Source organism: Paucibacter sp. KBW04, from assembly GCF_003852425.1.
GTDB lineage: Bacteria > Pseudomonadota > Gammaproteobacteria > Burkholderiales > Burkholderiaceae_C > Paucibacter_A.
Map to the genome: position 1 here is coordinate 447987 of NZ_QAJN01000001.1, position 114089 is coordinate 562075.

General features: G+C 62.9%; 100 protein-coding genes and 1 tRNA gene (1 of these 101 only partly in view). 70 read left to right on the plus strand and 31 right to left on the minus strand.

Annotated elements, in window-relative coordinates:
- Nucleotides 1–177 precede the first annotated feature (177 nt).
- The 4 genes from DBR47_RS02020 (at nt 178) to DBR47_RS02035 (ending at nt 5848) form a co-directional block, all read left to right on the plus strand.
- Nucleotides 178–2223: a M13 family metallopeptidase gene (locus DBR47_RS02020; protein ID WP_124446333.1), complete on the plus strand. Its 2046-nt coding sequence runs from the start codon at nt 178–180 to the stop codon at nt 2221–2223.
- 207 nt (nt 2224–2430) lie between these two features.
- Nucleotides 2431–3054: a polyhydroxyalkanoate synthesis repressor PhaR gene (gene phaR / locus DBR47_RS02025; RefSeq protein WP_124446335.1), complete on the plus strand. Its 624-nt coding sequence runs from the start codon at nt 2431–2433 to the stop codon at nt 3052–3054.
- 96 nt (nt 3055–3150) lie between these two features.
- Entirely contained in the window at nt 3151–4563 is a 1413-nt protein-coding gene (gene rimO / locus DBR47_RS02030) for a 30S ribosomal protein S12 methylthiotransferase RimO (protein WP_124446337.1), read from the plus strand.
- Nucleotides 4564–4651: 88 nt separating this feature from the next.
- Nucleotides 4652–5848, plus strand: a complete 1197-nt coding sequence (locus DBR47_RS02035; RefSeq protein ID WP_231512079.1) for a PLP-dependent transferase — start codon at nt 4652–4654, stop codon at nt 5846–5848.
- Nucleotides 5849–5939: 91 nt separating this feature from the next.
- On the opposite strand, the gene smpB is transcribed toward DBR47_RS02035, so the two are convergent.
- Complete coding sequence (smpB, locus tag DBR47_RS02040) at nt 5940–6461, minus strand: SsrA-binding protein SmpB (protein ID WP_124446341.1); 522 nt, start codon at nt 6459–6461, stop codon at nt 5940–5942.
- A 53-nt stretch (nt 6462–6514) separates the two neighbouring features.
- Here smpB and DBR47_RS02045 point away from each other — a divergent pair, with 53 nt between their 5' ends.
- The gene (locus DBR47_RS02045; protein ID WP_124446343.1) at nt 6515–7039 is read left to right on the plus strand and encodes a type II toxin-antitoxin system RatA family toxin; all 525 of its coding nucleotides are present in this window, start codon (nt 6515–6517) and stop codon (nt 7037–7039) included.
- Entirely contained in the window at nt 7026–7379 is a 354-nt protein-coding gene (locus DBR47_RS02050) for an RnfH family protein (protein ID WP_124446345.1), read from the plus strand. Before DBR47_RS02045 ends, DBR47_RS02050 begins: the two co-directional genes overlap by 14 nt.
- A gap of 11 nt (nt 7380–7390) precedes the next feature.
- On the opposite strand, the gene DBR47_RS02055 is transcribed toward DBR47_RS02050, so the two are convergent.
- Nucleotides 7391–7948 (minus strand): DUF4124 domain-containing protein, encoded by a 558-nt coding sequence (locus DBR47_RS02055; RefSeq protein ID WP_197046816.1) that lies wholly within the window; start codon nt 7946–7948, stop codon nt 7391–7393.
- A gap of 196 nt (nt 7949–8144) precedes the next feature.
- On the opposite strand from DBR47_RS02055, the gene guaB reads away from it, so the two are divergent.
- From guaB to DBR47_RS02135, 16 genes are all read left to right on the plus strand, one after another.
- Nucleotides 8145–9614 (plus strand): IMP dehydrogenase, encoded by a 1470-nt coding sequence (gene guaB / locus DBR47_RS02060; protein ID WP_124446349.1) that lies wholly within the window; start codon nt 8145–8147, stop codon nt 9612–9614.
- A gap of 110 nt (nt 9615–9724) precedes the next feature.
- Nucleotides 9725–10990 (plus strand): TCR/Tet family MFS transporter, encoded by a 1266-nt coding sequence (locus DBR47_RS02065; protein ID WP_231512080.1) that lies wholly within the window; start codon nt 9725–9727, stop codon nt 10988–10990.
- 39 nt (nt 10991–11029) lie between these two features.
- Entirely contained in the window at nt 11030–12634 is a 1605-nt protein-coding gene (guaA, locus tag DBR47_RS02070) for a glutamine-hydrolyzing GMP synthase (RefSeq protein WP_124446351.1), read from the plus strand.
- 190 nt (nt 12635–12824) lie between these two features.
- A complete protein-coding gene (tadA, locus tag DBR47_RS02075; protein WP_124446353.1) occupies nt 12825–13436 on the plus strand; it encodes a tRNA adenosine(34) deaminase TadA in 612 nt (203 codons plus the stop codon).
- A 62-nt stretch (nt 13437–13498) separates the two neighbouring features.
- Entirely contained in the window at nt 13499–14482 is a 984-nt protein-coding gene (locus DBR47_RS02080) for an LD-carboxypeptidase (RefSeq protein WP_124446355.1), read from the plus strand.
- Between the two features lie 281 nt (nt 14483–14763).
- Nucleotides 14764–16971: an ABC transporter substrate-binding protein gene (locus DBR47_RS02085; RefSeq protein WP_124446357.1), complete on the plus strand. Its 2208-nt coding sequence runs from the start codon at nt 14764–14766 to the stop codon at nt 16969–16971.
- Nucleotides 16965–17948 (plus strand): ABC transporter permease, encoded by a 984-nt coding sequence (locus DBR47_RS02090; protein ID WP_124446359.1) that lies wholly within the window; start codon nt 16965–16967, stop codon nt 17946–17948. The genes DBR47_RS02085 and DBR47_RS02090 overlap by 7 nt, the downstream gene beginning before the upstream one ends.
- Before the next feature lie 13 nt (nt 17949–17961).
- Nucleotides 17962–19470 carry an ABC transporter permease gene (locus tag DBR47_RS02095; RefSeq protein ID WP_124446361.1) on the plus strand — a complete coding sequence of 503 codons (1509 nt, stop codon included), beginning with the start codon at nt 17962–17964 and terminating at the stop codon, nt 19468–19470.
- 1 nt (nt 19471) lies between these two features.
- A complete protein-coding gene (locus DBR47_RS02100) occupies nt 19472–21358 on the plus strand; it encodes an ABC transporter ATP-binding protein (protein ID WP_197046817.1) in 1887 nt (628 codons plus the stop codon).
- A 461-nt stretch (nt 21359–21819) separates the two neighbouring features.
- Nucleotides 21820–24768, plus strand: coding sequence for a TonB-dependent receptor domain-containing protein (locus tag DBR47_RS02105; RefSeq protein ID WP_124446363.1), 2949 nt, complete (start codon nt 21820–21822; stop codon nt 24766–24768).
- A 625-nt stretch (nt 24769–25393) separates the two neighbouring features.
- Complete coding sequence (locus tag DBR47_RS24810; protein ID WP_231512081.1) at nt 25394–26233, plus strand: aspartyl/asparaginyl beta-hydroxylase domain-containing protein; 840 nt, start codon at nt 25394–25396, stop codon at nt 26231–26233.
- Nucleotides 26234–26826: 593 nt separating this feature from the next.
- Nucleotides 26827–27477, plus strand: coding sequence for a hypothetical protein (locus DBR47_RS02115; RefSeq protein WP_124446367.1), 651 nt, complete (start codon nt 26827–26829; stop codon nt 27475–27477).
- A gap of 115 nt (nt 27478–27592) precedes the next feature.
- Nucleotides 27593–28435: a MotA/TolQ/ExbB proton channel family protein gene (locus DBR47_RS02120; protein ID WP_124446979.1), complete on the plus strand. Its 843-nt coding sequence runs from the start codon at nt 27593–27595 to the stop codon at nt 28433–28435.
- Between the two features lie 55 nt (nt 28436–28490).
- Nucleotides 28491–28919 (plus strand): biopolymer transporter ExbD, encoded by a 429-nt coding sequence (locus DBR47_RS02125; RefSeq protein WP_124446369.1) that lies wholly within the window; start codon nt 28491–28493, stop codon nt 28917–28919.
- 21 nt (nt 28920–28940) lie between these two features.
- A complete protein-coding gene (locus tag DBR47_RS02130; RefSeq protein ID WP_197046818.1) occupies nt 28941–29372 on the plus strand; it encodes a biopolymer transporter ExbD in 432 nt (143 codons plus the stop codon).
- A gap of 188 nt (nt 29373–29560) precedes the next feature.
- Nucleotides 29561–30832 carry a hypothetical protein gene (locus DBR47_RS02135; protein WP_124446371.1) on the plus strand — a complete coding sequence of 424 codons (1272 nt, stop codon included), beginning with the start codon at nt 29561–29563 and terminating at the stop codon, nt 30830–30832.
- A 120-nt stretch (nt 30833–30952) separates the two neighbouring features.
- On the opposite strand, the gene DBR47_RS02140 is transcribed toward DBR47_RS02135, so the two are convergent.
- From DBR47_RS02140 to DBR47_RS02170, 7 genes are all read right to left on the minus strand, one after another.
- Nucleotides 30953–31711, minus strand: a complete 759-nt coding sequence (locus DBR47_RS02140; protein WP_124446373.1) for a 3-hydroxyacyl-CoA dehydrogenase — start codon at nt 31709–31711, stop codon at nt 30953–30955.
- A gap of 176 nt (nt 31712–31887) precedes the next feature.
- Nucleotides 31888–32541 carry an adenylate kinase gene (gene adk / locus DBR47_RS02145; protein ID WP_124446375.1) on the minus strand — a complete coding sequence of 218 codons (654 nt, stop codon included), beginning with the start codon at nt 32539–32541 and terminating at the stop codon, nt 31888–31890.
- 152 nt (nt 32542–32693) lie between these two features.
- Nucleotides 32694–33458, minus strand: coding sequence for a 3-deoxy-manno-octulosonate cytidylyltransferase (gene kdsB / locus DBR47_RS02150; protein WP_124446377.1), 765 nt, complete (start codon nt 33456–33458; stop codon nt 32694–32696).
- A 5-nt stretch (nt 33459–33463) separates the two neighbouring features.
- The gene (locus DBR47_RS02155) at nt 33464–33661 is read right to left on the minus strand and encodes a Trm112 family protein (protein WP_124446379.1); all 198 of its coding nucleotides are present in this window, start codon (nt 33659–33661) and stop codon (nt 33464–33466) included.
- An 81-nt stretch (nt 33662–33742) separates the two neighbouring features.
- Nucleotides 33743–34825, minus strand: a complete 1083-nt coding sequence (gene lpxK / locus DBR47_RS02160; protein ID WP_124446381.1) for a tetraacyldisaccharide 4'-kinase — start codon at nt 34823–34825, stop codon at nt 33743–33745.
- A 7-nt stretch (nt 34826–34832) separates the two neighbouring features.
- Nucleotides 34833–35249 carry a biopolymer transporter ExbD gene (locus DBR47_RS02165; protein ID WP_124446383.1) on the minus strand — a complete coding sequence of 139 codons (417 nt, stop codon included), beginning with the start codon at nt 35247–35249 and terminating at the stop codon, nt 34833–34835.
- A 41-nt stretch (nt 35250–35290) separates the two neighbouring features.
- Nucleotides 35291–35914, minus strand: coding sequence for a MotA/TolQ/ExbB proton channel family protein (locus DBR47_RS02170; RefSeq protein ID WP_124446385.1), 624 nt, complete (start codon nt 35912–35914; stop codon nt 35291–35293).
- 476 nt (nt 35915–36390) lie between these two features.
- On the opposite strand from DBR47_RS02170, the gene xseA reads away from it, so the two are divergent.
- Nucleotides 36391–37701: an exodeoxyribonuclease VII large subunit gene (xseA, locus tag DBR47_RS02175; protein ID WP_231512082.1), complete on the plus strand. Its 1311-nt coding sequence runs from the start codon at nt 36391–36393 to the stop codon at nt 37699–37701.
- A gap of 99 nt (nt 37702–37800) precedes the next feature.
- The gene (locus tag DBR47_RS02180; RefSeq protein WP_124446387.1) at nt 37801–38382 is read left to right on the plus strand and encodes a superoxide dismutase; all 582 of its coding nucleotides are present in this window, start codon (nt 37801–37803) and stop codon (nt 38380–38382) included.
- 66 nt (nt 38383–38448) lie between these two features.
- On the opposite strand, the gene DBR47_RS02185 is transcribed toward DBR47_RS02180, so the two are convergent.
- Nucleotides 38449–38910: a DUF192 domain-containing protein gene (locus DBR47_RS02185; RefSeq protein WP_124446389.1), complete on the minus strand. Its 462-nt coding sequence runs from the start codon at nt 38908–38910 to the stop codon at nt 38449–38451.
- Between the two features lie 95 nt (nt 38911–39005).
- On the opposite strand from DBR47_RS02185, the gene DBR47_RS02190 reads away from it, so the two are divergent.
- The 9 genes from DBR47_RS02190 (at nt 39006) to DBR47_RS02230 (ending at nt 47009) form a co-directional block, all read left to right on the plus strand.
- The gene (locus DBR47_RS02190) at nt 39006–41309 is read left to right on the plus strand and encodes a cation-translocating P-type ATPase (RefSeq protein WP_124446985.1); all 2304 of its coding nucleotides are present in this window, start codon (nt 39006–39008) and stop codon (nt 41307–41309) included.
- A gap of 2 nt (nt 41310–41311) precedes the next feature.
- Entirely contained in the window at nt 41312–41518 is a 207-nt protein-coding gene (gene ccoS / locus DBR47_RS02195; RefSeq protein WP_124446391.1) for a cbb3-type cytochrome oxidase assembly protein CcoS, read from the plus strand.
- A 45-nt stretch (nt 41519–41563) separates the two neighbouring features.
- Complete coding sequence (gene ccoN, locus DBR47_RS02200; protein WP_124446393.1) at nt 41564–43009, plus strand: cytochrome-c oxidase, cbb3-type subunit I; 1446 nt, start codon at nt 41564–41566, stop codon at nt 43007–43009.
- Nucleotides 43010–43027: 18 nt separating this feature from the next.
- On the plus strand, nt 43028–43651 hold the full coding sequence (gene ccoO, locus DBR47_RS02205; protein ID WP_124446395.1) for a cytochrome-c oxidase, cbb3-type subunit II: 624 nt from the start codon (nt 43028–43030) through the stop codon (nt 43649–43651).
- Between the two features lie 17 nt (nt 43652–43668).
- The gene (locus DBR47_RS02210; RefSeq protein WP_124446397.1) at nt 43669–43824 is read left to right on the plus strand and encodes a cbb3-type cytochrome c oxidase subunit 3; all 156 of its coding nucleotides are present in this window, start codon (nt 43669–43671) and stop codon (nt 43822–43824) included.
- Nucleotides 43821–44738 (plus strand): cytochrome-c oxidase, cbb3-type subunit III, encoded by a 918-nt coding sequence (gene ccoP, locus DBR47_RS02215; RefSeq protein ID WP_124446399.1) that lies wholly within the window; start codon nt 43821–43823, stop codon nt 44736–44738. Before DBR47_RS02210 ends, ccoP begins: the two co-directional genes overlap by 4 nt.
- A 91-nt stretch (nt 44739–44829) precedes the next feature.
- Nucleotides 44830–46317, plus strand: coding sequence for a cytochrome c oxidase accessory protein CcoG (gene ccoG / locus DBR47_RS02220; protein WP_124446401.1), 1488 nt, complete (start codon nt 44830–44832; stop codon nt 46315–46317).
- A gap of 104 nt (nt 46318–46421) precedes the next feature.
- A complete protein-coding gene (locus tag DBR47_RS02225) occupies nt 46422–46673 on the plus strand; it encodes a hypothetical protein (protein ID WP_124446403.1) in 252 nt (83 codons plus the stop codon).
- Between the two features lie 3 nt (nt 46674–46676).
- On the plus strand, nt 46677–47009 hold the full coding sequence (locus tag DBR47_RS02230) for a hypothetical protein (protein ID WP_231512083.1): 333 nt from the start codon (nt 46677–46679) through the stop codon (nt 47007–47009).
- 89 nt (nt 47010–47098) lie between these two features.
- Here the strand turns inward: DBR47_RS02230 and fnr are convergent, their stop codons facing one another.
- Nucleotides 47099–47833, minus strand: coding sequence for a fumarate/nitrate reduction transcriptional regulator Fnr (gene fnr, locus DBR47_RS02235; protein WP_124446405.1), 735 nt, complete (start codon nt 47831–47833; stop codon nt 47099–47101).
- 260 nt (nt 47834–48093) lie between these two features.
- Between fnr and hemN the strand changes: the two genes are divergently transcribed.
- The 3 genes from hemN (at nt 48094) to DBR47_RS02250 (ending at nt 52551) form a co-directional block, all read left to right on the plus strand.
- Nucleotides 48094–49479 (plus strand): oxygen-independent coproporphyrinogen III oxidase, encoded by a 1386-nt coding sequence (gene hemN / locus DBR47_RS02240; RefSeq protein ID WP_124446407.1) that lies wholly within the window; start codon nt 48094–48096, stop codon nt 49477–49479.
- Nucleotides 49479–50189 (plus strand): sulfite exporter TauE/SafE family protein, encoded by a 711-nt coding sequence (locus tag DBR47_RS02245; protein WP_124446409.1) that lies wholly within the window; start codon nt 49479–49481, stop codon nt 50187–50189. Before hemN ends, DBR47_RS02245 begins: the two co-directional genes overlap by 1 nt.
- 124 nt (nt 50190–50313) lie before the next feature.
- Nucleotides 50314–52551: an NADP-dependent isocitrate dehydrogenase gene (locus DBR47_RS02250; protein ID WP_124446410.1), complete on the plus strand. Its 2238-nt coding sequence runs from the start codon at nt 50314–50316 to the stop codon at nt 52549–52551.
- Here the strand turns inward: DBR47_RS02250 and DBR47_RS02255 are convergent.
- On the minus strand, nt 52542–52721 hold the full coding sequence (locus tag DBR47_RS02255; RefSeq protein ID WP_124446412.1) for a hypothetical protein: 180 nt from the start codon (nt 52719–52721) through the stop codon (nt 52542–52544). The two genes, DBR47_RS02250 and DBR47_RS02255, sit on opposite strands and share 10 nt — an antisense overlap.
- Here DBR47_RS02255 and icd point away from each other — a divergent pair.
- Nucleotides 52720–53973 carry an NADP-dependent isocitrate dehydrogenase gene (gene icd / locus DBR47_RS02260; RefSeq protein ID WP_124446414.1) on the plus strand — a complete coding sequence of 418 codons (1254 nt, stop codon included), beginning with the start codon at nt 52720–52722 and terminating at the stop codon, nt 53971–53973. The two genes, DBR47_RS02255 and icd, sit on opposite strands and share 2 nt — an antisense overlap.
- Nucleotides 53974–54171: 198 nt before the next feature.
- On the opposite strand, the gene DBR47_RS02265 is transcribed toward icd, so the two are convergent.
- Entirely contained in the window at nt 54172–54420 is a 249-nt protein-coding gene (locus DBR47_RS02265) for a cold-shock protein (RefSeq protein WP_124446416.1), read from the minus strand.
- 225 nt (nt 54421–54645) lie between these two features.
- Between DBR47_RS02265 and clpS the strand changes: the two genes are divergently transcribed.
- Together clpS and clpA are read left to right on the plus strand one after the other, a co-directional pair.
- Complete coding sequence (gene clpS / locus DBR47_RS02270; RefSeq protein ID WP_124446418.1) at nt 54646–55002, plus strand: ATP-dependent Clp protease adapter ClpS; 357 nt, start codon at nt 54646–54648, stop codon at nt 55000–55002.
- Nucleotides 54999–57326, plus strand: coding sequence for an ATP-dependent Clp protease ATP-binding subunit ClpA (clpA, locus tag DBR47_RS02275; protein ID WP_124446420.1), 2328 nt, complete (start codon nt 54999–55001; stop codon nt 57324–57326). The genes clpS and clpA overlap by 4 nt, the downstream gene beginning before the upstream one ends.
- A gap of 82 nt (nt 57327–57408) precedes the next feature.
- On the opposite strand, the gene DBR47_RS02280 is transcribed toward clpA, so the two are convergent.
- From DBR47_RS02280 to DBR47_RS02300, 5 genes are all read right to left on the minus strand, one after another.
- Complete coding sequence (locus DBR47_RS02280; protein ID WP_124446422.1) at nt 57409–58197, minus strand: zinc-dependent peptidase; 789 nt, start codon at nt 58195–58197, stop codon at nt 57409–57411.
- A gap of 6 nt (nt 58198–58203) precedes the next feature.
- Nucleotides 58204–58971: a UDP-2,3-diacylglucosamine diphosphatase gene (locus DBR47_RS02285; protein WP_231512084.1), complete on the minus strand. Its 768-nt coding sequence runs from the start codon at nt 58969–58971 to the stop codon at nt 58204–58206.
- A 43-nt stretch (nt 58972–59014) separates the two neighbouring features.
- A complete protein-coding gene (locus tag DBR47_RS02290; protein ID WP_124446989.1) occupies nt 59015–59521 on the minus strand; it encodes a peptidylprolyl isomerase in 507 nt (168 codons plus the stop codon).
- 2 nt (nt 59522–59523) lie between these two features.
- Entirely contained in the window at nt 59524–60108 is a 585-nt protein-coding gene (locus DBR47_RS02295; protein WP_124446426.1) for a peptidylprolyl isomerase, read from the minus strand.
- A gap of 90 nt (nt 60109–60198) precedes the next feature.
- Nucleotides 60199–60774: a tetratricopeptide repeat protein gene (locus tag DBR47_RS02300; protein WP_124446428.1), complete on the minus strand. Its 576-nt coding sequence runs from the start codon at nt 60772–60774 to the stop codon at nt 60199–60201.
- 330 nt (nt 60775–61104) lie between these two features.
- Between DBR47_RS02300 and cysS the strand changes: the two genes are divergently transcribed.
- The 7 genes from cysS to DBR47_RS25320 all read left to right on the plus strand — a co-directional run bounded on the left by cysS (nt 61105) and on the right by DBR47_RS25320 (nt 69036).
- Nucleotides 61105–62487: a cysteine--tRNA ligase gene (gene cysS / locus DBR47_RS02305; protein ID WP_124446430.1), complete on the plus strand. Its 1383-nt coding sequence runs from the start codon at nt 61105–61107 to the stop codon at nt 62485–62487.
- 82 nt (nt 62488–62569) lie between these two features.
- On the plus strand, nt 62570–63139 hold the full coding sequence (locus DBR47_RS02310; RefSeq protein ID WP_124446432.1) for a DNA-3-methyladenine glycosylase: 570 nt from the start codon (nt 62570–62572) through the stop codon (nt 63137–63139).
- A 94-nt stretch (nt 63140–63233) separates the two neighbouring features.
- Nucleotides 63234–64205: an acetyl-CoA carboxylase carboxyltransferase subunit alpha gene (locus DBR47_RS02315; RefSeq protein ID WP_124446434.1), complete on the plus strand. Its 972-nt coding sequence runs from the start codon at nt 63234–63236 to the stop codon at nt 64203–64205.
- A 19-nt stretch (nt 64206–64224) separates the two neighbouring features.
- Nucleotides 64225–65544, plus strand: coding sequence for a tRNA lysidine(34) synthetase TilS (tilS, locus tag DBR47_RS02320; RefSeq protein ID WP_231512086.1), 1320 nt, complete (start codon nt 64225–64227; stop codon nt 65542–65544).
- Nucleotides 65545–65675: 131 nt separating this feature from the next.
- Entirely contained in the window at nt 65676–66944 is a 1269-nt protein-coding gene (locus DBR47_RS02325; protein ID WP_124446439.1) for an aspartate kinase, read from the plus strand.
- Nucleotides 66945–67009: 65 nt separating this feature from the next.
- Nucleotides 67010–67102, plus strand: a tRNA-Ser gene (locus DBR47_RS02330).
- Nucleotides 67103–67482: 380 nt separating this feature from the next.
- Nucleotides 67483–69036 (plus strand): methyl-accepting chemotaxis protein, encoded by a 1554-nt coding sequence (locus DBR47_RS25320; RefSeq protein ID WP_197046819.1) that lies wholly within the window; start codon nt 67483–67485, stop codon nt 69034–69036.
- Here DBR47_RS25320 and DBR47_RS02340 read toward each other — a convergent pair.
- Nucleotides 69010–70590, minus strand: coding sequence for a PLP-dependent aminotransferase family protein (locus tag DBR47_RS02340; protein ID WP_124446441.1), 1581 nt, complete (start codon nt 70588–70590; stop codon nt 69010–69012). The genes DBR47_RS25320 and DBR47_RS02340 overlap by 27 nt on opposite strands.
- A 14-nt stretch (nt 70591–70604) precedes the next feature.
- On the opposite strand from DBR47_RS02340, the gene DBR47_RS02345 reads away from it, so the two are divergent.
- The gene (locus tag DBR47_RS02345; protein ID WP_231512087.1) at nt 70605–71324 is read left to right on the plus strand and encodes an FMN-binding negative transcriptional regulator; all 720 of its coding nucleotides are present in this window, start codon (nt 70605–70607) and stop codon (nt 71322–71324) included.
- Between the two features lie 28 nt (nt 71325–71352).
- Nucleotides 71353–71964 (plus strand): GNAT family N-acetyltransferase, encoded by a 612-nt coding sequence (locus DBR47_RS02350; protein ID WP_124446445.1) that lies wholly within the window; start codon nt 71353–71355, stop codon nt 71962–71964.
- A 373-nt stretch (nt 71965–72337) separates the two neighbouring features.
- On the opposite strand, the gene DBR47_RS02355 is transcribed toward DBR47_RS02350, so the two are convergent.
- The 4 genes from DBR47_RS02355 to DBR47_RS02370 form a co-directional block, all read right to left on the minus strand.
- Nucleotides 72338–72898 (minus strand): DUF4375 domain-containing protein, encoded by a 561-nt coding sequence (locus DBR47_RS02355; RefSeq protein WP_124446447.1) that lies wholly within the window; start codon nt 72896–72898, stop codon nt 72338–72340.
- A gap of 82 nt (nt 72899–72980) precedes the next feature.
- Nucleotides 72981–74552, minus strand: coding sequence for a transposase (locus DBR47_RS02360; protein WP_124446449.1), 1572 nt, complete (start codon nt 74550–74552; stop codon nt 72981–72983).
- A gap of 1359 nt (nt 74553–75911) precedes the next feature.
- On the minus strand, nt 75912–77600 hold the full coding sequence (locus DBR47_RS02365; protein WP_124446451.1) for an electron transfer flavoprotein-ubiquinone oxidoreductase: 1689 nt from the start codon (nt 77598–77600) through the stop codon (nt 75912–75914).
- Nucleotides 77601–77713: 113 nt separating this feature from the next.
- Nucleotides 77714–78787 (minus strand): AraC family transcriptional regulator, encoded by a 1074-nt coding sequence (locus tag DBR47_RS02370; RefSeq protein ID WP_124446453.1) that lies wholly within the window; start codon nt 78785–78787, stop codon nt 77714–77716.
- A gap of 205 nt (nt 78788–78992) precedes the next feature.
- Here DBR47_RS02370 and DBR47_RS02375 point away from each other — a divergent pair, with 205 nt between their 5' ends.
- The 7 genes from DBR47_RS02375 (at nt 78993) to DBR47_RS02405 (ending at nt 84823) form a co-directional block, all read left to right on the plus strand.
- Complete coding sequence (locus tag DBR47_RS02375; RefSeq protein ID WP_124446455.1) at nt 78993–79781, plus strand: SDR family oxidoreductase; 789 nt, start codon at nt 78993–78995, stop codon at nt 79779–79781.
- Nucleotides 79782–79803: 22 nt separating this feature from the next.
- Nucleotides 79804–81072 carry a styrene monooxygenase/indole monooxygenase family protein gene (locus DBR47_RS02380; protein ID WP_124446457.1) on the plus strand — a complete coding sequence of 423 codons (1269 nt, stop codon included), beginning with the start codon at nt 79804–79806 and terminating at the stop codon, nt 81070–81072.
- Complete coding sequence (locus DBR47_RS02385) at nt 81069–81605, plus strand: flavin reductase family protein (RefSeq protein WP_124446459.1); 537 nt, start codon at nt 81069–81071, stop codon at nt 81603–81605. The genes DBR47_RS02380 and DBR47_RS02385 overlap by 4 nt, the downstream gene beginning before the upstream one ends.
- A 13-nt stretch (nt 81606–81618) precedes the next feature.
- Entirely contained in the window at nt 81619–82860 is a 1242-nt protein-coding gene (locus tag DBR47_RS02390) for a dienelactone hydrolase family protein (RefSeq protein WP_124446461.1), read from the plus strand.
- Between the two features lie 116 nt (nt 82861–82976).
- Nucleotides 82977–83759: an SDR family oxidoreductase gene (locus DBR47_RS02395; RefSeq protein ID WP_124446463.1), complete on the plus strand. Its 783-nt coding sequence runs from the start codon at nt 82977–82979 to the stop codon at nt 83757–83759.
- A gap of 6 nt (nt 83760–83765) precedes the next feature.
- On the plus strand, nt 83766–84404 hold the full coding sequence (locus tag DBR47_RS02400) for a YceH family protein (RefSeq protein ID WP_197046820.1): 639 nt from the start codon (nt 83766–83768) through the stop codon (nt 84402–84404).
- The gene (locus tag DBR47_RS02405; protein ID WP_124446465.1) at nt 84404–84823 is read left to right on the plus strand and encodes a thioesterase family protein; all 420 of its coding nucleotides are present in this window, start codon (nt 84404–84406) and stop codon (nt 84821–84823) included. The genes DBR47_RS02400 and DBR47_RS02405 overlap by 1 nt, the downstream gene beginning before the upstream one ends.
- 9 nt (nt 84824–84832) lie before the next feature.
- On the opposite strand, the gene DBR47_RS02410 is transcribed toward DBR47_RS02405, so the two are convergent.
- Both DBR47_RS02410 and DBR47_RS02415 read right to left on the minus strand, forming a co-directional pair.
- Complete coding sequence (locus tag DBR47_RS02410; protein ID WP_124446467.1) at nt 84833–85987, minus strand: serine hydrolase; 1155 nt, start codon at nt 85985–85987, stop codon at nt 84833–84835.
- Entirely contained in the window at nt 85984–88803 is a 2820-nt protein-coding gene (locus DBR47_RS02415) for a TonB-dependent receptor (RefSeq protein ID WP_124446469.1), read from the minus strand. Before DBR47_RS02415 ends, DBR47_RS02410 begins: the two co-directional genes overlap by 4 nt.
- Before the next feature lie 398 nt (nt 88804–89201).
- Between DBR47_RS02415 and DBR47_RS02420 the strand changes: the two genes are divergently transcribed.
- Nucleotides 89202–90713 carry a cyanophycinase gene (locus tag DBR47_RS02420; RefSeq protein ID WP_124446471.1) on the plus strand — a complete coding sequence of 504 codons (1512 nt, stop codon included), beginning with the start codon at nt 89202–89204 and terminating at the stop codon, nt 90711–90713.
- Between the two features lie 55 nt (nt 90714–90768).
- Here the strand turns inward: DBR47_RS02420 and DBR47_RS02425 are convergent, their stop codons facing one another.
- Nucleotides 90769–91650 carry a plasmid replication/partition related protein gene (locus DBR47_RS02425; RefSeq protein WP_124446473.1) on the minus strand — a complete coding sequence of 294 codons (882 nt, stop codon included), beginning with the start codon at nt 91648–91650 and terminating at the stop codon, nt 90769–90771.
- Nucleotides 91651–91692: 42 nt separating this feature from the next.
- Nucleotides 91693–93060, minus strand: coding sequence for a chromate efflux transporter (chrA, locus tag DBR47_RS02430; protein WP_124446475.1), 1368 nt, complete (start codon nt 93058–93060; stop codon nt 91693–91695).
- A 54-nt stretch (nt 93061–93114) separates the two neighbouring features.
- On the opposite strand from chrA, the gene DBR47_RS02435 reads away from it, so the two are divergent.
- From DBR47_RS02435 to DBR47_RS02475, 9 genes are all read left to right on the plus strand, one after another.
- A complete protein-coding gene (locus DBR47_RS02435; RefSeq protein ID WP_124446477.1) occupies nt 93115–93648 on the plus strand; it encodes a YbaK/EbsC family protein in 534 nt (177 codons plus the stop codon).
- A gap of 7 nt (nt 93649–93655) precedes the next feature.
- Nucleotides 93656–93910, plus strand: coding sequence for a DUF1289 domain-containing protein (locus DBR47_RS02440; protein WP_124446479.1), 255 nt, complete (start codon nt 93656–93658; stop codon nt 93908–93910).
- A gap of 49 nt (nt 93911–93959) precedes the next feature.
- Nucleotides 93960–94613, plus strand: coding sequence for a 2-hydroxychromene-2-carboxylate isomerase (locus DBR47_RS02445; protein ID WP_124446481.1), 654 nt, complete (start codon nt 93960–93962; stop codon nt 94611–94613).
- A 239-nt stretch (nt 94614–94852) separates the two neighbouring features.
- Nucleotides 94853–96535: an MFS transporter gene (locus DBR47_RS02450; protein ID WP_197046821.1), complete on the plus strand. Its 1683-nt coding sequence runs from the start codon at nt 94853–94855 to the stop codon at nt 96533–96535.
- A 367-nt stretch (nt 96536–96902) separates the two neighbouring features.
- Nucleotides 96903–99206: a TonB-dependent siderophore receptor gene (locus DBR47_RS02455; RefSeq protein WP_124446483.1), complete on the plus strand. Its 2304-nt coding sequence runs from the start codon at nt 96903–96905 to the stop codon at nt 99204–99206.
- Between the two features lie 6 nt (nt 99207–99212).
- Nucleotides 99213–100205, plus strand: a complete 993-nt coding sequence (locus DBR47_RS02460) for a PfkB family carbohydrate kinase (RefSeq protein ID WP_124446485.1) — start codon at nt 99213–99215, stop codon at nt 100203–100205.
- Nucleotides 100202–101518, plus strand: a complete 1317-nt coding sequence (locus tag DBR47_RS02465; RefSeq protein ID WP_124446487.1) for an MFS transporter — start codon at nt 100202–100204, stop codon at nt 101516–101518. The genes DBR47_RS02460 and DBR47_RS02465 overlap by 4 nt, the downstream gene beginning before the upstream one ends.
- Before the next feature lie 43 nt (nt 101519–101561).
- Nucleotides 101562–103037: a sucrose phosphorylase gene (gene gtfA, locus DBR47_RS02470; protein WP_124446489.1), complete on the plus strand. Its 1476-nt coding sequence runs from the start codon at nt 101562–101564 to the stop codon at nt 103035–103037.
- An 88-nt stretch (nt 103038–103125) separates the two neighbouring features.
- Nucleotides 103126–103338, plus strand: coding sequence for a hypothetical protein (locus DBR47_RS02475; RefSeq protein ID WP_124446491.1), 213 nt, complete (start codon nt 103126–103128; stop codon nt 103336–103338).
- A 107-nt stretch (nt 103339–103445) separates the two neighbouring features.
- On the opposite strand, the gene DBR47_RS02480 is transcribed toward DBR47_RS02475, so the two are convergent.
- From DBR47_RS02480 to DBR47_RS02490, 3 genes are all read right to left on the minus strand, one after another.
- The gene (locus tag DBR47_RS02480; protein ID WP_197046822.1) at nt 103446–104021 is read right to left on the minus strand and encodes an outer membrane beta-barrel protein; all 576 of its coding nucleotides are present in this window, start codon (nt 104019–104021) and stop codon (nt 103446–103448) included.
- Nucleotides 104022–104210: 189 nt separating this feature from the next.
- On the minus strand, nt 104211–105776 hold the full coding sequence (locus tag DBR47_RS02485) for a sensor histidine kinase (protein WP_124446495.1): 1566 nt from the start codon (nt 105774–105776) through the stop codon (nt 104211–104213).
- 250 nt (nt 105777–106026) lie between these two features.
- Nucleotides 106027–107079, minus strand: coding sequence for a GGDEF domain-containing protein (locus DBR47_RS02490; protein WP_197046823.1), 1053 nt, complete (start codon nt 107077–107079; stop codon nt 106027–106029).
- 392 nt (nt 107080–107471) lie between these two features.
- On the opposite strand from DBR47_RS02490, the gene DBR47_RS02495 reads away from it, so the two are divergent.
- The 5 genes from DBR47_RS02495 to DBR47_RS02515 all read left to right on the plus strand — a co-directional run bounded on the left by DBR47_RS02495 (nt 107472) and on the right by DBR47_RS02515 (nt 112939).
- On the plus strand, nt 107472–108617 hold the full coding sequence (locus DBR47_RS02495) for a nitronate monooxygenase family protein (protein WP_231512106.1): 1146 nt from the start codon (nt 107472–107474) through the stop codon (nt 108615–108617).
- Nucleotides 108618–108679: 62 nt separating this feature from the next.
- Nucleotides 108680–109576: a DMT family transporter gene (locus DBR47_RS02500; protein ID WP_124446501.1), complete on the plus strand. Its 897-nt coding sequence runs from the start codon at nt 108680–108682 to the stop codon at nt 109574–109576.
- Between the two features lie 4 nt (nt 109577–109580).
- Complete coding sequence (locus DBR47_RS02505; protein ID WP_124446503.1) at nt 109581–110369, plus strand: SDR family oxidoreductase; 789 nt, start codon at nt 109581–109583, stop codon at nt 110367–110369.
- 134 nt (nt 110370–110503) lie between these two features.
- Nucleotides 110504–111808, plus strand: coding sequence for a CsgG/HfaB family protein (locus DBR47_RS02510; RefSeq protein ID WP_124446505.1), 1305 nt, complete (start codon nt 110504–110506; stop codon nt 111806–111808).
- A 123-nt stretch (nt 111809–111931) separates the two neighbouring features.
- Nucleotides 111932–112939 (plus strand): quinone oxidoreductase, encoded by a 1008-nt coding sequence (locus DBR47_RS02515; protein WP_124446507.1) that lies wholly within the window; start codon nt 111932–111934, stop codon nt 112937–112939.
- Between the two features lie 160 nt (nt 112940–113099).
- Here DBR47_RS02515 and DBR47_RS02520 read toward each other — a convergent pair whose 3' ends face one another.
- Nucleotides 113100–114089, minus strand: partial view of an ATP-binding protein gene (locus DBR47_RS02520; RefSeq protein ID WP_124446509.1) — the 3' portion only. 528 nt of this gene lie beyond the right edge of the window; 990 of the gene's 1518 nt are visible here — the last part of the coding sequence; the start codon falls outside the window, past its right edge; the stop codon is at nt 113100–113102.

Sequence of the window (114089 nt, forward strand, 5' to 3'; positions counted from 1 at the left end):
CGCCTACCAAATTGGTAGGTACCTCAGGTACAAAAAAGCCCGAGCATTCTCAGAGTGCGCGGGCTTTTTGCTTTTCGGCTGCTGTGTCGCCGCTGGCTCCCGGCCCTGCTGAAAGTCATCTTGCCGAGCTTGGGCACTTGTTCTACCCTCGCACGCTTTTCCCTACAAGGCCTTGGTATGAAGATTTGGCGACTGGCTCCGTTGGTGGGTCTGATGTTTTGCTCGGCTTGGGCGACGGCGCAAGCGCCCGCGGCAAGGGTGTTGGCGGCTGCGGGGCCGGTGTCAGGTCTTGACCTGAAGGGTTTTGACGCCAAGCAGCGGGCGCAAGATGATTTGTTTCGTGCGGTCAATGGCGCTTGGCTGAAGTCCAGCGAGATCCCGGCCGACAAATCGGCTTACGGTACTTTTGAGCAATTGGCGGACAAGTCCGACGCCCAGGTGCGTGCATTGATCGAAGGTTTGCAGGCCAAGCCCCAGAAAGAAGGCAGTACCGAGGCCAAGATCGCGGCTTTCTACGCCAGCTACCTCGACACCACGACGATAGACAAGGCCGGTTTGGCGCCCATGCAGGAGAGGCTGGAGGGCATCGCCGCCATTCAGACCCGCGCCGACTTGGCCAAGTGGCTGGGGGCGGCCCAGGGCATCAGCAATACGCCGATCTTGCTGACGGTGATGGCCGACGTCAAAGAACCCAATATCAATCGCGCCGTGGCCATGCAGGGCGGACTCGGCATGCCCGATCGCGATTACTACCTGAAGGCCGATGCCAAGCTGGCCGAGGTGCGCAAGGCCTATCTGGCTTATTTGACGACGCTGGCAAAGCTGTCCGGCGAGGCGAGGCCCGAGCAGGTTGCCGGCCAGGTCATGGCCCTGGAGCAGCGCATCGCCAAGCTGCATTGGGACAATGTGCGCAACCGCGATCCGGTCAAGACCTACAACCCGATGACGCCGGCTCAACTCGCTAAGCGTGCCCCCGGCTTTGACTGGCCGGTGTTTTTGCAGGCCGCGCAGCTTGGCGGCATCGATCGCTTGTCGGTGACTCAGCCCAGCGCGGTGCTGGGCCTGGCGCAATTGTTCAAGTCGGTGCCGCTGGCCAGCTGGAAGCAGTACCTGAAGCTGCGCGCCTTGGACGAGAGTGCCCAGGTTTTGCCTCAGGCCTTTCGCGACGCGCGTTTTGCCTTCCATGGTGCGGCCTTGACCGGGGCCAAGCAGCCGCTGCCGCGCTGGCAGCAAGGCATCAACGAGGTCAATGTCGCGCTGGGCGAGGCGATTGGTCAGGTCTATGTGGCCGAGCATTTCCCGCCTGCCTACAAGGCTCGCATGCAGGAGCTGGTGGGCAATTTGATGGCGGCCTATCGCGAGTCCATCGATGGGCTGAGCTGGATGACGCCGGCCACCAAGGCCGCCGCGCGCGAGAAGCTGAGCAAATACATGGTCAAGATCGGCTACCCCGATGCCTGGCGTGATTTCTCCAAGCTGGATGTGCGCCGAGGCGATGCCCTGGGCAATGGCCTGCGCTCCGCGGCCTTTGAGTACCAGCGCATTGCCTTGCGCGCCGGCCAGCCGGTGGACCGGGCCGAGTGGGGCATGACTCCGCAAACCGTCAATGCCTATTACAACCCGGCCTTGAACGAGATTGTCTTCCCGGCCGCGATTCTGCAGCCGCCTTTCTTCGATATGGCGGCCGATGATGCGGTCAATTACGGGGCCATCGGCGCCGTCATCGGCCATGAGATCAGCCATGGCTTTGATGATGAGGGCAGCCAATTCGATGGCGATGGCAAGCTGCGCAATTGGTGGAGTGCGGCCGACCGCAAGGCCTTCGATGCCATCGGTGCGCAGCTGGTGGCTCAGTTCAACAAGTACGAGCCGCTGCCGGGTAAAAAGGTCAATGGCAAGCTGACTCTGGGTGAGAACATTGCCGATCTGTCGGGCTTGCAAGTGGCTTTCAAGGCCTACCAGCGTTCGCTGGGTGGCAAGCCCTCGACGGTGCTGGATGGCTTTAGCGGCGAACAGCGCTTCTTCATCGGCTGGGCGCAGGCCTGGCGCTACAAGGCGCGCGATGAGCGCACCCTGCAGCTGCTAACCACCGATCCGCACTCGCCGCCTGACTTCCGCACCAATGGTGCGGCCATTAACCACGATGGATTCCATCAGGCTTTCGGCAGCAAGCCCGGTGACGCGATGTTCAAGCCGTCCGAGCAGCGCATTCGCATTTGGTAAGTCAAGGGTCGGGTGCATTCGCTCGACCGATAATCAAGGCGCCCGGCCACTTGGATGTGGCCGGTTTTTTTGTTTTCAGGCTTGCTCGATGTATTGCAATTGCACTGGGAGGCCTCGCACGGGCGCAGGGGTTATCCCCGCCGGGCAGGGTCTGCCGGGCTCCTAAAATGCGGGCAAGCCCAATTGAGCGTCAGACAAGGAGTAGATATGGTGACTGCCCGCAGAGGCAAGGCGGCCGATTCGACCGGTGATGCGGCGAACAAGCCCGAGGCAGCGGCAGGCGCCGAGGCGCCCAGCAATGTGCGGATTCTGAAGAAGTATCCGAACCGGCGTCTGTACGACACCCACACCAGCAGCTACATCACGTTGGCCGATGTCAAGAAGATGGTGCTTGACGGCCAGGCCTTCGAGGTGCGCGATGCCAAGACTTCTGAAGATCTGACGCGCAGCATCCTGTTGCAAATCATTCTGGAAGAAGAAACCGGCGGCGTGCCCATGTTCAGCACCAGTTCGCTGGAGCAGATCATCCGCTTCTACGGGCACGCCATGCAGGGCGTGATGGGTGACTATCTGGAGCGCAACGTCAAGACCTTTGGCGAACTGCAGTCGCGTTTTACCGAGCAAAGCAAGGGCCTGGCCTTCAGCCCCGAGCTGTGGACCCAGTTCATGGGCGCTCAGTCGCCCATGATGCAAAACCTGATGGGCGGCTATGTGGAGCAGAGCAAGAGCTTGCTGACGCAGATGCAGGAGCAGATGAAGGAACAGATGGAGAAGGCGGGCGCCCTGTTCCCAGGTATGCCGGGCATGCCCGGCTTCCCGCCCAAAAAGTAAGCGCAGCCCTGGTCGGCGCAAAAAAAGAGCGCCCGATTCCCTGGGCCTTGGCCGCCGCGGCGCGGCCAAGCCGGCGGAATGAGTGAAAATCGGGGGATGAGTCAAACCAATACCCCCAGCCCGCTTGCCACTCCCGCAGGCGCGGCCGCCCCCAAGATCGGATTTGTGTCCCTGGGTTGCCCCAAGGCCTTGACCGATTCCGAGCTGATCCTGACCCAGCTGCGGGCCGAAGGCTACGAAACCTCCAAGACCTTTGCGGGTGCCGATCTGGTGATCGTCAACACCTGCGGTTTCATCGACGACGCCGTCAAGGAAAGCCTGGACACCATCGGCGAAGCCCTGGCCGAGAACGGCAAGGTCATCGTCACCGGCTGCTTGGGTGCCAAGGCCGGCGCCAGCAGTTCCGACGCCGGCAGCTTGGTACGCGAGATGCACCCCAGCGTGCTGGCCGTGACCGGCCCCCACGCCACGCAAGAGGTGATGGACGCCGTCCACACTCATGTGCCCAAGCCACATGACCCCTTTGTCGATTTGGTGCCGGCCTACGGCATCAAGCTAACCCCCAAACACTACGCCTATCTGAAGATCAGCGAGGGCTGCAACCACCGCTGCTCCTTCTGCATCATCCCCAGCATGCGTGGCGATCTGGTCTCGCGCCCCATCGGCGATGTGCTGAACGAGGCCCGCGCCTTGTTTGAGTCCGGCGTGAAAGAGTTGCTGGTGATCAGCCAGGACACCAGCGCCTACGGTGTGGATGTGAAATACCGCACCGGTTTCTGGGACGGCAAGCCGGTCAAGACCCGTATGTATGACCTGGTCGCCCAACTGGGTGAGATGGCCCGTGCCCATGGCGCCTGGGTGCGCCTGCACTACGTCTACCCCTATCCGCATGTGGACGAGGTGCTGCCCTTGATGGCGCAAGGCCTGGTACTGCCTTATTTGGATGTGCCCCTGCAGCACGCCCACCCGGACGTGCTCAAGCGCATGAAGCGGCCCGCCAATGGCGAGAAGAATATGGAGCGCATCCTGCGCTGGCGCGAGACCTGCCCCGACATCGTGATCCGCTCCACCTTCATCGCCGGATTCCCCGGCGAGACGGAAGAAGAGTTCCAGTACCTCTTGGACTTTATGCAAGAAGCCCGCATCGACCGCGCCGGCTGCTTTGCTTACTCGCCGGTGGAGGGCGCTTCGGCCAACGACTTGCCCGGCGCCTTGCCGCAAGAAGTACGCGAGGAGCGCCAGGCCCGCTTCATGGCTGTTGCCGAGGCGGTGTCCACCGCCAAGCTGCGTTCGCGCATCGGCGCCACCATGCAGGTGCTGGTCGATTCAGCCCCGGCCTTGGGCCGCAAGGGCGGTGTGGGCCGCACCTATGCCGACGCGCCCGAGATCGACGGCACCGTGCGCATCCTGCCGCCTGAGAAGGCCAGCCGTACCCTCAAGGTGGGCGAGTTCACCAAGGTGCGAATTGTTGCGGCCGAGGGCCATGATTTGGTCGGCATGCCGGTCTGATCGCCGAGAATCAAAAGCGGGCCCAGGCCCGCTTTTTTTGTTTGAGCTCCATCCTTTTCAAATAAATCTCAGAAACGCGAGACCCGCCGTGAGCAAACGCGCCGTATCGACCCAGCAAATCCATCACCCCTATCGTGCGCCTGAGGGCTGGGACGCGCATCCGGTGGGGGTGTTCAAGGCATCCACCGTCTTGTTCAAAGACACGGCCGATCTGCACACCTACCGTCCGCGCGATGGCAAGAGCTATCGCTACGGCCTGCATGGCACGCCCACCAGCTACACCCTGGCGGCCCGCATCGCGACGCTGGAGACCGCCGAACATTGCCTGCTGGTGCCCAGCGGCTTGGCGGCGGTGACCCTGGTCAGCCTGGGCCTCTTGCGCCCGGGCGATGAGGTGCTGGTGCCCGACAATGTCTACGGCCAGAACCGCTATCTGAGCGAATCCTTGCTGCCGCAGTTCGGCATCACGCACCGCTTCTACGACCCGCTGGATGCTGCCGGCCTGGCCGCCATGCTCAGCCCCAAGACCAAGCTCGTGTGGTTGGAGGCCGCCGGCTCCATCACCCTGGAGTTCCCTGATGTGCTCGGCATTGTGGCGGCTTGTAAGCAGCAGGGCGTGCTGACGGCCATGGACAACACCTGGGGCTCGGGCCTGGCCTTCAATGCTTTTGAGTTGGCGCCCGGCCTGGGCGTGGACGTGTCCATGCAAGCCCTGACCAAGTACGCCTCCGGCGGCGCGGACGTGCTGATGGGCTCGGTCTGTACCCGTGACCTGGCCCTGCATGAGCGGCTCAACCATATGCATGAGCATCTGGGTTACGGCCTGGGGCAGAACGATGTGGAGTTGGTGCTGCGCGCTTTGCCCACGCTGGAATTGCGCTACCGGGCTCAGGATGCGACGACCCGAGCGCTGGCGAAATGGATGCAAGCGCGGCCCGAAGTCGCCCAGGTCTTGCACCCCGCGCTGGCCGGCTCGCCCGGCCATGAGTATTGGCTGCAGACCAGCAGCGCCGGCGCGGCCTGTTTGTTCTCGGTGATCTTCAAGCCCGAGTACAGCGCGGCTCAGGTGGATGCGTTTGTCGACGCCCTGGAGTTGTTCGGCATCGGCTACTCCTGGGCCGGCCCCATGAGCTTGGCCGTTCCCTACGATATGTCGCGCAGTCGCGCGCTGCCTTCCAAGCTGGAGCCGGGCCGCATCGTGCGTTTCGCCCTGGGGCTGGAGGATGTGGCCGATTTGCAGGCCGACCTGGCTCAGGCCTTGAGCCAGTTGTCGGCTGGCGCCTGAGCGAGAAGGGTCTTAGCCTTTGCGCCCGGTTGCCGAGTGGCGCATGAGCTGCCCTTTCTAGCGAAAGTGGCAGTGAAGTCGCTGCGCACCTTCAGGCTCTGCCTTTTGCTGCGTGCCGCATCAACTGCCCCTTTTCTCGCTCCCAATCACGCTTCTTTTCGGTATCGCGCTTGTCGTGCAGGTCCTTGCCCTTGGCCAGGGCGATATCGGCCTTGATATTGCTGCCCTTGAAGTGCAGGTTCAGCGGCACGATGGTGAAGCCTTTTTGCTCGGTCTTGCCGATCAGGCGGCGGATCTCGTCTTTTTTGAGCATCAGCTTCTTGGTCCGGTCGGCCAAGGGGCTGATGTGGGTGGAGGCGGTGCGCAAGGGGTTGATGCGGCAGCCGATCAGGAACAGCTCGCCGCCCTTGATCATCACATAGCCATCGGTCAGCTGAACCTGGCCGGCACGGATGGCCTTGACCTCCCAGCCCTCAAGCACGATGCCGGCTTCAAAGAACTCGGTCAGGTGATAGTCGAAGCGGGCGCGGCGATTCTCGGCGATGGGTTTGCTGCTGACGGCGGCTTTGGCCTTGGGGGGCGGCCGGTTGGCGTTTGCGGATGTGGTGGACATGGGTTCGGTTCTTTTTTTGGGCGGGCAGGGCGCCAATACAATGCAGCCATTGTATGAAGCACGTGAAGAAGTCTGTCCTCCTTTGGTACTCGCCCCGCGAGATGTACGAACTCGTGGTCGGCGTGGGGCGCTATCCGGAGTTTTTGCCCTGGTGCGAGCAGGCCGAAATCCTGTCCAGCCAAGCCCTGGGGCCGAGCGTCGAGCCCGGCCTGGCTGCCGAGCCACCGAGCGAGTCGGTGACGGCACGTTTGCAGATGGCCTATGCCGGCGTGCGACATGCCTTCACCACCCGCAATACCAACACACTCAATCGCCGCGTCGATATGGCCTTGGTGGATGGGCCTTTCTCCGAACTGGAAGGGGTGTGGAACTTCCTGCCCCTGGGCAAGCCTGGCGCGGCCAGCGATCCCGCCCAGGCGGGTGCTGAGCCCAAGGCCTGCAAGATCGAGTTTGAACTTCGCTACGCCTTCTCCAGCATGGCTTTGGAGGCGGTGGTCAGCCCGGTGTTTGACCGCGTAGCCAACACCTTGGTCGAGCGTTTTGTCCAGCGGGCCGAGGCTGTGTATGGCGCCCGCTGAAGGCGCTGCGGCGAGCTCCCTTCAGATCGAGTTGGTCTGGAGCCCGGCCAAGGGCGATGTGCGGCAGGTGGAGTTCATGGTGCCAGCCGGCGCGACGATTGAGCAGGCCTTGCGTGCATGCCCGGAGTTTGCCGAGCAATTGCCGCAGCTGGCGCAGCTGCGTATCGGCATCTGGGGTCGGGTGCAGGGCTTGGATGTGGTCCTGCGGGCGCGCGATCGTATCGAGGTGTACAGGCCGCTGACGGTGGACCCAAAAGAGGCAAGGCGTCAGCGCTACAAGGCGCGCGGCGAGCGCATCGTTTCAAGACATCGTCCGCTGGCGGGTAAGACCAGCCGCTGACTCTCAGCGCCTTAGCGGCATTCCGAACTGACCACGGCGCGGGCGCGCTGCAACTCGGCTTCGCGCTGCTTGTCGTCCAGCACCTCGGGCTCGCCCTGAGCATTGGCCCGGCGAATTCGCACGCCGCTTTCCAACAAGCGCTGATTGTCTTGTGCGCTCTGGCAGTTGGCTCGGCGCTGCTCGGCAATGCGCCGCTCTTCTTCCTTCTGCTGAGCCTGCGCGTCTTTCTCGCGTTGTTTGTCGCGGGCCTGGCGGGCCAACTCTTCTTTTGAGGGGGCACTGCGCCCGGCCGAGGCGGCGCTGGCCGGGGCTTCGCTGGCTGCGGCCTGGCCATAGGGCTGGATCACGATGGGGGCGCGGCGCGCGTTGGCGGGGCGCTGAAGAATGTCTTTTTCCGGCGTGCCATTGGGCGGCGGCAAATCGCTGAACTGCAGCTTGCCGGCAGGGTCGCGCCATTTCCATTGGGCGCTGGCGGGCAGGGCGGCGCCAAGCAGCAAGACGCTGATGAGGCTCAGGAGGCTGAGGCGGGCAATGCCAGCAAGGCTGGCGCGAGCAGAGCGGTTCGACATGGGCCCAGTGTAGCGGCGGGCCCAGCTCCTAGGGCTTGGCATCAGCCCTGAGTCGGTGTAGCTGAGTGTGCAGAGCTGCACATTCGGCGGCCCAGTCTTTGGGGTTTGGGGCGCGGTGCAAGGCTTCTTTTTGCGCGGCCAGGAAGACAGGCCCGGCCTTTCCGTATAATGCCGCTTTGCGACTGGAGCTTCCCTCATGCGCCTTTTAGGAAAAGCGCTCACCTTCGACGACGTTTTGTTGGTGCCAGCGTTCTCCCATGTGTTGCCTCGCGACACCTCTCTTGCCACCCGGCTTTCCCGCAATATTCGCCTCAATCTGCCCCTGGTCTCAGCCGCCATGGACACGGTGACCGAGGCGCGTCTGGCGATTGCCATTGCGCAAGAAGGCGGTATCGGCATCGTCCACAAAAACCTCACGGCCAAGCAGCAAGCCATCGAAGTCGCACGCGTCAAGCGCTACGAGTCGGGCATTGTGCTGGAGCCCTTCACCATCACGCCCACGACCACCGTGCGCGAAGTGGTGGAGTTGCAGCGCCAGCATGGCGTGTCGGGCTTCCCGGTGCTGGAAGGCAAGAAGGTTGTCGGCATCGTCACCGGCCGTGATGTGCGCTTCGAGACCCGCATGGACCTCGCCGTGCGCGAGATGATGACGCCGGCCGAGCGTCTGGTCACCGTCAAGGAAGGCGCCTCGCTGGAAGAAGCCAAGGCCTTGATGCACAAGCACAAGCTGGAGCGCGTGGTCGTCGTCAACGACGCCTTCGAGTTGCGCGGCCTGATGACGGTGAAAGACATCACCAAGCAGACCTCCTTCCCCAACGCCGCCCGCGATGCCCAGGGCAAGCTGCGCGTCGGTGCCGCCGTTGGTTTCGGTGACGACACCGAAGAGCGCGTCACCATGCTGGTCAAGGCCGGCGTGGACGCCCTGATCGTGGACACCGCCCACGGCCACAGCGCCGGCGTCCTGGAGCGCGTGCGCTGGGTCAAACAGACCTTCCCCGGCGTGGACGTGATCGGCGGCAATATCGCCACCGGCGCAGCGGCGCTGGCCCTGGTCGAAGCGGGTGCTGACGGCGTCAAGGTCGGTATCGGCCCCGGCTCCATCTGCACCACCCGTATCGTGGCCGGTGTGGGCGTGCCCCAGATCACCGCCATCGACAACGTCGCCACCGCCTTGCGCGGCACCGGCGTGCCGGTGATTGCCGACGGCGGCGTGCGTTTCTCGGGCGACCTGGCCAAGGCCATCGCCGCGGGCGCTGACTGCGTGATGATGGGCGGCGCTTTTGCCGGCACCGAAGAGGCACCCGGCGACCTGATCCTGTACCAAGGCCGCTCCTACAAGAGCTACCGCGGCATGGGTTCCATGGGCGCGATGGCCAAGGGTTCGGCCGACCGCTACTTCCAGGACACCTCGGCCAACAACCCCAACACCTCCAAGCTGGTGCCCGAAGGCATCGAAGGCCAAGTGCCTTACAAGGGCTCGGTGGTGCAGGTGATCTTCCAGATGGCCGGCGGCCTGAAGGCTTCGATGCACTACTGTGGCTGCGCCACCATCGAAGACATGCAGAACAAGGCCGAGTTCGTCGAGATCACATCGGCCGGCATGCGCGAAAGCCATGTCCACGATGTGCAAATCACCAAGGAAGCGCCGAACTACCGATCGGAATGATCGCGCAGGCGTAGCGAAAGGGGCCTCGGCCCCTTTTTTGACAACTACGCGGCCTTTTTCCCAGCACAAGAATGACAGCCTCGGCAGGAGACCCTGTGAACGAAAGCGGTATGACCCAAAGCCCGACCCCGCAGGAGGGGGCCAAGACCGGACGTTCCGCCGGCATGGGCTTCATCATGGTGGCCGTGCTGATCGACATGATTGCCATCGGTCTGATCATTCCTGTGCTGCCGCCCTTGGTGGGCACCTTCACCGCCAATCAGTCCGACCACGCCTTTTGGTACGGCGCGGTGGCCCTGGCTTTTGGTATCGCCAACTTTGTGGGCTCGCCCATCTTGGGTGCGCTGTCGGACCGCTTCGGCCGCCGGCCGGTGATGCTGATCGGCTTCTCCGGCCTGGCCCTGAGCTTTTTCGTGACCGCCATGGCCACGGCCTTGTGGATGCTGATCGCCGTGCGCCTGGTCAGCGGCGCCATGCAGGCCAATGCCTCGGTGGCCAATGCCTATGTGGCCGATATCTCCACGCCCGAGGAGCGCGCCAAGCGCTTCGGCATGCTGGGCGCGGCCTTCGGCATGGGCTTCATCCTGGGGCCGGTGATGGGTGGAATCCTGGGCGATATCAATCTGCATCTGCCCTTTTATGTGGCCGGCACCATGGCCCTGATCAACTGGTGCTACGGCTATTTCGTCCTGCCCGAATCGCTCAAGCCCGAGCATCGCCGGGCCTTTGACTGGCGCAAGGCCAACCCCCTGTCGGCGCTGAAAAAGCTCAGCAATCTGAAAGGCGTGGGCCCCCTGGTCTTCGTGATCGCATTGAGCGGCCTGGCGCAGCTGGTGCTGCAAACCAGCTGGGTGCTGTACACCAATTTCAAGTTTGGCTGGGGCCCCAAGGAGAACGGCTGGTCGCTGTTTGCGGTGGGCGTGATGTCGGTGCTGGTGCAAGGCTTTTTGCTGCCCAAGCTCTTGAAGATCTTCTCCGCCCAGCGTTTGGTGGTGCTGGGTCTGCTGTCCAGCGTCTGCACCAATTTCGTATGGGGCGCGGCCACGGAGGGCTGGATGATGTACGCCATCATCGGCTTCAATGTGCTGGGCTTCGCGGTCAGCGCAGCCATCCAGAGCTTGATCTCCAATGCGGCGGACGCCAACAACCAGGGCGAGACCATGGGCGCCGTGTCCTCGCTCAACAGCATGATGGCGGTGACCGCGCCCGTCATCGGAGCGGGCCTTTTGGGCCTGGTTTCCCACCTGCCCAAGGGCGACTGGCGCATCGGCGCACCGTTCTACTTTTGCGCGGCTCTGCAAGCAGTTTCATTGCTGTTTGCATGGCTGCACTTCAGCCGCAGCAAGGCCGCAGCCGCAGCCTCTGCCGCAGCCTGAATCTGAGTCCGAATCTGAATCTAGACAAGAAGCAATACCATGCATGACAAAGTCCTCATCCTCGACTTCGGCTCCCAAGTCACCCAGCTGATCGCCCGCCGCGTGCGCGAGGCCGCGGTGTTCTGCGAGATCCATCCTAACGATGTGTCGGACGACTTCATCCGCGAATTCGCCCCCAAGGCCATCATCCTGTCGGGCAGCCACGCCTCCACCTACGAAGACCATGAACTGCGCGCGCCGCAGGCGGTCTGGGATCTGGGCGTGCCGGTGCTGGGCATTTGCTACGGCATGCAGACCATGGCGGTGCAGCTGGGCGGCAAGGTCGAATGGAGTGACCACCGTGAGTTCGGTTACGCCGAGGTGCGTGCCCACGGTCACACCAAGCTGCTGGACGGCATCCAGGACCACGCCACGCTGGAAGGCCACGGCATGCTCAAGGTCTGGATGAGCCATGGCGACAAGGTCACCGTCCTGCCCCCGGGCTTCAAGCTGATGGCCGAAACCCCCAGCTGCCCCATCGCCGGCATGGCCAATGAGGAGAAGGGCTATTACGCCGTTCAATTCCACCCCGAGGTGACGCATACCCTCAAGGGCCAGGCCATGTTGACCCGCTTTGTGCGCGACATCGCCGGTTGCAAGGGCGACTGGATCATGGGTGACTACATCGAAGAAGCCGTGGCCAAGATCCGCGAGCAAGTCGGCGATGAAGAGGTCATCCTGGGCTTGTCTGGCGGCGTCGATTCTTCCGTCGCTGCGGCCCTGATCCATCGCGCCATTGGCGACCAGCTGACCTGCGTCTTCGTTGACCATGGCCTGCTGCGCCTGAACGAAGGCGATATGGTGATGGATATGTTTGCCGGCAAGCTGCACGCCAAGGTGATCCGCGTGGACGCGAGTGATCTCTTCCTGGGCGAGCTGGCCGGTGTCACCGACCCCGAGAAAAAGCGCAAGATCATCGGCGGCCTCTTCGTCGATGTCTTCAAGGCCGAGGCCGCCAAGCTCAAGGCGGCGAATGCCGATGCCAAGGGCGCCAAGTGGCTGGCTCAAGGCACGATCTACCCCGATGTGGTGGAGAGCGGTGGCACCAAGACCAAGAAGGCCACCACCATCAAGAGCCACCACAACGTCGGTGGCCTGCCCGAGCAGCTGGGTCTGAAGCTGCTGGAGCCGCTGCGCGAGCTGTTCAAGGACGAGGTGCGCGCCCTGGGCGTGGCCCTGGGCCTGCCGGCCGATATGGTCTACCGTCACCCCTTCCCCGGCCCGGGTCTGGGCGTGCGTATCTTGGGCGAGGTGAAGAAGGAGTACGCCGACTTGCTGCGCCGTGCCGACGCCATCTTCATCGAAGAGCTGCGCGGCTGGAAGGACGAAGCCACGGGCAAGAACTGGTACGAGCTGACCAGCCAGGCATTCACCGTCTTCCTGCCGGTCAAGAGCGTGGGCGTGATGGGCGACGGCCGCACCTACGATTACGTCGTGGCTTTGCGCGCCGTGCAGACCAGCGACTTCATGACGGCCGACTGGGCCGAACTGCCCTACGGCCTGCTGCGCAAGGTCTCGGGCCGCATCATCAACGAGGTGCGTGGCATCAACCGTGTGACCTACGACGTCTCGACCAAGCCGCCGGCGACCATCGAGTGGGAATGATGAGTCCTCAGCGCGGCGGGCTTGATTAAGCCTGGGCCTGCGGTGCTAAGGTCAAAGGCAGCTTCAGAGCTGCCTTTTTTTGTTTTTCGCCCCAGCTTTGTCGGCGGAGCGGAGAAGCAGTGCCGAGGACCTGACTCCGTATTTGCCCTGATTCCCCGCACGGTGCTTGCTACACTGTGGCGGCCCCACCATGTCAGACATCTGTTTACCCACCCCAGTACCCGCCAGCGCGGCCGATGAATACGCCATGCGCATCGCGCTGGACCAGGCGCACAACGCCTGGCTGGCCGGCGAGGTGCCGGTGGGCGCCGTCATCATGCGGGCCGGCCAGGTGATCGCCACCGGCTACAACCGCCCCATCACCACCCATGACCCCACGGCGCATGCCGAGGTGGTGGCCCTGCGCCATGCCGCCAGCCTGCTGGGTAACTACCGCCTGCCGGAGTGCGAACTCTTCGTCACGCTGGAGCCCTGTGCCATGTGTGCCATGGCCATGATGCATGCACGGCTCAAGCGGGTGGTGTTTGCGGCCACCGATCCCAAGACCGGTGTGGCCGGCTCGGTGCTCAATCTTTTTGACCAGCCCCAGCTCAATCACCACACCTGTGTTTCCGGCGGCGTGCTGGCCGAGGCTTCGGCCAAACTCCTGCGCGAATTTTTTGCCCAGCGGCGCGAAGCAGCGCGGCAGCGGCGGGCCGCAGCGCGTGCTTTGGAAGCGGGCGAAGCGCCCGTCATTCCGACCGGCGACGCCACCCATCTCGACACCGACCTCAAGGAGTTTCAGCCTTCCCCCGAACGCTGAGGCCAGGGCCGGCCCTTCCCCACTTCTACAGGCAAGACCTGACCCCAGGCTTGAGAACCCCCATGAGCAGCACCTCTTTGACGATCTTCTCCCCCGCCGGTGCGGTGCCCAAGCCGGCTTCGCTCAAGCGCGCCGTCAAACGCCTGGGCAAGCTAGGCTTTGACGTCAGTCTGGACGAGGCCGTGCTGGAAAAGCATCAGCGCTTCGCCGGTGATGACGAAACCCGCCTGGCCGCCTTGCACCGGGTGGCCGCAGCCGCGCCCAGCGTGGCCCTGGCCAGCCGTGGCGGCTACGGTATGACGCGCTTGCTGGACCGCATCGACTGGGCCCAGCTGGCCAAGAGCGTGGAGCAGGGCACCCGCTGGGTGGGCCTGAGCGATCTCACCTCCCTGCATCTGGGTCTGCTGGCGCACGGCAAGGCGCAGAGCTGGGCTGGCCCCATGGCCTGCGGCGACTTCGGCCGCAGCGAGAAAGAAGGCGGCGTCGATGATGTGACCCAGGACTGCTTTGTCGAGGCCATGAATGGCATGCTGGAAGCCGTGGGCTTTCGCTGTGAAAAGGGCTTTGATGGCCTGGAGGCACGCGGCACCTTGTGGGGCGGCAATCTGACCGTGCTCAACTCGCTGCTGGGCACCAAGCATCTGCCTAAGATCAAGGGCGGCGTGCTGTTTTTGGAAGACATCAACGAGCACCCCTATCGCGTCGAGCGTCAGCTCTTGCAACTGGCGCAAGCCGGCATTTTGGATGCTCAAAAGGCCATCGTGCTGGGCGACTTCAGCGGCTGGCGCAAGCAGCCCAATGACCGCGGCTACGACCTGAAGGCGGCTATCGCCGCGCTGCGGGCTCACACCAAGACGCCGGTCTTGACCGGCCTGCCTTTCGGCCATGTGGATACCAAGGTCAGCCTGCCGGTGGGCGCCACCGTGGAGTTGTTTGTGCAGGGCCGCGATGTGCTGATGGGCTGGCAGAACGACCCCAAGCTGCAACACCATCATGCCCATGTGCATGCCGAAGGAGAGGCTTGCATGGGCGATCACACGCATTGATGCGCGCGCCACTGCCGCAAAGATTGAGCTGAACCCACGTCCATCCTGACTTTCCTCATAGTGTGGCCGCGAGCGCGGCCGCTATGATGAAGTACCAGCCTTCGGATTCCCGGCCTCGCGCCGCGCGAATCAGGAGGCTTTCCATTTTTGGGCCGGGTGTGCGTGCTTAGACGCCAGGCCTTGCTGCGGTGCGTGAAGGGGCTTGTGTGCGGTGTCTCGCTGAGAGTGCGGGTTGGGGGCGTGTCTCCAGAGTTGGGCTCCGGGGCCGTATCGGCGCAGGCATGGGTCTGGTGCTGGCCTGGCTGCTGGCGGGCTGCAATAACAGCCCCTATCCCCTGGGTGCCGAGAAGGAAAACACCCTTTATATGGCCTTCCAGGAGCGCTCGCCGCGCTATCTGGATCCGACCGCCTCCTACACCGCGCCCGAGGCGGTCTACGCCTACCAGATCTATGAGCCGCCCTATGGCTACCACTATCTAAAGCGGCCTTATGAGTTGATCCCGCGTGCCGCCCAAGGCCTGGCTCAACCCTATTACCTGGACGCAAGCGGTCAGCGCCTGCCGCAAGATGCGCCGGCCGAGAAGATCGCGCAAAGCGTTTACGAACTGCAGATCAAGCCGGGCCTGAAGTATTCCCCCCATCCGGCCTTTGCCACCGATGCGCAGGGCCGCTTGCTCTACCACTCGCTCAGCCGCGCCGAGCTGGGCGACAAGCGCTCGCCCTGGGACTTTGCCCAGAAGGGCACGCGTGAGTTGCTGGCCGAGGACTTTGTTTACGCCCTCAAGCGCCAGGCCACGCCGCGGGTGGAAGCGCCTTTGTTCGCGCTGTTCTCCGAGCATGTGTTGGGCTTGAAAGAGTATGGGCGCTTGATTCAGGCCGAGAACGCCAAGCTGGTCAAGGGCATGGCCGAGTCGGCCGGTGATAAACCTTTTCTGGACTTTCGCCGTTGGCCTCTGGCCGGTGCCGAGTCCGTGGGCAAATACGGTTTGCGCATACGCATCAAGGGCAAGTACCCGCAGTGGCGCTATTGGATGGCCAGCACTTTCTTGGCCCCCGTGCCCTGGGAGGTGGATGCCTTTTACGCGCAGAAGGGCATGAACGAGAACGGTCTATCCTGGAACCAGTGGCCGGTGGGCACTGGGCCTTACATGATGACGGAGTACAGCCAGGACCGCCGCCATGTGATGACGCGCAATCCGAACTACCGTGTCGATACCTATCCCTGCGAGGGTTCGCCCGGCGATGCCGAGGCGGGCTTGCTGAAGGACTGTGGCAAGCGCCTGCCCTTCATCGACAAGATCGTGGCCACCTCGGTGAAAGAGGTCGTGCCCATCAAGGAGATGTTCAAGCAAGGCTATCTTGATCTGCCCGAGATGGACCGCGCCGACTGGGGCGTGGACTTTATGGTGGACAAGAACGACTCGGCCGAGGTGAGTCGCAATTTCGAAGAGCGCGGCTACAAGTTCCCGATGACGGTGGACATCACCAACTGGTATTTGGGCTTCAACTGGCTGGACCCGGTGCTGGGCCGGGGCGATACGCCCGAGCAGCAGCGGCGCAATCGTGCCTTGCGCCAGGCCCTGTCCATCGCCATCGATTGGGAGGAGGGCTATGGCCGCATCTTCCGACACAAGGGTGGGGACGCCGCCCACGGCCCGGTGCCGCCCGGCGTGTTCGGCTCGCGTGAAAACCAATTGGGCCAGCCCGGGGCGCATAACCCGGTGACGCACAAGCTGGTGAACGGCAAGGTGGTGAGGCGCTCCATCGAGGAGGCGCGCGCCTTGATGGTCGCGGCCGGCTACCCTGAGGGACGCGACGCCAAGACCGGCAAGCCGCTGGTCTTGAACTTCGACTACATGCGCACCATCACGCCCGAGACCAAGGCCGAGAACGACTGGATGATCAAGCAGTTCGCCAAGCTGGGAGTGCAGCTGGAGGTGCGGGCCACCGACTACAACCAGTTCCAAGAAAAGGTGCTCAAGGGCAAGCACCAGGTCTTTTGGTGGGGCTGGTTTGCCGACTACCCGGATGCGGAGAATTTCTTGTTCTTGCTCTACGGACCGAACAGCAAGTCCAAGCATGAGGGCGAGAACACCGCCAATTACGAGAACCCGGAGTTCGACCGCCGCTACCGCCAGCTGCAGACCCTGGAAGACGGGCCCGAGAAACAAAAGCTGATGGACGAGATGCTGGCCTTGGTGCGCGAGGATGCGCCCTGGGCTTTTGGCTATTGGTCTTACTCAGGCTTGGCATTTCAAAGCTGGCTCTACAACGGCAAGCCCGGCGTGGTGGTGCGCGACCCGGCCCGCTATCTGCGCCTGGACCCAGCCCAGCGTGCCGCCAAGATCGCGCAATGGAATCACCCGCTGTGGTGGCCGCTGGGCGTGCTGCTCTTGGGTGTGGCAGCGGTGCTGTGGGTGACGCGGCGCAGTTTTCAGAAGCGCGAGTTGGCAGCTGCACCCGGTTACCAAAGGGCTGATGAATGTTGAGTTATGTTTTGCGCCGCTTTGGCTACGGTGTGTTGGTGCTGATTGGCGTCAATCTCTTCACCTTCTTTCTCTTCTTCTCGGTCAATACGCCGGACGATATGGCGCGCCTGAATATCGGCGGCAAGCGGGTCAGTCAGGAGCAGATCGAGAAGTGGAAGGTCGAGCGCGGCTATGACAAGCCGCTGTATTGGGACGCCACGCAAGCAGGCAGCGCCAAGCTGACTCACACGATTTTGTGGGAGCGCTCGGCCAGCCTGATGCTGTGGGACTTTGGCCGCTCGGACGCGCGCCAGGCCGTCAATATCGGCCACGAGATCAAGACCCGCATGGGCGTGAGCCTGCAGCTGGCCCTGCCGCTCTTCATCCTGCAAATCATCGTCAGCGTGGCCTTTGCCTTGCTGCTGGTGTTTTTCAGAAACACCGCCATCGACTTTTGGGGCGTAGTGCTGTGTGTGCTGATGCTGTCCATCTCCAGCCTCTTCTACATCATCGTCGGTCAGTATTTCTTCTCGCGTGTGCTGCGTCTGGTGCCCATCAACGGCTATGCGCCGGGCCTGGACGCGATCAAGTTTCTGGCCTTGCCGATATTGCTGTCGCTGCTGTCGCGCCTCGGCGGTGAGGCACGCCTCTACCGCGCCATGTTCCTGGAAGAGATTGCCAAGGACTATGTGCGCACCGCCCGCGCCAAGGGTCTGAGCGAGCTGATCGTGCTGTTCCGCCATGTGCTGCGCAATGCCTTGATTCCCATCATCACCAGCGCCGGCAGCTATCTGCCCTATGTCTTTCTGGGCAGCCTGGTGTTTGAGAGCTTCTTCGGCATCCCGGGCTTGGGCGCCTTCATCATCGATGCCATTGCGGGCCAGGACTTCGCCATCGTGCGCAGCATGGTGTTCCTGGGCGCCGTGCTTTACATCGCCAGCAATGCGCTGATCGACATCGCGTACACCTGGGCCGACCCCCGCGTGCGCCTGAGCTAGGACTTTGCAGACCATGGACTTCAAATTCGTTCTGCTCTGGACCGATGCCGCCTTGTGGCTGATGGTCTTCGCCCTGTTTGCCTACGGCCTGCGCATACGCGGCCATGCGGCCTTGCGCGCCACCTGGCAACGCGTCTTGCGCGACCCGGTGGCGGCCAGCTCGGGCGTGGTGCTGTGCTTCTTTCTGCTGCTGACGATGTTGGACAGCGTGCACTTCCGCGCGCGCCTGGATGACGTGCCCCATGCTCAGCTGAGTGGCGAGGCAGGGCAGGGCGGGGCGTCTTACGACACCCGCACCCGTTCCTTATTGGATCTCTTGTTGGCCCGGCAGATCGCCATGCGCGAGACCAGTTACTCCCAGCCCTTGGCCTATCTGGGCTTCAACAAGGCGGTGTTGGGGGCGGCGGGTGATGTGGACCCGGCCCTGGCCGAGTCCGCTGGCATGCGGCGCGACTACCCGCGCCTGCAATTCGGCGGCGCGCATCTGCAAGACCCGCAGCGGCAGTGGTTGGGTGATGTCTTGGGGCGAACGGCACTTGGCCTGGGCGCGGGCCTGGGCTTTTTCCTGTGCTTATTCCTGGCCGGCGCGGCATGCCTGGCCCGCTCGCACGGCGGCTTTACCCAGGCCTTGAAGGACCTGAGCTCGGACCGCACACACTACCCCTGGAGGGCCGTCTTGCTGACCCTGGGCGTGATGGCCTTGTTGATGGGCCCGGTGCTGATGCTGATGCCCCATTACCACGTCTTCGGCACCGATCGCACCGGCAACGATGTGCTGGTGCAGGCGCTCAAAAGCATACGCACGGCCTTTGTCATCGGCGCTTTGTCCACCCTGGCAACCTTGCCCTTCGCCGTCTGCTTGGGCGTGCTGGCCGGCTACTTCCGTGGCTGGGTGGACGAGCTGATCCAGTACCTCTACACCACGCTGACCTCGGTGCCCAATGTGCTCTTGATCGCCGCCTGTGTGTTGATGGTGCAGGTGTTTCTGGACACCCACCCCGAGGCCTATGAGACCGGTGCGGAGCGGGCCGATTTAAAGATGTTTCTGCTTTGCCTGATTTTGGGTCTGACCGGCTGGGCCGGCCTATGCCGCCTGGTGCGGGGCGAGACGCTCAAGCTGCGCGAGCTGGACTATGTGCAGGCCGCCACTGCTTTTGGCGTCAGCCACACGCGCATCATGGCCCGCCACATCGTGCCCAATGTGATGCACCTTGTCTTGATCAGCGTGGTGCTGAGCTTCTCGGAGTTGATTCTTTATGAAGCCGTGCTGACATACGTGGGCGTGGGGGTGGATCCGACCATGAACAGCTTTGGCGGCATGATCAATCTGGCCCGCAACGAGATGTCGCGCGACCCGCTGGTGTGGTGGAGTTTTGCGGCCGCCTTCGGTTTCATGGTGACCCTGGTGCTGGCCGCCAACCTCTTTGCCGACGGCGTGCGCGACGCCTTCGACCCGCGCGCCCGGCAGTTGCGCCCGCGCGTGCTCGGCCTGGCCAAGAAAACAGCAGCGACTGGCGCTTGATATGTTGAAGATCGAAGACCTCAAGGTCGCCCTGGACGCCGAGGCCGGCTTGGTGCGCGCCATCGACGGCATGCGTCTGACTTTGCAGCGCGGCCAAACCTTCGCCCTGGTGGGTGAAAGTGGCTGTGGCAAGAGCATGACGGCCCTGGCCCTGATGCGCTTGCTGCCCGACAACGGCCGCATCAGCGGCGGCCGCCTGATGCTGGATGAGCAGGACCTGTTTGCCCTGCCGGAGGCACAGATGCGGGCCGTGCGCGGCGGCCGTATCGGCATGATTTTTCAGGAGCCTTCCACCAGCCTGAACCCGGTGATGCGCATCGGCGATCAGATCGTCGAGGCCATTGAAACCCATACCGCGCTGCGCGGCGCCGCGGCGCGGGCCAAGGCCATCGAATGGCTGGACCGAGTGGGCATCCCCGAGCCGGCAAAGCGCATCGACGATTACCCTTTTCGCATGAGCGGTGGGCAAAAGCAGCGGGTCATGATCGCCATGACCTTGGCGGCCGAGCCCGACTATCTGATCGCCGACGAACCCACCACCGCCCTGGACGTGACCATACAGGCGCAGATTCTGGACCTGCTGCGCGATCTGCAGCGCGAGCGCGGCCTGGGTGTGCTCTTGATCACCCATGATCTGGGCGTGGTGGCCGGTATGGCCCATCAGGTGGCCTTGATGTATGCCGGGCAAATCATCGAGTTGGCCTCCGCCGAGGCCTTTTTCGCCCAGCCAAAACATCCCTACGCCCGCCTGCTCTTGCAAGCCTTGCCGGACGCGGGCAAACGCGGCGAGAGCCTGGCGGCCATTGCCGGCACCGTGCCGCCTCTGTGGATGAGTTTTGAAGGCTGCCGGTTTGCGCCCCGCTGTGACCGGGCCTGGGCCTCGTGCCATGGCCGGCGGCCGGAGCTGCATGAGCTGGCCAAGCAAGGCCAAGCGGGTGTTGGGCATCAGGTGCGCTGCCTGCTGTATACCGAGCCGCAGGCTGCTGCTGCTGCTGCTGCTGCCGCTGCCGCTGCCGCGTCAGCGCAGCCGCTCAGGCCCGCGGAAGTTTCAAACAGACCGCCCCCCGAAGTTGGGGCAGCTCAGGCCTTGCTGGAGGTCAGGAATCTGCGGGTCGAGTTTGGTACGCAGACCTCCTGGCTGGGCGGCAAGGCCAAGCGTTTTGTTGCCGTCGATGGCGTCAGCTATCGCATCGCGCCGGGGCGCACCTTGGCCTTGGTGGGGGAGTCGGGCTGCGGTAAGACCAGCTCGGGCAAGGCCATTGTTCAGCTCTTACGCCGCACGGCCACGATCTCGGGTGAGGCCTTGTTGGATGGGCAGGATCTCTTCAAGCTGGACGGGGCGGCCTTGCTGGCCGCGCGCCGCGCGGTACAGATCATTTTCCAGGATCCCTTCGCTTCCTTGAATCCGCGCATGCGTGTGCAGGAAGTCTTGGAGGAGGGCATGCTGGCCTTGCGGCCGGATCTGGATGCGAGTGCACGCCGCCGAAATATGGAGTTACTGCTCGATCAGGTGGGTCTGAGGCGAGATGCCTTGACGCGCTGGCCGCATGAGTTCTCGGGTGGCCAGCGGCAACGCCTGGCGATTGCGCGCGCCTTAGCCGTCGAGCCGCGGCTGATCGTCTGTGATGAGCCGACCTCGGCCCTGGACGTGTCGGTGCAGGCGCAGATTCTGAACCTGCTGCGGGATCTGCAGCGCGAGCGCGGCCTGTCCTTTTTATTCATCACCCACAACATCGGCGTGGTGGAGTATGTAGCCGACGAAGTCGCCGTGATGCAAGCCGGCCGCATCGTCGAGAGCGGGCTTTGTGAGGCGGTTTTGGGCTCGCCCACACAGGCTTACACGCGGACCTTGCTGGCTGCCGTACCTCGGGTAATACGCAGCCTCTAAGACCTGGCCGAATTGAGGGTGTGCCGAGCCGCTCACACGGCCTTGGTCGCCCATGTCACACTCAAAAATTGCGCGAATCGCACGAGGTTGCGCCGGTATGGCAGGATTCCCATCAAAATCTAAAGCTTCCTGAAGCAGCTTGTGCCGAACGTCACTTGCAAACTGTGTGGAACTACTCTAGGTCGGTGTTGTTCGCGGCCATGGAATTCGTTAGTTCTGAGCAACGAACCCCCGTTCAGGTGCCCGTAATTTTTAGGGGTTAACCCGTCTTTTTTGCCCCAAAACTGTCGGGAGACAAGGGTCCTAGGGAGACCACGGGGGTTGTGCGAACTTCGCCAAATGGACACTGATCGCACCGAATGCAGGGCCGAACATGCTTTGCACAGTTTCGGACCCGATGGTGTTCAAGGTGCGTGTGGATCAACAAGCCGCCCGCCTCATTGTCTTTTTAGGAGTTCACTATGTTTCAAAGGAAACGAGTCAATCTGGCCGTTTTGATGGCTGTGGGTGCTTTGGCGCCTGGTTTGGCACTGGCTCAAGCTGCGGCGCCCGCCCCGGCTTCGGAGACTCTCCAGCGCGTGGAAGTGACCGGGTCGCGCATCAAGACCCTGGACGTCGAGGGTCAAAGCCCCATCGTCGTGCTCGGCGCCGAGGCCATCAAGGCCGACGGTATCCGCACGGCAGAGGGCTTGCTGAACGCCTTGCCGCAGGTGATGGCTGACTACGGTGGCTCGGTTTCGAATGGCGCCACCGGCACGGCGACCGTCAATCTGCGCAATATGGGGTCTAACCGCACTTTGGTGTTGGTGAATGGCCGCCGTATGCCGTCAGGGAGCCCGCGCAGTGCTGCCGCCGACTTGAATCAAATCCCAGTGTCCATGATCAGCCGGGTGGAGATTCTGACCGGCGGCGCTTCGGCCGTGTATGGCGCTGATGCGGTGGCCGGTGTGGTCAACTTCATCCTGAAGGATAACTTCCAGGGCGTGGAAGTTGATGCGACCTACCAGTTCAATAACCACCAACAGCACAACTCGGTCGCCGATGTGGTGACGGCTCGCGGCTACCCTGTGCCCGGCAACAAAGGAGCCGATGGCAAGGTTCGCGAATTCAGCATCACCCTGGGTGGCAACTTTGCCGACAACAAGGGCAATGCCACCATCAACTTCACGGCACACAAGGAAGATGCGCTGCTGCAATCCGAGCGCGACTTTTCGGCTTGCTCCTTGGGCTATGCAAACGCCGGCAAGGCCTTTTCTTGCGGGGGATCGGGTACCAGCTTCCCTGGCCGCTTCCTGTTGGCTGATGGCAGTAGCTCGACCGTGGCCGATGCCGCTGGTGGTGTTCGGGCTTACTCCGGCACCAAGGATGCCTACAACTTCGGTCCGCTGAACTACTTCCAGCGCCCCGCTGATCGTTACAACATCTCGGCCATCGCCCACTACGACGTCAATGATATGGCGCGTGTGTACATGCAATTGGGTTTCCACGATGACTACACCGTGGCTCAGATCGCACCTAGCGGCCTGTTTGGTTTCGATGCATCCGGCGCCAACGCGATCAAGTACGACAACCCCTTGCTCAGCGATGCTTGGAAGGCCAAGCTTCATGCAGTCAATCAGTCTCTGGATACACCGACGACCTTCAACAAGTCGGGCGATACCGCTGAAATGCTGATCTTCCGCCGCAATGTGGAGGGTGGTGGCCGTCAAGATCAGCTTCGCCACACTTCCTATCGCGCCGTGGTCGGCGTCAAGGGTGATGTCGGTGCTTGGACTTATGACGCATTCGGCCAGATCGCCCGGGTGGTGTATTCCGAGGTCTATGCGAATGACTTCTCCAATGCCCGTATCGCCAAGGCCTTGGATGTGGTCAAGGATGCGAGCGGCAAGATTGTTTGCCGTGATGCTTCTGATGGTTGCGTGCCTTACGATATTTGGTCGCTGGGCAAGATCGATCCGGCTTCGCTGGCATACCTGCAGACCCCTGGCTTCCAAAAAGGCTTCACCAATCAAGGCGTTTTTGGCGCCTCGATTTCGGGTGACTTGACTCAGTATGGTCTGAAGTTGCCGACGGCTCAGACGGGTCTGGGTGTCGCATTCGGTGTTGAGCACCGTACCGAGCAGATGGAGTTGTCGGTGGACTCCGCATTTGAGACGGGCGACCTGGCTGGTCAAGGTGGCCCGACGCATGGTGTGGGCGGTCGTTACAGCGTGGATGACATCTTTGGTGAGTTGCGTCTGCCCTTGTTGGAGCGTATGCCTCTGGCCTATTCGATGAACTTGAACACGACTTATCGTCACTCCAAGTACAGCACGGGCAACTCCACCAATACCTACGGTATTGGTCTGGATTGGTCGCCTGTGAAGGAGGTCAAGGTCCGCGGTAGCTTCCAACAAGCCGCACGCTCACCCAATGTGACCGAGCTGTTCACGCCCTCGGGTCAAGGTCTGTACAACATGGACCGCGATCCTTGCTCGGGTGATCCCAATGATCCGGATCCTTTGAAGCGTCCGTCCGCCACGCTGGCACAGTGCAAGAATACCGGCGTGACTGATGCACTCTGGGGCAAGATTCAAGACAGCCCGGCCGGTCAGTACAACGGCCTGTTCGGCGGAAACTCGGCACTGAAGCCGGAAACCTCGAAGTCCATCACCTTGGGCGTCGTGGCTGCGCCGATGAAGGATTTGACGCTGTCGGTGGACTACTATTCCATCGAGCTCAAAGACGCCATCAGCTCTTTGCCTACCCAGACCACGCTGACCCAGTGCTTGCAAACTGGCAACCCCACTTTCTGCAGCCTGATCACTCGGGACCGCTTGGGCTCGTTGTGGGCCAATTCGGCCGCGCAGATCGTGTCGACCAATATCAACGTCGCCAAGGGCAAGACCGTGGGTGTTGACTTTGGTGTTGACTACGGAATTCGTTTGGGCGAGAAGGGCAAGCTGGATCTGAGCTTCTTGGGCACCTATGTCAAGGAAAGCAGCTCTGAGCCTGTGCCAGGTCTGGGTTCATATGACTGCGCCGGCTACTTCGGCAATACCTGCGGCAACCCCATGCCGAACTGGCGCCACAAGCTGCGCGGCACCTGGACGACGCCTTGGGGCGTGAATGCCTCGCTGACCTGGCGTTACTTTGGTGGCGTGAAGGTGGATACCAGCAGCAGCAACGACCAGTTGGCAGGTACTGTGAACGAGATCGGTGCCAAGATCCCTTCGGTGAGCTATCTGGACCTGAGTGGTTCTTACAAGCTGACCAAGATGATCACCTTGTACGCAGGCATCAACAACCTGCTGGACAAGGATCCTCCGGTCTTGGTCACTGGCGCGCCTTTTGGCAATGGCAACACCTATCCTGTGCTGTATGACGCACTGGGTCGTCGTGTCACCTTGAACGCCAACTTCAAGTTCTAATCCCCCATAGAACTGCTGTAGCGTTGCCCGAAGTAGCGCCTGTGCTTGCACAGGCGCTACTTTTTTGTGGCAGCAAGAATGATGTCAGGCGCCGGCAACATTGTGTGTGCGAGCTTGGGCCTGACCTTAAATCTTGAGTTCTGGAATAGCAATGAGCATCACTCAATCCTCGGCCTCGGCGACAAGCAGTGCGGACGCAGTGGGTGCCGATTTCTCCATGGCCATGCATGCCTTGCAGCAGGGCCAGGTGGCAAGAGCCATGGCAATTTGGCAAAGCATCTTGAAGCGAGACCCAACTCATCTCCCCAGTCTGCAGGGTTTGGCCCAGCAGGCTTTGATGACTCGCCAGTTTGATCTGGCTCAGCAGAGCCTTGAGGAATTGGCTCGCCTCGATGCGGGTAACGTGCAGCCGTGGATTCAACTGGCCATGCTCTTCAGGGCCACGGCTCGGCCCGAAGAGGAGGAGCGGGCATTGTTCCGGGCGCTGTGTATCGCGCCGCGCGACCTGATGGCTTTGTTGATGCGGGCAAGCTTGCTGGAGCGCAAGGGCTTGCTGCATGAGGCGGCCCGGTGTTTTCAGGCCGCGCTGGCAGTGGCCTCGCCGGCCGATTTGCAAAGTGAGGCCTTGCGGCCATTGCTGGCAAAGGCCAGAAGCAGCAGTGCCGCCTACAGCCGGGCGATGGCCGAGGCTATCGATGCTCAGATGGCTTTGGCAGCTGCCGAATTTCGCGCGAACGATCTGGATCGCTTTAACTTGTCGCTGGATTTGATGTTGGGTCGCAAGCAGCGCTATGAGTCGCAGCCGATTGGCTATTTCTTTCCTCATCTTGTTCCTTGCGAGTTCTTTGAGCGCCAGCGCTTCCCATGGTTGGACGGTATTGAAGCGATGGCGGAATCGATTCGAGACGAGTTCTTGGCTGTCCTCGGCGCGGAACAAGGCTTCACGCCCTATCTGAATTACTCGGACGATCAGCCCTTGGATCAATGGCTTGAGCTCAACAAGTCGCTTCGCTGGACTGCATTCCACCTCTTGAAGGACGGGCTGCCGGTGGAAGAAAACGCTCAGCGTTGTCCACAAACAATGGCTAGTCTGCAATTGGCCCCGCAGCCTCAGCAGTTGGGGCGTACACCCGTGGCCATGTTTTCGCTGCTCAAACCGCGCACAAAGATTCCGCCGCATGTGGGGGTAACGAATGCGCGCCTGGTGACTCATCTGCCTTTGATCATTCCGCCTGACTGTGGCTTTCGTGTGGGCAATACCACTCGCCAGTGGGAGTTCGGCAAGGCCTGGGTGTTCGACGATTCGATCGAGCACGAGGCCTGGAACAACAGCGACCAGCTGCGCGTCGTTTTGATCTTTGATGTTTGGCACCCTGATCTGAGCGAGGTCGAGCGGCGCATGATCTCTGCCCTGGCCCAGGCGCAAAACGACTTCGCAGGTGTCGCCGGTGGCTTCGATCTATGACAATTGCCTTCGACTTGGGCGAATTGGAGCAATGTTAACGATCATCTACGGGTTAACGCTAGGTTCGAAAATGAAGACGGCGAAGTTCAACACCACTAAAATACCAGTGTCGTGATCTGAGCTGATTTGCTGTGCAAGATTGGGCTCTTAGGCTGATCGGGCGCTGCTTGTAAGCTGCGGGAAAGCCCCATGAATGAGGCACTTTCTTTCTCGTTTATGATGCGGCCAGCTTAAGAATCGATTGCAGCAGGCACTGGCGGGTTGCGAGTGAATCCGATGCGAGTCCGCGGTGAAAGTTCGCGGGCAGATGGTTGAATTGGGCTCTCATTGAGATCCTGGGTTTTGAGTTTTGTGTCCACGCTGCAATCAGCGCTGCCGCACCCACGCCTTGGCGTTCGGAGTCGGTGGTCACCCGAATCGGGCTGTCGCCTGTACGGGCCTCACGCTGCTAGCGCCTCCGGCAAACTGGCTCTGAATCTGGGCTTGACGGGCGCTGACATTGAGCGGGTAGCCGCTTGTTTTGTTAAAGCGTAGAGTCGAACTTCCCCTGGTGTGTTGATGAAAGTATTTCGCAGTCAAATGAAGGAGCGCGCATGAACTTTGCGCAGGAGAAGAACGGCCCATCCCGGTTTACGGGTATCGGCGTGGTGGTTTTGATCCACGTCTTGATTGGCTGGGCACTGGCCAGTGGTTTAGCGCGCAAGGCCGTGGAGATGGTCAAGGGTCCGATCGAGACCAAGGTCATCGAAGAGGTCAAGAAGCCGCCGCCGCCGCCCGAAAAGGTCGTGCCGCCGCCCCCGGATCTGAAGGCCCCGCCGCCGCCGTTTGTGCCACCGCCTGAATTTCAGGTGACTGCACCGCCGCCGGTGAATGCGCCAGCGATCCAGTCTTCGCAAGTGGCACCGCCCCAGCAAGTGGCCAAGGCCGCCCCGGCTCCGGCACCTGTTGCTGCACCGGTAGCGGCTCCCAAGCCAGCCGGCCCGCTGCGTGCTGGCGCAGTTTGCACCAAGATGGGCAAGATGGAACAACCTTCCGTCAATTGGAGTGGCGAAGCCTTGTACGAAGTGACGGCGACGGTCAAGGCCGGTCGCGTGGCTTCGATGGAAGTCAAGTCGCTGCGTGCTGGTGTCGATCGTAAGGCTCAGCGTGCAATGATCGCCTTGATTGAGTCGACATTGAAGGACACCTACGAATGCCCGGGTGACCACGTCTTTGTTCAGGAATTCCTGTTCAAGATTGATTGAGGTAATTGCTTGGCGGTTGCCAAAAGCACCCGACATAGTTTTTCATAAGGGACGGCAAGCAGTCGTTCCGTTTCTTCCCAACCAGATTCAGATTTCTTCCGTAGGAGTTGACTTCATGTTCTCTCGTCTTTCCGGCTTGATCGCCGCCATCGCCATCGCTGCGACCCTGGGCTTCTCGCCCGCCCAAGCTCAGGAACAAAAAGCTGCTGAAGCCGCTTCTGCTGTCGCTGAGGTTGCTGCTCCTGCTGCTGTTGAAGCCGCTCCTTCTGCTCCTACCGGCAAGGCCGCGATGGACAACCCCTACGGCCTGCAAGCCATGCTGGCTCACGGCGATATGGTTTCCAAGGGCGTGCTGGCTCTGCTGCTGATCATGTCCATGGGCAGTTGGTACATCCTGATCACCAAGCTGTGGGACACCCAGAAGCTGGCCAAGGAAGCCAAGGAAGTCCGCGCTACCTTCTTCAAGAAGGCCAGCCTGGCTGAAGGCGTCAAGGGTCTGTCTGAAGGCAGCGCTTTCCGCTACATCGCCGCTTCCGCGATCGAAGCTTCCGAGCACCATGAAGGCGCCCTGACCGAGAACATCGATCACAGCACCTGGGTGACCATGAACATCGAGCGTTCGGTGGCTGACGTGCAAGCTCGCGTCCAAACCGGTCTGGGCTTCCTGGCTACCGTCGGTTCGACCTCGCCTTTCATCGGCTTGTTCGGCACGGTGTGGGGTATTCTGCAAGCACTGACCGCCATCGGCGTCGCTGGCCAAGCTTCGATCGACAAGGTTGCCGGCCCCGTGGGTGAAGCGCTGATCATGACCGCTATCGGTCTGGCAGTGGCTGTTCCCGCCGTGCTGGGTTACAACTGGCTGGTGAACCGCAACAAGTCCGTCGTGAGCCAAGTGCGTGCATTCGCTGCCGACCTGCACGGCGTGCTGATGGGCAACCGCCAAGTTGCCAAGCGCTAAATCTAAGCTTGCTTAGCAAACGCAAAGTAAGTCAAAAAAGCGCGGAGAAGCGACCATGGGAATGAATGTCGGATCCTCTTCCGGCGAAGACGAAGTGGTTTCGACCATCAACACCACGCCCCTCGTGGACGTGATGTTGGTGCTCTTGATCATCTTTCTCCTCACCATTCCGGCCGTGATCAGCTCGGTGAAGTTGAATCTCCCCAAGGAGACCAACGTTGTTCGGGTGACCAAGCCGGAAAATATTGAAATCTCGGTTTCAAGAGAAGGTGACATTTACTGGGGTACGACCCTGGTCAATGACACCGACGATCTTGTCAAGCGCCTGGGCAAGGTGGCGGTGTTGAACCCGCAACCCGAAGTCCATGTGCGCGGTGACGACAAGTCGCGTTACGAGTCGGTTGGTCGCGTTGTTTACGCATGCCAGCGTGCCGGCATCATGAAGGTTAGCTTCGTCACCGAGCCTCCCGCTAAGGGCGGCTGAGAAGAAGCCAGGAGCTAAAGCATGGGAATGAATGTAGGCAGCTCGTCCGGCAGCGATGAGCCGGAAGTGATGATGGACGTCAACACCACGCCCTTGATCGACGTCATGTTGGTCTTGATCGTGATGCTGATCATCACCATTCCAATTCAGCTGCACAGCGTGAACCTGGACATGCCGCCCCCGAGCACGAGTAAGCCGCTGACTGAGCCGGTGGTGCATGAGGTCTATATCGACTTCGACGGCACCGTGAGCTGGGATGGTGTGGCTTTGGCCAATATGGCTGAGGTGACGGCTAAGTTGGCTGCGGTGGTGGCTGAACCTGATCAGCCCGAAGTTCACATCAAGCCGAACAAGCTGGTGGACTACGGCTATGTTGCTGCCGTGATGGCCTCTGCTCAACGCCTCGGCGTCAAGAAGATGGGCATGGTTGGCAACGAGCAGTACGTCAAGTAAGACGGCCCTCGCGGACCGCATTGGGCATTGATCATTTGATGCGCAATCAAAGGCGCGCTTCCCGCAAGGGCGGCGCGTTTTTTTTGGTCTTTGTGCAATGATCGCGTGCCAGAAAATTTTGAACGGATGCCTCGGGCTGACCGAAGTCGGGGCCGAGAGCGTTGAATGTATGAGTGAGGAATGAAGCGATGACGAAAGCGACTAAGAAGCCCCTGAAACTCAAGACCTTGGCAGCGATTGCCCTGGGTGTGGTGGCCTTTGGTTTCAATGCGACGCCGAACGGCCAGTTCGGCTTTGCGCAAGCTCAGGCTCAATCCGAAGGCGTGCGTCCCGAAGTGGGCAAGCACCTGAAGGAAGCCAGTGCCCTGATCAAGGCGGGCAAGCACAAGGAAGCCTTGGCCAAGGTGCGTGAGGCTGAGGCCGTGGGTGGCCGCAATGCGACCGAGAACTATGCGCTGGAAGGCATGCGCGTTGCCGCCGCATCGGGCGCCGGCGATGCTGATTCCATGGTCAAGGGCTTCGAGGCCATGAAGGCCAGCGGCAAGCTCAGCGGTGCTGACCAGCTGCGCATGATGGAAGCCATCGCAGGCACGTATCTGCGCAACAAGGACAATGCCAAGGCCCTGAGCTGGGCGCAGCGTTACTTCAAGGAAGGCGGCAACAGCCCCACCATGAAGCAGGTCCTGACCAATGCTCAGTTCCTGTCGGGCGATATGGGTTCCATCATCAAGGAAACCCAGGAAGACATCTCGGCCGACGAGAAGGCAGGCCGTACGCCTAGCCAAGACAAGCTCAATCTGCTGCTGAGCGCCGCTCAAAAGAAGGGCGACTCTGCTGCCGAAGGCTTTGCCGTCGAGCGTCTGCTGAACTACTACCCCCGCAAGGAATTGTGGGCACAGGTCTTGGGTGGCCTGCAGCAGAAGAAGAGCTTCTCGGATCGCTTCAATCTGGACATCTTCCGTCTGAAGCTGGCCACCGGCAATCTGAAGGATGCCAACGACTACTTCGAAATGGCTCAGCTGTCTGCACAAGCCGGCTACCCCGAAGAAGGCAAGGCCGTGGTCGAGAAGGGCATGGCTGCCGGCATCCTGGGTCAGGGCGCGGAAGGTGCGCGTCACAAGCGACTGCTGGACTTGCTGGTCAAGCGCATCGCTGATGCCAAGGCGACTCAAGCCGAGACCGAACGTGCTGCCAACGATGCCAAGGACGGCAATGCCCAGGTCAATGTGGGCCTGGCCTACGCTTTCCGTGGCGATGCAGCCAAGGGCGCCAAGATCATCGAAGCCGGCATTGCCAAGGGCAATCTGAAGCGTCCGGAAGATGCCAAGCTCTATCTGGGCCTCGCGCAATCGCTGGCCGGCGATCAGAGCAAGGCCACGGCCACTTGGCGCAGCGTCAAGGGGACGGATGGCTCGGCTGAACTGGCTCGCCTCTGGATCATCCAGTCGCGCAAGCGCTAAGACCTCATCTGGACGGAGCCTTGATTCAAGGCTTTGTCTAGGTTTGACTGCATGAAAAAAGGCCTCGGCATATGCCGAGGCCTTTTTGCTTTTGCGAGCGCCGTGGGGCAGCGCTAGGGTTTACTTCGGAGCCAGGCGGATGGCGCCGTCCAAGCGGATCACTTCGCCATTCAGCATCTCGTTGGTGACGATCTGGTGGACCAGCTTGGCGTAATCATTGGGCGTGCCCAGGCGCGAAGGGAAGGGCACATTGGCTGCCAGTGCGTCCTGCACTTCCTGTGGCATGCCAAACAGCATGGGTGTGCCGAAGATGCCGGGGGCAATGGTCATATTGCGGATGCCGTTGCGGGCCAGATCGCGCGCGATGGGCAGGGTCATGCCCACCACGCCGCCCTTGGAGGCCGCATAGGCCGCTTGGCCGATCTGACCGTCATAGGCGGCCACGGAAGCGGTGGAGATCAGCACGCCACGCTCACCCGTGGACTCGGGCTCGTTCTTGCTCATGGCCTCGGCAGCCAAGCGGATCATATTGAAGGAGCCGATCAGATTGACCGTGATGACCTTGTTGAAGGCGGCCAGCGGATGCGCGCCGTCCTTGCCCACGGTCTTGACGGCTGGCGCGATGCCGGCGCAGTTCACCAAGCCCATCAGCTTGCCCAGGCTCAGGGCCTTGGCGACCACGGCTTGGCCATCGGCTTCCTGGCTGACGTCGGCCTTGACGAAGGCGCCGCCCAGTTCCTTGGCGATGGCTTCGCCGCGTTCGACCTGCAGGTCGGCGATGACGACCTTGGCGCCGTTGGCTGTCAACATGCGAGCCGTGCCTTCGCCCAGGCCCGAAGCGCCGCCGGTGACGATGAATACCTTGCCTGCGATTTCCATGAGATCTCCTTGGTTTTGCAGCGCGCTGAGCGGCGCGCAGTCTGATTGGATAGGGTGGGCTGAGTTTACGTTGACGTAAACGTAAATTGAACCCCAAAAACAAAGGCCGCCTTCGAGTGAACCGAGACGGCCTTGAGAGATTGGGCTTGAACAAATCGGCCGCTGGCCGATCCGTCTTAGCTCAGTGCGGCCAGTGCGCGTTGGGTGATGTCGTCCACCGAGCCCAGGCCTTCGATGCGGCGGTACTTGGGGGCGTTGGCGTCGCCAGCAGCGGCCCAGCTGGAGTAGTAGTCCACCAGGGGGCGGGTCTGGGCCGAATAGACCTCCAGGCGCTTGGCGACAGTTTCTTCCTTGTCGTCATCGCGCTGCACCAGAGCTTCACCGGTGAGGTCGTCCACACCTGCCACCTTGGGTGGGTTGAACTTGACGTGATAGGTGCGACCCGAAGCCGGATGCGAGCGACGACCGCTCATGCGCTCGATGATGGCCTCGAAGGGCACGTCGATTTCCAGCACGAAGTCCAGCTTGACGCCGGCGGCCTTCATGGCATCGGCTTGGGGGATGGTGCGTGGGAAGCCGTCAAACAAGAAACCCTTGGCGCAATCGGGCTGAGCGATGCGCTCCTTCACCAGATTGATGATCAGCTCGTCGCTGACCAGGCCGCCAGACTTCATGACCGCATCGGCCTGCTGGCCCAGCGGTGTGCCGGCCTTGACGGCGGCGCGCAGCATGTCGCCGGTGGAGATTTGCGGGATGCCAAATTTCTGGCAGATGAAGGCTGCTTGTGTGCCTTTGCCGGCGCCGGGGGCGCCCAGAAGAATCAGTCGCATGGGTCTCCTTGATACTTTAAAAAGGACGTGTCCGGCCCAAAATACGACCAGCAACGCCCTCGTCAACTGCGGGCGAGGATAGCATGGGCTGCCCTACGTCAGCCTGACGCTGGCCTGCATATTTGCCCTAGGCCGTGGACTGAATGAGAAGCTCAGCCCTGGCTTGCCTTGAACACTGCGCGTACTCGGGCCAGGTCCTCCGGGGTGTCAACACCTGGCCCCGGCTTTTCCGGGCTCAGATGCACGGCGATGCGCTCGCCATGCCACAGCACACGCAATTGCTCCAGCGATTCGATCTGCTCCAGAGGGCTGACGCTCAGGCAGGGGAAGCGGCGCAGAAAGCCGGCGTGATAGGCGTACAGGCCGACATGACGCAGGGCCGAGCCGGGGCTGGGCTGGCCTTGGCCATCGCGCCAAAAGGGCATGGGCGCGCGGGAGAAGTAAAGCGCCAAACCATTTTTGTCCGTCACCACCTTGACCACATTGGGGTTGGCAAACTCGGCCGCACCTTCGGGTGTGTCGTCCAGCGCGTGGGCCACCGTGCTCATCACGCATTGCGGCTGCGCGGCCAGCAAGTCGGCGCAGGCGTCGATCATGGCGGGCGCAATCAAGGGTTCATCGCCCTGCACATTGACCACCAAGTCGCCACCGTCCAGGCCCAGCAGCTCGCAAGCTTCGGCCAGGCGGTCGCTGCCGGAGACGTGATCGGCGCGGGTCAATATGGCTTGCACGCCGTGGGCCTCGCAGGCGCTGCGCACGGCGGCCGAGTCGGTCGCCACCACCACCTGCCGGGCTTTGGAGAGTGCCGCACGCTGCGCCACCCGCACAATCATGGGCAGGCCTTCGATATCGGCCAGCGGCTTGTTAGGCAGGCGGGTCGAGGCGAGGCGAGCCGGGACGATGACGCTGAATGACATGGGGCTTAGTCCTTGGTGGCGCCTTCGGTTTCGGGGTCGTAGCTGCGCGCTTCGTTTTCCAGCATCAGCGGGATACCGTCCTTCACCGGGAAGGCCAGGCGGTCGGCCCGGCACAGCAGTTCGCGCCCGTGGCTAGAGCGCAGGTCTTCCAGCGGGCCTTTGCACAAGGGGCAAACCAGTATTTCGATCAGTCGGGTATCCATGGCGGAGGTCCAGGGGTTCAAAGAGAAGTAAAACGGAAATGCGCTTGGAGCGGAGGAGGCGCGGATAGGCTGAAGAACGGATCACCGATCCCTGGCGCCGAGGCCCAAGCCTTGCAGTTGTTCGCACAGCGCCTGCTCGAAGGCGGCGTCAAGGCGGAAGTCTAGCGCCACCACCCAGACCTCGGTCGTGGGGCAGCGCTCGGGGCGCAGCTTGATCGCATCTTTTTCGGTCAGCAGCACGGTAGGGCTTGCGGCGGGCCAGGGGATCACCGCAAAGTTGTAGTGATCCGGTAGGGGCAGGGTTTGAAAGCGCAGGCCTTGTTCCGCCAGCATCTTGAAAAATCGCTGAGGATGGGCCATGCCGGCGGTGGCGAGCAGCGCCGACTCCGGCCGCTGGCGCAACTCGTGCAAGGCTTGCAAGCTGGCCGGCCGACCCTGCCACCAGTCCTGCAGCCTCACTGCCCCAGCCAAGCGGCGCTGGGCCAGGTGGCCGGGCAGTGGCGTGCTGGGCTGGGCTGCGTTGTAGAGCACCAGTTGCTTGGCTTCGGCCTGCAAACGAGCCCGTTGCCGCAAGGGCCCTGCGGGCAGCAGCCGGCCATTGCCCAGGCCGCGCTCATCAAACACCAGCACAGCCAGATCGCGAGGTAGGCGCAGATGCTGCAAGCCGTCGTCGCTGATCAGGATCTGCAGCTCGGGATGGGCTTGCAGCAAGGCCTGCGCTGCCGCGACACGGTCCCGCCCCACGGCGACCGGCACCCGGCTGCGCAAATGGATCAGGAGCGGCTCGTCGCCCACTTCGCTGGCGAGGCTGTCCGATTGAATTAAACGTAAGTCCTCGTTGTTGCGCCCATAGCCGCGCGAGATCACGCCCACTCTAAGCCCCTGCTTTTGCAGGACTTGAATCAAGGCCAGGGTGGTGGGCGTTTTGCCCGCGCCGCCAACGATCCAGTTACCCACCACGATCACCGGCACCGGCAATTGGGCGGTCTTCTTCCAGCCCCAGCGATAGAGCAAAGCCCGCGAAGTGCTGAGGCCTGCGTAGAGCCAGCTCAAGGGGCGCAGCAGGCCCGACAACCAAGGTGTCAGGCCGCCAGCTTGGGCGTACCACTCGCGCTCCAGGCGCGAGGCCAGGCGCTGTCCCAGCGTCTCGCCTTGCTGCGTCATCAAGCGCTCAACGCGGGTTGGACTGAGCGGCAAAGGTCAGCCGGGACAGTCCCGCGCGTCGCGCCGCGTCCATCACATTGATTACCGATTGATGAGCGGCGGCGGCATCGGCCGAGACCACCACGGTGATATCGCTGTTGCCCGCCGCAGCCTGGGCCAATGCGACGCTGAGAAGTTCCACGGCCCGGCCTTCAACGGCCTGGGAGTTGACCACATAGCGCCCATCCGCCGAGACGGCCACGACGATTTCGCGCGGCCTGTCCTTCAGATTGTCGGCATCGGCCGTGGGCAGGCTGACCTGCAACTCGGTGAATTTGGAGTAGGTGGTGGAGAGCATCAAAAAGATCAGGATCACCAACAGCACGTCGATGAAGGGGATCAGATTGATTTCGGGCTCTTCGCCTTGGCGGTGCCTGAATTTCATGCGCGGGGTTCCTCGCTAGACCTTGAGACGCTTCGGGCGCCTCAGGCCAGATAGCGTTTGAGGTGGGTCAGCAAGCGGTCGCTGGCCTGCTCCAGCTCCAGCACATACTCTTCCACCCGGCCCTTGAAGTAGCGATAGAACATCAGGCTGGGGATGGCCACCATCAGGCCGAAGGCGGTGTTGTAGAGGGCAATCGAGATGCCATGCGCCAACTGCGCAGGGTTGCCGCCGGAGGCGCCTTGGCCCTGGCTACCAAAGATCTCAATCATGCCCACCACCGTGCCCAGCAGGCCCAGCAGCGGGGCGGCCGTGGCGATGGTGCCCAGGGTATTCAGATAGCGCTCCATCTGGTGGATGGCGCGGCGGCCGGCCAGTTCAAAAGTCTGCTGCAGCTTCTCTTCGCTCAGATCGGGCTCGCCCAGCACGGCGCGGAAGCCTGCGGCCAGTTGGCCACCCAGCAGGGAGTTCTCGGCCAGGCGGTCGATCATGTCCGGCGTGGGCAGGCTTTGCTGGCTGATGCCCAGCACTTCTTCCAGCAGGCGGGGCGGCGCCACGCGGCTGCGGCGCAGGCTGGCGAATTTTTCAATCACCAGGGCCAAGGCCAGGACGGAGCAGATCAGCAAGGGCCAAATCGGCCAACCAGCGGCTTGTATGATGGAGAACAAAGACTTACCCCTGTCGTTGATGCATGAGCCGTAGCGGGGCGGCACGAGGTTTTTTGCGGGCCGCTCGCATTCGGTAGTTGCGCGCGATTATGGCCCCAAGCCGAGGCCTCCGAACCAAGCCTAGCCGCAGATTTGGGCGCTGCATCGGCGGCAATTCGGGGGCTCGGCCAGGTCGGCTTGATCTGCTTCAAGTGAAGGCTCGACTGAGGTCGGAAAACAATCCACCGCCGCTGTGGATAACTTTGTGGGAAAGCCTCGGCCTGCTGCGCGCAAGCCTAGGAAAATCAAGGCCTGGAACAGTTTGCTTAAATCTTGGGCAGGAAAAATAACTTGAAAAACAAACGCTTGTGTGCATGTGACGGAGCCGTGACAGCGTCTGCTTCGGCCTTGTCAGCCGCCGCGCCCGTGTGGACAGCCGAGCTCATGCGGCCTGCGGCTGGCGCACTTGCCAGTCTGTCTGTTGCATTGCCTGCGTGATGGAAGGGCGTCATAACGAAGGCCGCATGGCGATAGGCGCGGCGCGCATGGTGTGGGGCGTGGCGGCTTTGCTGAATGCGGTCAGCGACAGCCTGGCGGCGCGCTTCTCGGTCTGTGTGGTGGCGGGCGAAATCTCGGGTTTCACCCGCGCCTCCAGCGGGCATTGCTATTTCAGCCTCAAAGACTCCGATGGCCAGGCCGGCCTCTTGCGCTGTGCCATGTTCAAGCGTGCGGCCAGCATGCTGGACTTCTCGCCGGGTGATGGCGCCCTGGTGGAGTTGCGCGGCCGACTGACGCTTTACGAGCCGCGCGGCGAGTTGCAGTTCGTGGTGGAAGGCATGCGGCGTGCCGGGGCAGGGGCCTTGTATGAGCAGTTCTTGCGGCTCAAGGCCAAGCTGGAAGCGCTGGGCTATTTCGACTCGGCCGGCAAGCGGGGCCTGCCGGCTTTTCCACGGCGACTTGGCGTTATCACCTCCACTGCGGGCGCGGCACTGCACGATGTGCTGACGGCCCTGGCGCGCCGCGCCCGCCATATCGAAGTCATCATTTATCCCAGCCTGGTGCAAGGCGATCAGGCGCCGGCCCAACTGGTGCAAGCCTTGCGTGTGGCCAATGAGCGGGCCGAGGTGGATGCCTTGCTGCTGGTGCGCGGCGGAGGTTCGCTAGAGGATTTGTGGGCTTTCAATGATGAGCGACTGGTGCGCGCCTTGGTGGAGTCGGCCTTGCCGGTGATCTGCGGCGTGGGCCACGAGACCGATATCACCCTGGCCGATCTGGCGGCCGATCTGCGTGCGCCCACACCCACGGCCGCGGCCGAGTTGGCTGCGCCATCGCGACAAGAGTTTCTGGACGCGTTAGATGTTCTGCAGAGCGCACTGACACGCAGGCTGGAGCAGCGCTTGGACGCCCACGCTCAGCGCCTCGACCGCGTCAGCCTGCGCCTGGCGAGGCCTAGCGAGCTGTTGGCTCGCCAGCGTCGTCAAGTCGAACTTCTGGCGCAGCGCTGGGGTCAGGTCTTGCCCCGCACCCAGGCCTTGCAGAGCCAACGTCTGGACAATCTCGCGCAGCGCCTGCAACGTGCGGCTCCCATGAGCTTGCATGAGCAGGCCCATCGATTGAGCGGATTGCAGGCCCGGCTGGCGGCCCTGGACCCCAAGCAGGTGCTGGCGCGCGGCTATGCCTGGCTGGATGATGGCGAGGGCAGGGCCTTGAGCTCGGTCGCGCAACTGCCGCCCGGGCGCCAGGTCCATGCCGTGCTGGCGGACGGTGAGGCGCAGATGCAAGTTGTCAGTAGCCGCGCAGGGGCATAGCCTGGCCGCTGTCTGCAAAACCATGCAAGCTGCCTACAATCCAAGCCAATGCCGCTGAGGCTGAGCCCACAGTTTTTTTACGCAACGAGGAGTTGAAACATGGAACATCTTTTGCCCGCCTTGCCCTATGCCAAGGACGCCCTGGCTCCCCACTACAGCGCCGAGACGCTGGAGTTCCACCACGGCAAGCACCACAACGCCTATGTGGTCAACCTGAACAATCTGCAAAAGGGCACCGAGTTTGAAGCCCTGAGCCTGGAAGAGATCGTCAAGAAGTCCAGCGGCCCCATCTATAACAATGCGGCCCAGATCTGGAACCACACCTTCTTCTGGAACTGCATGAAGCCCAATGGCGGCGGCGCACCGACCGGCGCCCTGGCTGATGCCATCAACGCCAAGTGGGGCAGCCTGGATGCCTTCAAGGAAGCCTTCACCAAGAGCGCCGTGGGCAACTTCGGTTCGGGCTGGACCTGGTTGGTGAAGAAGGCCGACGGCTCGCTGGACATCGTCAATACCGGTGCCGCTGGCACGCCGCTGACCACCGCCGACAAGGCCTTGCTGACCATCGATGTGTGGGAGCATGCCTACTACATCGATTACCGCAATCTGCGCCCCAAGTTCGTCGAGACCTTCCTGAACCACCTGGTCAACTGGGAATTCGCTCAGGCTAATTTCGCCTGAGTTCGCTGAGCCTCACGGCTCAACAAAAAACCGGCCTCGGCCGGTTTTTTCATTTGTGGCCCTCACTTATTGCGGCCACGGGCCGCCGCGCAACTGGCTGCCCGCCTTGATGCCGCGTTTGGCAAACCAGCCCTGATTCATCTCCAGGGCATAACGCACCGGCTTGGCGGAGCATTTGGATTGCTCCGACATCGGTTTCATGTCGGCCATATTGACCACCGTGCCGTCGTCCGCCACAAAGGCGATCGACAGCGGGATCAAGGTGTTCTTCATCCAGAAACACTGTAGATGGGCTTCCTCAAACACGAACAGCATGCCCTCGTTCTGAGGCAGCTGGGCCCTGTGCATCAGGCCGATCTGGCGTTGCTCAAAGGTCTTTGCCACCTCGGCCTTGATCAGATGCATGCCGGCCCTGAGTTGGGTGCTGGGCAGTTGCTGGGCCTGAGCCGGACTGGCCGCCTGCGCGAAGCTCGTTCCGGCTGCCGCACAGCAGCTAAGCAACAGGGCGGCAAAAATCATTTTTAGCATGGCGGTCTTGATCTATATCATGGGCCCAGTCCGCGGGCTCGCCTAGATTATGGTGCCTGGGGCGTCTTCCATGCCTTGGGGCCACCACACGCATGATGACCACCGCTCCTTCGCTTTCTACTCCTCTGGCCGCCGGTCTGGCGCTGGATGATCCCTTGTTGCTGAGCCCCTTCACCCGTTGGATAGGCCCCCGGGGGGAGGTGCTGGCCGAGCCCGGCCCGGCCGCTCTTGCCGAGTCTCAGTTCCAGCTCTCCGGCCTGCATTGCGCGGCCTGTGCGGGCATCATCGAGCGGGCTCTGAGTGCGGTGCCCGGCGTGGCTGGCGCCACCGTCAACGCCGCCAGTGCTCGGCTCAAGCTGCGTTGGGACCCCAGCCGCAGCAGTCTGGCAGATGTGATCGCTGCCATCGAACGTGCGGGTTATGGAGCCGCGCCCGACACGGCCGCACCGGCGCGGGTCTTGCGGGAGAAGGAGCACAGGCAGGCCATGTGGCGGCTCTTTGTCGCGGCCTTTCTGATGATGCAGGTGATGATGATGGCCGCGCCTGCCTATTTTGCTGCGCCCGGAGATCTGAGCCCTGATCTGGACCGCCTGCTGCAATGGGCCAGCTGGGTGATGAGCTTGCCAGTGCTTTTGTTCTCGGCCGGCCCCTTCTTCAAGAGTGCGTTTCAGCAGCTCAAGGCGCGCCGTCTGGGCATGGATGTGCCGGTGGCGCTGGGGATGGCGGTTACGTTCATCGCCAGCAGTGGCGCCTTGTTTGAGCCCGGCGGTATTTTTGGTCACGAGGTCTATTTCGACTCCCTGACCATGTTCGTCACCTTTTTGTTGGCCGGGCGCTTTCTGGAGTTGCGCGCCCGCCACCGGGCCGCGGTGACGCTGGAGCGCGCCAGCGCAGAGCTGCCCGAGACGGTAGAGCGCTTGGAGGCGGATGGGCGCAGCAGCCAGGTGGCGCCGGCCCGTTTGGCCGTGGGTGACCGGGTGCGGGTGTGTGCGGGTCAGGCTTTCCCGGCCGATGGTGTGGTGGAGAGCGGCAGCAGTGCGGCCAATGAGGCCTTGCTGAGCGGTGAGTCCGAGCCCGTGCCCAAGAATCAGGGTGACGAGGTGGTGGCCGCCAGCATGAATCTGCAGGCGCCGGTGGTGATGCGGGTTTTGCGCGTGGGGGCCGACACCCGCCATGAGGGCATCAAGCGCCTGATGAGCGAGGCCATGACGCAGCGGCCGGCCGCCATGCTGTTTGCTGATCGTTTTGCCGCCTTCTTTCTTTGGGCCGTGCTCTTGTTGGCGGCCTTTGGGGCGGCCTTGTGGAGTTGGCTGGACCCGTCCCGAGCCGTCTGGGTGGCCGTGTCGGTGCTGATCGTGACCTGCCCCTGCGCCCTGTCCCTGGCCACGCCGGCCTCCTGGCTGGCGGCCACCAGCGCCTTGGCCAAGCGTGGGCTCTTGCTGGTGCGCCTGGATCTGCTGGAGTCGCTGTGCCGCATCGACACCGTGGTGCTGGACAAGACCGGCACCCTGACCGAGGACCGCATGGAGTTGCTGCAGTCTTGGGTTGAGGGGGCGCCTGCCGAGCGCCAAGCGGCCTTGCTGGCCCAAGCGCGCAGTTTGGCGCGGCATTCCCAACACCCTTTTTCCCGGGCCTTGGCGGGCGATGCTTCGCAAGCCCATGCGACCGAGTGGCTGGAGGTGCAGGAGTTTGCGGGCCTAGGCTTGCAGGCCCGCGACGCCCAGGGTCAGGTCTTGCGCCTGGGGCGGCCGGATTGGGTTCAGCAACAAGCAACAGCGTCGGCTTCAGCTGCAGCCATGGGCCTGAACTCACAGCTGTGTTTTGGCGGCGCACAGGGCTTTTTGCATCTGCGCTTTGGGGAGGTTTTGCGGGCCGATGCCCGCGAGGCCGTGGCGCGCCTGCATGCCCTGGGTCTGCATACCGTGCTGCTTTCCGGCGATGCGCAGGAGCGGGTGGCGCGGCTGGCGGCCGAGGCGGGCATTCAAAGCGCTCAGGGCGGCGCCAATCCGGATACCAAGCTGGCGGCGGTGGCAGCCTTGCAAGCGCAAGGGCACTGTGTGCTGATGGTGGGCGATGGCATCAATGATGCGCCGGTGCTGGCGCGTGCCGATGCCAGCGTGGTGATGGGGCAGGGCGCCATGTTGGCCCGGGCCTCGGCCGATGCCTTGCTGCTGTCGGGCCGGCTGTCGGATCTGGCCGCGGCGCGTGAGCTGGCCTTGCGCACCAAACGCGTCATACGCCAAAACCTGGCCTGGTCGGCGGTCTATAACTTTGCCTGCATCCCGTTGGCTCTGGCGGGCTTCTTGCCGCCCTGGGCGGCAGGTTTGGGCATGGCCGCCAGTTCTGTTTTCGTGGTTCTGAATGCGCAACGCCTGGCTCTTCCGGCCAAGGCGTCCTGACGATGGATATCTTGTATTTGCTAATCCCTCTTTCGGTCCTGCTGGTGCTGATGATTGTGGGTGTTTTTGGTTGGGCAATAAACAACGGTCAGCTGGACGATTTGGAGCGTGAAGGGGGGCGAATCCTGGAAGAAGCATCGGGGGTTGATGAAGGTCAATCCCCTCCCAGTGACGCTCGCGAAGAATCGCGCACGTTAAGTCAGCGTTAAGTTCGTTTCACATAGAAGTTCAATAAGCTGCAAGGAGCCAAAAAAATGGCAAAGTCTGCTGCGCCGGTGCCAACCGGGGGCGTTTACGAGGATGGGGTGGTGCGAGCATTCGCACTCGCCGCCGTTCTTTGGGGAGTTGTGGGGATGTTGGTGGGGGTGATCATCGCCGCCCAACTGACATGGCCCGAATTGAATCTGGGCATTCCATGGCTCAGTTATGGCCGTTTGCGACCACTGCACACCAATGCGGTGATCTTCGCTTTCGGTGGCTGCTCGCTGTTCGCGACCGCCTATCACGTGGTGCAGCGCACCGGCCAGACGCGTTTGTTCGCGCCCGGCCTGGCTTGGTTCACCTTCTGGGGCTGGCAGCTGGTCATCTTGTCCGCAGCCATCACCTTGCCCCTGGGTCTGACCAGCGGCAAGGAATATGCCGAGCTGGAATGGCCCATCGACATCTTGATCACCCTGGTGTGGGTTTCCTACGCCGTGGTGTTCTTCGGTACCGTCGGCACCCGCAAGGTCAAGCACATCTATGTGGCCAACTGGTTCTTCGGCGCCTTCATCATCGCCGTGGCCTTGCTGCACCTGGTCAATAGCGCGGCCATCCCCGTCTCGCTGTTCAAGAGCTACTCGGCCTATGCCGGCGTGCAAGACGCGATGGTGCAATGGTGGTACGGCCACAATGCCGTGGGCTTCTTCCTGACCGCTGGCTTCCTGGGCATGATGTACTACTACATCCCCAAGCAAGCAGGCCGCCCGGTTTACAGCTACCGCCTGTCCATCGTCCACTTCTGGGCGCTGATCTTCACCTATATGTGGGCAGGCCCGCACCATCTGCACTACACCGCGCTGCCCGACTGGGCGCAATCGGTGGGCATGGTGTTCTCCCTGGTTCTGCTGGCTCCCAGCTGGGGCGGCATGATCAACGGCATCATGACCCTGTCGGGTGCCTGGCATAAGCTGCGTGACGACCCGATCCTGAAGTTCCTGATCGTGTCCCTGTCCTTCTACGGCATGTCGACCTTCGAAGGTCCGATGATGTCCATCAAGACGGTCAATGCGCTGAGCCACTACACCGACTGGACCGTGGGCCATGTGCACTCCGGTGCCCTGGGTTGGGTGGGTCTAATCTCCATGGGCTCGCTGTATCACCTGATCCCGCGCATGTTCGGCCGCACCGAGATGTACTCCAAGAAGGCCATCGAGCTGCACTTCTGGGTGGCGACCCTGGGCATCGTGCTCTACATCGCCGCGATGTGGATTGCCGGTGTGATGCAAGGTCTGATGTGGCGCGCAGTCAATCCTGACGGCAGCCTGGTCTACACCTTTGTCGAGAGCGTCAAGGCGACCTTCCCGTTCTATGTGGTCCGTCTGCTGGGTGGCTTGCTCTACCTGGGCGGCATGTTGATCATGGCTTGGAACGTGGTGAAGACGGTGCAAGTGGGTCGTGCCGAACCGGTGCGTATTCCTGCTGTCCTGGCTCACGCCTGATCAAGGAGAAAAAACAAAATGGCAACGACAGAACACAAGACCAGCGGTCACGAGAAGATCGAGACCAGCAACTTCTTGATGATTGTGCTGGTGCTGCTCACGGTCATCGTCGGCGGTGCCGTCGAGATCGTGCCGCTGTTCTTCCAGCGCTCCACCACCGAAGCTGTGGCTGGGCTCAAGCCTTACACCCCGCTGCAGCTGGCCGGCCGTGACGTCTACATCCGCGAGGGCTGCTACAACTGCCACTCGCAGATGGTGCGTCCCTTCCGCTCGGAAACTCTGCGCTACGGCCACTACTCCACCGCCGGTGAGTTTGTGTACGACCACCCCTTCCAATGGGGTAGCAAGCGCACGGGTCCCGACCTGCACCGGGTGGGTGGCAAGTACAGCGACGAATGGCATCGCATCCACCTGACCCAGCCGCGCGATCTGGTGCCCGAGTCCAATATGCCTGCCTACCCCTGGTTGGCCAAGGCTCAGCTGGATCCGGCCGAGTTGGCACCCAAGATGCGCGCTCTGCGTACGGTTGGCGTGCCTTACCAGGATGCCGAGATCGCAGCCGCGGCCGAAGAGGTCAAGGGCCATTCGGAGCTGGATGCCGTGGTGGCTTATCTGCAGGTGCTTGGCACCGCGGTGAAGTAATCGAAAGGGCAAGCCCTATGGACATCAATATCTTGCGCAGCGTCGTGACGCTCGTATCGATGCTGGTTTTTCTCTTGATCGTCGGCTGGGCCTATTCCAGCCGTAACAAAGCGAGCTTTGACGAGCAGGCCCAGTTGCCGCTCGAAGACGAAGTGAGCGGGAGGCCTCAATGAGTGACTTTTTCTCGAATGGGTGGTCCCTGTTCGTGGCCATCGCCACGGTGGGTGGCCTGGTGTTCTGCCTGGTTTTGCTGGGCGTAGCCGCGCGCCATCGGGTGATGGCCAATGACAACAGCACCGGCCACACCTGGGACGAAGACCTGCGTGAAATGAACAATCCGCTACCGCGCTGGTGGGCGATTTTGTTCGTGCTGACGGTGATTTTCGCCGGCATCTATCTGGCCATGTATCCGGGTCTGGGCAAGAACCCCGGCAGCCTGGGCTGGAGCAGTGCGGGCGAGTACCAGAAGGAGCAGGCCGAGGCGCACAAGGCCATGAGCGCGATCTACGCCAAGTTCAACGGCAAGACCGCTGAGCAATTGGCGCAGGAGCCCGAGGCCATGGCCATCGGCGAGCGTCTGTTCGCCAATAACTGCGCGGTCTGCCACGGCTCTGACGGCAAGGGCAGCAAGGGCTTCCCCAATCTGACCGATAACGACTGGCTCTACGGTGGCTCGCACGAGACCATTGTTCAGACCATCACCAACGGTCGCAACGGTGTGATGCCTCCCATGGCTGCGGCCGTGGGAACGCCTGACGATGTGCGCAATGTGGCCAACTATGTGCTGAGCCTGTCGGGCAGCGCGCATAACGCCATCGCTGCGCAGCTGGGCAAGCCCAAGTTCGCGGTGTGCGCCGCTTGTCACGGTGCGGACGGCAAGGGCAATCAAGCCCTGGGCGCGCCCAATCTGACCGACAAGATCTGGCTGCATGGCTGGGGTGAAGATGCAGTGATTGCCATGATCAATAACGGCAAGAACAATCTGATGCCCGCACAGAACACCCGTCTGAGCCCCGAGCAGATCCAGGTGGTCGGTGCTTATGTCTGGAATCTGTCTCACGGCGCCGCCGCCGTCGCTGCCAAGTAAGCGAAACAGGTGGGATCGGCCCGGCTAGGGCCTAAAGTGACGGCGCGGCCTACGGGCTGCGCTCGTCATGCAGTGAAATGCGAAGGCAAAAATGAGTGTTGATACAGGTGAATCTCCGGCCAGCCCGGCGGATCAAGGCAAGTCGAACAGCGGTCGGGAGACCGTGATCGAAATCGTTTCCCTCTATCAAGCTCAGAAGAAGATCTACCCCCGTGCCGTCAGCGGCTTGTTCGCGCGTTGGCGCTGGGGATTGGTCTATTTCACGCAGATTCTTTTCTACGGTCTGCCCTGGCTGCAATGGAATGACAGGCAGGCCGTTCTCTTTGACCTGGCCAGCCGCCGCTTCTATATCTTCGGCCTGGTTCTCTATCCACAAGACTTCATCTACCTGACCGGGCTCTTGCTGATTTCAGCCTATGCCCTGTTCCTGTTCACCGCGGTGGCGGGGCGTTTGTGGTGTGGCTTTGCCTGCCCACAGACGGTCTATACCGAAATCTTTATGTGGATAGAGAAGCAGTTCGAGGGGGATCGCCAAGCGCGTATCAAACTCGACGCTTCTCCTTGGAGCTTCAACAAGCTGTGGCGCAAGTCTGGCAAGCAGATCAGCTGGATTGCCCTCGGCCTATGGACCGGCTTCAGCTTCGTGGGCTATTTCACCCCGATCAAGGAGCTGTGGGCCTCGGCCTTCACCCTGGGCTTTGGCCCCTGGGAATGGTTCTGGGTCTTGTTCTACGGCTTTGCCACCTATGGCAATGCGGGCTATATGCGGGAGCAGGTCTGCAAATACATGTGCCCTTATGCGCGCTTCCAAAGCGCTATGTTCGATAAAGACACCTTGATCATCAGCTACGACCAGGAGCGCGGCGAGCCGCGCGGATCGCGCGGCAAAAAGGTGGACGCCAAGGCGGCGGGCCTGGGCTCTTGCATCGACTGCACCTTGTGCGTGCAGGTCTGCCCGACCGGCATCGACATCCGCAAAGGCCTGCAGTACGAGTGCATCGGTTGCGCCGCCTGTGTCGATGTCTGCGACACGGTGATGGACAAGATGAGCTATCCGCGTGGCCTGATCCGTTACGACACCCAGAACGGCCTGGCCCAGCACCTGAGCCCGGCACAAAAGCTGCGCCGCATCTTCCGCCCCCGGGTCTTGGTTTACAGCACGGTCTTGGTCTTGCTGAGTACAGCCTTGCTGTCCAGCCTGTTGTTCCTGCGCAGCCCCGTCAAGCTCGATGTGGTGCGCGACCGTGGTGTCTTGTCGCGCTTGGTGGAAGACGGCTATATCGAGAACCTCTACCGCCTGCAGGTCATGAACGCAACCGAGGGTGCGCAGCGCTTTGAGTTGAATGTGGCCGGTATGGAGGGCATTCAATTGGCCAAGCCCGTCGAGTTGGATGTGGCCGCTGCCGAGGCGCGCTGGGTGACGGTGGCGGTGCGGGTGCCGCCGGAGGTGGTGGCGCGGGCCGGGGCGGGCGCTCACCCCATCGCCTTCCAGCTCACCGGCCATGCCTTGGATAAGCAAGGTGCGCAAACCAAGGCCATCGAAGTGCGCGAGAAGTCGACCTTTGTGGTTCCGCGTTGAAGCAAGCTCGCAGCCCGGGTCAAGGGTCTGGCCCGATGAAAGCCGGCTTGCAAATGTGCAGAATGATTTTTAGATGAGCGCGAAGAGCGCCAGGAGAGTTGAAGATGAGTCAGCAAGAAAAGCCAAAGTCCAGCGGCCCCTGGTGGCGTGAGAAGTTCATGTGGCTGGTGGTCGGCGGCCCCAGCCTGGTGGTGGTGGCCAGCTTTGCCACCCTGGCCCTGGCCCTGAATTTTCCCGACCCTGTGTTGGAAGAGCGCGTTGCTGAGGCCAGCGGCGCGGATGCCAAGGCCAAGCTGCCCACGGCCTTGGCTCCGGCACAGAAAGCCCGCAATCACGCCGCAACCGGCGGCCACTGAACCATGAACGCCCAGCCCTCCAGCAATCCAGAAGACCCCGATTTTGTTGTGCCCGAGGCACGAGCGACTTCGCGTCTGGCGCGTTGGGCCATGGCAGTGATCTGGCCCTCTTTTGTGATGGCGGGCGTGATGGAGGCGCTGGTCTTCGCGGTCGTGGACCCCAGCGATTTGACCTGGTTTGGGGCGGAGCGCATGGCCTTGTCGCGGCAGGCCATCTACACCTTGAGCTTCTTGATTTTCTGGGTGGTCTTGTCCTTGTCGTCCAGCATTAGCCTGGCCTTGGCCACGACGCCGGAGCCGGTAGAGAATGTGCGTCGCGGGCGCTGGCCGCAGTAGGGCGGAGCGACCGAGGGCGTAAAAAAACCAAGCACGCTGGCTTGGTTTTTTTTTCGAGTGGGCCGCTTGTGGCCTGTTGACTTGGCGGCTTAGCAGTTGGTGTTGTTGACCAGTTTCTGCAGACCGGCTTGGTCGAGGATGCGCAGATGGCGCTGCTTGACTTCCAGCAAGCCTTCTTCCTGGAACTTGGAGAAGGTGCGGCTGACCGTCTCCAGTTTCAGTCCCAGATAACTGCCGATTTCCTCGCGCGTCATGCGCAGCACCAAGGCCGCGGCCGAGAAGCCCCGGGCCTGCAGACGTTGGGTCAAGTTCAGCAGGAAGGCGGCCAGGCGCTCTTCGGCGCGCATGCTGCCCAGCAAGAGCATCACGCCATGGTCGCGCACGATTTCGCGGCTCATGATTTTGTGAAACTGGCGCTGCAAATCGGTGAACTCACGCGAGAGTTCTTCCAACTGCTCGAAGGGGATCACGCAGACTTGCGAGTCTTCCAGGGCGACGGCATCGCAGCTGTGTCTATCGGTGCTGATACCGTCCAGGCCCAGCAACTCACCCGCCATTTGGAATCCGGTGACCTGGTCGCGGCCATCTTCCGAGGACACGCAGGTCTTGAAAAAGCCGGTGCGCACCGCATAAATGGACTGGAACACATCGCCGCTGCGGAACAAGGTGTCGCCTCGCACCACATGGCGGCGGGTGGCCACCAGCTCGTCGAGTTGATCCAGATCATTGGAATTCAGGCCCACCGGCAGGCACAACTCGCGCAAATTGCAGCTGGAGCAGGCAACCTTGAGCGGCTCGATCTTGATGGGTACTGTGACGTTCATGATGTGAATTATGGATGACGCTGGGTCAGTAGACGGGAGCGAAGAGGCGCCGACCTGAGCAAGGTGTTTCAACCCTGTCCCAGATGCCGGTGACGCTCGGCATGACATTCCTCAAGCCTAACGCTGTTTCGTGCAGATTGTTAGGGGAATGAAACACGAGAAGCTTGATCCTGGTCAAGTCCGGTGGCCGCAAGGTTGGCACCATGCACCCCATGGTTCAAATCACTCAGGCTCGCTCGCCTTCCGCCACAGACTCCGCCATGACTACCATCAGCGAAGAATTGCTGCGACGCTTCGACGTGTCGGGGCCGCGCTATACCTCCTATCCCACGGCCGATCGCTTCGTCGAAGCCTTCACCGCCGAGCACTATGCCCAGGCCTTGGCTCAACGCGCCAGCGGCTCGCAAGTGGGGGGTGGCACGCCCTTGTCCATCTATGTGCATGTGCCGTTTTGCGAGTCGGTCTGCTACTACTGCGCCTGCAACAAGGTCATCACCAAGCACCACGACAAGGCCGCCGAGTATCTGCAGGCCTTGGTGCAGGAGATGGACCTGACGCTGGCGCATCTGGGCCGCGGCGCGGGTGTTTCGCAGCTTCATCTGGGCGGCGGTTCTCCCACGTTTCTGAGCGATGCCGAGTTGACGCAGTTGATGCAGGCCTTGCGCGAGCGCTTCCGCATCGTCGCGGGCGCCGAGATCGCGATCGAGGTCGATCCTCGCACCGTCAGCATTGATCGCCTCAAGCATTTGCGCAGCCTGGGCTTCAATCGCCTGAGCTTTGGCGTGCAGGACTTTGACCCGCATGTGCAAAAAGCCGTGCACCGGCAACAAAGTTTTGAAAGCGTAGAAGCCTTGATGACGGCGGCGCGGGAGCTGGGCTTCGAATCCACCAATGTGGATTTGATCTACGGCCTGCCGCTGCAGACGCCTGAATCCTTTGCTCGCACGATTGAGCAGGTCGGCGCGCTCAAGCCCGATCGGATTGCGCTTTATGGCTACGCCCATCTGCCGCAGCGTTTCAAGCCGCAACGCCGTATCGACGAGGCGCAGCTGCCGCCCGGCGGCGCCAAGATCGCGATGCTGCACAGCGCCATTGAAGGCTTCTTGACCCATGGTTATAGCTATATCGGCATGGACCACTTCGCCCTGTCCAGCGACTCCCTGGCCGTGGCCAAGCGCCAAGGCCGGCTGCATCGCAACTTCCAGGGCTATAGCACCCAGCCGGACTGCGATCTGATCGCGCTGGGGGTGTCTGCCATCGGCCGCGTCGGTGCCAGCTACAGCCAGAACGCCAAGGATTTGGATGCTTACTACGATGCCCTGCGCCAGGGCCAGCTGCCCATCGAGCGCGGTCTGGCCTTGTCGCGTGATGACATCGTGCGCCGCGCCGTCATCATGGCCATCATGTGCCAAGGCAGGCTGGAGTTTGAGTCCATCGCCCTGGCCCATTTGGTCGATGTGCGTGAGTACTTCAAGCCCGAGTTCGAGCGCCTGCAGGAGTTGGCCGATCAAGGTCTGGTGACCTTGGAGGCCGATGCCATCCAGGTCACGGCCATGGGCTGGTTCTTTGTGCGCGCTGTGGCCATGGTGTTTGACCGTTATCTGCAAGCCGACCGCAGCCGCGCCCGATTCTCTAAAATCATCTGATGCTTGATGTCGCACTTGCCGGCTCGGCCCTGATGATGGGCTTGGCCGGCACGCCCCATTGCTTGGCCATGTGCGGCGCGTCCTGCGCCGCCGCAGGTGGGCGTTCGCCTGCCGCTTTTCAGCTGGGTCGCCTGCTGAGTTACAGCCTGGCGGGTGCGATCGCGGCAGGGAGCATGCAGTTCTTGAGCCAGCTGGGGCAGTCCACCGCCATGCTGCGGCCGCTGTGGGTTTTGGTTCAGGTGGCGGCATTCCTGCTGGGCATGGCCTTGCTGCTGCGCGGGCGCCAACCTGCTTGGCTGCAGCGTTTCGGGCAAGATGTTGCGCGCCAGGTCGAAGTGCCTGTGAGTGGTTTGAGGCAGGGTGGAGTGAGCCTGGCTGGCTCCAGGCGTGTGGCCGCGGCAGGCTTGGCCGGCTTGGCTTGGGTGGCCTGGCCTTGTGGTCTATTGCAATCGGCGCTCTTGCTCGCTGCCTTGGCCTCCGGTCCTGTCCAGGGTGGCTTGGTGATGTCTGCTTTTGCCCTGAGCTCTGGGGCGGGGCTGGCCTTGGGGCCCTGGTTGTTGAGTCGTCTGCGTCGCAGTGGCGCTGATGATGCCAGCGTTGTGCGCTTGTCGGTGCGTCTGGGTGGGCTTGGCTTGGCACTCGGCTCGGGCTGGGCTTTGGGCCATGGCGTGTGGGCTCAGGTGGCTGCGGTGTGCAGTCAATGGACCTGATTCGCGCCAGCAAGATTTCCAAGACTTATATAAGACTTAAGCTTGCAGTCAGCGCCGCTGACTTAGAATTGGCGACCTAATCGTTCCACCCCTTGGGCCTGAAGATGGCCGATCTGGAAACCACATGACAGCAACGAAGCCGACCATCATCTACACCTTGACCGACGAGGCCCCGCTGCTGGCGACGGCATCGTTCCTGCCCATCGTGCAGGCTTTCACGGCGCCGGCTGGCGTTCGCGTTGAGACCAGCGATATTTCCGTGGCCGGCCGCGTGCTGGGTCAGTTCCCCGAATTCCTGAGCGAAGCGCAGCGCGTGCCCGATCGCCTGTCCGAGCTGGGCAAGCTGACCCTGAAGCCGGAAGCCAACATCATCAAGCTGCCCAATATCAGCGCCTCGGTGGGTCAGCTGAAGGCCGCGATCAAGGAATTGCAAGGCAAGGGCTATGCGCTGCCCGACTATCCGGAAAGCCCCAAGACCGACGAAGAAAAAGACATCCGCGCCCGCTACAACAAGTGCGTCGGCAGCGCGGTGAACCCGGTTCTGCGTGAAGGCAATTCGGACCGCCGCGCGCCCAAGGCCGTGAAGGAATACGCCCGCAAGAACCCGCACAGCATGGCCGATTGGAGCCAAGCCTCGCGCTCGCATGTCTCGCATATGCACGGCGGTGACTTCTATCACGGCGAAAAGTCCATGACCCTGGACCGCGCTCGTAACGTCAAGATGGAGCTGATCACCAAGAGCGGCAAGACCATTGTCTTGAAGCCCAAGGTGGCCCTGCTGGACCGCGAGGTGGTCGACAGCATGTTCATGAGCAAGAAGGCGCTGCTGGATTTCTATGAAAAGGAAATCGAAGACGCGCACAAGACGGGCGTGATGTTCTCCCTGCACGTCAAGGCCACCATGATGAAGGTCTCGCACCCCATCGTGTTCGGCCACTGCGTGAAGATCTTCTACCGCGAAGCTTTCGAGAAGCATGGCAAGCTGTTTGAAGAGCTGGGCATCAATGTCAACAACGGCATGGTCGATCTGTACAACAAGATCGCCACCCTGCCGCAGAGCAAGCAAGACGAGATCAAACGCGATCTGCATGCCTGCCACGAGCATCGCCCCGAGCTGGCCATGGTCGATTCGGCCAAGGGCATCACCAATTTCCATTCGCCCAATGACGTCATCGTTGACGCCTCCATGCCGGCCATGATCCGCAACGGCGGCAAGATGTGGGGCGCCGATGGCCGCCTGAAGGACGTCAAGGCCGTGATGCCGGAGTCGACCTTTGCCCGCATCTATCAGGAGATGATCAACTTCTGCAAATGGCATGGCGCTTTCGACCCCAAGACCATGGGCACCGTGCCCAATGTCGGCCTGATGGCCCAGCAGGCCGAAGAGTACGGCTCGCACGACAAGACCTTTGAGATCCCCGAAGACGGCGTGGCCAATATCACCGATTTGGACAGCGGTGAAGTGCTGATGAGCCAGGACGTGGAGCAGGGCGATATCTGGCGCATGTGCCAGTGCAAGGACGCCGCCATCCGCGACTGGGTCAAGCTGGCCGTCAACCGCGCCCGCAACTCCGGCATGCCCGTGGTGTTCTGGCTGGATCAGTACCGCCCGCACGAGGCGCAGCTGATCACCAAGGTCAAGATGTACCTGCACGAGCACAACACGGCCGGTCTGGACATCCAGATCATGAGCCAGGTTCGCGCCATGCGTTACACCCTGGAGCGTGTGATCCGCGGCCTGGACACCATCAGCGCCACCGGCAATATCCTGCGCGACTACCTGACCGACCTGTTCCCCATCATGGAACTGGGCACCTCGGCCAAGATGCTGTCCATCGTGCCTTTGATGGCTGGCGGCGGCATGTACGAAACCGGCGCAGGCGGCTCGGCACCTAAACATGTGCAGCAGCTGGTGGAAGAAAACCATCTGCGCTGGGACTCGCTGGGTGAGTTCCTGGCCCTGGCCGTCAGCCTGGAAGATCTGGGCCTGAAGAACAACAATCCCAAGGCCAAGCTGCTGGCCAAGACCCTGGACGCGGCCACCGGCCAGCTGCTGGACAACAACAAGAATCCCAGCCCCAAGACCGGTCAGCTGGACAACCGCGGCAGCCAGTTCTACCTGTCCTTGTACTGGGCCCAGGCCCTGGCCGCTCAGACCGAGGATGCCGAGCTGGCCGCCAAATTCGCGCCCCTGGCAAAGGCCTTGACCGAGCAGGAAAACGTCATCGTCGCCGAGTTGGCCGCCGTGCAAGGCAAGCCCGCTGATATCGGTGGTTACTACCTGCCCGACGCCAACAAGCTGGCCGAAGTGATGCGCCCCAGCGCCAGCTTCAACGCCGCTTTGGCAAGCATTCAGGCCTGATGTTTTGCGTAGCCAAGAAGAGTTTCGTTTGAAGTTCTTCTCTTGCTAAAACTGAGAAAGCCGACGCCCAGCGTCGGCTTTTTTCTTGGGTCCTTGCTCTGTTGAAAGTCGCTAGAATTTTCCGCAGTACGAGCGACACCGCCTTGTCTTTTTCGGAGAACTTCTTTCATGTTCCAGCATATCCAGATCCCTGCGAAGGGCTCCAAAATCACCATCAACGCTGACCACACCTTGAATGTGCCGGATCAGCCCATCATTCCCTATATCGAAGGGGATGGCACCGGCTTCGATATCACGCCGGTCATGCTCAAGGTGGTGGATGCGGCGGTGGCCAAGGCCTACGGCGGCAGCCGACAGATCCACTGGATGGAAATTTTTGCCGGCGAGAAGGCGACCAAGGTCTACGGCCCCGATGTCTGGCTGCCCGCCGAAACCCTGGAAGCGCTGAAGGACTATGTCGTCTCCATCAAGGGCCCGTTGACCACGCCCGTGGGCGGTGGCATTCGCTCGCTGAACGTGGCCCTGCGCCAGGAGCTTGACCTCTATGTGTGCCTGCGCCCTGTGCGCTACTTCCCCGGCGTGCCTTCGCCCGTGAAAGAGCCCCACAAGACCGATATGGTCATCTTCCGTGAGAACTCGGAAGACATCTATGCCGGCATCGAGTTCGAGGCCGAGAGCGACAAGGCCAAGAAGCTGATCAAGTTCTTGCAAGAGGAAATGGGCGTCAAGAAGATCCGTTTCCCCGAGACCTCTGGGCTGGGCATCAAGCCGGTATCGATTGAGGGCACCGAGCGCTTGGTGCGCAAGGCCATCCAGTACGCCATCGACAATGACAAGCCCAGCGTGACCATCGTGCACAAGGGCAATATCATGAAGTACACGGAAGGCGGCTTCCGTGACTGGGCCTATGCCCTGGCGCAGAAGGAATTCGGCGCTGAGCTGATCGATGGCGGCCCCTGGTGCAAGCTGAAGAATCCGAAGACCGGCCGCGACATCGTGATCAAGGACAGCATTGCTGACGCCTTCCTTCAGCAGATCCTGCTGCGCCCCGTCGAGTACTCGGTGATCGCCACCCTGAACCTGAACGGCGACTATGTGTCCGACGCGCTGGCGGCCCAGGTCGGCGGCATTGGCATCGCCCCCGGCGCCAATCTGAGCGACTCCATCGCCATGTTCGAGGCCACCCATGGCACTGCGCCCAAGTACGCAGGCAAGGACTATGTGAATCCGGGTTCCGAAATCCTCTCGGCCGAAATGATGCTGCGCCATATGGGCTGGATCGAGGCCGCTGACCTGATCATCGAGTCCATGGGCAAGTCCATTCTGAGCAAAAAGGTCACCTATGACTTCGCGCGCCTGATGGACGGCGCGACCCAGGTGTCTTGCTCGGGCTTTGGGCAGGTCATGATCGACAATATGTGAGCCAAGCACGCCAGGACTTTCCTGGCTGCCCGGAATGCCTCGCCCCGCAGTTGCAAAGCTGCGGGGCTTTTTTCTGGCTGAATGCGTACGGTGCTGGCGCCTGGCCAAAAAAGAAAGGCCCGCGGATGCGGGCCTTTGCGGGGTGGCGAACTCACCTTTGAGGTGGCCTCGCCCGATCATTCATCCAATGGCTTGCCCTCAGGCGGCTGCACTCATTGCTGTGGCGGCTTGGTCCTGAGCGGCAGCCACGGGTGTGATCTGCTGCGCCAGTTGACCCTTGGGGCCTTGGATCAGCTCAAAACTGACCTTGCTGCCCTGCTGGAGCGTCCGAAAACCCTCCATCTGGATCGCTGAAAAATGGGCGAAAACATCTTCTCCGCCCGCTTCTGGTTCAATAAAGCCAAAACCCTTGGCGTCGTTGAACCACTTCACCGTACCTAGTGCCATAAATACTCCTCCGTCCCGATGTACTTTGCATCGCGGGGAGATTTTTAGAGGCAGAGCGGCGCAGTGTCAATTTAGGGGGAGCCCGAATGGGGCCTACCCTCAAACGCGCGTGCGATTGGCGAAAAACTATCGCTCAGCCTTCAATTCGACGCTTGCATTTTCTTTGTAAGTCGCAAGATGGGACTTGTAGCCGCGGGGCCTTCCCGCTGTCGATAGAATCAGGACATGCCAGATTTCCCCAGTCAACCGCCAGTGCCGCCGGCGCATCAGCCGGGCCGTGAAGACGGCGACGGAACGACGACCGTCGAACGTGTCCCGCAGAAAACCGAGCCCCCACGGCTCTACAAAGTTCTGCTGTTGAATGACGATTTCACCCCTATGGAATTCGTCGTCATGGTTTTGCAGGAATATTTCCGTCATGACCTGGATACTGCGACCCAGATCATGCTCAAAATCCATCATGATGGGCGCGGGGTATGCGGTGTCTTCACCAAAGACGTCGCGGCCACCAAGGTGGAATTGGTGCTGGCCGCCGCAAGGCGAGCCGGCCATCCTTTGCAGTGCATTATGGAGGCCGCATGATTGCGCAAGAGCTTGAAGTTAGCCTGCACATGGCATTCGTGGAAGCGCGCCAGCAGCGCCACGAGTTCATCACCGTCGAGCACTTGCTGATGGCCCTGTTGGACAACCCTTCAGCCGCCGAGGTGCTACGTGCCTGCTCGGCCAACCTGGACGATTTGCGCAAGAGTCTGGCGCAATTCATCAAGGAAAACACGCCCACCGTGGGCGGCACGGACGAGGTGGATACCCAACCCACGCTGGGTTTCCAGCGCGTGATTCAGCGCGCCATCATGCATGTGCAGTCCACCGGCAGCGGCAAGAAGGAAGTCACCGGCGCGAATGTGCTGGTCGCCATTTTTGGCGAGAAGGACTCCCATGCCGTCTACTACTTGCACCAGCAAGGCGTGACGCGTCTGGACGTGGTGAACTACATCGCCCACGGCATCAAGAAGATCGAGCCTCCCGAAGCACCCGGTGCGGGCAAGGGCCAGGATGGCGCGGCTTCCTCGCAGGAAGGTGAGCGCGAAGATGGCGAAGGGCAGGGCAAGGGCTCGCCCCTGGAGCAGTTCACCCAGAACCTGAATCAGCTGGCCAAGGACGGCAAGATTGATCCCCTGATCGGCCGCGAGCACGAGGTCGAGCGCGTGGTGCAGATTCTTTGCCGCCGCCGTAAGAACAACCCGCTGCTGGTCGGCGAGGCCGGTGTGGGCAAGACGGCGATTGCTGAGGGCCTGGCTTGGCGCATCACCGAAGGCGATGTGCCTGACGTGCTGACCGAGGCCGTCGTCTACTCGCTGGACATGGGCTCCTTGCTGGCCGGTACCAAGTACCGCGGCGACTTTGAGCAACGCCTCAAGGCCGTGCTCAAGCAGCTGAAGGATCAGCCCAATGCGGTGCTGTTCATCGACGAGATTCACACCTTGATCGGTGCCGGTGCGGCCTCGGGTGGCACGCTGGATGCGAGCAATCTGCTCAAGCCGGCGCTGTCCTCGGGCGCGATGAAGTGCATTGGCGCCACCACCTTCAACGAGTACCGCGGCATTTTCGAGAAAGATGCGGCCCTGTCACGTCGTTTCCAAAAGGTCGATGTGGCCGAGCCCTCGGTGGAGCAGACGGTGGAGATCCTGAAGGGCTTGAAGTCGCGCTTCGAGGAGCATCACAGCGTCAAGTACGCCCTGGGCGCCTTGCAGGCAGCGGCCGAGTTGTCGGCCAAGTACATCAGTGACCGTCATCTGCCCGACAAGGCCATCGACGTCATCGATGAGGCCGGCGCCGCCCAACGCATCCTGCCCAAGAACAAGCAGAAGAAGACCATCACCCGCAACGAGGTCGAGGAAATCGTGGCCAAGATTGCGCGTATCCCGCCGGCCTCGGTGTCCAGCGATGATCGCGGCAAGCTCAAGTCCCTGGACCGCGACCTCAACAGCGTGGTGTTCGGCCAAGAGCCGGCCATCGACGCCCTGGCGGCCGCCATCAAGATGGCACGTTCGGGCCTGGGCAAGCCGGACAAGCCGATCGGCAGCTTCTTGTTCTCCGGCCCTACCGGCGTGGGCAAGACCGAGGTGGCCAAGCAGCTGGCCTACATCCTGGGCATCGAGCTGATCCGCTTCGATATGTCGGAGTATATGGAGCGTCATGCCGTCAGCCGCTTGATCGGCGCGCCTCCGGGCTATGTGGGATTTGACCAAGGCGGTTTGCTGACCGAGGCCATCACCAAGAAGCCGCATGCGGTGCTGCTGCTCGATGAAATCGAGAAGGCGCATCCGGATGTCTTCAATGTGCTGCTGCAGGTCATGGACCATGGCTCGCTGACCGACAACAATGGGCGCAAGGCCGACTTCCGAAACATCATCATCATCATGACGACCAATGCGGGCGCCGAGACGATGAATAAGTCGACCATTGGCTTCACCACCGCGCGCCAGCAAGGCGACGAGATGGGGGATATCAAGCGCCTGTTCACGCCCGAGTTCCGCAACCGCCTGGACGCCATCGTGTCCTTCCGTGCGCTGGATGAGGAAATCATCATGCGCGTGGTCGACAAGTTCCTGCTGCAACTGGAAAGCCAGTTGCAGGAGAAAAAGGTGGAGGTCACCTTCAGCGATGGCTTGCGCAAGCACCTGGCGCGCAAGGGCTTTGATCCGCTGATGGGCGCGCGACCGATGCAGCGCCTGATTCAGGACACCATCCGCCGTGCCCTGGCCGACGAGCTGCTCTTCGGTCGTCTGGTTGATGGCGGCCGCTTGAGTGTGGACGTCGACGCCGAGGGTCAGGTCTTGCTGGACATCCAGCCCCTCAAGGTGCGGGACAACAAGCCCAAGGCCGAACCCGCAACTGCGGGTTGAGTGCAGCAACGCGCTGAATGACAAAAGACCCCGCGGGGTCTTTTGTTGTTTCTGGCTTCAGCGGATGCGTCAGGCGGCTGCTTCAGGCGGCAGGGTCTTGCTTGAAGAAGTCGGCCAGCAGCTGATACATCACCGGCTCCTCCGCCCGCATGGCCTTGGGTGCGACGAAGAAGGCCTCCACCGCCACCGCGAAAAATTCTTCTGGGCTCTCGGCGCCATAGGGGTCGATCAGGCTGGGCTCACCCGCATCGACACGCTCGCAAAAGCGCTGCCACTGCCCCTCCAGCACGGCTAGCCATTGCTCACGGGCCTGGCTGTTGGCCAAGGGAGGCACGCCATCGGCCCAGCCGTCGCGCATATCGATGACGTGGGCGAACTCGTGGATGACGACGTTGAAGATGGCTTGATCCTGCGCTGCGGCGGGGTCGGGCAAGCCCTCCATGGCTGACCATGTCAGCATCAAGGGCCCGCCTTCCATGGCTTCGCCGGCCAGTTCTTCTTCAAAGGCATGGACCACGCCGTCCTCGTCCATGAATTCCCGCTGAGCCACCACCTCGTCTGCATGCATGACGATGCCGACAAAGCCTTCATACCAACTCAGCCCCAGGCGCAGCACCGGCAGGCAGGCTTGCGCGGCGACGGCCAGCGCCACCTCGTCGCTGACCTCAAAACCGCCGACACCGTGGAACTCTTTGCTGGCGAGAAATAGCGAGCAAAGCCGGCGCAGCTCGGCCAGATCCGCCTCGCTGCGTTCAGCCAGAAAGGGGTAGCGCAGCAGGGTGAGCTGCCATAGCGGCTCGGGGATGGCGTGGCGGCGCAAGGCTTGGGCTTCGCGCCGCTGCGTCCAGGCGCGACTCAGTGCGGTCCACATCGACGCTCAGGCCAGCTGAATTCGACGCAGACCGGCCTGACGCAGGCGCAGCAGGTCGGCGCGTGGGCGTGCAGCTTCCAGATCCCAGTCGGACAAGACCTGTCGGCGCAAGCCCGGCACGCCGAGTTCATGGACGGCGGGCCTGTGGGTATGGCCGTGGATCAAGGTCTTGCAGCCGCTGGCCCGAAGCCAGGCCACACAGGCGGCAGCGTCCAGATCGGCGTACGCCGAGACCTCGGCTTGTTGCGCCTTGCTGCCGTCGCGCATCTGGCGGGCGATGCTGCGGCGTGCATCCAGGGGCTGGGCCAGGAATTGCGCCTGCCAGGCAGGGTTGCGCACCTGCTTGCGGAAGGCTTGATAGGCCTGGTCTGACAGGCACAGTGCATCACCATGGCTGAGCAGCCAGCGCTCGCCAAAGGCGATCAAAACGGTTGGGTCGGCCAGGCCTTGCATACCGGCATCGGCCAGCATTTCGGCGCCGAGCAGAAAGTCGCGGTTGCCGGCCATGAAGAAGAGTTGCAGCCGCTGGCTGGCCGTTTGCAGCAGGCGCAGCACCTGGGCTTCGAAACCGTCAAAGCGACCATCGTCGCCGACCCAGACTTCGAAGATATCGCCCAGCAGGATCACGGCATCGGCCGCGGTCTCCTGCAGATGGGATTCGAGTGCGGCCAAGGTGGCGGGCGTCTCGGGTGAGAGGTGCAGATCGGACAGAAAGTCGATCCGCCGCCAAGCCGCGGGCGCCAGCAGTTCGGGGAACTGTGGCAACTCGGTCAACAGGGGCAGGTCAGTTTCCTGCCCCTCAGGGCGCACCGAAGATTCAGGCGAGTTCAACCGCACGCTCGATGACCACGTCTTCCTTGGGCACATCGTCGTGGAAGCCGGAGCGGCCGGTCTTGACCTTCTCGATCGCGTCCACCACTTCTTTGCCTTCGATCACTTTGCCGAACACGGCATAGCCCCAGCCCGAAGGGGTCTCGGACTTGAAGTTCAGGAAGCCGTTGTTGGTGGTGTTGATGAAGAACTGGCTGGAGGCCGAGTGCGGCGCGTTGGTGCGGGCCATGGCCAGGGTGTAGTGCTCGTTGGTCAGGCCGTTATTGGCTTCGTTCTGGATCTCGCCGGTGGTGGGCTTTTGCTGCATGCCCACGGCAAAACCGCCGCCTTGCACCATGAAACCCTTGATGACGCGATGGAACACCGTGCCGTCATAGTGGCCGCTGCGCACATAGGACAGGAAGTTGGCCACCGACAGGGGGGCTTTCTCGGCGTTCAGCTCGATCACGATCTTGCCGTGGTTGGTGTGCAGTTCGACTTTAGGATTTGCAATGCTCATTTTTTGGACTCCACAATGGCTTTGGTGATGATGATGGGATTGTTCGGGACGTTCTGTTGGCCGGCGACGGTGCCGGTGGGCACGGCGCGGATTTTGTCGACCACGTCCATGCCTTCGATGACCTGGCCGAACACGGCATAGCCGTTACCGTCGCGCGAGTTGGCGGCGTCGAGAAAGGCGTTGTCGACCGTGTTGATGAAGAACTGCGAGGTGGCGGAGTCGGGGATGCCGGTGCGGGCCATGGCCACGCTACCGCGCACATTCAGCAGACCGTTGCGCGACTCCAGCGGAATGGGCGGCTTGGTCGGCTTTTGCGTCATCTTGGGGGTGAAGCCACCGCCCTGGATCATGAAGTTCTCGATCACGCGATGAAAGATCGTGCCGTTGTAATGGCCCGCCTTCACGTACTGGACGAAATTGGCCACCGATTTTGGCGCCTTCTCGGCATTCAATTCGATGCGGATATCGCCCTCGGTGGTGCTGAGCTTGACGACCTGCGCTTGTGCGCTGGCCAGCAGACCCAGGCTTAGGCCGGCGGCCAGGGCCAGTGCACGAAGGGGGGTAAGGCTGAAGTTAGGCATGGATGAATCTTGTCGCTGAACTCGGGGTTTGAATTGAGAGGCGAGGGCGCATTGTCCCTCAGCCCGTACCGGTGCAAGCCCTGGCATGTGTCAGGGCTTGCGTGCGTCCATTTCACGCAGTAGGGACTGGGTGAGCCGCAGCTTGGTGCTGGTCGCAACCGAGGGCGTGGCCTGGGCCTTCAGGGCGCGCTGGTAGGCGCGCTCGGCCTGGCGCAGCAGCAGATCGGCCAGGTTTTCCAGGGCCTGCGCATGGTCGGGCTGCAGGCTGAGGGCCTGATTGAGGGCGAGCTGTGCCAAATCCAATTCGCCTTGGGAGGCATGGATGACGGCCAGATTGTTATAGGGGTCGGCCAGGTCGGGGAAGTCCTGGCTCAGCTGGGTGAAGATCTCGCGCGCCGAATTGAGCTCACCTTGCTCCATGCGCATCACGCCCAACGCGAAGCGCAGCTTCAAATCATTCGGGGTCTTGGCCAGCGACTGCTCCAGCAGGCTCAGGGCCTGGGGGCGTTGGCCGGCCATCCACAGCTTTTGCGCCACTTCCAAATCGCCTGCAAACGCTGGGCTCAGGCCCAGCAAGACGGGGAGGAGCCCGAGGGCCAGCAGCCAAGTCGCAGCTTTGCTCGCCGGCTTGGGCACAAAAAATCCTTGGGGCGCTTGATTGGGCATGGCGTGAGGCGTTTGAGCTAGCTTGCGATCTTGAGGGCGCAGCGCAGGCTTTGAAATTGCAGGGGCGGCAGGCGAAGCGTGGGCTCGCCCCGCCGTAAAGCCCTGTCTGACCGGGGAGGGCCGGGTGGGGCAGGGTCAGTGCGGGCCTGGACTGCTTGGGCCAGCCGGTATACTGAGGGTCATTCTACGGTGCCTCGCAAGGCCTTACATCGTGCGGCGATGGGGCTTGGTGGGGCGGGTAGCCGCTTCGTACAGTGAATCGCATTCGGTGCCCCAAGCCCGACAGACTCATGGCGCTCATTCAGCGCCGACCCTGGCCCAACAAGCTCCATGTCTCTTCGCATCTACAACACGCTGACCCGAGCGGTCCAGCCTCTCATTCCTATCGAACCTGGCCATGTCCGCATGTATGTCTGCGGCATCACGATCTACGATCTTTGCCATGTCGGTCACGCGCGGATGATGGTGGCGTTCGACCTGATCTACCGTTGGCTGCAGGCCTCGGGCTACAAGGTCACCTATGTGCGCAATATCACCGACATCGATGACAAGATCATCCGTCGGGCGCTGGAGCGCAATATCCCCATTCGCCAGCTGACCGATGAAATGGTCGGCGCCATGCATGCCGATCTAGGCGCTTTGGGCGTGCTTCTGCCCACGCATGAGCCGCGTGCCACCGAGTTTGTGCCGCAGATGTTGTCCATGATCGGCAAGCTGGAGGCCAAGGGCCTGGCTTACCGCGCCAGCAATGGCGATGTGAACTATGCCGTGCGCTCGTTCGAGGGCTATGGCAAGTTGTCCGGCAAGTCTTTGGACGATTTGCGCGCCGGTGAACGCGTGGCCGTGGACGACGGCAAGCAAGATCCGCTGGACTTCGTGCTCTGGAAGGCCGCCAAGCCCGAGGAGCCCGAGGACGCCAAATTCCCTTCAGGCTACGGCGCTGGCCGCCCCGGCTGGCATATCGAATGCTCGGCCATGGCCTGCGCCTTGCTGGGCGAGCAGTTTGATCTGCATGGCGGCGGTGCCGATCTGCAGTTCCCTCACCACGAGAACGAAATCGCGCAGAGCGAGGGGGCCAATGGCAAGCCGCCGGCCACCATCTGGGCGCATAACGGTCTGCTGAACGTGGACCATGTGAAGATGTCCAAGTCCTTGGGCAATTTCTTCACCATCCAAGATGTGCTCAAGCGCTATGACGCCGAAACGCTGCGTTATTTCATGCTGCGCACGCACTACCGCAGCCCTTTCAATTTCAGCGACGTCAATCTGGACGATGCGCGCACGGCCCTGCGCCGCCTCTACACCGCGCTCGACGGGCTGAATGTGCCCGAGTTGGCGGTCGGCGCCATCGACTGGGCGCAGCCTCAGGCCGCGGCCTTCCGTGCCGCCATGGACGACGACTTCAACACGCCTGGCGCGATCGCCGTGCTGTTCGACTTGGCCAGCGAGGTCAATCGCAGCAAGACTTTGGCCGACGCAGCCCTGCTCAAGACTTTGGCCGGTGTGCTGGGCTTTTTGCAGCAGACGCCGCGTGACTACCTCCAGGCCGGCAGCGGCGTGGATGAGGCCCATATCGACGCGCAGATCGCCGCCCGTGCGGCCGCCAAGGCGGCCCGGGACTTCGCCGGCGCGGATCGCATCCGGGCCGAATTGCTGGCCGCTGGCATCGTCTTGCAGGACTCGCCTCAGGGCACGACTTGGACGCGGGCTTGACGTGGGCCGCGTGAGTTCCGCCGGGGTTACCCCGGACTATTGGGATGAGGCTTGCCGCCACCTGGCCAAGCGTGATCGGGTGATGAAGAAGCTGATCCCGCAGTTTGGCGAGGCGCGCTTGCAAAGCCGGGCCGATGCCTTCACGACCCTGGCTCGCTCCATCATTGGACAGCAGATCTCGGTCAATTCGGCCCAGGCCTCTTGGGAGAAGTTTGCCACCCTGATGGGTGGTGCGCCGACCAAGGTGCAGCCTTCAGCCCTGCTGGCGCTGCCGGTCGAGGCTTTGCGCGGTGTGGGTCTGTCGGCCCGCAAGGTCGACTACCTGAAAGACTTGGCCCAGCACTTTGAGGATGGTCAGGTGCATGTGCGTCAATGGACGCAGATGGACGATGAAGCCATCATCGACGAGCTGGTTGCGATTCGCGGCATCGGCCGCTGGACGGCCGAGATGTTCCTGATCTTCCATCTGATGCGGCCCAATGTGCTGCCCTTGGATGACCCGCGGCTGCTGAAGGGCATCAGCGAAAACTACTTCTCCGGCGAGCCGGTTTCCCGCGCGGAAGCTAGGGAAGTTGGGGACGCTTGGGCGCCTTTTCGCTCGGTGGCCACATGGTACATTTGGCGTAGCCTCGATCCGGTTCCGGCGGCCTGAGCCGAACTCAGCACGCCCGGCACCCAGGTACGCGGGCCCTTGCCAAGAGCAGGGCCGGCGACCCGTTCATAGACCTCAACACTGAACACCCAGGATGAGCAAAAAACATTTCCTCGACTTCGAACAGCCCATTGCTGAGCTCGAAACCAAGATTGAAGAGCTGCGCTATGTGCAGAGCGAGTCCGCCGTCGACATCTCCGAAGAGATCGACCGCCTCTCCAAGAAAAGCCAGCAGCTGACCAAGGACGTCTACGCAAACGTGGCCCCTTGGCAGGTCTACCAGATTGCCCGCCATCCTCAGCGCCCCCAAACCCTGGACTATTGCGCCGAGGTCTTCACCGAATTCCAAGAGCTGCACGGTGACCGTCATTTCGCCGACGATGCGGCCATCGTCGGCGGTCTGGCCCGCTTCAATGGTCAGGCTTGCATGGTCATCGGCCATCAGCGTGGTGCCGACTCCAAAGAGCGCCAGCTGCGCAACTTTGGCATGCCGCGCCCCGAGGGTTATCGCAAGGCCTTGCGCCTGATGAAGCTGGCCGAAAAGTTCGGCCTGCCCGTCTTCACCATGATTGACACCATGGGCGCCTACCCCGGCATCGGTGCCGAAGAGCGCGGTCAGTCCGAAGCCATCGGCCGCAATATCTTCGAGATGGCCCAGCTGGAAGTGCCCATCATCGCCACCGTGATCGGTGAAGGCGGCTCGGGCGGCGCTCTGGCCATCGGCGTGGCCGATCAGGTCTTGATGCTGCAGTTCTCGGCCTATTCGGTGATCTCGCCCGAAGGCTGTGCCTCGATTCTGTGGAAGTCCTCCGAGCGTGCGCCCGAGGCCGCGACGGCTCTGGGCATCACCGCTCACCGCCTGAAGGCCATGGGCTTGATCGACAAGATCGTCAACGAACCAGTCGGCGGCGCGCATCGCGACAACAAGCAGATGGCCTCCAATCTGAAGCGTGCGCTGGGCGAGGCCTTGCGCCAGGTCAGCGACCTCAAGCCCAAGGAATTGCTGGATCGCCGCTATGAGCGTCTGCAAGCCTATGGCCGCTTCGGCGACACCAAGGCTCGCTGATCCGAAGACGGCCCCGCGTGTGATCGCCGTCGCCTACAGCGGCGGCCGCGATTCCACCGCTTTGCTGCATGCCACCGCGCGTGCGGCCCAAACGCTCAATGCCAGCGGTGCCCAGTTGCAGGTGCTGGCTCTGCATATCCACCACGGGCTCAGCCCCTTGGCCGATGCTTGGCTGGCGCATTGTCAGGCGCAATGCGCGGCCTGGGCTGCCCAGGGCCTGCCAGTGCAGCTGCGCTGCCATCGACTGAGCGAGCGCCCCGTCGCCGCCCAGAGCATCGAGGCCTGGGCGCGCGAGCAACGCTATGCGGCTCTGCGCCGCATGGCGCTCGAAGCCGGTGCCGATCTGGTGCTCCTGGCCCATCACCGACGCGATCAAGCCGAAACCTTTGTGCTGCAAGCCTTGCGTGGCGCGGGCACGGCAGGCCTTGCCGCCATGCCAGCGCGGCAATGGCGAGACGATATCTGCTGGGCCCGGCCTTGGTTGGCGCAATCGCGCGAGCAGGTGGAGGCCTATGTGCAAGCCCATGGCCTGAGCTTTGTTGAGGATGACAGCAATAGCGACCCCCGCTATGCCCGCAATCGCCTGCGTCTGCAGGTCTGGCCGGCACTGAGCGAGGCTTTTCCGCAGGCCGAAGCCAGCCTGGCCCAGGCGGCGGACTGGGCCCAAGAAGCTTTGGATTTGCAGGCCGAAGTGGCTCGGCAGGATTTGGCCGGCCTGGTCGGTGAGGCCGGCTTGGAGATGGCTGGCTTGCAGGCTTTGTCCCCCGCGCGCGCCAGCAATGCCTTGCGGGCTTGGTTGAGTCAAACCCTGGGGCAAGCGGCTCCCGCCAGCTTGGTGCGGCGCTTGCTGCGCGAATGTGCGCCGGAGGTAGCCGGCCTTTGGCCTTGCCCGGGCGGGCAGCTGCGCCTCTACCGGGGCTGTCTGCAACACGGCCCCGCGCCCGAGCTCATGCCTTTCACGCCGCTGCCCCGATGTTTGGATCTGAGCAAGCCAGGCATCGTGGTCTGCGAAGACTGGCGCGGGCAATGGCTTGTTGAAGCGGTCGAATCCGGTGGCGTGGCGCTCGAGCGCCTGCGCCAGGTGCTTCTGGCGGCGCGCAGCGGCGGGGAGCAGTTTCAGCGTGCGCCGCAGAGTGTGCCGCGCCGCTTGAAGAAGGCGTTTCAGGAGGCCGGCGTGCCCGCCACCGATCGCCAGGGGCCCTTGCTCTGGGTCGATTCGGCCCTGCTTTTTGTGCCCGGCCTGGGCCTGGATGCACGCCAATGGGCGGCACCCGGCGAGGCTCAGCTTCGTCTTGAATGGCAGCCACAAGCGCCCGGGCTGTTGCAGCGCAGCAGCTAGAATCAGAGGCTGCGACCGTGGCGCACACCGCCTCCTGGCCTCATGGGTCCAAGGTGCCTTGCCTACCCCCAGGGCCCTCAGCGATTCAATCCTTTTCGCCTCAACACATCTTCGCTTCAAGCGAGACTTCTATGGCCTTGATTGTTCACAAGTACGGCGGCACGTCGATGGGTTCGACCGACCGCATTCGCAACGTCGCCAAGCGCGTTGCCAAATGGGCGCGCGCCGGCCATCAAATGGTGGTCGTGCCTTCCGCCATGAGCGGCGAAACCAATCGCTTGCTGGGTCTGGCCAAAGAGCTGGCGCCCGCCGGCAGCAGCCCCGAACTCAATCGCGAACTGGACATGATCGCCTCCACTGGCGAGCAGGTCTCGGTGGGCCTCTTGGCCATTGCCTTGCAGGCCGAAGGTTTGGATGCCGTCAGCTACACCGGCTGGCAGGTTCCGCTCAATACCGATTCCAGCTACACCAAGGCCCGTATCGAAAGCATCGACGACAGCCGCGTGCGCGCCGATCTGGCGGCTGGCAAAGTGGTGGTGATTGCGGGCTTCCAGGGCGTGGATGATGAGATGAACATCACGACGCTGGGCCGCGGTGGCTCGGACACTTCGGCCGTGGCGATTGCCGCCGCCATGAAGGCCGATGAATGCCTGATTTACACCGATGTGGACGGCGTCTACACCACCGACCCACGCATCGTGCCCGAGGCGCGCCGCCTACAGACCATCAGCTTCGAAGAGATGCTGGAGATGGCCTCGCTGGGTTCCAAGATTCTGCAGATCCGCTCCGTCGAATTTGCCGGTAAGTACCGCGTGCCGCTGCGTGTTTTGTCCAGCTTCACACCCTGGGACATCGATATCAACGAGGAAGCCAAGTCTGGCACCCTGATCAGTTTTGAAGAGGACGAAAAAATGGAACAAGCCGTCGTTTCCGGCATTGCCTTCAACCGCGACGAAGCCAAGGTGACCTTGCTGGGCGTGCCCGACAAGCCGGGCATCGCCTTCCAGATCCTGGGCCCGGTGGCCGAAGCCAATATCGACATCGACGTCATCATCCAGAACGTCTCGCAAGACGGCAAGACCGACTTCAGCTTCACCGTCCATCGCAACGATTACGCCCGCACCATGGCGCTGCTGGAAAGCACCGTGGGCCCGGCCACCCAAGCGGCCAAGGTGCAAGGCGACCCGAAGATCTGCAAGGTCTCCATCGTCGGCATCGGCATGCGCTCGCATGTGGGCGTCGCTTCCAAGATGTTCCGCGCCCTGAGCGAGGAGGGCATCAATATCCAGATGATCTCCACCAGCGAAATCAAGACCAGCGTCGTGATCGACGAGAAGTACATGGAGCTGGCTGTGCGAGCACTGCACAAAGCCTTCGAGCTGGAAAAAAATCCTGAGTAATTGCAGAAATTTTCCGAAACTTCCCTTGAGACGGAAAAAACCTGTATAGAATGCAAGGCTGCGCTGGAGTCGTGACCGAGTGGCCGAAGGTGCTCCCCTGCTAAGGGAGTATGTGGGCAAAACCTGCATCGAGAGTTCGAATCTCTCCGACTCCGCCAACAATGGCAAACCCCTGATCTGCAAGAGAAATCTTGTGCATCAGGGGTTTTTGCTTTGTGCGCAGCGGCAGTGTGCCCGGCCTTGTTTGCGCCGCATTCTTTGAATGCAAAAGCCACCTGAGCCGACAGGCTCGCCCGGGAGGGCGTGGTCTGATTCTTTGCAGACCGGAACCTAACTTTTTGACTTGACGCATGTGATGGGTTTGGGCGTCTGAGTGCAGAACTAGCGCCTTTGAAGCTGGCTTATTCAGTCATTTGGGCGCAGGCCGCACTCTTGATACTTGCGGCCGACGCTGCTGAGCAGTACAGGCGGTCCAATTCATCAAGTCGGGTCTTGTGCGTGCTCGCGGCAATGCAAAGCATTAGCCAGGAGTGCGACCGTGAACTTTCTCAACAACCTCAAGACCTCAAGCAAGCTGCTTGCGAGCTTTCTGCTGATGGCGGCTTTGGCCAGCTTGGTGGGGGCGGTCGGGCTGATCAACCTGCACAAGGTGAACCAGACCCTGGAGAACATCAATGATCGCGCGGTGCCGGCACTCTCCAATATCAAGGAGGCCAACTCCGAGTTGATCAAGGCCGGGCGTGCCATGCGCAATGCGATCATTTACAACACGGCCGCCGAGGGCGTCGACAAGCATATCCAGGACATGGAGTCGCGCATGAAGGGCATGGACCGCTTCTATGCCCTGACCCTCAAGGACCTCGACCGTGGCAATCCCAAGTCCAGCGCGGCGATCGCCTCGATTGAAAGTGATCTGCCCAAGCTGCGTCAGGGTCAGGCCGAGGTGGCGGCTCTGGCCAAGGCGGGCAAGATCGACGAGGCCAAGATCAAGCGCGGCGAGGTGCGTGAGTTTGAGAACAAGGTCGACGATGCTTTGTCGGCCATCGATGCGGTCTGCGCCGAGTCCATGCGCGACATGGGCCAGCAGTCGGCCTCGGACTATGCGGCGGCGCGCTGGATGATTGCCGCCACGATTGGCTTGGCCGTTGTGTTGGCCGCGCTGGTGGGCGTCTTGCTGGCTCGCATGCTGGGCGGGGCCATGACGCGTGCCGCCGAAATCGCCGAGGCGGTGGCCGAGGGCGATCTGAGCCGGCGGGTCGAACGGGTCGAGCGCCAAGATGAATCGGGTCAGCTGATGCGTGCGCTGGCCGCCATGTCAGAGAACCTGACCCGCATCGTTTCCGATGTGCGCCAAGGTGCCGAAGGCGTGGCCACGGCCAGTGCCGAGATCGCCACCGGCAACCACGATCTGAGTCGCCGTACCGAGGAGCAGGCCAGCGCCTTGGAAGAAACGGCGGCCGCCATGGAGGAGTTGGGTTCCACCGTCAGGCAGAACTCCGACAACGCCCAGCAGGCCAATCAGCTGGCGATGAATGCCTCGCAGGTGGCCGTCAAGGGCGGTGAGGTGGTCAATCAGGTGGTGGCGACCATGAAGGGCATCAACGACGCCAGCAAGAAGATCCACGACATCATCGGCGTGATCGATGGCATCGCCTTTCAAACGAATATCCTGGCCTTGAACGCGGCCGTCGAAGCGGCGCGCGCTGGCGAGCAAGGCCGCGGTTTTGCCGTGGTGGCCAATGAGGTGCGCAGCCTGGCCGGTCGCAGCGCCGATGCAGCCAAGGAGATCAAGAGCCTGATCTCAGCCAGTGTGGACAGGGTGGAGCAGGGCACGGCCCTGGTCGATCAGGCCGGCAGCACCATGAGCGAGGTGGTCGGCGCCATCCGCCGTGTCACCGACATCATGGGCGAGATCAGCGCTGCCAGCATGGAGCAGAACACCGGCGTCACCCAGGTCGGCGAGGCGGTCACCCAGATGGACCGCAACACCCAGCAGAACGCGGCCCTGGTGGAAGAAAGCGCCGCCGCGGCGGAAAGCCTCAAGCAGCAGGCTGCACAACTGGTCTCAGCTGTGGCCATCTTCAAGCTCTAGGTCGAGCGCTAGGCCCCCGTTCTCGCGCCTCAGCTCGGCCAGCACCGGCCGCCAGCATCGCGCCAGCTCGGTCACCGTCGTCTCGATCTGTGCCTCGGGCGTCGAGGCGAATCCAAGCACCAGTCCAGCCTCCTGGCTGTGGGCGGGCAGGCCGCCCACCTGGCGCAGCCCACCGATCTCCAGGCCCAGTGTCTGCGCCGCTTGAACCAGTCGCCTTTCCCAGTGCGGATTCGGCAGGCGTAAAAGCAGCTGCAAGCCCGCTTCGACGTTGGCTGAGGGGAGGACCAGGGTAGTGCCAAATTCTCGCTCCCAGGCTCGCAAAAAGGCCGCACATCGCGCACTGGCCGTGCGCCGCATGCGTCGCACATGGCGCAGGAAGTGCCCCTCTTCGATGAAATCGGCCAGCACATACTGGTCGACGATGCTGGACTGACGGTCCAGCACCGAGCGCAACTTGGCCAGGGTCGGCACCCAGGCCGTCGGCGCCACCAGATAGCCCAGGCGCAGACCGGGGAACAGGAGTTTGGAGAAGGTGCCCACATAAAGCACCCGCTGCTCCGCCCCGGCCAGGCTGGCCAGCGGGGCCAGGGGCACGCCGGCGTAGCGGTACTCGCCGTCGTAGTCGTCCTCCAGCAAATAGGCTTGGTGGCGTTGTGCCCAGGCCAAGAGGTCCAGCCGACGCTGCGCACTCATCACCACGCCGCTGGGGAATTGGTGGGAGGGGGTGATGTAGGCGAGGCGGCAGTCGCGCAAGGCCTCCAAAGCGCCCAGGCGCATCCCCTCGGCGTCCAGCGGCACGGGCACGACCTTGGCGCCGCTCAAGCCCAGGGCCGCCGCCGCCGACCGGTAGCCCGGTGACTCCATGGCCACGCGTTCGCCGGGCTTGAGCAAGGCCAGGGCGGCCATGGCAATAGCTTGCTGGCTGCCAGCCGTCAGCAAGACCTGCTCGGCCGAGCAGGCCAAGCCGCGCGAGCTGTTCAGATAGGCTGCGATCAGCTCGCGCAGCCGGGGCAGGCCGGCCGGGTCGGCATAGCCGCTGGCCAGCTCTGGGTGGCGTCGCCAAAAGCGCTGCTGCAAGCGCGACCACAAAACATGGGGAAATTTGTCCTGCGCCGGCAAGCCCCAGCGCAGACCGCGCTGGCCGGGCAAGGCCGCAGGCGTTGGCTGAAAGCCGCTTAGCCGAGACCAGAGCTCGCTGCTGGGCTCGGCGGCGGTGCGCTCGATGTTGCGTCGCAGGGCCGGCGCGCGGATTGGGGCCGAGCTCGCAGCGGGCTCCCGCCGCAGTTGCGCGACAAAGCAACCGGCACCCACATGGCCCTCCAGCAAGCCTTCGGCCATCAATTGCTCGTAAGCCCGCAAGACCGTGTTGCGTGAAACGCCCAGGCGCTGCGCCAGCTCCCGGCTGGCCGGCAGGCGCTGAGCGGCGGCGAGCTGGCCCAGCAAGATCTTTTGCTTGAGCTGTGCGTGCAGGGAGTTCGCCAGGCCCAGGCGGCGGTCCAGCCGCAGGCCGTCGGGCTCCAGGCTCAGCGTGGCTCGCTTTGAAATTGGCTCCATGGAAATCCTCGAAATTGGCACTTTCATGGTACCAAGTCAGGCCCTATGCTGGGCGCCACACCGCCTCGGTCCTCATCCTCCTCTTTTTCTTCAAGCTGCCCGCCATGTACCAGCCCGCGCATTTCCGATTGCAAGACGACGCCCAGATTCGGCATCTGATCGCCACTCAGCCTCTGGCGGCCGTGATCGGCCCCGATGCGGCTGGCCAGGCTTTCGTCAGCCATCTGCCACTGACTCTGTTGGAGGAAGAGGGGAAGCCCTTGGTCTTGGAAGGGCATATGGCGCGGGCCAATCCACATTGGGCCTGGCTGGAAGCTCAGGCGGCGAATCAGACCGAGGTGCTGGCGGTGTTCAGCGGCCCCAGTGCCTACATCTCACCGCAGCACTACGAGCATGAGCGCAATGTGCCGACCTGGAACTATGTGGCCGTGCATGCCTATGGCAGGCTGGACTTGGTGGACGAGGCCTCGGCAAAAGACGCCTTGCTCAAGCGCCTGATCGGGCAGCACGAACCCGGCTATGCGGCGCAGTGGCGCGGTTTGCCCGAGGACTATCAGTCCAAGCTGCTGGCGGCCATCGTGGGCTTCAGGCTGCGGCTCACGCGCTTGGAGGCCAAGGCCAAGCTGAGTCAAAACCGCTCGGCCTTGGAGCGCCAGCGCATCCAGGCCGGCCTGAGCCAGGGCTCGGCCGCCGAGCAGGCCGTGGCGCAGTGGATGCAGCGCCTGGGCTTGTGAACCCCCAATTCAACAGGAGGAATGATTGATGACCAAGGTCCAAGACCTGCTGCAACCCTTGCAGCTTGCCCCCGTCACCCTGCATGGCCGCCATGTGCGCCTGGAGCCCTTGAGCCTGGCCCATGTGGACGGTCTGACTGCCGTAGGCACCGCGCCAGAGTTGTGGGCCTGGGTGCCCACCCAGGTGCGCAATCGCGAGGAGATGCAGGCCTATGTGGAGGCGGCCTTGGCCGATCAGGCGCGTGGCCTGGCCCTGCCTTTTGCCATCATCGATGCGCGCAGCGGCATGGTGATTGGCAGCACCCGCTTCGGCAGCATCTCGGCCAAGGACAGACGGGTGGAAATCGGCTGGACCTGGTACGCGCCCAGCCACCAGCGCAGCGGCGCCAATACCGAGGCCAAGACCTTGCTGCTGACCCACGCTTTTGAAACGCTGGGGGCCTTGCGGGTGGAGTTCAAGACCGATGTGCTGAACGCCAAGAGCCGTGCCGCCATCGCGCGCCTGGGCGCGCAGCAGGAGGGCATCTTCCGCCGCCATGTGATCTGCTCGACCGGGCGGGTGCGTGACACCGTCTATTTTTCCATCATCGACAGTGAGTGGCCGGCGGTGAAGGATCGACTGGCTAGCATGCTGCGCTAACTTCCATCCCACCGCGACTGACCTGCCGCGTAACGGGAGGGTCTTGTTGTAACGAAGCTTGGAAGGCGTGGCCAATGGTTTGCGCTTTCTCATTGGTGCCTGCGGCGCCGAGGTGTGTCGACGCTTTCCCTCGTTCCTTTCGCAATTCAATTCGTGGCCGGCAGCACGCCAGCCGACCTAAGTGCAACCGTTGATTTGAGCAGGGTGAGGTCCGTTGACCGCTTTCGGCAGTCCCGTTCGTTTGGGCGCCAAAATTTGATGGCAGCAATGTGCCAAAAGCTGTCGTCGGCCCTACCGAAACGAGTTGCCGGGAAGCTGACACTCAACGTTGGAATTCAACCGACCAGGGTCGGCTGCAATGACAGGTTAGCCGTCATCGCCGCGCCGTCTCTGACTGCCACGCGTCGGCGAAGGAATTGGCAGCAGCCTCAAAGCCACCAGCCTCGGACTCCAGGCTCTTGAAGAACGGATCATCAAGCGCATCAAAAGGGTCCTGCGCTCCGACGCTAGCCTCTGCGTGTGCATCAAGCAGACTTTGACGAACTGCTCTTTCCCTGGGGAACGGCGAGTCAAACCAGGCAATGGACTTGGCAATCAGTTTCGCCGTTTCTGGCATGCCAAGCTTCTGGAAGGCGTCGAGCGCTTCGGGGGCTAGCACTCCAGTTGAGTTTCCATAGAACTGATGGAAGCCACCGTTGCAAATCTCGGATTGACACCAGTGAGCAGCGAATAGCACTCGTGAGACTTCGGGGGCCGCCTCATAGTCAGCCAAAAACTGCTCGCCACCGCCGTAAATCGAGATGGTGTCCCACACGGGGCGAACAAGGTTCCAGTAGTCCATCGCCTGATCCTGCTTGACGGCTAACGAGGCTTTCCAAAAACCCAAAATTCGCAGCCACGCCCACCTCTCGGTGCGCGTGAACACTCGCGACATTGAATCTCTAGGTTCATCGGTGAATTTTGGTTTGTGTGCCGCAGGTTCGGCACCTGAGTGATTGTGCCGCCTGTTACCTGCCTTACTGAACCCCGGTTTGCCCGAAGCCCGTTCTCTGCAACTTCTCGATGTTGTGCACCATGCAGTACAGGCTCCACTGCGTCCTGACTTTGGCTTGCCCGCGCAGGTTCAGTCGGTTCATCCGCTTGTTGTGCCGCAGGTTCGCAAACACCGGCTCCACGGTGCCGATGCGCTGGCTGTACAACTGCCGGCCTCGGGGTGAGTCGATGGCCTGGCGCATGCGTTCGCTGGGGTGGCAGAGGTCCACGGGCCTGGGGAAGAAGCGGGCAACTTGCCGGCCTCGCTCGTCTTGGGTGCTGTCTTTGCCGCCCTCTTTGGATCGTCTCCGCTTCAGGCATTGCCCGCTTAGCGGACAAGCAGCGCAGTCGCTGGCCTGAGCGATGTAGGTCTGGTACGGGTGCCCGCTGGCAGAGACATGCACGCGGCCTTTGCGGCTCAATACTTGGCCTGCTGGGCAGGTGGCGGTGTTGTCTTCATCATTGAAGCTGAAGTCCTTGGGTCTGAAGAACTTGATCTCTGGCGGCTCGCCGCTGGCCTTCTTCTCCGACAGGGGGTCAGGTTTTGCCTTGTGTTTGTCTCGGCCATCAAAGCGCTCATCGCGTTTGCGCATCTGGCCGTCGGCGATCAAGGCGGGGGTGTTGTTGTCATGCAGCTGCTGCACATTGGCATCGCTGTGGTAGCCAGCATCGGCGGTGACGAGCGTGTCGCTGTCGCTCCAGGGCTTGGCTTGTTCGATCATGGGTGTAAGCATGGCTTGCTCGGAGCCCGAGCCCACCACATCGGCCGCGATGATGACTTGGTGGGCACTGTCCACCGCCGCTTGTGCCGCATAGCCTTGGATGACGCCTTTGTTGGTGGCCATCTTGGCGCTGTCGGGGTCGGTGATATTGGACTTGAGCTCCTGGCTCTTGTTGTTCAAGCGCTTGGGGCTTTGCGAGACGAAGGCCCGCGTACGCGCTGCCTCTTGGCGCAGCGCATCAATGCGGGCTTGGCGCTTGGCCTCCAGTGCTTCTTGCGCGCCGGCTTTGTCTTGGGCTTGGTGCAGCGCCAGGATTTTGTCGGCCGCCTTGTCCAGCCGCTCGGCTCGGTGGCTCAACTCTTGATGCGTGCCGCTGCGTTCTTTGCTAGCGTTGCTGGGCAACTTGACGCCGTCGATCGCAAACATCTCGCGGCCGATCAGGCCCTGGGCATCGCAGGTCATCAGCACTTGCGCGAACAAAGGCTTGATCTGATCACTCAGCGACACCACGAACTTGGCGATGTGTGCGTGGCTGGGCTGGCTGTCGCCAATGATGGCGATGAACTGGACGTTGCGAGCGCATGCGTTTGCGATGCTGCGGCCGGAGATCAGGCCTTGGCTGTAGGCCAGCAAGACAATCTTGAGCATCACGCGTGGGTCATAGGCGCTGGCCCCAACGGCGTCGTTCTTGAAGCGTGCGTCCAAGGCGCTCAGATCCAATTCGTGATCGACCAGGTAGTTCAACGCAAAGGCAAAACTGCCCGGCACGATCTGCTCCGACAACACCACCGGCAGCATCAGTGCGTGGCAATCACTGGGTTTGTAGCGCGGCATTGTGGCCTCCTCAACGCGTCGGTGTATTTGACGCGTCAGGGGCCTAACAATGAATCGGGTGTCACCCGATTGGGAGGTTTTTTTACAGCTTCAACGTTCGAGCTAGCCGGACCGCGGAGGCAGGACGCCTTGGCCCGAGCTGAGAGAATGTACCGCGTACCTCAGCTCGTGCCAAGGTGGCCTGCCGTAGCGGGTCCGGTTGAGCGAGTTGTTAGGCCTCACTGAGCGAGGGTGAAACCCGGGACGGGCTCGCTCTCAACGTACTTGGGGTGATAGATGTCGACCACTACGGACGCTGGCCGGGTTGCGGGACATGTGAGTTCATAGAAATCCACCGGATACCCAAAGATCCCGCGCAAACCACTGCCGCGCCTTCTGAAACCTGGGGCACTTCCGTCTGCACAGCGCAGGCGAGAGAGATAGGCGTTAGTTCCCTTCAGTCCCTGGACTCTGATGGGATGCTCCCCGCTTCCGAGTGGATGACGCGCAAGTTCCTCAGCATCAACTTTCGGAGGCTGCCAGTCCGGATAGAACCTCTGCATACGTTTGACAGGATCAAAGTCAGGCGAATCCGGGTCCATGGATTGCGCTGACGCTGATGAGACAGCGATGGCAGTGATCCAGTGAACGAGTACTCGCAGAGGGCGCATTTGGTGAGGCCTAACAGTCAGCGTTTATCTGCCGCCGCACAGCCGTGACGAAGCAGCCCAATGCGGCCGGCGGCAGGTAAACCGTGTTGAACGAAACCGCCACCCCAGCGGTGAATAGACCGGCTCGGGGTAAGCGAAGGGGGTTGGTTCAAATCGGCGTGGGGCATGGCACCCATTATGGGCGTCGGGTCTGCCCCTGCCCTTGGTGCAATCCCCAGACGCCCGCGTTTCTTCATTTCAACTGCGACCCCATTTGACTAGTTTGCAGCCCATGTCCAGGGCTCGCCCACTTGCTGCACAGCCCAGCCCCCCACCGCCTCGCTGGCATGGTGTTGCTGGCTCGAGTTCGCCAAGTATTCACGGCGGACCTCTGGCCTGATTGCCAGCAAGACCTGACCCCGGCGCGGGCAGCTGCTTGAGCCCCTTGAGCGTCTGCACGACCACCAGCCGCCCGGTCTTGCACTGCGGGCATTGGTGGATGTCAATCTGCGCCACGCGGGCCATGAAGGCTTGGGGCGAGAGGGTCAGGCCTTAAATCTCAAGGCCCCATCTACTCCGTGACGACGTTTTGGCAGGGCAGCGAACGGCTGCTTTGGGCACCTTGCAGCCCCCAAGGCCTGAACACTGACCGGCTCCTTTGACCGAGGCCGGTCATTGAAGCCGAAATCGCTTGTACGGCTGTGGCAGCAACTTTGGTGTACTGGCAGCCTTACATGCCCGCGTAGTTCGGCCCACCGCCCCCCTCGGGCGTGACCCAGACGATGTTCTGGGTCGGGTCCTTGATGTCGCAGGTCTTGCAGTGCACGCAGTTCTGCGCATTGATTTGCAGGCGGTCGCTGCCGTCTTCGTTCTTCATGAACTCGTAGACGCCGGCCGGGCAGTAGCGGGCCTCGGGGCCGCCGTACAGGGCCAGGTTGATGCGCACAGGCACAGTGGCGTCTTTCAGCGTCAGGTGAGCCGGTTGGTTCTCTTCGTGGTTGGTGTTGGACACGAACACCGAGGAGAGACGATCAAAGGTCAGCTTGCCATCGGGCTTGGGGTAGTCGATCTTGGCGCACTCGGCCGCGGGCTTGAGGTAGAGGTGATCGGCCTGCGGGCGGTGGATGGTCCAGGGCGGGGCCTTGAAGCCCAGCTTGGGCAGCAGCCATTGCTCGATGCCCGTCATCAGGGTGCCGACGGTATTGCCCTTCTTGAACCACTGCTTGAAGTTGCGCGACTGGTTCAACTCCGCATGCAGCCAGCTTTGTTCGAAGGCGGCCGGGTAGGCGCTCAGCTCGTCGTGTTGACGGCCGGCGGCCAGGGCCTCGAAGGCGGCCTCGGCCGCCAGCATGCCGGTCTTGATGGCGGCATGGCTGCCCTTGATGCGGGCGGCGTTCAGGTAACCGGCATCGCAGCCCACCAGGGCGCCGCCAGGGAAGACGGTCTTGGGCAGGCTCAGCAAGCCACCCGCGGTGATGGCGCGGGCACCGTAGCTGATGCGCTTGCCGCCTTCGATGTGTTTGCGGATGCTGGGGTGGGTCTTCCAGCGCTGCATTTCCTCGAAGGGCGAGAGCCAGGGGTTTTTATAGTCCAGCCCGACCACATAGCCCAGCGTGACCTTATTGCCTTCCAGGTGGTAGAGGAAGCCGCCGCCATAGGTGTCGCCGTCCATGGGCCAGCCGGCGGTGTGCACCACCTGGCCGGGCTTGGCTTGCGCCTCGGGCACTTCCCACAGCTCCTTGATGCCGATGGCATAACTTTGTGGGTCCTTGCCAGCGTCGAGCTGGAACTTGGCGATCAGCTGCTTGCCCAGATGGCCGCGCGCGCCCTCGGCAAAGACGGTGTACTTGCCCAGCAGCTCCATGCCCAGCTGGAAGTTTTCGGTCGGCTCGCCGTCCTTGCCCACGCCCAGATTGCCGGTGGCCACGCCGCGCACGCTGCCGTCTTCGCCATAAACAATCTCGGCGGCGGTGAAGCCGGGGAAGATTTCCACGCCCAGGGCTTCGGCCTGCTCACCCAGCCATTTGGTCACAGCGCCCAGGGAGATGACGTAGTTGCCATGGTTGTGGAAGCACTCGGGGATCAACCACTGCGGGGTTTGCGTGGCGCCGGTCTCGTTCAGGAACAAGACCTCGTCATCGCTGACGGCCTGGTTCAGCGGAGCGCCCAGCTCTTTCCAATTGGGCAGCAGCTCGGTCAGGGCGCGTGGGTCCATCACCGCGCCGGAGAGGATGTGGGCGCCGGGCTCGGAGCCTTTTTCCAGCACCACGACGGAGAGTTCCTGGCTCTTGGCCGCAGCCAGTTGCTTGAGGCGAATGGCGGTGGCCAGGCCACCGGGGCCGGCGCCGACGACGACCACGTCGTATTCCATGGATTCGCGGGGGCCGTATTGGGCGAGGAGGTCCTGGCTTGTCGTCATTGTGAGGGTCCTGGTAGATCAATTGGCCGCAATTCTAGCCAGCCTGAGGACTAAAAAGCACGATCGTTCGATTTTGTAGACGCTGGGGTCTACCCGCCTTGGCGCGGGGGTGTTCAGGGGCGACGGGTCGAGGCCAGCGTGTCGCGTGGCGACTCGTCGAACATCTCGCGGTACTCCTGGGCGAAACGGCCCAGATGATAAAAGCCCCAGCGCAAGGCCACCTCGGTGATGTGGCTGTGGGGCTCGGCGCGTAGCAACTCCTCGTGCGCCTGGCGCAGACGCAGCTCGCGCAACATGCGCATGGGGCTGACCCCGCGGTAGCGCTGAAAACCCAGGAACAAGCTGCGCACGCTCACCCCTGCCACGGCGGCCAACTGAGCGGGGCTCAAGGCCTCGTGGCAATGCGCCAGCAAGAACTCTTCCACCAGGCGCACCGTGCGCGGCGCCAAGGGCGCGCCACTGCCGCGCAGCAGCGCGCTGTGGTCATGCGCCTGGCCGGCCAGCAGGGCGGCGATCAGGCGGTGTTGCAGCTGCAAGGCCGAGAGCGGGTAGCGGCTGGCCAGGGGCAAGGCCAGCGCTTGAGGGCTGGCCGCCTGTGTGGCGGCCGCAAAGTCGAACAAGGAGAGCAGGGCTTCTTGCAAGGCGGGCTGGGCCTCCAGGCGCAGCTGGGGCGCGAACACCGGGGCGCTCAAGCCGGGCTCGCCACACCAGCTCTGCGCAAAGCGCTGCACCGCTGTGGCCTCGATGCGCAGCAGCAATTGCTCATTGCCCGCATGCCAGCGCATGCGCAGATCGGGCTGGGGCGAGAGCAGGCTGGCGCAAGCCTCGTCGGAGAGAAAGTCGTGGCTGCCGCTGGCAATCTCGGCCTGGCCTTGCAGCGGGATCTGGATCAGATAAAAGCGCTCCAGCGGGCCGGGCAGGATGTCGACCGTGGCGCCGTAGCGCAGCCGGCTCATGCTCAGCAAGCCCAGGGGCAGATGATCCATCTGCATGGCCACCGGCCGGCTTCCAGAGCCTGCCAAACCGCTACGCCGGGGCTCCAGGCGATGCGGTTTGAACACCCGGCCGACCAGGGCCTGGGCCTGTTCCACATCGTCGGACTCAAACAGCAGGCGGCGCGCGGCCGCACGCTCCCAGCCTTGGCTGAGTTGCTGTGCGGCACTGAGGCGGGGCTGTTGTGAGGCCATGGTCGGGGCGTCTAGCGCTAAAGCGAGCGCGGGGATTTGTTGCAAATCAATGTAGCAGCGCAGGGCCGCGGCTTGTCACTGGGCAGACCCGCAGCCGGGCCCAAGTTCTTGCACTTTTTGGATAGTGCTTGCAGCCAGTGGATAGCCGCTTGGGCCCAGGCCTTGGAGCATGGGCCACCGAACAACAAGCAACGGAGACAGGCGTATGCAAGGACTTCAGGACAAGGTGGTGATCGTCACCGGCGGAGCAACCCTGATCGGGCGTGCCGTGGTGGATGGCTTGTTGGGCTATGGCGCCCGGGTGGCGGTGCTGGATCTGGATGCGGCCGGCGTGCAGGCCCTGGCCGCACGCCAGGACGCCCGGCTGCTGGCGCTGAAGCTGGATCTCACCGACGACGCGGCCCTGGCCTATGCCGTGGGCCAGGTGCGCGAGCGCCTGGGCGGGGTGGACGGCTTGGTGAATCTGGCCTGCAGCTATCTGGACCAGGGCCTGGCCTCGCCGCGCTCGGAATGGCTGCAGGCCCTGGATGTGAATCTGGTCAGCGCCGTGATGATGGTGCGGGCCGTGCGCGAGCTGATGGTGGCGCGGGGCGGCGGCGCCATTGTCAACTTCACCAGCATTTCCTCCAAGGTGGCGCAGACCGGGCGCTGGCTTTACCCGGTGTCCAAGGCCGCCCTGGTGCAACTGACCCGCAATATGGCCATGGACCTGGCGCCGGATCGCATCCGTGTCAACTCCGTCTCGCCCGGCTGGACCTGGTGTCGGTTGATGGAGGAGTTGAGCCAGGGCGACCGGGCCAAGACCGATGCGGTGGCCGCGCCTTTTCATCTGCTGGGCCGGGTGGGTGAACCAGCCGAGGTGGCCGAGGTGGTGGCATTCTTGCTGTCAAGCCACGCCAGCTTTGTCACCGGCGCCGACTACGCGGTGGACGGCGGCTACTCCGCCATGGGCCCCGAGCAAAACCAGCCCGCCATCCCCAAGCTTGCTGTTTGAACCCCGCTCAATGGAGACTGCCATGAACAAGACTTCTTCCCGTCGTATCGCCATCGTCGGCGCCGGTCAGTCCGGTCTGCCCTTGGCACTCTCGCTGCAGGCCCGTGGCGACGAGGTCACCCTGCTCAGCAATCGCAGCGCCGCGCAGATCCGCGGCGGCCGGGTGATGTCCAGCCAATGCATGTTCGACGCAGCCTTGCAGATCGAGCGCGATCACCAGCTGGATTGGTGGGGCCAGGACTGCCCGCCGGTGCAAGGCATAGGCTTGTGCGTGCCCAACCCCGACCCCGCTGCGCCGCGCGGCACCAAGCTGATCGACTGGGCCGCGCCCTTGCACAAACCGGCCCAGGCGGTGGACCAGCGCCTCAAGATGCCGGCCTGGATGGAGGCCTTCGAGCAGCGCGGCGGGTGCTTGATCTTGCAGGAGGCCGGTATTGAGGAGCTGGAGGAGTTGGCGGCCAGCCATGATCTGCTGGTGCTGGCGGCAGGCAAGGGTGAGATCGTCAACCAGCTCTTTGCCCGCGACGCCGAGAAAAGCATTTACGACCGCCCGCAGCGTGCCCTGGCCCTGACCTATGTGCAAGGCATGCTGCCGCGCGAGCCTTACTCCCGGGTCTGCTTCAATCTGATTCCCGGTGTGGGCGAATACTTTGTGTTCCCGGCGCTGACGCTGAACGGCGCCTGCGAGATCATGGTGTTCGAGGGCGTGCCCGGCGGCCCCATGGACTGCTGGGCCGACGTCAAAACCCCCGAGCAGCATCTGGCCCGCAGCTTGGAGACCCTGCAGCGCTTTCTGCCCTGGGAAGCCGAGCGCTGCCGCGATGTGCGTCTGACCGACGACTTGGGCACCCTGGCCGGCCGCTTCGCACCCACGGTGCGCCGGCCCGTGGGCCGCCTGCCTTCGGGCCGGCTGGTGCTGGGCATGGGCGACGCGGTGGTGGTCAACGACCCCATCACCGGCCAGGGCAGCAATAACGCCACCAAGGCCTTCCAGGTCTATTACGACGCGATCTGCGCGCGTGGCGATCAGGCCTTTGATGCTGGCTGGATGCAGGCCACCTTCGACCGCTACTGGGCCTATGCCAAGGACGTGGTGCGCTGGACCAATATGCTCCTGGCCCCGCCGCCCGAGCACATCTTGCAACTGCTGGGCGCGGCGGGCCAATGCCCCAGCATTGCCAGCGCGATTGCCAATAACTTCGACCACCCGCCCGCCTTCTTCCCCTGGTGGGGCGATGCGCAGGAATGCCAGCGCTTTGTTGCCCAACATATGGAGAGGCAGGCGGCATGAATGCGCGACAAGATGTGGCTGCGGCCACCGCGCCATCGGCCTTGAGTCAAGACCTGACCCCCACGGCGCTGCGCCAAAGCCTGGGCTGTTTTCCCAGCGGGGTCACGGTGGTCACGGCAAGGGCGGCGGATGGCCGCCCCGTGGGACTCACGGTCAACTCTTTTGCCTCCTTGTCGCTGGAGCCGCCGCTGCTGCTCTGGAGCCTGGCCAACCGTTCGCCCAATCGCCAGGCCTTCAGGCAGGCCACGCATTTCGCCATCCATGTGCTGGCGGCCCACCAGGGCGAAACCGCACTGCAGTTCGCCAACTCGCGCCTGCCCGACAAGTTCCAGGGCATCGCCTTGCAGCCGCCGCTATGGGCCGAGGCGCCGCCCTTGTTGGCCGACAGCCATGCCTTGTTTTTGTGCGAGAGTCGGGACGCGATCGAATCCGGTGACCACACCTTGTTCATCGGCCGCATCCAGCAGCACCGGCGCGATCAGGGCGCGCCACTTTTGTTTTATCGCGGGCAGTTTGGTGAAGTTAAAACTTAGGAGACACGCAATCATGGCCGGTCAAACCATCAAGATCCAAGCCGCTGACGGCAGCGGCAGCTTCAGCGCCTATCTGGCCCTGCCGCCCGGCGGCACGGGCCCCGGCATCGTCTTGGCCCAGGAAATCTTTGGCATCAACGAGTTCGTGCGCCAGACGGCGGATTACTACGCCGAGGAGGGCTATGTGGTGATCGCCCCCGATCTGTTCTGGCGCCAGCAGCCCGGCGTGGAACTGGGTTACTCCGAAGCAGAGTGGCAGCAAGCCTTTGGCTTCTTCCAGGGCTTTGATCGCGACAAGGGGGTGGAGGACATTGGCGCCACCCTGCAAGCCCTGCGTGCCCGGCCCGAGTTCGCGGGCAAGGCGGGGGTGCTGGGCTTTTGCCTGGGCGGCATGCTGGCCTTTATGAGCGCCTGCCGCCTGGATGTGGATGTGGCCGTGGGCTATTACGGCGTGGGCATGGAGAACAAGCTGGACGAGGCGGCCAACATCCGCGGCCGCCTGGTGCTGCACTTTGCCGAGAAGGACGGCTACTGCACGGCCGAGGCCCGCGCCACCATCATGCAAGCCTTGCAGCAGCGCCCCAGCACCGAGCTTTATGTCTACCCCGGTGTGGACCATGCGTTTGCCCGCCCGGCCTCCCCGCATTTCGACAAGGCCTCGGCCCTGATGGCCCATCAGCGCTCGGTGGCCGCCTTCAAGGCCGAGATGGGCCCGCACTACGACTTCTCGGCGCTCTGGGACAAGCATTGCGAATACGAGTTCGCCAGCCGCAATGTGGACGACACCATGGCCACCATGGTGGCCCAGCCCTACGTCAACCACATTCCCACCATGACGGGCGGTGTGGGCCATGACGCGCTCAAACGCTTTTACAAATACCACTTCGTCAACAGCAATCCACCCGATACGCGGCTGATCCCCATCTCCCGCACCATAGGCGCCACCCAGATCGTGGACGAGCTGTTGTTCTGCTTCACCCATAGCTGCGAGATCGACTGGATGCTGCCCGGCATCGCGCCCACCGGACGCGAGGTGCAGATCCCCTTGGTGGCCATTGTCAAGTTCCGTGGCGACAAGCTCTACCACGAGCACATCTACTGGGATCAGGCCTCGGTGCTGGTGCAGATCGGCAAGCTGGACCCGAGCGGCCTGCCGGTGGCGGGCATGGAGACGGCGCGCAAACTGCTGGACGAGAAGCTGCCGTCGAACCGCTTGATGCCTAGTTGGAGTGGCAGCGAAGGTAAGCCGATCTAGCCTTCAGCGAGCAGGCAAAGAGAGGGGCTGCCCGCCTGCTTTTGCTTCGCTTGTGTGACAGCCAGGCTTAGGCCCAGCGTGCTATCGTCTTTGCAATTCCTGAGAGGAAAGCAAAGATGAGTTACAGCATTGATTTATCGGGCCGCGTGGCCCTGGTGACCGGCGCTTCCAGCGGCCTGGGGGCTCAATTCGCCAAGACCCTGGCCCAGGCCGGTGCCTGTGTGGTGCTGGCGGGTCGCCGCACCGAACGCCTCAAAACCTTGCGCAGCGAGATCGAGGGTGCGGGCGGCGACGCCCACGTGGTGCATCTGGATGTGACCGATCTGGACAGCATCAAATCGGCCGTGGCCCATGCCGAGACCGAGGTCGGCACGCTGGATATCTTGATCAATAACTCCGGCGTCAGCACCACCCAGCGCCTCACCGATGTGGGGCCGGATGATTACGACTTCGTCATGGACACCAATGTGCGCGGCGCCTTTTTTGTGGCGCAAGAAGTGGGCAAGCGCATGTTGGCGCGGGCGCGCGGTTCGGCACCGGGCACCTTTATCGGCGGGCGCATCGTCAATATTGCCTCCATGGCCGGCCTGCGGGTGCTGAGCCAGATCGGCGTTTATTCCATGAGCAAGGCGGCCGTCATCCACATGACCCGGGCCATGGCCCTGGAATGGGGCAAGTACGGCATCAATGTCAACGCCATCTGCCCCGGCTATATCGACACCGAGATCAACCACCACCACTGGGGCACCGAGCAGGGCCAGAAGCTGGTGGAGCTGCTGCCCCGCAAGCGCGTGGGTCAACCGCGGGATCTGGATACCTCCTTGCTGATGCTGTGCGCCAACGAGAGCCATTTCATCAATGGCGCGGTGATTCAGGCCGACGATGGATTTGGAGTCTAAGCAGCGATGGCTTTGCGAACTTTGAGCGCCCTGGAGGCGCGTGTGCTGGCGGTGTTGGTGGAAAAGGAATCCACCGTGCCTGATAGTTACCCCCTGTCCCTGAATGCCCTGACCCTGGGCTGCAACCAGAAGACCGCGCGTGAGCCGGTGATGGCCGCCAGCGAGGCCGATGTGCTGGCGGCGCTGGAGGAATTGAAGGCCATGCATCTGGTCAGCACCGTCAGCGGTAGCCGGGTGGTGCGCTTCGAGCATAACGGCGCGCGTGGCCTGGGCGTGCCCGGTGCGGCCCTGGCCTTGCTGACCTTGCTGATGCTGCGCGGCCCGCAAACGGCGGCCGAGCTGCGGCTCAATACCGAGCGGCTACACCGCTTTGCCGATATCTCATCGGTGGAAGGTTTTCTGGAAGAGCTGGCCGAGCGTCAGCCGGCCTACGCCGTCAAGCTGCCCCGCGCGCCTGGCGCCCGAGAGCCGCGTTGGGCCCATCTGCTCTGCGGTGAGGTTGCATTGCCGGCGCCCGGCCAAGCGGCCCCGCCGCGTGACGATGAGCTGGCCTTTTTGCGCGCCGAGCAGCAGCGCTTGAGCAGCGAGGTCGAGCAACTCAAGGCCTTGGTGCAGCGTATGGCGGCTGAACTCGGCATCAGCTGATGCGCTTCGATCTGCCTCAGGATAGGAAGCTGGTCTACGAGACCCGCTTTCCGATTCGCTGGGGCGATATGGACGCCATGGGCCATGTCAACAATACGATCTACTTCCGCTATCTGGAGATCGTGCGGGTGGAGTGGTTTGACAAGCTGGATGCCGCCCCTAACCCCAAGGGTCAAGGCCCGGTGATCGTCAATGCCTGCTGTACCTTTCACAAACAGCTGGAGTACCCGGGCGAGGTGCTGGCCAAGCTGTTCGTGAGCAATCCGGGCCGCAGCAGCTTTGAGGAATGGGTGACGTTGGAACGGGCGGATCAGCCAGGCCTCATCTACGCCAGCGGCGGTGCGACGGTGGTGTGGACCGACTTTCCGACCCAAAAGTCGGTGCCGCTGCCCGAGGATTTGCGCGCCTTGCTGGTTTGAGCCGCGTGCTCAGAGGTCGCCCATCTCGGCCACCAGTGTTTGCCAGACCTCGTGGCCGCTCAGCCCATTGCTGAGAAAAACCAGGCCGCTTTTGCGTGTGGGCGAGAACTGGCTATAGGCTCTGAAGCCCGTGCTATTGGCGCCCGAGTGATAGGCGATCACGCCCTGGGCCGTGGGGTTGAGCGCAAAGCCCAGACTCCATTGCACGCTGTCGCTATGCGCCAAGCCTGGCCGCTGGATCGGTGGGCGCGACTTCACTTCGACCTGTGGGCTGAGCATCTGTGAGGGCGCCTGGGCGATCATCAGGCTCAGGAAGCGGGCGTAGTCCTTGGCCGTCGTGTAAAGCGTGTAGCCCGCGTTGGCCTGGGCGTAGCGGGCGAGCGGCAGCGCTTGGCCGTCCTCGGCATGGCCGCGGGCACGCAAGGCGTCCAAAGCGGGCGTCAACACAAAGCCGCTGTGCCGCATGGCCTGGGGCTCGAAGAGCTGGCGCTGGGCCATGTCTTGCAAGAGCTGGCCCTCGATGTGCTCCAGGCAGTTTTGCAGCAAGGCATAGCCTTCACCGGAGTAGCGGAAGTCGCTGCCGGGTTGGAAGGCGAGGCCGAGGGCGGGCCGATCAGGTTTGCTCTCGGCGTCTTCCTCACGCCAATTGGGCAAACCCGATCGGTGGCTAAGCAGATGGCGCGGCGTGATCTGGGCACGCCAAGTTTGTTGCTGTGCCGGGGTCGCATGCGTATCGGCAAAAAAGGCTTGCAAGGCCGCCTCTGGCATCTGCTCGGCCACGGGTCTATCGAGTGCCAGCCGCCCCAGCTCGCAAGCCCGCATCGCCAGCCAGGCAAACACGGGCTTACTCATGGAGGCGGCCTCGAAGACCGTGTCCGCTTGAATCGCGGCTTGGGGTTGGCCAGCCCGCTTCGTGCCGTAGCAAAGAGTCCAGATGGTCTGCCCACCCCGCAGCAGGCAGAGCTGGGCGCCGGGCACGGCGAACTGCTGGCAAAGGGCTGGCAGCTGGCGGCTAAGCCAGGCCTGGGTCGCTTGATCGGCTGCTGGCCTGCCAAGACTTGCCGCCGGGGTCAGGTCTTGCCCCCTAGCCTCGGCCTGCCATGTGAGCACGCCGCTCAGCGCCGCCGTGTCCCGCAGCAACTGGCGGCGTGTCAGCGGCCTCACTTGAAGCGGTACTGGGCGCTGATGTAGCCAAAGCGACCGCGCGGGTCGGTGTAGCTGGGGTCGTAGCCAGAGATGAAGAAGTAGGCCTGGTTGGAGAAGGGCGGGGCGGTGTCGAACAGATTCTTCACACCCGCGCGCAGGGTGAAGGCCTTGTTGACATCCCAGGCGGCCGACATATCCCAGAGCGAGTAAGCCTTCACCACATTGGGCGCGACCACGGTGCCGGAGTTGGTGTCGATGGCCGAGTTCTGGTCGGTGTAGCTGCTGGAGTAGTTATTCGCCAGGGCGAGGCTCCATGGGCCAGAGGACCAGTCCAAGGTCAGGCGATGGCGCCAGCGCTGCACCACGCCGTTGGTGACGAACTTGCCCAGATCGCTGACGAAGTCGTCGCCGTAGCCGGTCTGCTTCTCGGATTTGAGCACCAGGGTGCCGACCAGCTTGGCGCCGAACTGACCGATCGAGGTGTTGAGCCGCTTGAGGTCGAAGGTGAAGTCCAGGCCGGAGGCGCGCTGCTTGCCGCGGTTCTCTTTGCGCAATTCGATGAAGCAGATGGAGGAGTCGCTGGCGTCGTAGGCGCAACCGGGCAGGCCCTCGTTCATGTTGTAGCGATGGACCAGATTGCCGTACTTGGCCAGATTGCCGAGGATCACGTCGTCGCCGATGGTGCTGATCAGATCGGTCTTCTCGATATTCCAGTAGTCCAGGCCCAGGCTCAGCATGGGGTGGGGTTCCACCACCACGCCAAAGCTGAACTGCTTGGATTTCTCGGGCTTCAGATTCGGGTTGGCATAGGTGCGGGTCTTCCACAAATCGGCGCAGAAGCCCAGATCGTTGTCGTTCTCTGCCATACAGACCGGGTCGGGCAGGGTGGCGGTTTCGCCGGTTTTGACCGGGCGATACATATCGTTGAGCGAAGGCGCGCGGAAGCCGGTACCGGCCGAGGCGCGCAGCACCATCTCCTTGATGGGCGCGTAGCGCAGGCCCAGCTTGGGATTGGTGGTGCCGCCCACCACATCGTAGTGATCGTGGCGCAGGGCGAATTGCAGTTCCAACTCCTTGGTGATGGGGGCGCTGATTTCGCCGTAAACGGCCCAGACCTTGCGCGAGTTGTCGGTGAACTGTGCGTCGCCGGGGGTGGGGTCGCCCACGATATTGTCGGAAATCAGCAGGTCTGAGGCGGCCGAGCGACTGGCTTCGCGGCGCAGTTCCGCGCCCACCGCAATGGCCAGGTCGCCGCCGGTCAGCTTGGCCAGCGAGCGACTGCCCTTGATGTCAAACACATCCATGGTGCCGGTGGCATTGCGCACCTCTTGATTGATCTGATTGCTCTGCAGGAACTTCAGGCCTTCGGCGGACTGGGGGCCGAAGGGGTTGATCACGCCATTGGCGAAGGCCTCCATGGTCTTGTCGTACAGCAGGTAGCCGGCCACATCGCGGTCCGACACCTTGTTGACGCTGTGGTTGTAGGCCAGGTTGTAGTCCCAGGCGCCCAAGCTGCCTTCCATGCCCAGCACAAAGCGGCTGCCGCTGCTCACCACCTCGCTGGTGCGGCGGCCGGCATCGAGCAAGCGGGTGCGCACGGTCAGGCTGCGCAACTCGTCGCCCGGGTCGGCGGCGGCCAGGCTGGTCTTGGCCAGGCCTGGGATCAGGCTGACGTCCATCTCGCCGTCGATGCGGTTGGAGGTGCCGGTGTAAAAGCTCTTGGCCTGGGTCAGCGAGACCTCGGCAAAGAGCTGGTGCTGCTCGCTCAGGGCAAAAACGCCTCGGCCCAGGAAGTCGATCTTGTCGGTCTTGGGCGAGAGCTCGATGTCCCGCATGTAGTCATAGGTGCAGCCGTCCACGCCGCCGATGCCGTCCGGCAGGTACAGGGTGTGGGGCGGGTTGCAATTGGGGGCGCTGAGATTGATGGTGCGGGTGGAGATGGGCTTGCCATTGATGGCGAAGCCTTCGTCCTCCAGGGCACTGAGTTGGCCGCGCGTCAGGCGAATATTGGCCGGGAAACCCGCAGAGGACAGCAGATGCGGCAAGCGCTTGGGGATCTCCAGATCGCTGATGAATTTGCGCTGCGAGGTGGAGAGGGCGTTGGTGTGCTGATAGTCCAGCACGCCGAAGATATTGAAGCGGTCCCGGCTGATGTCGCCCAGGCCGCCCGCCAGGGAAACAGTGTGTTTGCCAGCGCCCCCTTCCTGGGTGTTGCCGGCGTAGACCTCCACTTCCAGGCCTTGGTAGTCCTTGCGGGTGATGAAGTTGATGACGCCACCGATGGCGTCCGTGCCGTAGATGGCGGAGGCGCCGTCCAACAGCACTTCCACTCTCTGGATGGCAGCGACCGGGATGTTGTTGAGGTCGACGCCCGAGTCGTCGCCCGGCGAGGCGAAGTTGGCCATGCGCCGGCCATTCAAAAGCACCAGGGTGGAGGAGGTGCCCAGGCCGCGCAGATTGGCGGAGTTGAAGCCCATCTGGTCCTTGAAGCCGCCCGTGCCAATGCTGACGCCGTCGGTCAAGCTATTGCTGGCGGCACTGAGGCTGGCCACCAACTCGGCCGCGGTGGTGATGCCGGACTTGACCATATCGGCACGGGTGATCACCTGCACCGGCAGGGCGCCTTCGGCTTCGATGCGCTTGATCGCTGAGCCGGTGATCTCCACCCGCTCCAACTTCTTGGTCTCCTCGTCCTTGGTCTGCGCCTGACTCGAAAGTGCGGACATCGCACCCAAGGCCAGCAAGCAGGCCTGCAAGCTCAGGCGTTTCTTCAACCCAGCGCTGCTGGGCGTTTGCTTGTAAGCGTGGCGAAGCGTGGAGGCTTTGTTAGTCATGAGGAGGGTCCGCTTGGGGCTGAGGATGGGAGGGGCTTGATCGGCGCTTGATGACGGGCGTGTGTCGGTGCATGCAGTCCAGGGCTTGCAAGCGCTGCACAGATGCGAACTTCGCACAGCTTTGCACTCAGTCTAGAAAGCTAGTGCGCCCAGGGCCAGTGGGTAAACACAGGCTCAGTCGCGTGAATGCAACTCTTGGCCGCACAAGCTGTCCATTGAATTAGGGGGAAGGGCGGCTCCGGCTGCTCGCCCCAGGTCGGCTACCATCAAGCGGCGCATGCACGGCGCGAGTCGTGTTGCCTGAACCCCTAGGTTTTGCCTGCATCGCCAGGCGATTCGCTAACCCCTGATTTCAACAGCCCAAAACTTGCAGCGCGGCCTCGGCCGCCCCCGATCTCATGAAGAAAGTGTTGCCCTTTTTGCCGCGCACCTGGCTGCTCTGCCTTGTATTTGCCGTGGGCGGGGTGGGGGCAGGCAGTTCGGCTGTCGCAGCCGATTCGGTACTGGGTGCCGGCCAGGTGCAAAGCCCGACCAATCCCAAGACCGGGGTGTGGACGGTGATTCGCGGCCCCGGCAATCAGGCCAGCAAATCCGCGCCGGCCACGGCCACGCCCTCGTCCAGCGCCACGCCCTCGCCCTTGGGGGCCCTGCCGCCAGGGCCTGCGGGGGCCGAGCCGGCCATCAAGGGCTATGCCGTGCCCATAGGCGGAGCCTTGAAGGCCGACAACGATGAGGTCTGGGGCCGCATCGTCGCCCTGGCCGGCGGCAAGGGCGCGCGCTTTGTGGTGTTCAGCACCGCGTCCGAAGACCCCGAGGCCAGTGCACGCCAGACGGTGGATCTCTTGCAGCGCCGCGGCGCCGTGGCCGAGGCCTTGCCGGTGGCGCCCAAATTCAGCTGGGTGGACTTGAACAAGGTGGTGCGCGACCCGGCCCTGATCAACAAGATCAAGAACGCGCGCGGCGTCTTTTTCACCGGCGGGGCGCAGGAGCGCATCGTCGATGTGCTGGCACCCGGCGGCCACCCCACGCCCATGCTGGAGGCGATTTGGGATGTCTACCGCCGCGGTGGTGTGGTGGCGGGCACCTCGGCCGGGGCGGCCATCATGAGCACGGTGATGTTCCGCGACGCGCCCAGCGTCATCAATATCATGAAGGGCAAGTGGGTGGAGGGCAAACAGATCGATCGAGGCCTGGGCTTTGTCGGCCCCGATCTGTTTGTTGATCAGCACTTCCTCAAGCGCGGCCGCTTCGGCCGCATGATCCCGCTGATGATGGCCAAGGGCTACAAGCTGGGCCTGGGCGTGGACGAGAACACGGCCGCCATCATCCACGGCGATGAGATCGAGGTGATAGGCGGCAAAGGCGCCTTGATGGTGGACCTGGGCGAGGTCAAGACCGACCCGACCCTGGGCGCTTTCAACGTCACCAATGCGCGCCTGAGCTATCTGGACCATGGCGACAAATTCAATCTGCGCACCCGCGTCACCCAGCCCTCGGCCATCAAGCTGAGGGGCGAGAAGCTGGACCCTTTCTCGGCCGAGTTCAAGCCTTACTACACCGAGGAGCTGTTCCATCTCGATATGCTGGGCGACTCCACCATCTCCAATGCGATGAGCTATCTGATCGACAGCAATCGCAACGAGGTGCGCGGCCTGAGCTTTGATGTGCTGCCCAAGCCGGGCGACCCGGTGGCCGATCTGGGTTTTTTGTTCCGCTTGTACAAGGGCAAGGGCAGTTATGGCTGGAGCACCGACGAGCTGGGGGGCGAGGAGTACACCGTCGTCAATGTCTTTCTGGACGTGACCCCGGTGCGCTTGCCCCAGCCCATCTTCGGGCCTTGGCAGGCGGGGACCCGCGTCGCGCCGGGCACCGCGCCTGGGGTGGTCGAGCGCGGAGACGGCGCGCAGTAGGGCCCGCGCTTCGGCATAAAAAAGGCCTCATCGAGAGGCCTTTTGTTTTGCAGAATCAGCCGCCTGTTGCGGCCGCCAGCTGTTCCTTCAGCGCTTCGACCTCGGCCTTCAAGGCCTTGTTCTCTTCCGTCAGCTCGGCCACCGTGGACTGCAAGAGCTTGAGCTGAGCCTCGCGATTGCGCAGATCGATCTCGCTGGCGGAGAGCTCTTCGGCCTCGGCGGCGCCGGCGCCTTCCTCGCCTTCGGCGGCGGCCTTGGGCGGGCGGCTGCCGGCCTTGCCTTCGCGCACGCGCTTGGCGGCTTGCTGCAACTCCTTCTTGCCGCCGGCCACGGCCGCGACCTGTTCTTCCTGCGGCAGGCTGGCCACGGTGGCGGCGGCGTTGATGGAGATGGTGCCGGCCTTGACGGCCTCGACCAGTTCGGGCGCGGCGCTTTTCTGAATCTTTTCGATCTGCACCACGGTGTTGGCGCTGATGCGGGCGGCCTTGGCAATCGCCTCGCGGGTGTTCAGGCGCTCGGGCGGCGGCAGGTCGGCAGCCAGGGCGGGGTCAGGTCTTGCGTCGCCCTCGGCCCAGGGGGCTTCGGCCTCGCTGGGGGCGGTGGCACCCATCACGCGGGCGGCGACGATTTCTTTCTTGCGCAAGGCCAGCACGCCGCGCTGGAAATCGGAGACGCTGCGGCGGCCCAGATGCTGGTCGATCATCCACAGATGGACATCGTCCATGGACTTGAAGCGGGGGTTCTGAATCGTCTGAAACGGGATGCCGTGTTTCTGGCAGATGCCGTAGCGGTTGTGGCCGTCCACCAGCACATCGCCCCAGAGCACCAGGGCGTCGCGGCAGCCCTCGCTCAGGATGCTGCGCTCCAGGGCCTGGTGCTCATCAGGCGTCAAGGGGTCGATATAAGCGCGCAGTTCATCAAGGACGGTGATATTCATGGAGGATCGTTGACTCGGTTCGGCAAGAGGGGGCGCATTATCTCAGCTGCCCAGAAATTGCCGACTCAGGCCCGCCAAGGCACAAAGCCCCAGCAGCGGCAGAACGCCCAGCTTGAAGCGGAACAAGGCCAGCAGGGCCAGGGCCGTGAGCGCGGCGCTGAAGACATCGAGCGGGCCTTGCCAGCCCTGCGGCCACAGGGTGTGAGCGGCGAAGAACAGGGCCAGATTCAGGATTACACCGACGACGGCGGCGGTGATGGCCGTCAGCGGTGCGGTGAAGCGCAGCTGGCCATGGGTGGCTTCGACCAGCGGGCCACCAGCCAGGATGAAGACGAAGGAGGGCAAAAAGGTGAAGAAGGTCACCAAGCTGGCCGCCAGGGCCGCGCCGAGAAAGACATGCTCCGGCCCCAGCACCGCCTGGCCCCAGCCGCCCACAAAGCCAACAAAGGCCACCACCATGATGAGCGGGCCGGGCGTGGTCTCGCCCAGGGCCAGACCGCCCATCATCTGGGCCGCGCTGAGCCAGGCAAAGTGATCCACCGCGCCTTGGTAGACGTAGGGCAGCACGGCATAGGCGCCGCCAAAGGTCAGCAAGGCGGCCTTGGTGAAGAACCAGCCCATCTGGCTGAGCGTGTGCTGCCAGCCGAAACACAGGACTAGCGCGGCCATGGCGGCGGCCCACAGAGCCAGGCCGATGGCGATGACCCGCAGCAGGCGCGGCCAGCTGAACAGGGCATGGGCGGGTGTGGGCGTGTGGTCGTCGATCAGCGCCGCCGGATGGGGCAGGCCGGCCTGGTTCTGGCCGCCATGCCCGCCGCCGAGCTCAAAGGTTTGCGGCCAGCGCTTGGCGCCGAAATGGCCGATCAGGCCGGCGGCCAGCACGATCAGGGGGAAGGGTGCCTTCAGGATGAAGATGGCGAGGAACGCGGCAGCCGCCAAGGCCCAAAGCCAGCGATTGCGTAGAGCGCGACCGCCTATGCGATGGGCCGCATGCAGGACCAGGGCGGTGACGGCGGGCTTGAGGCCGTAGAAGATGCCGGCAATCAAGCTCAGCTGCCCGTAGGCCAGATAGATCCAGCTCAGCAAGATCAGGATGAAGAGCGAAGGCAGCACGAACAAGGCACCGGCCACGATGCCGCCCCAGCCGCGATGCATCAGCCAGCCGATATAGGTCACCAATTGCTGGGCCTCGGGGCCGGGCAAGAGCATGCAGTAGTTGAGCGCGTGTAAAAAACGCTTCTCGCTGATCCAGCGGCGGCGCTCGACCAACTCGGTATGCAGGATGGCGATTTGCCCGGCCGGCCCTCCAAAGCTGATGAAACCCAGTTTGAGCCAGAAGGCCAGGGCCTGCCAGAAGCTGACCGGATCGGGCGGGGCGCTTGCGGTGGAGGTATTTGGCTTGGTGCGCATGGCTGTGCAGCTGGCGAAGGGCAGGGCCCGCAGTTTGCCTGAGACAATAGGCCCATGACTTGCCCAGAAACTCCCGCCCCGACCGCGCCGGCTCGCCCCGAGGGCTTCCTGCGTGTGCAAGCCGCCTTGCAGGCCCAACAGCACCCTCATGCCCCTCTGTGGCTGGAAGCCACGGCACGCACCTCGCAAGAGGCTGCCGAGGCCCTGGGCGTGAGCCTGGGCCAGATCGCTAAATCGGTGGTCTTCCGGCGCAAATCGGACGAGGCCGCCGTCCTGGTGATCGCCTCGGGTGACCGGCGCGTGGACGAGAAGAAACTAGCCGCTCACACCGGGCCGCTAGGCCGCGCCGATGCCGACTATGTGAAATCGCGCACCGGCTTTTCCATCGGCGGCGTTTCTCCCCTGGGCTTCGCGCCGCAAGAGGGCATGAGCCGGCCGCTGCTGTTTGTGGACCGCGAGCTGTTTCGCTTTGATGTGATTTGGGCAGCGGCGGGCCATCCTAACGGCGTGTTTCCCATGAGCCCGGCCCAGCTGGAGGCGCTGACCGGCGCACCGGTGATCGACGTGGTGCAAGACCCGAGCAACTGAAAAAGACATGAGCTTGAATACGACGACCTTGGTGGCGCCGACCCCGGCCTCCACCGTCAAATCGCCTTGCAGCAATGTCTGCAAGATGCATGAGCCCACCGGCTGGTGTCAGGGTTGTGCTCGCACTATTCCTGAGATCACGATCTGGTCCAAGGCCGACGACGCCACCCGCCTGGCCATCCTGGCCCTGCTGCCTGCGCGCCGCGAGATCTTGGTCGAGCAGGGCATCTTCACGGCGGCTGCAGAGACCAGCGGCCCCTGAGCCAGCGATGCCCAGCGGCGACGCCTCCCCATTTCCTCAAGAGCATTCCATGAAGCATCTGCGTTTTTACTTTGATCCCATCTCGCCGTACGCGGCCCTGGCCTTCGAGCGCTTGCCCGAGGCCCTGGCCGGCTGCAGCTATAGCGTGGAGTACCGCCCCATCTTGTTCGCGGCCCTGCTGCATGCCGTGGGCCAAAAAGGCCCGGCAGAGATCGAGCACAAACGCCAGTGGACCTTCCGCCAGATCGCCTGGGCGGCGCACAAGCTGGGCATTCCGATGCAGGTGCCGGCTCAGCATCCCTTCAACCCCCTGCCTTTGCTGCGCCTGGCCTGGGCCAGCGCACCGGCGGGTGGCACGCCGAATCGCCTGACGGTGGAAAAGATCTTCCGCCATGTCTGGCGCGCGCAAGGCGCAGATGCCGCCTCGCCCGAGCGTCTGGCCGCGCTGACGCAGGAGCTGAACCCGCCGCGCGACCCGGCCAGCGAAGAGATCAAAGAAAACTTACGCGACGCCAGCGAACAAGCCCTCAAGCTGGGCGTCTTCGGCGTGCCCACCATCGAGGTGGACGGCAAGCTGTTCTGGGGCCTGGACGCGCTGGAGATGGTGGCCGCCTATCTGCGCGGTGACCCCTGGTTTGAGCAGGGCGATTGGGAGGCCGCGGCCCGTGCTCGGCCCGGCGTAGTGCGCCGCGCCATGCATTGAGGCAGGCCTGATCTGCTCCTTCCCTATGAAAAGGCCGCGCAAGCGGCCTTTTTTGTGTCTCAAGACTTACCCTTGATCTTGGTTCGAATTCCGCATTGTGAGAGTTTTGCCTAGGGTTGCAGCCCATTTTGTCAGCCAGCGTTCAGCGCGGCGTCAGAGTTAGGTCAGAGCCGGGCTCCATAGTTGCCCCCAAGAGTTACCGGTCGGTGGCTCTCAAGCAAATACGGAGACTTCTCACCATGGCAACTGCTACCGCAGTGACCACCAACACGCCCATGACCGCCGAGGAGAAGAAGGTCATCTTCGCCTCCTCGCTGGGCACCGTGTTCGAGTGGTACGACTTCTACCTCTACGGCTCCTTGGCTCCCATCATCGCCAAGCAGTTCTTCAGCCAACTCGACCCGCAAGCGGCCTTCATCGCCTCCTTGCTGGCCTTCGCCGCCGGCTTCATCGTCCGCCCCTTCGGCGCCCTGGTGTTCGGTCGTCTGGGCGACATGATTGGTCGCAAGTACACCTTCTTGGTGACCATCCTGATCATGGGTCTGTCGACCTTTATCGTCGGTGTGCTGCCGGGCTCGGCCACCATCGGTGCAGCCGCGCCGGTGATCCTGATCGGTCTGCGCATGCTGCAAGGCTTGGCGCTGGGCGGTGAGTACGGCGGTGCTGCCACCTATGTGGCCGAGCATGCGCCACAGGGCAAGCGGGGCGCTTACACCTCCTGGATCCAGACCACGGCCACGCTGGGTCTGTTCCTGTCCCTGATGGTGATTCTGGGCACCCGCAGCGCCATCGGTGAAGCCGCCTTTGCCGACTGGGGCTGGCGCGTGCCTTTCATCGTTTCCATCTTGCTGCTGGGTATCAGCGTGTGGATTCGTTTGAGCATGAACGAATCGCCCGCCTTCCAGAAGATGAAGAGCGAGGGCAAGACCTCCAAGGCCCCGCTGTCCGAATCCTTCGGCCAGTGGAAGAACCTGAAGATCGTGCTGCTGGCGCTGTTCGGTCTGGTGGCGGGCCAGGGTGTGGTCTGGTACACGGGTCAGTTCTATGCCCTGTTCTTCCTGACCAGCGTCTTGAAGGTGGATGGCTCGACAGCGAACATCTTGATCGCAGTCTCGCTGCTGGTCGGTACGCCTTTCTTCGTGGTCTTCGGCACCCTGTCTGACAAGATCGGCCGCAAGCCCATCATCATGGCCGGTCTGCTCTTGGCCATCGTGACCTACTTCCCGCTGTTCAAGGCGCTGACCAACGCGGCCAACCCTGATCTGGCCCAAGCTCAGGCGACCTCGCAGATCACCCTGACGGTGGACACCAGCACCTGCTCCTTCCAAGGCAGCCCGATTGCTCGCGAAGTGGACTTCACCAGCTCTTGCGACATCGCCAAGCGTGCCCTGGCCCAGTCGTCCGCCAGCTACGAAACCGTGGCCGGCCCGGCTGGTTCGGTGGCCGTCATCAAGATCGGTGAAAAGGTCGTCAATGGTTTGAACGCCACCAAGCTGAACGAACACAAGTTCGATGAAGCCACGGTCAAGGGCATTGCTGCCTTCAAGAAGGAATTGTCTGAAGGCCTGAAGGCTGCTGGCTACCCCGCCAAGGCCGATCCTGCCAAGGTCAACAAGCCTCTGGTTGTGGCCATCCTGAGCATCTTGGTCCTGTACGTGACCATGGTCTACGGCCCGATTGCCGCCATGCTGGTTGAAATGTTCCCGACCCGCATCCGCTACACCTCGATGAGCCTGCCTTATCACATCGGTAACGGCTGGTTCGGTGGCATGCTGCCTTCCATCACCTTCGCGATGGTGGCGCAGAACGGCAATATCTATCACGGCCTCTGGTACCCCATCGGCATCGCCGCCATGACCCTGGTCATCGGCCTGCTGTTTGTCCGTGAAACCAAGGATGTCAACATCTACGCAGGTGACTGAGTCAGGACTCAGGACTTGTGATTGAGACGAGAAGGGCGGCCGAGAGGCCGCCCTTTTTCATTGCGATGGCACTTGCTGGCTGGTCGCATCCCGGCCTGGATTTTTGCTCTTTCGCTGTTGTTTCAAGCACGGCAAATGCAGCTCTGCAATGTCTTTGCAATCGATTTTCAGAATCACGGGTTTTTGCTTAGTTGCAATCGATTGCAAAACCAAGGGCTTGCATCCACAATCGATGCACGGTCACAGGCTTGGTGCACAGCGCTCCTCAGAAAGGGCGCAGGCGTGAAGCCGGATCTTGTTGAATTCCGTTCCGAACCCACGGCGCCGCACGAGCGCATCGCCCCAAAACTGCCTACGGAGACAAACCATGCAGTCACAAAAAACTTGCCACGCCTCAGCTCAAGCCCAAGCCCTGCGGGCAAGCCCCCTGGCTTTGGCCCTGGCCCTGGCCTTCACCACGATGGGCCAGGCGCAGGCGCAAGAAGCGGCGCCCGCGCCCTCGGCGACCTCGGCCGCCGAGGCCTCGCGCGACGCCCTCAAGCTGGACCAGGTGGTGGTGACGGGTGCCTCCACCCGCACGAGCAAGATGAAGCAGAGCTTGTCGGTCAGCAGCATGGATGCTGAGCAGATCAGCAAGGCCGGCGCCAGCAGCGCGGCCGAATTGCTGCGCTCGGTGCCGGGCCTGCGCTCGGAGTCCACCGGCGGCGAGGGCAATGCCAATATCACCGTGCGCGGCGTGCCGCTGTCGGCTGGCGGCTCGCGCTATGTGCAGTTCCAGGAAGACGGCTTGCCGGTGCTGCTCTTCGGTGACATCTCCTTCGGCACCTCGGACCAGTTCCTGCGTGCCGACTACAACACCGAACGCCTGGAAGTGGTGCGCGGCGGCTCGGCCTCCACCCTGGCCTCCAACTCGCCCGGCGGCCTGATCAACTTCATCAGCAAGACCGGCAAGGAAAAGGGCGGCACGATAGGCCTCACCGCCGGTCTGGACAGCAAGCTCTGGCGTGTCGACGCCGACTATGGCGGCAGTTTGGGCAATGGCACCAGCTTCCATATCGGTGGCTTCCAGCGCGTGGGCGAGGGTGGACGGCCCACCGGGCAAGATGTGGAGAAGGGCGGCCAGCTCAAGGCCAATATCACGCAGAAGTTCGACGCCGGCTATGTGCGCCTGAGCCTCAAGGCTCTGGACGACAAGACCCCGTCCTTCATGCCCGTGCCCGTCACCGTCAGCAATGGCAAGATCAACACCATCCCCGGCATCGACCCCCGCACCGCCTTCTTCATCACCCCCAGCCTGGCCTCGGACACGACTTACAACAAGGACGGTGGCAACACCACCACTTCAACGCGTGACGGCCTGCGCATCAAGAGCACGGCGATTGGTTTCGAGGCGGGCCTGGATCTGGCCGGCTTCAATGTGGAAGAAAAATTCCGCAAGACCGCCAACTCGGGCCGCTTCATCGCCCTGTTCCCGGCCGACAACGGCAAGGACGGCACAGCCAAGTTCTTCACCGGCACCTTGTTCAATACCTCGCTGGACAATTTCGACAACACCTTCAACGACCTCAAGGTCAGCAAGGCCTTCCAAGGTGATGGCTTCAAGACCACCCTGGTCGGCGGCCTGTTCTACGGTCAGCAGAATGTGGCCCAAACCTGGTTCTGGAACCAGTACAACCTGACCATGAGCGGTGAGCACTCGGTCGTGGTGGACGCCAATGGCAATCCCTCTTCGGCCCCGGTGGCCTCGGGCTGGCAGACCTGGGGTGGTTGCTGCACCCGGACCTTCAATGTCGAGTACACCGAGACCTCGCCCTATGTTGCCGCCACCCTGGAGATGGGCAAGCTGATCCTGGACGGCAGCCTGCGGCGCGACGAACAAAAGGCCAAGGGCTACACCTTGAGCGGTGACAACAGCAACAAGGTCTGGGACGCCGCCAGCAAGAAGAATGTGGACTACAAGGTCGCCCACACCTCTTACTCCCTGGGCGCCAACTACGCCTTCAGCAATGATCTGGCGGCCTTTGCTCGCGTCAGCAATGGCGTGTCCTTCAGCGCCGACCGCCTGCTCTACGGCAACCCCTTGGATGGCTCGGTGCCCATCAGCATCAACGAGATCGACCAGGTGGAAGGGGGCTTGAAGTGGCGCAGCCAAGGCATGAGCTTGTTTGCCACGCTTTTCAATGCGCGCACCAAGGAAAGCAATTACGAGGTGACGACGCAGAAATTCACCGCCAACAAATACGAGGCCAATGGCTTGGAGCTGGAAGCCGCCTATCAGCTGGGTGAGTTCCGCCTGGCCGCTGGTGCCACCTTCACCGACGCCAAGATCAAGGCCTCCAACGATGCCGCGACTGTGGGCAAGAAGCCGCGCCGCCAGGCCGATTTCGTCTACCAGCTCTCGCCCAGCTACAGCTTCGGTGCCTTCGATGTGGGCGCTGCCCTGATCGGCTCGGGCAAGTCTTACGGTGATGATGCCAACACCATCACCATGCCTGGCTACACCATCGTCAACGCCTTTGTGAACTACCAGTTCAACGACAAGCTGCAGCTCTCGGTGTCGGCCAACAATCTCTTCAACGCCCTGGCCTATACCGAGATCGAGGGTGATGGCCACGCGGCCCGCGCCTTCAACGGCCGCAGCGTTCGCGCCAGCCTCAAGTACAGCTTCTAAGGGCTTATGAGCCTCTTGTCTGAAGCCCTGGCGCCCGCCGGCGTGATGCTGGTCGGCGAGGCCCTGGTGGACGAGTTCCATGAGGGTAGCGTCGCCGGCGGTGCGCCTTTCAATGTGGCGCGTTCGCTGGCGGCTCTGGGCAGGCCCGCCATCCACTTGCTGACTCGCTTGGGGGCGGATGACGCGGCCGGCCAGCTGATTCTGCAAAGCCTGCGCCGCTTCGGCCTTGACGAAGCGGGTCTGCAATTCGATGCGACTCTGCCCACGGGTCGGGTCACGGTCAGTGAGCGGGCCGGCGAGGGCCATGTCTTCAGCATCCACGGCCCGGCGGCCTGGGATGCGCTGGAGTTGCTGCCGGCCCAGGCTCTACTCGAAGTGCTGAGTCCGCGTTTCTTCTACTTCGGCAGCTTGGCGCAGCGCGCCGAGCCTTCGCGGGCAAGCCTGCGAGCCCTGGCCGATCGTGCAGGGGAATTGGGGGCCATCCGCTACTTGGACCTGAATCTGCGCCCCGGCAGCAGCGAGCGCGAATTGGCGCAGCAGTCGCTCTTGCGGGCCGATTGGCTCAAGGTCAATGACCAGGAGCTGGCCCAGTTGTTGGCCTGGTTCGGCAGTGCCGCCGATGCCTTGTTGGACCCGCTGGGGCCCAGCTCTGCCTTGCGTGCGGCGGTACAGCAGCTGATGGCCCAGTTCGATCTGCAGCAGCTGATTCTTACCCGGGGTGGGGCGGGTTATGTCCTGTTCAACACACTTGGCCAGGTGCTGAGTGAGGGCCAGGGTCAGGTCTTGCCTGCGCTGGTGGATACGGTGGGCGCGGGTGATGCCTTCAGCGCCATGCTGCTGGCGGCCTTGCTGGGCGGGCATGCCATCGCCCCGGCCTTGGCTCTGGCCAACCAATATGCCGCGGCGATTTGCGCGGTGCGGGGCCCGATTCCGGCGGACGACGCCTTCTTCGCGCCCTGGCGCGCGGCAGTCATGGCGCAAGGAGCGCAAACGCGATGAGCGCAGCCAAACCCCGCCTGAGCTTTTGGCAGATCGTGAACATGAATGTCGGCTTCTTCGGCATTCAGTTCAGCTTTGGTCTGCAGCAAAGCAATATGAGCCCCATCTACAAATACCTGGGCGCCGACGAGGCCAGCCTGCCCTTGCTGTGGCTGGCCGGGCCGCTGACGGGCCTGCTGGTGCAGCCCATCATCGGCGCCTTGAGCGACCGCACGGTGACCCGCTGGGGCCGCCGCACGCCTTACTTTCTGATCGGTGCCCTGCTGTGCAGCCTAGGCCTGTTCCTGATGCCTAGCAGCCCCACGCTGTGGTTTGCCGCCGGCCTGCTGTGGATCTTGGACGCCGCCAACAACGTCACCATGGAACCCTACCGGGCCTATGTCAGCGACCGCCTGGATGAGTCTCAGCATGCCCAAGGTTTCTTGACCCAAAGCGCCTTCACCGGCCTGGCTCAAACGCTGGCCTACCTCACGCCCTCCATCATGGTCTGGCTGGGCATGGACAGGAATGCGCTCAATAGCAGCCACATCCCCCAGATCACCGTTGTGGCCTTTATGGTGGGAGCCTTGCTGTCCTTCAGCACCGTGGCTTGGTCGGTCTACAAGGTGCCTGAGCTGCCGCTCAGCGAGGCCGAGCAGGCTGAGTTGGCCGCCCGCCCGCGCGGCGTGTCCGCCACCTTGGCCGAGATTGCCCAGGCCTTCAAGGAGATGCCGCAGACCATGCGCCAGCTCTGGTGGATGAAGCTGTTCCAGTGGTACGGGATGATGTGTTACTGGATCTATATCGTGCCGGCCTTGGCGCAAAGCATGTTCGCGACCAGTGATGCCAACTCGGCCGGTTTTCGCGAAGCCGGTTTGCTGAACGGCCAGATCGGCGGCTTTTACAACTTCGTCGCCTTCTTCGCCGCCTTTGCCATGCTGCCCTTCACCCGCCGTTTCGGCGCGCAAAAGGTCCATGCCCTGTGCCTGACGCTGGCCGGCATAGGCATGTGGGCGATTCCCGAGATCAGCAATCGCTGGTTGCTCTTCGTGCCCATGCTGGGTGTGGGCCTGGCCTGGGCCAGCATCATGGGCAACCCCTATGTGCTCTTGGCCGGCAGCATCCCGCCGGAGCGGGCCGGGGTCTATATGGGCATTTTCAATATGTTCATCGTGATCCCCATGCTGATCCAGATGTTGACCCTGCCGCTGTTCTACCAGTCTTGGTTAGGCGGCCAGCCGGGCCATGTCATACGCCTGGCCGGGGTGCTGCTGGTCTTGGCGGCGCTGGCGGTCTTGCGGGTCAAGACGCACGCCGTGAATACCCAGTCTTGACCGACTTCTTTTCCAGATTCCATCTCAGGGGGCAGGCGCTGCCATGCAAAACAAAGTTCAACTGATCACCTACGTCGACCGCCTGGGCGGCGGCGGGGTCGCCGATCTCCGTCGGCTCTTGAGGGGGCCTTTGCAAGGCGTGTTTGGTGGTGTGCATCTGCTGCCCTTCTTCTATCCCATCGACGGGGCCGACGCGGGCTTTGATCCCATCGATCACACCCAGGTCGATCCGCGCCTGGGCGATTGGGCCGATATCCAGGCCTTGAGCCAGGATGTGGCGGTGATGGCCGATGTGATCGTCAACCATGTTTCGGCCGATTCCCCGCAATTTCAGGACTATTCGGAGAAGGGCGAGGCCTCGCGTTTTGCCGGGCTGTTTTTGAGCCTGGATTCGGTCTTCCCCCAGGGCGCCAGCGAGGCCCAGCTGCTCAAGGTCTACCGGCCCCGGCCGGGCCTGCCGCTGCGCTACACCACGCTGAAAAACGGGCAGAAGAAAATCCTCTGGACCACCTTCACCCCGCAGCAGCTGGACATCGATGTGCAGCACCCGGAAGGCCAAGCCTATCTGGAGGGCATCTTGCAACGCTTTGCCGATGCGGGCATACGCATGATTCGATTGGATGCGGCGGGCTATGCGATCAAAAAGGCGGGTGAGTCCTGCTTCATGATGCCCGAGACCTTCGCCTTCATTGCCGAGTTCGCCGCCAAGGCCCAGGCTTTGGGCATCGAGGTGTTGGTGGAGATCCACGCCTACTACAAGCGCCAGATCGAGATTGCAGCCCAGGTGGACTGGGTCTACGACTTTGCCCTGCCGCCCCTGGCCCTGCATGCCTTCTTCTTCCAGACGGCCGAGCCGCTCAAGCAATGGATTGCCCAGCGCCCGCGCAATGCGCTGAATGTGCTGGACACGCATGACGGCATCGGCATCATCGACATTGGCGCCGATAGCGCCGACCGTGCGGGCTCACCCGGCCTGGTGCCGCCGGCCGAGCTGGATGCGTTGGTGGAGCGCATCCATGCGAACAGCCAGGGGGAAAGTCGCAAGGCCACCGGGGCGGCCGCCTCCAATCTGGATCTCTACCAAGTCAATTGCAGCTTCTTCGATGCCATGGGCAGGGACGAGCGCGCGTATTTGTTGGCGCGGGCGCTGCAGTTCTTCCTGCCCGGCGTGCCCCAGGTCTATTACGTGGGCCTGCTGGCCGGCCATAACGATATGGATTTGCTGGCGCGCAGCAGTGTGGGTCGCGACATCAATCGCCATCACTACTCCCAGGATGAAATCGTTCGCGATCTGCAGCGGCCGGTGGTGCAAAAGCTCTTGCAGCTGATTCGCCTGCGCAATGAACATCCGGCTTTTGGTGGTGAGTTCCGCCTGCATGAGTCGGCCGCGCATGAGTTGAATATGAGCTGGCAGCTGGGCTCCCACCTGGCCAGGCTGAGTATTGATTTCCAGACCCTGGCCCATGAGGTTTCTTTCAGTGCTGAGCCAGGACAGGCCGATCTGAAGCTGCAGTACTGATGGCGCTCTGCGAACAGGCCCTAAGCCCGGTGTCAGCAAGAGGCCCAACAATGGCCGCATTCAAATTGTTTTGTAGAGGATGCGGATCATGTGGAAATTGCTCGTCGGCTTCGTCGCTTTTGCAGCCCTGGCCATGTTCATCTTGATGAAGAGCGGTGGTGACATCGATATGGGCGGCGAGAAGCACGATGTGGCCGGCCATGCCGAGCCCGCGGCTTCGGCCGCTGCATCGGCTGCGGCGCCCGCCGCCAGCGAGGCTGCGCCTGCAGCCAGCGCCCCTGCTTCGGCCGCTTCGATGTAATGTCTGTTCAGCAAGCCCGTTCCGCATTTGGCGGATTGGGTTGAGCCCAGGCAAAAGGCCCGCCGCTCTGTGAAGAGCGGCGGGCCTTGCGCTTTTTGGAGCTGGGTTTAGAAGCGGTAGCTCACGCCCACATTCCAGGCATCCATGGTGCGGCCATAGGTGCCCAAGTCGGGCAGATTGTTGTAGCGGGTCAACTCGGTGCGCACCGACCAGTCCTTGTTGATGGCGTAATCGGCGCCCAGGCCCACCTTGAAGCCGGCGGAGTTTTGATTGCCGGCACCGTCCAGGCCCGAGAAGTCGCGCTCGTAGTGAGCGCCGCCCAGGCGGCCGTAGACGCTGAACTTGTCGTTCACCGGCAGGCGGCCGATGGCGTCCAGCGAGTAGGCTGTGGTCTTGGCGTCGCTATCGCCGATGTGATGTTGGCCCAGCTTGTGGATGCTCAGTTCGGCGCCGAAGTATTTGTTGAACTGGTAGCCGCCGAAGATGCCGTAGGCGGTGTCGGTCTTGTCCAGACGCAGCTCGGGGCTGGTCGGGCTGCTCAGGTCATTGCGTGCTTGGCCAATGTCGGCACCGATGTAGAAGCCCTTGTTGTCGGCGTCCTTGCCGCCTGCGGCAAAGGCCGCACCGGTGCTGCCCAGGGCGAGGGCGATGGCGGCGCTAGCGCTGATGATGTTCTTGTTCATAGTTTGGCCTTTCATTGACTGTTCGCCATGGATTTGGCTTCGCTGCAGGAGGCTCCCGCCTTGGGGATCGCCTTCTTGCCGCGATGAAGTCATTCTTGGCCAAGCCTGGCGGCCTGTCAGTGCAAGCCCTGTACCGCTTGTGTGACGGTTGGTGACGAGGGAGGGAGGCCTTCGCCCCGGGGCTAGGGTTCAGCCCAAGGCGTCGCTGGTCGTGCTTCGCTGGGGTGCCACGCAAGGCATGCGTATCACCATGCGGGCCCCACTGCCGGGGCTGCTGAAAACCTCGATCTGCCCACCCAGCACATGGGTGACGATGTTGTGCACGATGTGCATGCCCAGGCCGGAACCACCCGTGCCTAGCTTGGTGGTGAAGAAGGGGTCGAAGATGCGGCGGCGTACCGACTCCTCCATGCCAATGCCGTTGTCGCTGATGCTCAGCTCCACCTCGGTGATGCTGAGGCGCTCGCAGCGCACCTTGACCTCGCCGCTCTCGCGCCCCTCGAAGCCGTGGACCAGGGCATTGATCAGCAGATTGGTCAGCACCTGGCCCAGGGAGCCGGGGTAGCTATTCATCATGATGCCTGGGCTCAGCTCTTCCTTGATGAGGTAAGGCGTGTGCTTGAAGCTGGGCTCCACCATCACCAGCACGTCCTCGACCACCTGGGCCAGATCGAACTCGCGGCGCAGATCGGTGGTCTGGTCGATCGCCACCTGCTTGAAGTCGCGCACCAGATCGGCAGCTTTTTGCACATTGCGCTGCAAGATGTCCTGGCCGCGGCGGGTGTCTCGCACCAGCTCTTCCAAGAGGCTGCGTCGCATGGGGGTGCTGCTGTTCAGCATCTCTTCCAGGCGGCGGTAGCGGTCTTCCAGCGAGGACACCACGGTCAGCGAATTGCCCAGAGGGGTGTTCAACTCATGCGCTACGCCGGCCACCAGGCGGCCCAGGGAGGCGAGCTTTTCTGACTCCACCAACTCGTGCTGGGCGGTCTTCAGATGCCCCAGGGCCTGCAGCAAATCGTCGTTGGCGCTGGTCAGCTCGACGGTGCGCTGCTCGACCTGATCTTCCAAGGTGTTGGCATGCAGGCGCAGGGCCTCAAAAGCCTCCAGCAGGGAGCGGCGCATGCGCTCCATGGCCGTGCCCACTCGGGCGATCTCATCGCTACCACCCAAATTAAGCGGCTTGTCCAGCTGGCCGGCCGCCAGCGCCTCGGCGGCCTGGGTCAGCTGGGTCATGGGGCGCAGCACCCGGCGCTGCATCACGGCCAGGATCAGCACCAGGGAGAAGGTCAGGGTGGCGATGCTGCGCCACAGCGTGCGCAGCATCTCCGCATGTTTGATCTCCAGCAGGGGGGCGGCGCTCATCTCCACCGTCAGCGAAGCGATCTGGCGGCCGTCGCGCATGACGGCGCGGGTTTCGGCCAGGGTCAGGTCTTGCTCGCCCGGAGCTTGTTCGCGGCTGTGCCTTTGGAAAGGCTCGGCCGTGGCGGGTTCCTTCACCAGCACCGAGACAAAGCGCGGGTCATCGAACTGGGCCTTGATCATGGGCTCGGCCAGATCGGGCGAGACCTGCCAGACCGGCTCGGCCAAGGACAGTGCCATCACCTCGGTGGTGCGGGCCAGATCGCGGCGCAAATCGTCCAGGGCGGTGCGGCGGGTGCGTTGGGCGTCGTACAGCAGCACCAAGGTGGTCGGCACCAGCAAGCCCAGCAAGAGAGCCAGCACGACGGCGAATCGCAGCGACGGGCGCATCTGCATCGCTCAGCTCCTCCGGCCCCGGCCTAGGCTGACACTCGCAGGCTGGGCATGGCAGCGGTTTTTGCAGGATCTGGGGGTGTTGGCGCTGTGGGTCGGTCTGAGCAGATAAGGCGTCATGGTGAACACGTTAACCCATGGAACACGATGTTTGCAGTGTAGGTGCAAGCATCGCAGAGGGTCATGTGTTGCTGCAACGCCGCTTTGTGGCCTCAATAAGTGGCATAAAAACGGTGGACCGAAGCTGCTGTCCTCAGGCCGCTCTTGCCTCCAGCACCGTCACGCAGTTGCGGCCGCAGTGCTTGGAGGCGTAAAGCGCCCGGTCGGCGCGCTCGTAGAAAGTGTTGGCGCTTTCGCCGGGCAGCCACTGGGTCACGCCCATGGAGATGGTGACGCGCTCGATGTCTTGGGCCACATTGCCACGGCGGATGCGGCCGGCCGCCACCGTGCTGCGCAGCTTCTCGGCCAGCAGCTGGGCCTCGCTGAGGCTGCAGGTGGGCAGCAGCAAGGCGAACTCCTCCCCGCCCACGCGGGCGGCCAGGGCCTGATCGGCCGCAACGTTCTTGAGCGTTTGCGCCACGATGCGCAAGACCTGGTCACCAAAGCCGTGGCCAAAGCTGTCGTTGATGCGTTTGAAGAAATCGATATCGCCCAGCACCAGGCAGGGCGCCTCTTGCTCCGATTCGCTGGGGCTCGCGCTCATGCAGGCGCTGAGCTGTTGGTCAAAAGCGCGCCGGTTGGCCAGGCCGGTGAGCGCGTCCGTCAAGGCCTCGCCTCGCGCTTTTTGCACCTCGTCGCGCAGGGTGGCGATCTCACGCTGGCTTTGTTCCAACTGGCTTTGCAAGACGCCCATGGCGCCGCGAATCTCCCGAGTGCCGCTGAGCAACTCCTGCAGCACCTCGTGATGGGTTTGCTGGCTGGGGCTGCCCAGCAACTGTTCCACCCAACTGGTCAAGGAGTTGTCGAAGCGGGCGGTTTCCTGGCCGGCCTCCGCGGCCGAGGCCGCCATCGAGTCCAGCACCCGCACCAGGCCTTCGCTGATCAGCTTGGACTCCTCGGCATCATTGCTGCTCAGGCTCTCACCGATGTGCTCGCGGTACAGCGCCCAGGTCTGGGCCTCATCCAGGGTGGCGCCCTGGGCGGTTTGCTTGAGCACGGCCTGGCTCAGGGCCGGGTTGCTGGCCCGTACGAACTCGTACCAAACGGCATAACTCACCGGGTGGAGGGCGGTGCGTTGGCGAGTCATCAAGGGCAGGGCGGCGCGCAGGTGTTCGGCGCTACGAGCAATGCTGTCGTGGTATCTCATCGAAGTCCTTCTGGCGCGGCTTTTCTTTACATCGCCGCTCATGGTCATGAGTGTCGGGCTCGAACTTGGAAGCCCGCTCGTCCGCAGGCCGCGTGGGCGCTGCGAACGAGCCATCCTCCAAGCCGGCCGCTGTTCTTTCTGATGTGACCGTCTACCCCTGACGTCTGGGCTATCGGCCGCTTGGCGGCGCAGGCAAGGGCTGAAAAGTGGCTCAATCGAAACAGGCCTGATATTTGTCAACTATTGCCGCTGCGCCAAGGCTTACGGTGTCGACTTGCCAATATTTTTCCCGGCGCCCCAGAGTCAATCCTGGCGCCTCGCGAGCTATGACACAGACCTGCATTGATCCCGATCTGGCCCCCTTGTTTGAGCGCAGTGGCCTGGCGCCGCTGATGATTCGCGGTCGGCGTTTGCTGCCCATCGTGCAGGGAGGCATGGGGGTGGGCGTGAGTGCCCAACGCCTGGCTGGTGGCGTGGCGGCCTTGGGTGGGGTGGGCACGCTCAGCTCGGTGGATTTGCGCCGCCATCACCCCGATCTGATGGCCCGCACCGAGGGCTGCAGCGCCGGCCCCGAGGCCAAGGCCTTGATCGACGAGGTCAATCTGATCGCCCTGGAGCGCGAGGTACGCGGTGCGCGTGAGCGCAGCGGCGGCCGTGGCCTGGTGGCCTTGAATGTGATGCGGGCGGTGTCCGAGTACGCGCCCTCCATCAAGCGTGCCCTGGAGGCCGGCATCGAGGCGGTGGTGGTGGGCGCCGGCCTGCCGCTGGACCTGCCGGATCTGGCGGCCGAGCATCCCGAGGTGGCCCTCATCCCCATCCTCAGCGACGCCCGTGGCGTGCAACTGATCGTGCGCAAATGGGAGCGCAAGAACCGTTTGCCCGATGCCATCGTGATCGAGCATCCGCGCCTGGCCGGCGGCCATCTGGGCGCGGCCAAGGTGGAAGATCTGAACGACCCGCGCTTTGATTTTGAGCGCGTCATTCCCGAATGCCTGGCCTATTTCGAGAAGGCTGGCATCGCCGGCAAGATCCCGCTGATCGCGGCCGGCGGTGTGCGCAGCTTCGAGGACATCCAGCGCCTGCAAGCCCTGGGCGCGGCCGGTGTGCAGCTGGGCACGCCTTTCGCTGTGACCACCGAATGCGACGCGCATCTGGACTTCAAGCGGGTGCTGGCCGAGGCGCGTGACGAGGACCTGGTGGAGTTCACCAGCGTGGCCGGCCTGCCGGCACGTGCCGTCGGCACACCCTGGTTGCGCAACTATCTGCGGGTGGCACCCAAGCTGCAGGCCGTGGCCCATGTCAAGAATCGCTGCACCAAGGCCTTTGACTGCCTGGCTCAATGCGGCCTGCGCGACGGCTTCAAGGACTGGGGCCAGTTCTGCATTGACAACCAATTGGCCGCCGCCCTGCGTGGCGATATGGCCAAGGGCTTGTTCTTCCGCGGCGCCGGTGCCCTGCCTTTTGGCGCCGAGATCCGTTCGGCGCGTGAGTTGATGCAGCGCCTGCTGGGCGCGCCTGCGTTGCCGCAGTCGGCTTGATTGCCGATTGACGAAGGCCCTGGCCCGGCGCGCTCAGGGCAGGGTCTCTAGAATGCGGAGCAATGTCATCTGCTCCCAACAAAGCTCTCTGGCCCGGCCTTCTGCTGGCGACCTTGGGGGCGATTGCCTTCTCGGGCAAGGCCATCATCGTCAAGCTGGCCTATCGTCACGGCGTCGATGCCGTCACCCTGATCATGTTGCGCATGGTGTTTGCGCTGCCGCTGTTCCTGATCTTGGCCTGGTGGGCCGGGCGCGGCAAGCCGCCGTTGACGGGGCGCGACTGGCGGGTGATCTTGGGCCTGGGCTTCTCGGGCTATTACCTGGCCAGTTATCTGGACTTCGCCGGCCTGGCCTATGTCAGCGCCAGCTTTGAGCGCCTGATTCTTTATCTCAACCCCACCATCGTCTTGTTCCTCGGCTGGCTGCTGTTCAAGCGCCGGGTCACCGGGCGGCAATTGATCGCTTTGGCGGTGAGCTATTCAGGCGTGCTCTTGGTGTTCGGCCAAGAACTGCATTTGCAAGGCGCCAATGTCTTGCTGGGTGCCGCGCTGGTGTTTGGCAGCGCGATCAGCTATGCGCTCTACCTTGTTTTCAGCGGTGAGGAGGTCAAGCGCCTGGGCGCCATGCGCCTGACCGGCCTGGCCACCACCGTGGCCTGCTTGCTGTGCATAGGCCAGTTCTTGCTGCTGCGGCCGCTGAGTGCTTTGCAGACGGTGGCGCCCGAGGTGATTTGGCTCTCGGTCTTGAATGCCACGGCCTGTACCTTTGCGCCGGTCTTGATGGTGATGATGGCGATCGAGCGAGTCGGGGCGACCATGGCCGCGCAGACCGGCATGATCGGTCCCATGTCCACCATTCTGATGGGCGTGCTGATTCTGGGCGAGCCCTTCACACCCTGGGTGGCGGCCGGCACCTTGCTGGTGATGGGCGGGGTGTGGTTGTTGACGCGTTGGAGGTGATGCGATGGATCTGGGACTGCAAGGGCGCTGGGCCCTGGTGTGTGCGGCCAGCAAGGGCCTGGGCCGGGGCTGTGCCGAGGCCCTGGTGGCCGAGGGCTGCCATGTGGTCATCACGGCGCGGGGTGCTGAAGCGCTGGCGGCCACGGCGGCCGACTTGCGCCGCCTCAACCCTGCCGTGCAGGTGCTGGCGGTGGCGGGCGATATCGCCACGCCCGAGGGCCGCGCTGCCGCGTTGGCGGCCTGCCCGCAGGTTGACATCCTCATCAACAATGCCGGCGGCCCGCCGCCCGGCGACTTCCGTGATTGGGACCGTGAGACCTGGCTGGCGGCGCTGGACGCCAATATGCTGGCGCCCATCGCCATGATCAAGGCGACGGTCGACGGCATGGCCGAGCGCGGCTTTGGGCGCGTGCTCAACATCACCTCGGGCGCGGTCAAGGCGCCCATCGATGTCTTGGGTCTGAGCAATGGCGCCCGTTCCGGCTTGACCGGCTTTGTGGCCGGCCTGGCGCGCCAGCCCGCCCTGGCGAGTCGCAATGTGACGCTCAACAATCTGCTGCCCGGCGCCTTTGACACCGAGCGTCTGCACAAGACGCTGGCCGCTGGCGGCGCCAAGTCCGGGCAAAGTGCTTCGGAGTTTGCGGCCAAGCGCCGCGCCGCCATCCCCGCCCAACGCTTTGGGACGGCGGCCGAATTCGGCGCGGTCTGCGCCATGCTGTGCAGCGCCCAAGCCGGCTATCTGACGGGGCAGAACCTCCTGCTGGACGGCGGCGCTTACCCCGGAGTTTTCTGAGTTCCCGGCCTGGCAAATTGACGCGATTCGCCCGCGCGTCCTACTTTTTGGGGAGAGGGCGAACCAGGCCCGAAATTCCTTCAGGCTTTGGCACAATCGCGGCCGGACCCAGGCTTTGAAAAGAAAGAACTCAGATGTTGATCAAGTCATTTCGGATTGCGGGCATAACGTCTATTTTGCTTGGCATCTTCAGCGGCCAGGTGTTGGCCGAGGAGACCTCCTCCACGGTGGAGAAGTGCAGCAAAAAGCTGGGTGTGATGGCGGTGGTGGAGCCGCAGATCGGCTGGGCTCATCTCTCGCAATACGGTCTGGGTTCGCCTTCGGCCTTGCTGCGCATGATGATTCAGCAATCGGGTTGCTTTGATGTGGTGGAGCGCGGCGTGGCCATGCAAAACCTGCAGCAGGAACGCGCCCTGGGCCAAAGCGGCGAGCTGCGCGATGAGTCCAATGTGGGCAAGGGCCAGATGCAGGCGGCCGACTTTGTCATGACCCCCAATGTGCAGGTCGCAGCCTCCGACACCGGCGGCATCGGCGGCGCCTTGTTCGGGCGCCTGGGCGTTTTGGGCGCCATCGCGGGCGGCCTCAAATTCAAGGAAGCGTCGACCAGCCTGATGGTGGCCGATGTGCGCTCCAGCATTCAGGTCGCTGCGGCCGAGGGCAAGGCGACCAAGACCGATTTCGGCATCGGCGGCTGGGGTTACGGCGGCGGCGCGCTGGGCGCAGCGGGCGGCTACACCAAGACGCCCGAGGGCAAGATGGTGGCGGCCAGCTTGCTGGACAACTACAACAAGATCGTGCTGGCCATCCGCGACCAGCCGCAGCTGATCAAGACCAGCAGCGCCGCAGGCGACGCCAATGCGGCCGCTTCGACCAAGGCCGAGGCGCCCCAGGTGGCCGGCCAGATGCTGGCCCCCAAGATCGCCAATGTGAAGGCCTATGAGCAGGCTTCGCGCGACAGCAAGGTGGTCGCCACGCTGCAGCGCTCGGACGAATTGGTCGCGACCGGCGAGGTCAAGAACGGCTTTGTGCGGGTGGACGCCGCCAACTTCAGCGGCTGGGTGCAGCGCACGCTGGTCGGACCTTCCAACGGGGTCAGCAGTTCAGCAGCGCCTCAGGTGATGCCTGTTCAGCCGGTGCAGCCGGTGGGTATCTACGGCAATTTCGGCGGCAGCTTTAGCGGCAGCGACCAAGGCACGTTTACCGTGAGCGTGGGCGCCAACGGCCAGGTCAGCGGCACAGGCTATTCGCAGCAGACGGGGCAGTTTGGCGTGAACGGGCGGGTGGATGCTTCGGGCAATGTCAACCTGGCTGCACATGGCACGGCCGGCGCGGCCCTGTTTACCGGCCGTATCGATGGACAGACCGGCCTGGTCTCGGGCACCTGGCGCTACACCGGGCGCATCCAGGGCGGTGGCAGCTTCAGCGGCCAACGCCAGTAAACAGATGCCCGTTCGCGGGCAGAAAAGACAAAACCCTGGCAGGATGGCCCGGTTTCGCAAACGCTGCGGAACCGGGCTTTTTTCCGTTTCCTCCCCATGTTTCGATTGCAGGAGTAGCCACCCATGACCAGTACCTGGACCTCGACCGAGCAAGTGGTTCGCATCAACGCCCCCGGCGGGCCCGAGCAGATGCAGCTGGTGGCTGTGGAGACCGGCATGCCGGGTGTAGGGGAAGTGCGGCTGCGCCACAAGGCCTGCGGCCTCAATTACATCGACATCTATCACCGCAGCGGCGTCTACCCCCTGCCCATGCCCGCCACCCTGGGCATGGAGGGCGCGGGTGTGGTGGAGGCGGTGGGCGAGGGTGTCACGCATCTGGCGGTGGGCGACCGGGTGGCCTATGCCAGCCCGCCGCCCGGGGCCTATGCCACGGCGCGGGTGCTGCCCGCCCGCTCGGTCTGCAAGCTGCCCGACAGCATTGATTTCGAGACCGGCGCGGCCATGATGCTCAAGGGTTTGACGGCCCAGTACCTGCTGCGCCGCACCTTGCCGCAGGGAGGTTTACAGGCCGGCGATGCCGTTCTCTTCCACGCCGCCGCTGGGGGTGTGGGCCTGATCGCCTGCCAATGGGCCAAGGCCCTGGGCCTGCGTCTGATCGGTACGGCCGGCTCGGATGAGAAATGCGAGCTGGCCTTGCAGGCGGGTGCGGCCCACGTCATCAACTACCGCCGCGAGCCCGATTTCGCGGCCCGCGTGCGTGAGTTGACCGAGGGCCATGGCGTCAAGGTCGTGTATGACTCGGTGGGGGCCGACACCTGGGAGGGCTCGCTGAACAGCCTGGCGCCTTTCGGCCTGCTGGCCAGCTTTGGCAATGCCTCGGGCGTGGTGCCGCCGCTCAATCTGGGCCTGCTCTCGGCCAAGGGCTCGCTTTATGTGACCCGGCCCACTTTGTTCACCCATCTGGCCACCCGAGAGGCCAGCCAGGCGATGGCGGATGAGCTCTTTGCCATGGTGGCCAGCGGGGCGATCAAGATCCCGGTGGAGCAGCGCTATGCCCTGAGCGATGTGGTGCAAGCCCACCGCGAGATGGAGGCGCGCAAGACCACGGGCTGCAGCGTGCTGCTTGCCTAGTGGCCTGCAACGCTGAAATCGGCAGCGTCCTTGCTCGCGATATGAGCCGCCTGGCCGCGTTGCAAATGCTCGCGATGCCGCTGGGCATCGCTGTGCTTTGCGCCTTACCATGCAGCCCATCTCGCAAGCCTTTCCACTCCCATTTCAACGTTACAGGCCACTAGTCGACTTTTTCGGCGGCCTCGGCCGCCGGTTTCAAATCGCGCAGCAAGGGCACTTCAAAGCTGAAGCAGGAGCCCGTGCCGGGCTGGCTTTCCACCTGCACCTGGCCGCCCATCAAGAGCACCAGTCGCTGCACAATGGTCAGGCCCAGGCCGGTGCCGCCAAAGCGGCGGGTGATGCTGCCATCGGCCTGGGTGAAGGGCTCGAAGATATGGGCGATTTGCTCCCGCGTCATGCCGATGCCGGTGTCGTGCACCGAAAAACGCAGGCGCAGCGCGGGTGATTCGCTGGCGGCCTCGCTCTCAGCGGCGTCCAGCTTCTGCACCTCGACCCGCACCTCGCCGGTCTCGGTGAACTTGAGCGCGTTGCCGACCAGATTGACCAAGACCTGGCGCAGGCGCAGGGCGTCGCCCACCGCATGCTGGGGTACGCCGGGTTGCACCCGGGCATTGAGCTGTATGCCTTTTTCATGCGCTTGCAGCAGCAGGGGGTGCAGGGCCTCGCGCAGGCAGTCGTGCAGGGAGAAGGGGGCTTGTTCGATGACGACCCGGCCAGACTCGATCTTGGCCACGTCCAGCAAATCATTGATGATGACCATCAAGCCCTTGGCCGAGTTGTGGGCCAGCTCGATGAATTTGCGCTGCTTATCACTCAGCTCGGTTTGCAGCACTAACTCGGTCAGACCCAGCACGCCGTTCATGGGCGTGCGGATCTCGTGGCTCATATTCGCCAAAAAGCTGCTCTTGGCCACGCTGGCGGCCTCGGCCACCTCGCGGGCGGCTTCCAGGGCGGCCTGGCTGGCTTTCAGATCGGCGATGTCGCGGGCATTGAGCAGCAAGACCTGCTGGCCGGTCACCGGGTCGCGCATGGCGCGCACATTGACGCCATGCCAGCAGCGCCCCTGGGTGGTCAGCAATTCCAGATCGTCCTTGAAGCTCTGGCCGCTTTGGACTTGGTCGAGGATGGTGCGCAGATCGGCCGGGTCGGC

Bases quoted from the DNA above. Each gene is read 5' to 3' on its own strand.
- DBR47_RS02020 (WP_124446333.1), top strand. From the start codon at position 178: ATGAAGATTTGGCGACTGGCTCCGTTGGTGGGTCTGATGTTTTGCTCG.
- phaR (WP_124446335.1), top strand. From the start codon at position 2,431: ATGGTGACTGCCCGCAGAGGCAAGGCGGCCGATTCGACCGGTGATGCG.
- rimO (WP_124446337.1), top strand. From the start codon at position 3,151: ATGAGTCAAACCAATACCCCCAGCCCGCTTGCCACTCCCGCAGGCGCG.
- smpB (WP_124446341.1), bottom strand. From the start codon at position 6,461: ATGTCCACCACATCCGCAAACGCCAACCGGCCGCCCCCCAAGGCCAAA.
- DBR47_RS02045 (WP_124446343.1), top strand. From the start codon at position 6,515: ATGAAGCACGTGAAGAAGTCTGTCCTCCTTTGGTACTCGCCCCGCGAG.
- DBR47_RS02050 (WP_124446345.1), top strand. From the start codon at position 7,026: ATGGCGCCCGCTGAAGGCGCTGCGGCGAGCTCCCTTCAGATCGAGTTG.
- DBR47_RS02055 (WP_197046816.1), bottom strand. From the start codon at position 7,948: ATGTCGAACCGCTCTGCTCGCGCCAGCCTTGCTGGCATTGCCCGCCTC.
- guaB (WP_124446349.1), top strand. From the start codon at position 8,145: ATGCGCCTTTTAGGAAAAGCGCTCACCTTCGACGACGTTTTGTTGGTG.
- DBR47_RS02065 (WP_231512080.1), top strand. From the start codon at position 9,725: ATGACCCAAAGCCCGACCCCGCAGGAGGGGGCCAAGACCGGACGTTCC.
- guaA (WP_124446351.1), top strand. From the start codon at position 11,030: ATGCATGACAAAGTCCTCATCCTCGACTTCGGCTCCCAAGTCACCCAG.
- tadA (WP_124446353.1), top strand. From the start codon at position 12,825: ATGTCAGACATCTGTTTACCCACCCCAGTACCCGCCAGCGCGGCCGAT.
- DBR47_RS02080 (WP_124446355.1), top strand. From the start codon at position 13,499: ATGAGCAGCACCTCTTTGACGATCTTCTCCCCCGCCGGTGCGGTGCCC.
- DBR47_RS02085 (WP_124446357.1), top strand. From the start codon at position 14,764: ATGGGTCTGGTGCTGGCCTGGCTGCTGGCGGGCTGCAATAACAGCCCC.
- DBR47_RS02090 (WP_124446359.1), top strand. From the start codon at position 16,965: ATGTTGAGTTATGTTTTGCGCCGCTTTGGCTACGGTGTGTTGGTGCTG.
- DBR47_RS02095 (WP_124446361.1), top strand. From the start codon at position 17,962: ATGGACTTCAAATTCGTTCTGCTCTGGACCGATGCCGCCTTGTGGCTG.
- DBR47_RS02100 (WP_197046817.1), top strand. From the start codon at position 19,472: ATGTTGAAGATCGAAGACCTCAAGGTCGCCCTGGACGCCGAGGCCGGC.
- DBR47_RS02105 (WP_124446363.1), top strand. From the start codon at position 21,820: ATGTTTCAAAGGAAACGAGTCAATCTGGCCGTTTTGATGGCTGTGGGT.
- DBR47_RS02115 (WP_124446367.1), top strand. From the start codon at position 26,827: ATGAACTTTGCGCAGGAGAAGAACGGCCCATCCCGGTTTACGGGTATC.
- DBR47_RS02120 (WP_124446979.1), top strand. From the start codon at position 27,593: ATGTTCTCTCGTCTTTCCGGCTTGATCGCCGCCATCGCCATCGCTGCG.
- DBR47_RS02125 (WP_124446369.1), top strand. From the start codon at position 28,491: ATGGGAATGAATGTCGGATCCTCTTCCGGCGAAGACGAAGTGGTTTCG.
- DBR47_RS02130 (WP_197046818.1), top strand. From the start codon at position 28,941: ATGGGAATGAATGTAGGCAGCTCGTCCGGCAGCGATGAGCCGGAAGTG.
- DBR47_RS02135 (WP_124446371.1), top strand. From the start codon at position 29,561: ATGACGAAAGCGACTAAGAAGCCCCTGAAACTCAAGACCTTGGCAGCG.
- DBR47_RS02140 (WP_124446373.1), bottom strand. From the start codon at position 31,711: ATGGAAATCGCAGGCAAGGTATTCATCGTCACCGGCGGCGCTTCGGGC.
- adk (WP_124446375.1), bottom strand. From the start codon at position 32,541: ATGCGACTGATTCTTCTGGGCGCCCCCGGCGCCGGCAAAGGCACACAA.
- kdsB (WP_124446377.1), bottom strand. From the start codon at position 33,458: ATGTCATTCAGCGTCATCGTCCCGGCTCGCCTCGCCTCGACCCGCCTG.
- DBR47_RS02155 (WP_124446379.1), bottom strand. From the start codon at position 33,661: ATGGATACCCGACTGATCGAAATACTGGTTTGCCCCTTGTGCAAAGGC.
- lpxK (WP_124446381.1), bottom strand. From the start codon at position 34,825: ATGACGCAGCAAGGCGAGACGCTGGGACAGCGCCTGGCCTCGCGCCTG.
- DBR47_RS02165 (WP_124446383.1), bottom strand. From the start codon at position 35,249: ATGAAATTCAGGCACCGCCAAGGCGAAGAGCCCGAAATCAATCTGATC.
- xseA (WP_231512082.1), top strand. From the start codon at position 36,391: ATGGAAGGGCGTCATAACGAAGGCCGCATGGCGATAGGCGCGGCGCGC.
- DBR47_RS02180 (WP_124446387.1), top strand. From the start codon at position 37,801: ATGGAACATCTTTTGCCCGCCTTGCCCTATGCCAAGGACGCCCTGGCT.
- DBR47_RS02185 (WP_124446389.1), bottom strand. From the start codon at position 38,910: ATGCTAAAAATGATTTTTGCCGCCCTGTTGCTTAGCTGCTGTGCGGCA.
- DBR47_RS02190 (WP_124446985.1), top strand. From the start codon at position 39,006: ATGACCACCGCTCCTTCGCTTTCTACTCCTCTGGCCGCCGGTCTGGCG.
- ccoS (WP_124446391.1), top strand. From the start codon at position 41,312: ATGGATATCTTGTATTTGCTAATCCCTCTTTCGGTCCTGCTGGTGCTG.
- ccoN (WP_124446393.1), top strand. From the start codon at position 41,564: ATGGCAAAGTCTGCTGCGCCGGTGCCAACCGGGGGCGTTTACGAGGAT.
- ccoO (WP_124446395.1), top strand. From the start codon at position 43,028: ATGGCAACGACAGAACACAAGACCAGCGGTCACGAGAAGATCGAGACC.
- DBR47_RS02210 (WP_124446397.1), top strand. From the start codon at position 43,669: ATGGACATCAATATCTTGCGCAGCGTCGTGACGCTCGTATCGATGCTG.
- ccoP (WP_124446399.1), top strand. From the start codon at position 43,821: ATGAGTGACTTTTTCTCGAATGGGTGGTCCCTGTTCGTGGCCATCGCC.
- ccoG (WP_124446401.1), top strand. From the start codon at position 44,830: ATGAGTGTTGATACAGGTGAATCTCCGGCCAGCCCGGCGGATCAAGGC.
- DBR47_RS02225 (WP_124446403.1), top strand. From the start codon at position 46,422: ATGAGTCAGCAAGAAAAGCCAAAGTCCAGCGGCCCCTGGTGGCGTGAG.
- DBR47_RS02230 (WP_231512083.1), top strand. From the start codon at position 46,677: ATGAACGCCCAGCCCTCCAGCAATCCAGAAGACCCCGATTTTGTTGTG.
- fnr (WP_124446405.1), bottom strand. From the start codon at position 47,833: ATGAACGTCACAGTACCCATCAAGATCGAGCCGCTCAAGGTTGCCTGC.
- hemN (WP_124446407.1), top strand. From the start codon at position 48,094: ATGACTACCATCAGCGAAGAATTGCTGCGACGCTTCGACGTGTCGGGG.
- DBR47_RS02245 (WP_124446409.1), top strand. From the start codon at position 49,479: ATGCTTGATGTCGCACTTGCCGGCTCGGCCCTGATGATGGGCTTGGCC.
- DBR47_RS02250 (WP_124446410.1), top strand. From the start codon at position 50,314: ATGACAGCAACGAAGCCGACCATCATCTACACCTTGACCGACGAGGCC.
- icd (WP_124446414.1), top strand. From the start codon at position 52,720: ATGTTCCAGCATATCCAGATCCCTGCGAAGGGCTCCAAAATCACCATC.
- DBR47_RS02255 (WP_124446412.1), bottom strand. From the start codon at position 52,721: ATGAAAGAAGTTCTCCGAAAAAGACAAGGCGGTGTCGCTCGTACTGCG.
- DBR47_RS02265 (WP_124446416.1), bottom strand. From the start codon at position 54,420: ATGGCACTAGGTACGGTGAAGTGGTTCAACGACGCCAAGGGTTTTGGC.
- clpS (WP_124446418.1), top strand. From the start codon at position 54,646: ATGCCAGATTTCCCCAGTCAACCGCCAGTGCCGCCGGCGCATCAGCCG.
- clpA (WP_124446420.1), top strand. From the start codon at position 54,999: ATGATTGCGCAAGAGCTTGAAGTTAGCCTGCACATGGCATTCGTGGAA.
- DBR47_RS02280 (WP_124446422.1), bottom strand. From the start codon at position 58,197: ATGTGGACCGCACTGAGTCGCGCCTGGACGCAGCGGCGCGAAGCCCAA.
- DBR47_RS02295 (WP_124446426.1), bottom strand. From the start codon at position 60,108: ATGCCTAACTTCAGCCTTACCCCCCTTCGTGCACTGGCCCTGGCCGCC.
- DBR47_RS02300 (WP_124446428.1), bottom strand. From the start codon at position 60,774: ATGCCCAATCAAGCGCCCCAAGGATTTTTTGTGCCCAAGCCGGCGAGC.
- cysS (WP_124446430.1), top strand. From the start codon at position 61,105: ATGTCTCTTCGCATCTACAACACGCTGACCCGAGCGGTCCAGCCTCTC.
- DBR47_RS02310 (WP_124446432.1), top strand. From the start codon at position 62,570: ATGAAGAAGCTGATCCCGCAGTTTGGCGAGGCGCGCTTGCAAAGCCGG.
- DBR47_RS02315 (WP_124446434.1), top strand. From the start codon at position 63,234: ATGAGCAAAAAACATTTCCTCGACTTCGAACAGCCCATTGCTGAGCTC.
- DBR47_RS02325 (WP_124446439.1), top strand. From the start codon at position 65,676: ATGGCCTTGATTGTTCACAAGTACGGCGGCACGTCGATGGGTTCGACC.
- DBR47_RS02340 (WP_124446441.1), bottom strand. From the start codon at position 70,590: ATGGAGCCAATTTCAAAGCGAGCCACGCTGAGCCTGGAGCCCGACGGC.
- DBR47_RS02350 (WP_124446445.1), top strand. From the start codon at position 71,353: ATGACCAAGGTCCAAGACCTGCTGCAACCCTTGCAGCTTGCCCCCGTC.
- DBR47_RS02355 (WP_124446447.1), bottom strand. From the start codon at position 72,898: ATGTCGCGAGTGTTCACGCGCACCGAGAGGTGGGCGTGGCTGCGAATT.
- DBR47_RS02360 (WP_124446449.1), bottom strand. From the start codon at position 74,552: ATGCCGCGCTACAAACCCAGTGATTGCCACGCACTGATGCTGCCGGTG.
- DBR47_RS02365 (WP_124446451.1), bottom strand. From the start codon at position 77,600: ATGACGACAAGCCAGGACCTCCTCGCCCAATACGGCCCCCGCGAATCC.
- DBR47_RS02370 (WP_124446453.1), bottom strand. From the start codon at position 78,787: ATGGCCTCACAACAGCCCCGCCTCAGTGCCGCACAGCAACTCAGCCAA.
- DBR47_RS02375 (WP_124446455.1), top strand. From the start codon at position 78,993: ATGCAAGGACTTCAGGACAAGGTGGTGATCGTCACCGGCGGAGCAACC.
- DBR47_RS02380 (WP_124446457.1), top strand. From the start codon at position 79,804: ATGAACAAGACTTCTTCCCGTCGTATCGCCATCGTCGGCGCCGGTCAG.
- DBR47_RS02385 (WP_124446459.1), top strand. From the start codon at position 81,069: ATGAATGCGCGACAAGATGTGGCTGCGGCCACCGCGCCATCGGCCTTG.
- DBR47_RS02390 (WP_124446461.1), top strand. From the start codon at position 81,619: ATGGCCGGTCAAACCATCAAGATCCAAGCCGCTGACGGCAGCGGCAGC.
- DBR47_RS02395 (WP_124446463.1), top strand. From the start codon at position 82,977: ATGAGTTACAGCATTGATTTATCGGGCCGCGTGGCCCTGGTGACCGGC.
- DBR47_RS02400 (WP_197046820.1), top strand. From the start codon at position 83,766: ATGGCTTTGCGAACTTTGAGCGCCCTGGAGGCGCGTGTGCTGGCGGTG.
- DBR47_RS02405 (WP_124446465.1), top strand. From the start codon at position 84,404: ATGCGCTTCGATCTGCCTCAGGATAGGAAGCTGGTCTACGAGACCCGC.
- DBR47_RS02415 (WP_124446469.1), bottom strand. From the start codon at position 88,803: ATGACTAACAAAGCCTCCACGCTTCGCCACGCTTACAAGCAAACGCCC.
- DBR47_RS02420 (WP_124446471.1), top strand. From the start codon at position 89,202: ATGAAGAAAGTGTTGCCCTTTTTGCCGCGCACCTGGCTGCTCTGCCTT.
- DBR47_RS02425 (WP_124446473.1), bottom strand. From the start codon at position 91,650: ATGAATATCACCGTCCTTGATGAACTGCGCGCTTATATCGACCCCTTG.
- chrA (WP_124446475.1), bottom strand. From the start codon at position 93,060: ATGCGCACCAAGCCAAATACCTCCACCGCAAGCGCCCCGCCCGATCCG.
- DBR47_RS02435 (WP_124446477.1), top strand. From the start codon at position 93,115: ATGACTTGCCCAGAAACTCCCGCCCCGACCGCGCCGGCTCGCCCCGAG.
- DBR47_RS02440 (WP_124446479.1), top strand. From the start codon at position 93,656: ATGAGCTTGAATACGACGACCTTGGTGGCGCCGACCCCGGCCTCCACC.
- DBR47_RS02445 (WP_124446481.1), top strand. From the start codon at position 93,960: ATGAAGCATCTGCGTTTTTACTTTGATCCCATCTCGCCGTACGCGGCC.
- DBR47_RS02450 (WP_197046821.1), top strand. From the start codon at position 94,853: ATGGCAACTGCTACCGCAGTGACCACCAACACGCCCATGACCGCCGAG.
- DBR47_RS02455 (WP_124446483.1), top strand. From the start codon at position 96,903: ATGCAGTCACAAAAAACTTGCCACGCCTCAGCTCAAGCCCAAGCCCTG.
- DBR47_RS02460 (WP_124446485.1), top strand. From the start codon at position 99,213: ATGAGCCTCTTGTCTGAAGCCCTGGCGCCCGCCGGCGTGATGCTGGTC.
- DBR47_RS02465 (WP_124446487.1), top strand. From the start codon at position 100,202: ATGAGCGCAGCCAAACCCCGCCTGAGCTTTTGGCAGATCGTGAACATG.
- gtfA (WP_124446489.1), top strand. From the start codon at position 101,562: ATGCAAAACAAAGTTCAACTGATCACCTACGTCGACCGCCTGGGCGGC.
- DBR47_RS02475 (WP_124446491.1), top strand. From the start codon at position 103,126: ATGTGGAAATTGCTCGTCGGCTTCGTCGCTTTTGCAGCCCTGGCCATG.
- DBR47_RS02480 (WP_197046822.1), bottom strand. From the start codon at position 104,021: ATGAACAAGAACATCATCAGCGCTAGCGCCGCCATCGCCCTCGCCCTG.
- DBR47_RS02485 (WP_124446495.1), bottom strand. From the start codon at position 105,776: ATGCAGATGCGCCCGTCGCTGCGATTCGCCGTCGTGCTGGCTCTCTTG.
- DBR47_RS02490 (WP_197046823.1), bottom strand. From the start codon at position 107,079: ATGAGATACCACGACAGCATTGCTCGTAGCGCCGAACACCTGCGCGCC.
- DBR47_RS02495 (WP_231512106.1), top strand. From the start codon at position 107,472: ATGATTCGCGGTCGGCGTTTGCTGCCCATCGTGCAGGGAGGCATGGGG.
- DBR47_RS02500 (WP_124446501.1), top strand. From the start codon at position 108,680: ATGTCATCTGCTCCCAACAAAGCTCTCTGGCCCGGCCTTCTGCTGGCG.
- DBR47_RS02505 (WP_124446503.1), top strand. From the start codon at position 109,581: ATGGATCTGGGACTGCAAGGGCGCTGGGCCCTGGTGTGTGCGGCCAGC.
- DBR47_RS02510 (WP_124446505.1), top strand. From the start codon at position 110,504: ATGTTGATCAAGTCATTTCGGATTGCGGGCATAACGTCTATTTTGCTT.
- DBR47_RS02515 (WP_124446507.1), top strand. From the start codon at position 111,932: ATGACCAGTACCTGGACCTCGACCGAGCAAGTGGTTCGCATCAACGCC.